General features: G+C 71.2%; 102 protein-coding genes, 5 tRNA genes, 2 pseudogenes and 1 riboswitch (2 of these 110 cut by a window edge). Of the genes and pseudogenes, 72 read left to right on the top strand and 37 right to left on the bottom strand.

Translation table 11 applies throughout. The features are described 5' to 3' along the window. From OHT74_RS12210 to OHT74_RS12185, 6 genes are all read left to right on the top strand, one after another. Positions 1-721 carry the 3' portion of a L,D-transpeptidase gene (locus OHT74_RS12210; RefSeq protein WP_266672676.1) on the top strand. Its footprint begins 500 nt before the window's first position, so 721 of the gene's 1,221 nt are visible here — the last part of the coding sequence; the start codon falls outside the window, past its left edge; the stop codon is at positions 719-721. A 141-nt stretch (positions 722-862) separates the two neighbouring features. Then, positions 863-2,107 (top strand): L,D-transpeptidase, encoded by a 1,245-nt coding sequence (locus OHT74_RS12205; protein WP_443047362.1) that lies wholly within the window; start codon positions 863-865, stop codon positions 2,105-2,107. Positions 2,108-2,193: 86 nt separating this feature from the next. Further along, complete coding sequence (locus OHT74_RS12200) at positions 2,194-2,961, top strand: enoyl-CoA hydratase/isomerase family protein (RefSeq protein WP_266663542.1); 768 nt, start codon at positions 2,194-2,196, stop codon at positions 2,959-2,961. A 228-nt stretch (positions 2,962-3,189) separates the two neighbouring features. Next, the gene (locus tag OHT74_RS12195) at positions 3,190-3,693 is read left to right on the top strand and encodes an ATP-binding protein (RefSeq protein ID WP_266663540.1); all 504 of its coding nucleotides are present in this window, start codon (positions 3,190-3,192) and stop codon (positions 3,691-3,693) included. Between the two features lie 433 nt (positions 3,694-4,126). Next, positions 4,127-4,918, top strand: coding sequence for a polysaccharide deacetylase family protein (locus OHT74_RS12190; protein WP_266663538.1), 792 nt, complete (start codon positions 4,127-4,129; stop codon positions 4,916-4,918). Then, on the top strand, positions 4,915-6,105 hold the full coding sequence (locus OHT74_RS12185; RefSeq protein ID WP_328620248.1) for a YncE family protein: 1,191 nt from the start codon (positions 4,915-4,917) through the stop codon (positions 6,103-6,105). Before OHT74_RS12190 ends, OHT74_RS12185 begins: the two co-directional genes overlap by 4 nt. Before the next feature lie 85 nt (positions 6,106-6,190). Here OHT74_RS12185 and OHT74_RS12180 read toward each other — a convergent pair whose 3' ends face one another. Then, on the bottom strand, positions 6,191-6,322 hold the full coding sequence (locus tag OHT74_RS12180) for a hypothetical protein (protein WP_328620247.1): 132 nt from the start codon (positions 6,320-6,322) through the stop codon (positions 6,191-6,193). 55 nt (positions 6,323-6,377) lie between these two features. Further along, positions 6,378-6,509 (bottom strand): annotated as a pseudogene (locus tag OHT74_RS42130) (hypothetical protein); the annotation flags it as partial. A gap of 223 nt (positions 6,510-6,732) precedes the next feature. Here OHT74_RS42130 and OHT74_RS12175 point away from each other — a divergent pair. Further along, complete coding sequence (locus tag OHT74_RS12175) at positions 6,733-6,945, top strand: EF-hand domain-containing protein (RefSeq protein WP_053784759.1); 213 nt, start codon at positions 6,733-6,735, stop codon at positions 6,943-6,945. 75 nt (positions 6,946-7,020) lie between these two features. Here the strand turns inward: OHT74_RS12175 and OHT74_RS12170 are convergent, their stop codons facing one another. Both OHT74_RS12170 and OHT74_RS12165 read right to left on the bottom strand, forming a co-directional pair. Further along, positions 7,021-7,581 (bottom strand): PadR family transcriptional regulator, encoded by a 561-nt coding sequence (locus tag OHT74_RS12170; protein WP_266997144.1) that lies wholly within the window; start codon positions 7,579-7,581, stop codon positions 7,021-7,023. Positions 7,582-7,974: 393 nt separating this feature from the next. Then, positions 7,975-8,118: pseudogene (locus OHT74_RS12165) on the bottom strand (ABC transporter ATP-binding protein); the annotation flags it as partial. Positions 8,119-8,257: 139 nt separating this feature from the next. Between OHT74_RS12165 and OHT74_RS12160 the strand changes: the two are divergent. Next, a complete protein-coding gene (locus tag OHT74_RS12160) occupies positions 8,258-8,971 on the top strand; it encodes a flavodoxin family protein (protein ID WP_266663525.1) in 714 nt (237 codons plus the stop codon). A 10-nt stretch (positions 8,972-8,981) separates the two neighbouring features. Here the strand turns inward: OHT74_RS12160 and OHT74_RS12155 are convergent, their stop codons facing one another. The 7 genes from OHT74_RS12155 to gcvT all read right to left on the bottom strand — a co-directional run bounded on the left by OHT74_RS12155 (position 8,982) and on the right by gcvT (position 15,242). Beyond that, a complete protein-coding gene (locus tag OHT74_RS12155; RefSeq protein WP_328620246.1) occupies positions 8,982-9,482 on the bottom strand; it encodes an AMIN-like domain-containing (lipo)protein in 501 nt (166 codons plus the stop codon). 115 nt (positions 9,483-9,597) lie between these two features. Continuing rightward, positions 9,598-10,014 carry an SsgA family sporulation/cell division regulator gene (locus tag OHT74_RS12150; RefSeq protein WP_266663521.1) on the bottom strand — a complete coding sequence of 139 codons (417 nt, stop codon included), beginning with the start codon at positions 10,012-10,014 and terminating at the stop codon, positions 9,598-9,600. Positions 10,015-10,196: 182 nt separating this feature from the next. After that, positions 10,197-10,502, bottom strand: a complete 306-nt coding sequence (locus OHT74_RS12145) for a hypothetical protein (RefSeq protein ID WP_328620245.1) — start codon at positions 10,500-10,502, stop codon at positions 10,197-10,199. A gap of 257 nt (positions 10,503-10,759) precedes the next feature. Further along, on the bottom strand, positions 10,760-12,142 hold the full coding sequence (locus tag OHT74_RS12140) for an L-serine ammonia-lyase (protein WP_328620244.1): 1,383 nt from the start codon (positions 12,140-12,142) through the stop codon (positions 10,760-10,762). A 218-nt stretch (positions 12,143-12,360) separates the two neighbouring features. Continuing rightward, positions 12,361-13,617, bottom strand: a complete 1,257-nt coding sequence (glyA, locus tag OHT74_RS12135; RefSeq protein WP_266663515.1) for a serine hydroxymethyltransferase — start codon at positions 13,615-13,617, stop codon at positions 12,361-12,363. A 15-nt stretch (positions 13,618-13,632) separates the two neighbouring features. Next, positions 13,633-14,013 carry a glycine cleavage system protein GcvH gene (gene gcvH, locus OHT74_RS12130; RefSeq protein ID WP_266663513.1) on the bottom strand — a complete coding sequence of 127 codons (381 nt, stop codon included), beginning with the start codon at positions 14,011-14,013 and terminating at the stop codon, positions 13,633-13,635. Between the two features lie 113 nt (positions 14,014-14,126). After that, entirely contained in the window at positions 14,127-15,242 is a 1,116-nt protein-coding gene (gene gcvT / locus OHT74_RS12125) for a glycine cleavage system aminomethyltransferase GcvT (RefSeq protein ID WP_266663511.1), read from the bottom strand. A gap of 184 nt (positions 15,243-15,426) precedes the next feature. Continuing rightward, a riboswitch (glycine riboswitch) is annotated at positions 15,427-15,530 on the bottom strand. A gap of 194 nt (positions 15,531-15,724) precedes the next feature. Between gcvT and OHT74_RS12120 the strand changes: the two genes are divergently transcribed. The 11 genes from OHT74_RS12120 to OHT74_RS12070 all read left to right on the top strand — a co-directional run bounded on the left by OHT74_RS12120 (position 15,725) and on the right by OHT74_RS12070 (position 27,823). Continuing rightward, positions 15,725-16,396 (top strand): AAA family ATPase, encoded by a 672-nt coding sequence (locus tag OHT74_RS12120; protein ID WP_328623304.1) that lies wholly within the window; start codon positions 15,725-15,727, stop codon positions 16,394-16,396. Positions 16,397-16,518: 122 nt separating this feature from the next. Then, positions 16,519-17,253: an enhanced serine sensitivity protein SseB gene (locus OHT74_RS12115; RefSeq protein WP_266663509.1), complete on the top strand. Its 735-nt coding sequence runs from the start codon at positions 16,519-16,521 to the stop codon at positions 17,251-17,253. A 61-nt stretch (positions 17,254-17,314) separates the two neighbouring features. Next, positions 17,315-18,055, top strand: a complete 741-nt coding sequence (locus OHT74_RS12110) for an enhanced serine sensitivity protein SseB C-terminal domain-containing protein (protein ID WP_266663507.1) — start codon at positions 17,315-17,317, stop codon at positions 18,053-18,055. Positions 18,056-18,567: 512 nt separating this feature from the next. Continuing rightward, positions 18,568-19,560, top strand: coding sequence for an ABC transporter permease (locus OHT74_RS12105; protein ID WP_266663506.1), 993 nt, complete (start codon positions 18,568-18,570; stop codon positions 19,558-19,560). 41 nt (positions 19,561-19,601) lie between these two features. Continuing rightward, on the top strand, positions 19,602-21,365 hold the full coding sequence (locus OHT74_RS12100; RefSeq protein WP_266663504.1) for an ABC transporter substrate-binding protein: 1,764 nt from the start codon (positions 19,602-19,604) through the stop codon (positions 21,363-21,365). Between the two features lie 141 nt (positions 21,366-21,506). Then, the gene (locus OHT74_RS12095; protein WP_266663503.1) at positions 21,507-22,508 is read left to right on the top strand and encodes an ABC transporter permease; all 1,002 of its coding nucleotides are present in this window, start codon (positions 21,507-21,509) and stop codon (positions 22,506-22,508) included. A gap of 113 nt (positions 22,509-22,621) precedes the next feature. Next, positions 22,622-23,623, top strand: coding sequence for an ABC transporter ATP-binding protein (locus tag OHT74_RS12090; RefSeq protein ID WP_266672670.1), 1,002 nt, complete (start codon positions 22,622-22,624; stop codon positions 23,621-23,623). A gap of 5 nt (positions 23,624-23,628) precedes the next feature. Further along, positions 23,629-24,705 carry an ABC transporter ATP-binding protein gene (locus OHT74_RS12085; RefSeq protein ID WP_266672668.1) on the top strand — a complete coding sequence of 359 codons (1,077 nt, stop codon included), beginning with the start codon at positions 23,629-23,631 and terminating at the stop codon, positions 24,703-24,705. Between the two features lie 167 nt (positions 24,706-24,872). Then, positions 24,873-25,529 (top strand): trimeric intracellular cation channel family protein, encoded by a 657-nt coding sequence (locus OHT74_RS12080; protein WP_266663502.1) that lies wholly within the window; start codon positions 24,873-24,875, stop codon positions 25,527-25,529. A gap of 58 nt (positions 25,530-25,587) precedes the next feature. After that, positions 25,588-26,439 carry a thioesterase family protein gene (locus OHT74_RS12075; RefSeq protein ID WP_266663500.1) on the top strand — a complete coding sequence of 284 codons (852 nt, stop codon included), beginning with the start codon at positions 25,588-25,590 and terminating at the stop codon, positions 26,437-26,439. A 220-nt stretch (positions 26,440-26,659) separates the two neighbouring features. Then, the gene (locus tag OHT74_RS12070) at positions 26,660-27,823 is read left to right on the top strand and encodes a cysteine desulfurase family protein (RefSeq protein ID WP_328620243.1); all 1,164 of its coding nucleotides are present in this window, start codon (positions 26,660-26,662) and stop codon (positions 27,821-27,823) included. Between the two features lie 6 nt (positions 27,824-27,829). On the opposite strand, the gene OHT74_RS12065 is transcribed toward OHT74_RS12070, so the two are convergent. Further along, on the bottom strand, positions 27,830-28,513 hold the full coding sequence (locus tag OHT74_RS12065; RefSeq protein ID WP_328620242.1) for an N-acetylmuramoyl-L-alanine amidase: 684 nt from the start codon (positions 28,511-28,513) through the stop codon (positions 27,830-27,832). A gap of 69 nt (positions 28,514-28,582) precedes the next feature. Between OHT74_RS12065 and mnmA the strand changes: the two genes are divergently transcribed. Next, complete coding sequence (gene mnmA, locus OHT74_RS12060; RefSeq protein WP_266663495.1) at positions 28,583-29,719, top strand: tRNA 2-thiouridine(34) synthase MnmA; 1,137 nt, start codon at positions 28,583-28,585, stop codon at positions 29,717-29,719. Between the two features lie 56 nt (positions 29,720-29,775). Here the strand turns inward: mnmA and OHT74_RS12055 are convergent, their stop codons facing one another. After that, positions 29,776-30,699: an NADP-dependent oxidoreductase gene (locus tag OHT74_RS12055; RefSeq protein ID WP_328620241.1), complete on the bottom strand. Its 924-nt coding sequence runs from the start codon at positions 30,697-30,699 to the stop codon at positions 29,776-29,778. A gap of 133 nt (positions 30,700-30,832) precedes the next feature. Here OHT74_RS12055 and OHT74_RS12050 point away from each other — a divergent pair, with 133 nt between their 5' ends. The 10 genes from OHT74_RS12050 to gatB all read left to right on the top strand — a co-directional run bounded on the left by OHT74_RS12050 (position 30,833) and on the right by gatB (position 42,545). Continuing rightward, the gene (locus OHT74_RS12050; RefSeq protein ID WP_266663491.1) at positions 30,833-31,822 is read left to right on the top strand and encodes a GlxA family transcriptional regulator; all 990 of its coding nucleotides are present in this window, start codon (positions 30,833-30,835) and stop codon (positions 31,820-31,822) included. A 93-nt stretch (positions 31,823-31,915) separates the two neighbouring features. Next, a complete protein-coding gene (locus OHT74_RS12045) occupies positions 31,916-32,260 on the top strand; it encodes a DUF1330 domain-containing protein (protein WP_328620240.1) in 345 nt (114 codons plus the stop codon). A gap of 75 nt (positions 32,261-32,335) precedes the next feature. Then, positions 32,336-33,025, top strand: a complete 690-nt coding sequence (locus OHT74_RS12040; protein ID WP_266663487.1) for an SDR family oxidoreductase — start codon at positions 32,336-32,338, stop codon at positions 33,023-33,025. Then, complete coding sequence (locus tag OHT74_RS12035) at positions 33,022-34,005, top strand: methionine synthase (protein ID WP_328620239.1); 984 nt, start codon at positions 33,022-33,024, stop codon at positions 34,003-34,005. Before OHT74_RS12040 ends, OHT74_RS12035 begins: the two co-directional genes overlap by 4 nt. A gap of 31 nt (positions 34,006-34,036) precedes the next feature. Continuing rightward, positions 34,037-36,250, top strand: a complete 2,214-nt coding sequence (gene ligA, locus OHT74_RS12030; RefSeq protein ID WP_328620238.1) for an NAD-dependent DNA ligase LigA — start codon at positions 34,037-34,039, stop codon at positions 36,248-36,250. A gap of 398 nt (positions 36,251-36,648) precedes the next feature. Next, positions 36,649-38,847 carry a putative bifunctional diguanylate cyclase/phosphodiesterase gene (locus OHT74_RS12025; protein ID WP_443047358.1) on the top strand — a complete coding sequence of 733 codons (2,199 nt, stop codon included), beginning with the start codon at positions 36,649-36,651 and terminating at the stop codon, positions 38,845-38,847. A 126-nt stretch (positions 38,848-38,973) separates the two neighbouring features. Next, the gene (gene gatC, locus OHT74_RS12020; RefSeq protein ID WP_007266718.1) at positions 38,974-39,270 is read left to right on the top strand and encodes an Asp-tRNA(Asn)/Glu-tRNA(Gln) amidotransferase subunit GatC; all 297 of its coding nucleotides are present in this window, start codon (positions 38,974-38,976) and stop codon (positions 39,268-39,270) included. A 5-nt stretch (positions 39,271-39,275) separates the two neighbouring features. Continuing rightward, on the top strand, positions 39,276-40,772 hold the full coding sequence (gene gatA / locus OHT74_RS12015) for an Asp-tRNA(Asn)/Glu-tRNA(Gln) amidotransferase subunit GatA (RefSeq protein ID WP_266663482.1): 1,497 nt from the start codon (positions 39,276-39,278) through the stop codon (positions 40,770-40,772). Then, positions 40,769-41,014 (top strand): hypothetical protein, encoded by a 246-nt coding sequence (locus OHT74_RS12010; protein ID WP_030010588.1) that lies wholly within the window; start codon positions 40,769-40,771, stop codon positions 41,012-41,014. The genes gatA and OHT74_RS12010 overlap by 4 nt, the downstream gene beginning before the upstream one ends. A gap of 37 nt (positions 41,015-41,051) precedes the next feature. Next, on the top strand, positions 41,052-42,545 hold the full coding sequence (gene gatB, locus OHT74_RS12005; protein WP_266672664.1) for an Asp-tRNA(Asn)/Glu-tRNA(Gln) amidotransferase subunit GatB: 1,494 nt from the start codon (positions 41,052-41,054) through the stop codon (positions 42,543-42,545). Between the two features lie 79 nt (positions 42,546-42,624). Here the strand turns inward: gatB and OHT74_RS12000 are convergent, their stop codons facing one another. Further along, entirely contained in the window at positions 42,625-43,218 is a 594-nt protein-coding gene (locus OHT74_RS12000) for a GNAT family N-acetyltransferase (RefSeq protein WP_328620237.1), read from the bottom strand. Continuing rightward, entirely contained in the window at positions 43,215-45,365 is a 2,151-nt protein-coding gene (locus tag OHT74_RS11995; protein ID WP_328620236.1) for a penicillin acylase family protein, read from the bottom strand. Before OHT74_RS11995 ends, OHT74_RS12000 begins: the two co-directional genes overlap by 4 nt. Before the next feature lie 61 nt (positions 45,366-45,426). Here OHT74_RS11995 and OHT74_RS11990 point away from each other — a divergent pair, with 61 nt between their 5' ends. Further along, positions 45,427-46,161, top strand: coding sequence for a siderophore-interacting protein (locus OHT74_RS11990; protein WP_266663476.1), 735 nt, complete (start codon positions 45,427-45,429; stop codon positions 46,159-46,161). A 93-nt stretch (positions 46,162-46,254) separates the two neighbouring features. On the opposite strand, the gene OHT74_RS11985 is transcribed toward OHT74_RS11990, so the two are convergent. Further along, the gene (locus OHT74_RS11985; protein WP_328620235.1) at positions 46,255-46,755 is read right to left on the bottom strand and encodes a DinB family protein; all 501 of its coding nucleotides are present in this window, start codon (positions 46,753-46,755) and stop codon (positions 46,255-46,257) included. Between the two features lie 73 nt (positions 46,756-46,828). Then, positions 46,829-47,626, bottom strand: a complete 798-nt coding sequence (locus OHT74_RS11980) for a GNAT family N-acetyltransferase (protein ID WP_266672662.1) — start codon at positions 47,624-47,626, stop codon at positions 46,829-46,831. Between the two features lie 60 nt (positions 47,627-47,686). Between OHT74_RS11980 and OHT74_RS11975 the strand changes: the two genes are divergently transcribed. From OHT74_RS11975 to OHT74_RS11950, 6 genes are all read left to right on the top strand, one after another. Continuing rightward, complete coding sequence (locus tag OHT74_RS11975) at positions 47,687-48,076, top strand: signal peptidase I (RefSeq protein ID WP_030295063.1); 390 nt, start codon at positions 47,687-47,689, stop codon at positions 48,074-48,076. 201 nt (positions 48,077-48,277) lie between these two features. After that, positions 48,278-50,527, top strand: coding sequence for an MMPL family transporter (locus OHT74_RS11970; RefSeq protein WP_328620234.1), 2,250 nt, complete (start codon positions 48,278-48,280; stop codon positions 50,525-50,527). A gap of 39 nt (positions 50,528-50,566) precedes the next feature. After that, positions 50,567-51,121 carry a GNAT family N-acetyltransferase gene (locus OHT74_RS11965; RefSeq protein WP_266663467.1) on the top strand — a complete coding sequence of 185 codons (555 nt, stop codon included), beginning with the start codon at positions 50,567-50,569 and terminating at the stop codon, positions 51,119-51,121. Positions 51,122-51,224: 103 nt separating this feature from the next. Next, on the top strand, positions 51,225-51,818 hold the full coding sequence (locus OHT74_RS11960) for a hypothetical protein (RefSeq protein ID WP_266663465.1): 594 nt from the start codon (positions 51,225-51,227) through the stop codon (positions 51,816-51,818). Positions 51,819-51,997: 179 nt separating this feature from the next. After that, positions 51,998-52,165: a hypothetical protein gene (locus OHT74_RS11955; protein WP_168724336.1), complete on the top strand. Its 168-nt coding sequence runs from the start codon at positions 51,998-52,000 to the stop codon at positions 52,163-52,165. 80 nt (positions 52,166-52,245) lie between these two features. Beyond that, the gene (locus tag OHT74_RS11950; RefSeq protein ID WP_443047356.1) at positions 52,246-55,299 is read left to right on the top strand and encodes a helix-turn-helix transcriptional regulator; all 3,054 of its coding nucleotides are present in this window, start codon (positions 52,246-52,248) and stop codon (positions 55,297-55,299) included. Here the strand turns inward: OHT74_RS11950 and OHT74_RS11945 are convergent. From OHT74_RS11945 to OHT74_RS11935, 3 genes are all read right to left on the bottom strand, one after another. After that, positions 55,265-55,432, bottom strand: a complete 168-nt coding sequence (locus tag OHT74_RS11945) for a DUF6191 domain-containing protein (protein WP_323139658.1) — start codon at positions 55,430-55,432, stop codon at positions 55,265-55,267. The genes OHT74_RS11950 and OHT74_RS11945 overlap by 35 nt on opposite strands. Before the next feature lie 51 nt (positions 55,433-55,483). Continuing rightward, complete coding sequence (locus OHT74_RS11940) at positions 55,484-56,710, bottom strand: PQQ-dependent sugar dehydrogenase (protein ID WP_266663461.1); 1,227 nt, start codon at positions 56,708-56,710, stop codon at positions 55,484-55,486. Positions 56,711-56,853: 143 nt separating this feature from the next. Further along, positions 56,854-57,861 (bottom strand): aldo/keto reductase, encoded by a 1,008-nt coding sequence (locus OHT74_RS11935; RefSeq protein WP_328620232.1) that lies wholly within the window; start codon positions 57,859-57,861, stop codon positions 56,854-56,856. A gap of 79 nt (positions 57,862-57,940) precedes the next feature. Here OHT74_RS11935 and OHT74_RS11930 point away from each other — a divergent pair, with 79 nt between their 5' ends. The 6 genes from OHT74_RS11930 to serA all read left to right on the top strand — a co-directional run bounded on the left by OHT74_RS11930 (position 57,941) and on the right by serA (position 67,720). After that, positions 57,941-58,888, top strand: a complete 948-nt coding sequence (locus OHT74_RS11930) for a 2-hydroxyacid dehydrogenase (protein WP_328620231.1) — start codon at positions 57,941-57,943, stop codon at positions 58,886-58,888. Between the two features lie 282 nt (positions 58,889-59,170). Then, complete coding sequence (locus tag OHT74_RS11925; protein WP_443047355.1) at positions 59,171-62,095, top strand: putative bifunctional diguanylate cyclase/phosphodiesterase; 2,925 nt, start codon at positions 59,171-59,173, stop codon at positions 62,093-62,095. 204 nt (positions 62,096-62,299) lie between these two features. Beyond that, positions 62,300-64,186: an acetolactate synthase large subunit gene (locus OHT74_RS11920; protein ID WP_266663455.1), complete on the top strand. Its 1,887-nt coding sequence runs from the start codon at positions 62,300-62,302 to the stop codon at positions 64,184-64,186. 32 nt (positions 64,187-64,218) lie between these two features. Continuing rightward, positions 64,219-64,743 (top strand): acetolactate synthase small subunit, encoded by a 525-nt coding sequence (ilvN, locus tag OHT74_RS11915; RefSeq protein WP_054223586.1) that lies wholly within the window; start codon positions 64,219-64,221, stop codon positions 64,741-64,743. A gap of 108 nt (positions 64,744-64,851) precedes the next feature. Next, a complete protein-coding gene (ilvC, locus tag OHT74_RS11910; RefSeq protein ID WP_266625143.1) occupies positions 64,852-65,853 on the top strand; it encodes a ketol-acid reductoisomerase in 1,002 nt (333 codons plus the stop codon). A 277-nt stretch (positions 65,854-66,130) separates the two neighbouring features. Then, positions 66,131-67,720, top strand: coding sequence for a phosphoglycerate dehydrogenase (serA, locus tag OHT74_RS11905; RefSeq protein ID WP_266663453.1), 1,590 nt, complete (start codon positions 66,131-66,133; stop codon positions 67,718-67,720). 112 nt (positions 67,721-67,832) lie between these two features. Here serA and OHT74_RS11900 read toward each other — a convergent pair whose 3' ends face one another. Next, the gene (locus OHT74_RS11900) at positions 67,833-69,401 is read right to left on the bottom strand and encodes an MFS transporter (protein ID WP_328620230.1); all 1,569 of its coding nucleotides are present in this window, start codon (positions 69,399-69,401) and stop codon (positions 67,833-67,835) included. Between the two features lie 89 nt (positions 69,402-69,490). Here OHT74_RS11900 and OHT74_RS11895 point away from each other — a divergent pair, with 89 nt between their 5' ends. Then, entirely contained in the window at positions 69,491-70,081 is a 591-nt protein-coding gene (locus tag OHT74_RS11895; RefSeq protein WP_266663449.1) for a TetR/AcrR family transcriptional regulator, read from the top strand. A gap of 119 nt (positions 70,082-70,200) precedes the next feature. On the opposite strand, the gene OHT74_RS11890 is transcribed toward OHT74_RS11895, so the two are convergent. Beyond that, a complete protein-coding gene (locus OHT74_RS11890; protein ID WP_266663447.1) occupies positions 70,201-71,358 on the bottom strand; it encodes a PucR family transcriptional regulator in 1,158 nt (385 codons plus the stop codon). A 199-nt stretch (positions 71,359-71,557) separates the two neighbouring features. Between OHT74_RS11890 and OHT74_RS11885 the strand changes: the two genes are divergently transcribed. After that, a complete protein-coding gene (locus tag OHT74_RS11885) occupies positions 71,558-72,484 on the top strand; it encodes a proline dehydrogenase family protein (RefSeq protein ID WP_266663445.1) in 927 nt (308 codons plus the stop codon). 31 nt (positions 72,485-72,515) lie between these two features. Beyond that, positions 72,516-74,147, top strand: a complete 1,632-nt coding sequence (gene pruA, locus OHT74_RS11880; protein ID WP_328620229.1) for an L-glutamate gamma-semialdehyde dehydrogenase — start codon at positions 72,516-72,518, stop codon at positions 74,145-74,147. 94 nt (positions 74,148-74,241) lie between these two features. On the opposite strand, the gene OHT74_RS11875 is transcribed toward pruA, so the two are convergent. Beyond that, positions 74,242-75,168 (bottom strand): quinone oxidoreductase family protein, encoded by a 927-nt coding sequence (locus tag OHT74_RS11875; RefSeq protein ID WP_328620228.1) that lies wholly within the window; start codon positions 75,166-75,168, stop codon positions 74,242-74,244. Positions 75,169-75,256: 88 nt separating this feature from the next. Between OHT74_RS11875 and OHT74_RS11870 the strand changes: the two genes are divergently transcribed. Then, positions 75,257-75,688 (top strand): MarR family winged helix-turn-helix transcriptional regulator, encoded by a 432-nt coding sequence (locus tag OHT74_RS11870; protein ID WP_266997197.1) that lies wholly within the window; start codon positions 75,257-75,259, stop codon positions 75,686-75,688. Positions 75,689-75,781: 93 nt separating this feature from the next. Here OHT74_RS11870 and OHT74_RS11865 read toward each other — a convergent pair whose 3' ends face one another. Further along, positions 75,782-76,483 (bottom strand): nitroreductase family protein, encoded by a 702-nt coding sequence (locus OHT74_RS11865; RefSeq protein WP_328620227.1) that lies wholly within the window; start codon positions 76,481-76,483, stop codon positions 75,782-75,784. Between the two features lie 82 nt (positions 76,484-76,565). On the opposite strand from OHT74_RS11865, the gene OHT74_RS11860 reads away from it, so the two are divergent. Further along, positions 76,566-77,282, top strand: a complete 717-nt coding sequence (locus OHT74_RS11860; RefSeq protein ID WP_328620226.1) for a tyrosine-protein phosphatase — start codon at positions 76,566-76,568, stop codon at positions 77,280-77,282. A 12-nt stretch (positions 77,283-77,294) separates the two neighbouring features. Then, on the top strand, positions 77,295-77,831 hold the full coding sequence (locus OHT74_RS11855; protein ID WP_328620225.1) for a GNAT family N-acetyltransferase: 537 nt from the start codon (positions 77,295-77,297) through the stop codon (positions 77,829-77,831). 16 nt (positions 77,832-77,847) lie between these two features. Here OHT74_RS11855 and OHT74_RS11850 read toward each other — a convergent pair whose 3' ends face one another. Further along, on the bottom strand, positions 77,848-79,875 hold the full coding sequence (locus OHT74_RS11850) for a phosphocholine-specific phospholipase C (protein WP_328620224.1): 2,028 nt from the start codon (positions 79,873-79,875) through the stop codon (positions 77,848-77,850). Positions 79,876-79,994: 119 nt separating this feature from the next. Beyond that, a complete protein-coding gene (locus OHT74_RS11845) occupies positions 79,995-81,011 on the bottom strand; it encodes an NADP-dependent oxidoreductase (protein WP_328620223.1) in 1,017 nt (338 codons plus the stop codon). A gap of 101 nt (positions 81,012-81,112) precedes the next feature. Between OHT74_RS11845 and OHT74_RS11840 the strand changes: the two genes are divergently transcribed. The 5 genes from OHT74_RS11840 (at position 81,113) to OHT74_RS11820 (ending at position 85,668) form a co-directional block, all read left to right on the top strand. Further along, positions 81,113-82,009 carry a LysR family transcriptional regulator gene (locus OHT74_RS11840; protein ID WP_328620222.1) on the top strand — a complete coding sequence of 299 codons (897 nt, stop codon included), beginning with the start codon at positions 81,113-81,115 and terminating at the stop codon, positions 82,007-82,009. Positions 82,010-82,269: 260 nt separating this feature from the next. Continuing rightward, entirely contained in the window at positions 82,270-82,398 is a 129-nt protein-coding gene (locus OHT74_RS11835; RefSeq protein WP_266625109.1) for a hypothetical protein, read from the top strand. Positions 82,399-82,482: 84 nt separating this feature from the next. After that, positions 82,483-83,523, top strand: coding sequence for a 3-isopropylmalate dehydrogenase (locus tag OHT74_RS11830; RefSeq protein WP_266663424.1), 1,041 nt, complete (start codon positions 82,483-82,485; stop codon positions 83,521-83,523). Between the two features lie 232 nt (positions 83,524-83,755). After that, complete coding sequence (locus OHT74_RS11825; RefSeq protein ID WP_266663422.1) at positions 83,756-84,841, top strand: branched-chain amino acid aminotransferase; 1,086 nt, start codon at positions 83,756-83,758, stop codon at positions 84,839-84,841. A 392-nt stretch (positions 84,842-85,233) separates the two neighbouring features. Then, positions 85,234-85,668: a hypothetical protein gene (locus OHT74_RS11820; protein WP_266663420.1), complete on the top strand. Its 435-nt coding sequence runs from the start codon at positions 85,234-85,236 to the stop codon at positions 85,666-85,668. 83 nt (positions 85,669-85,751) lie between these two features. On the opposite strand, the gene OHT74_RS11815 is transcribed toward OHT74_RS11820, so the two are convergent. Further along, positions 85,752-87,206 (bottom strand): cytosine permease, encoded by a 1,455-nt coding sequence (locus tag OHT74_RS11815; protein ID WP_266663418.1) that lies wholly within the window; start codon positions 87,204-87,206, stop codon positions 85,752-85,754. Between the two features lie 156 nt (positions 87,207-87,362). Here OHT74_RS11815 and ureA point away from each other — a divergent pair, with 156 nt between their 5' ends. From ureA to OHT74_RS11785, 6 genes are all read left to right on the top strand, one after another. Further along, positions 87,363-88,175, top strand: coding sequence for an urease subunit gamma (gene ureA / locus OHT74_RS11810; RefSeq protein WP_328620221.1), 813 nt, complete (start codon positions 87,363-87,365; stop codon positions 88,173-88,175). Further along, positions 88,172-89,905 (top strand): urease subunit alpha, encoded by a 1,734-nt coding sequence (locus tag OHT74_RS11805; protein WP_328620220.1) that lies wholly within the window; start codon positions 88,172-88,174, stop codon positions 89,903-89,905. Before ureA ends, OHT74_RS11805 begins: the two co-directional genes overlap by 4 nt. Before the next feature lie 46 nt (positions 89,906-89,951). Continuing rightward, entirely contained in the window at positions 89,952-90,989 is a 1,038-nt protein-coding gene (locus OHT74_RS11800; protein WP_328620219.1) for an agmatine deiminase family protein, read from the top strand. Positions 90,990-91,018: 29 nt separating this feature from the next. After that, on the top strand, positions 91,019-91,627 hold the full coding sequence (locus OHT74_RS11795) for a TetR/AcrR family transcriptional regulator (RefSeq protein WP_266997206.1): 609 nt from the start codon (positions 91,019-91,021) through the stop codon (positions 91,625-91,627). A 295-nt stretch (positions 91,628-91,922) separates the two neighbouring features. Further along, positions 91,923-93,554 (top strand): citramalate synthase, encoded by a 1,632-nt coding sequence (cimA, locus tag OHT74_RS11790; protein ID WP_266663408.1) that lies wholly within the window; start codon positions 91,923-91,925, stop codon positions 93,552-93,554. A gap of 100 nt (positions 93,555-93,654) precedes the next feature. Further along, positions 93,655-95,001 (top strand): hypothetical protein, encoded by a 1,347-nt coding sequence (locus OHT74_RS11785; protein WP_266663406.1) that lies wholly within the window; start codon positions 93,655-93,657, stop codon positions 94,999-95,001. A 32-nt stretch (positions 95,002-95,033) separates the two neighbouring features. Here OHT74_RS11785 and OHT74_RS11780 read toward each other — a convergent pair whose 3' ends face one another. Next, the gene (locus tag OHT74_RS11780; RefSeq protein ID WP_266663404.1) at positions 95,034-95,636 is read right to left on the bottom strand and encodes a YceI family protein; all 603 of its coding nucleotides are present in this window, start codon (positions 95,634-95,636) and stop codon (positions 95,034-95,036) included. 257 nt (positions 95,637-95,893) lie between these two features. Between OHT74_RS11780 and OHT74_RS11775 the strand changes: the two genes are divergently transcribed. Both OHT74_RS11775 and OHT74_RS11770 read left to right on the top strand, forming a co-directional pair. Then, positions 95,894-97,477, top strand: a complete 1,584-nt coding sequence (locus tag OHT74_RS11775) for an acyl-CoA carboxylase subunit beta (RefSeq protein ID WP_266663402.1) — start codon at positions 95,894-95,896, stop codon at positions 97,475-97,477. 22 nt (positions 97,478-97,499) lie between these two features. Next, on the top strand, positions 97,500-97,703 hold the full coding sequence (locus tag OHT74_RS11770; RefSeq protein WP_266663400.1) for an acyl-CoA carboxylase subunit epsilon: 204 nt from the start codon (positions 97,500-97,502) through the stop codon (positions 97,701-97,703). Positions 97,704-97,853: 150 nt separating this feature from the next. Here OHT74_RS11770 and OHT74_RS11765 read toward each other — a convergent pair whose 3' ends face one another. From OHT74_RS11765 to OHT74_RS11730, 8 genes are all read right to left on the bottom strand, one after another. Beyond that, positions 97,854-98,435: a GTP-binding protein gene (locus OHT74_RS11765; protein ID WP_037792108.1), complete on the bottom strand. Its 582-nt coding sequence runs from the start codon at positions 98,433-98,435 to the stop codon at positions 97,854-97,856. Then, entirely contained in the window at positions 98,416-98,973 is a 558-nt protein-coding gene (locus tag OHT74_RS11760) for a DUF742 domain-containing protein (protein ID WP_266663398.1), read from the bottom strand. Before OHT74_RS11760 ends, OHT74_RS11765 begins: the two co-directional genes overlap by 20 nt. A 93-nt stretch (positions 98,974-99,066) precedes the next feature. Continuing rightward, on the bottom strand, positions 99,067-99,480 hold the full coding sequence (locus OHT74_RS11755) for a roadblock/LC7 domain-containing protein (RefSeq protein ID WP_008739857.1): 414 nt from the start codon (positions 99,478-99,480) through the stop codon (positions 99,067-99,069). 10 nt (positions 99,481-99,490) lie between these two features. Then, positions 99,491-102,676: a sensor histidine kinase gene (locus OHT74_RS11750; RefSeq protein ID WP_328620218.1), complete on the bottom strand. Its 3,186-nt coding sequence runs from the start codon at positions 102,674-102,676 to the stop codon at positions 99,491-99,493. Between the two features lie 333 nt (positions 102,677-103,009). Then, positions 103,010-103,591 (bottom strand): GTP-binding protein, encoded by a 582-nt coding sequence (locus OHT74_RS11745; RefSeq protein ID WP_266663389.1) that lies wholly within the window; start codon positions 103,589-103,591, stop codon positions 103,010-103,012. Then, complete coding sequence (locus tag OHT74_RS11740) at positions 103,572-103,967, bottom strand: DUF742 domain-containing protein (protein ID WP_266663387.1); 396 nt, start codon at positions 103,965-103,967, stop codon at positions 103,572-103,574. The genes OHT74_RS11745 and OHT74_RS11740 overlap by 20 nt, the downstream gene beginning before the upstream one ends. Before the next feature lie 151 nt (positions 103,968-104,118). Then, entirely contained in the window at positions 104,119-104,532 is a 414-nt protein-coding gene (locus OHT74_RS11735) for a roadblock/LC7 domain-containing protein (protein WP_266672658.1), read from the bottom strand. A gap of 9 nt (positions 104,533-104,541) precedes the next feature. Then, on the bottom strand, positions 104,542-108,216 hold the full coding sequence (locus tag OHT74_RS11730; protein WP_328620217.1) for a nitrate- and nitrite sensing domain-containing protein: 3,675 nt from the start codon (positions 108,214-108,216) through the stop codon (positions 104,542-104,544). A 564-nt stretch (positions 108,217-108,780) separates the two neighbouring features. On the opposite strand from OHT74_RS11730, the gene OHT74_RS11725 reads away from it, so the two are divergent. The 9 genes from OHT74_RS11725 to OHT74_RS11685 all read left to right on the top strand — a co-directional run bounded on the left by OHT74_RS11725 (position 108,781) and on the right by OHT74_RS11685 (position 112,769). Continuing rightward, a complete protein-coding gene (locus OHT74_RS11725) occupies positions 108,781-108,963 on the top strand; it encodes a hypothetical protein (protein WP_328620216.1) in 183 nt (60 codons plus the stop codon). 98 nt (positions 108,964-109,061) lie between these two features. Further along, positions 109,062-109,850, top strand: a complete 789-nt coding sequence (locus tag OHT74_RS11720; protein ID WP_266663381.1) for a fumarylacetoacetate hydrolase family protein — start codon at positions 109,062-109,064, stop codon at positions 109,848-109,850. After that, positions 109,843-111,318: a glutamate--tRNA ligase gene (gene gltX / locus OHT74_RS11715; RefSeq protein ID WP_328620215.1), complete on the top strand. Its 1,476-nt coding sequence runs from the start codon at positions 109,843-109,845 to the stop codon at positions 111,316-111,318. Before OHT74_RS11720 ends, gltX begins: the two co-directional genes overlap by 8 nt. A gap of 146 nt (positions 111,319-111,464) precedes the next feature. Beyond that, positions 111,465-112,193, top strand: coding sequence for an HAD family hydrolase (locus OHT74_RS11710; RefSeq protein ID WP_328620214.1), 729 nt, complete (start codon positions 111,465-111,467; stop codon positions 112,191-112,193). A gap of 86 nt (positions 112,194-112,279) precedes the next feature. Further along, positions 112,280-112,351, top strand: a tRNA-Gln gene (locus OHT74_RS11705). A 27-nt stretch (positions 112,352-112,378) separates the two neighbouring features. After that, a tRNA-Glu gene (locus OHT74_RS11700) sits at positions 112,379-112,451 on the top strand. Positions 112,452-112,515: 64 nt separating this feature from the next. Further along, positions 112,516-112,588 (top strand) — tRNA-Glu (locus tag OHT74_RS11695). A 21-nt stretch (positions 112,589-112,609) separates the two neighbouring features. Beyond that, positions 112,610-112,681: transfer RNA gene (locus OHT74_RS11690), tRNA-Gln, on the top strand. A gap of 15 nt (positions 112,682-112,696) precedes the next feature. Continuing rightward, positions 112,697-112,769 (top strand) — tRNA-Glu (locus OHT74_RS11685). Between the two features lie 178 nt (positions 112,770-112,947). Here OHT74_RS11685 and ndgR read toward each other — a convergent pair. After that, on the bottom strand, positions 112,948-113,664 hold the full coding sequence (gene ndgR, locus OHT74_RS11680) for an IclR family transcriptional regulator NdgR (protein WP_037837458.1): 717 nt from the start codon (positions 113,662-113,664) through the stop codon (positions 112,948-112,950). Between the two features lie 119 nt (positions 113,665-113,783). Here ndgR and leuC point away from each other — a divergent pair, with 119 nt between their 5' ends. After that, a protein-coding gene (gene leuC, locus OHT74_RS11675) for a 3-isopropylmalate dehydratase large subunit (RefSeq protein ID WP_328620213.1) crosses the window boundary here: on the top strand, positions 113,784-114,192 show its start. Its footprint extends 1,016 nt past the window's final position; 409 of the gene's 1,425 nt are visible here — the first part of the coding sequence; it begins with the start codon at positions 113,784-113,786; the stop codon falls past the right edge of the window.

Here is a 114,192-nt window from a genome sequence, read left to right as displayed (position 1 = left end):
CAACCGGTCGATCGAGAACCGCGCCGACGTCGAGCGGGCCATCACCGTCACCTCCAAGCCGCCGGTGGAGGTCGCGGGCCACTGGTTCGGCAACGAGCGCCTCGACTTCCGGCCCAAGCAGTACTGGAAGCCCGGCACCGAGGTCACCGTCACGATGAACCTGCGGGACGTGCAGGGCGCGCCCGGCTCGTACGGCATCCAGGACAAGGCCGTCACCTTCACCGTCGGCCGCTCCCAGGTCTCCACCGTGGACGCGGAGGCGCACACGATGGAGGTCCGCCGCGACGGGAAGCTGGTCTCCACCCTCCCGATCAGCGCCGGAGCGCCCAAGAACACCACCTACAACGGGAAGATGGTGGTGCTGGAGATGTTCGACGTGACCCGGATGAACGGCCAGACCGTCGGCTTCGGCGGCGAGTACGACATCCCCGACGTCCCGCACGCCCTGCGGCTCACCACCTCCGGGACCTTCCTGCACGGGAACTACTGGGCCAGCCCCGACACCTTCGGCTCCACCAACACCAGCCACGGCTGCGTGGGGCTGCGCGACGACAAGGGCGGCGGTTCGGACACCCCGGCCGGCTGGTTCTTCGACCGGACCCTGGTCGGGGACGTGGTGGAGGTCGTCAACTCGCAGGACAAGACGGTGGCCCCGAACAACGGGCTGGGCGGCTGGAACATGGACTGGACGCACTGGGTCGCGGGCTCCGCCCTCGGCTGACGCACCGGGGACCGGCGGCTCCGCGCGACGCGCCGGTCCTTCCCCGTTCTTGGGACGGAACGGTGACAAGACCGTTTCTCTTCGTGATCCCCCCATGTGATTTCCTGTCGACAAGCGCGCGACTGTCCGCGCGCGGGGGACATGGGGAGAAGAAGAGTGAACGTGCAGCCGATACGCGGCCGCGCCCGCCGCACCGGCCTGCCGGCCCTCCTGCTCGGAGCGGCACTGCTGCTCACGAGCGCGTGCAGCGGAGGCGGCAACACCGGCGGCGGAGGCGGCGACAACGCTGGGGGCGGCGGGGGCGGCAAGACCGGTACCGAGGCATCCAAGGCCGTTGTCAGCGTCAAGCCGGACGACGGCGCCAAGGAGGTCGCCACCAGCGGCATCCTGAAGATAACCAGCACCGGCGGCAAGCTGACCACTGTGACCGTCGCCGACACCAAGGGCAACGCCGTCGACGGCAAGCTCGCCCAGGACGGCGCGAGCTGGGAGCCCGCCCGCAACCTGGCCGCCGCCACCGAGTACAAGGTGCACGCCGTCGCCAAGGACGAGGCCGGCCGGGAGTCCGCCAAGGACACCACGTTCACCACTCTGACCCCGACCAACACGTTCGTCGGCCACTACACGCCCGAGGACGGCGAGACCGTCGGCGTGGGCATGCCGGTGTCGTTCAACTTCACCCGCGGCATCACCAACACCGAGGCCGTCGAGAAGGCCATCACGGTGACGGCCGAGCCGTCCGTGCCGGTCGAGGGCCACTGGTTCGGCAACGACCGCCTCGACTTCCGCCCCGAGAAGTACTGGGCCGCGGGCACCAAGGTCACCGTGAAGATCGCCCTGGACGGGGTCGAGGGCCGTCCCGGCGTCTACGGCAAGCAGACCCGTACGGTCACGTTCACCATCGGCCGCTCGCAGGTCTCCACGGTCGACGCGAGCGAGCACACGATGCAGGTCGTCCGCGACGGCCAGGTGTTCAAGAACATCCCGATCACCGCGGGCGCCCCGTCGACGACCACGTACAACGGGCAGATGGTCATCAGCGAGAAGTACAAGGTGACCCGGATGAACGGCGCGACCGTCGGCTTCGGCGGCGAGTACGACATCTCGGACGTCCCGCACGCGATGCGCCTGTCGAACTCGGGCACCTTCGTCCACGGCAACTACTGGGCCTCCTCCGGCACGTTCGGCTCCGAGAACGTCAGCCACGGCTGCGTGGGCCTCAAGGACGTCCGCGGTGCGGGCGACGGCAACCAGCCCGCGGCGTGGTTCTTCAACGAGTCGCTGATCGGTGACGTCGTCGTCGTGAAGAACTCCAAGGACAAGCAGATCGCCCCGGACAACGGCCTCAACGGCTGGAACATGGACTGGGCGGAGTGGATCAAGTAGTCCTCCCCCGTACGTAGTCGAGTGGCCCGGTGCTGTGACCCACAGCACCGGGCCATTCCCTGTTAACCGCGGCTAACCTTCCGCCTATGACCCTCTCTCTCGAAGTCTCCGAAGGCGTCGGCACCCTCCGCCTGGACCGGCCGCCCATGAACGCCCTGGACATCGCCACCCAGGACCGGCTGCGCGAGCTCGCGGTGGAGGCCACCGACCGGGCCGACGTCCGCGCGGTGATCATCTACGGCGGCGAGAAGGTGTTCGCGGCAGGCGCGGACATCAAGGAGATGCAGACGATGGACCACGCGGCGATGGTCGCCCGGTCCCGCGCGCTCCAGGACGCCTTCACGGCCGTGGCGCGGATCCCCAAGCCCGTCGTCGCCGCCGTCACCGGCTACGCCCTGGGCGGTGGCTGCGAGCTCGCCCTGTGCGCCGACTACCGGATCGCCGCCGACAACGCGAAGCTCGGCCAGCCCGAGATCCTGCTCGGCCTGATCCCCGGGGCCGGCGGCACCCAGCGGCTGTCCCGGCTGATCGGGCCGTCCAAGGCCAAGGACCTGATCTTCACCGGCCGCATGGTCAAGGCCGACGAGGCGCTCACGCTCGGGCTCGTGGACCGGGTCGTGCCCGCCGCCGAGGTGTACGAGCAGGCGCACGCCTGGGCCGCCAAGCTCGCCCAGGGCCCGGCGATCGCGCTGCGCGCCGCCAAGGAGTGCGTGGACGCGGGCCTCGAGGCGGACATCGACACCGGCCTGACCATCGAACGCAACTGGTTCGCGGGCCTGTTCGCCACCGAGGACCGCGAGCGCGGCATGCGCAGCTTCGTCGAGGAGGGCCCCGGCAAGGCGAAGTTCCTCTAGTCCTCCCTGGGGGTGGATTAGCCAGGCCTTAAAGAAACCTTAAGGAGCTGTGGAGATCCACTCGGGGTGATCGTCCGGGGGCGGTGTGTCACCGCAGATCAGGATGGTTTCGCAGGCTTCCGGTTGCCCAACGCATATGACGGGACGCCCCCTTGGAGTCGACCATTCCGGGGGGTGTTTTCCTGCGGAACGGCCCGGACGGGCGTATCGGCCGTCCATGATGGGTTCATGGCGGGCCTGGAGGGTGTGGAACAGCCGCGGCAGCGCAGCAGCGCTTCCGCCGTACGGCTGACGGCGGCTCTTGAGGACGAACAGGGTCTCAAGGCGCTGGAGTTGTACGGGAACCCGGCCGAGGCGGAAGTGACGCTCCCGTCCATGCCCGAGTCGGCGAGCACGGCCCGCCGGCTCACCCAGTACGTGGTGATCCGCTTCTGGGGCTTCTCCCCGCAGGTGTCCGAGCACACCGTCCTGCTGGTCTCGGAACTCGTCGGCAACGCGGTGCGCCACACCGGCGCCCGCTCCTTCGGCTTACGGATGCTGCGGCGGCGCGGCTGGATCCGGGTCGAGGTGCGCGACCCCTCGCGCGGACTGCCCTGCCTGATGCCGGTCCACGAGCTGGACATCACCGGCCGGGGGCTCTTCCTCGTCGACAAGCTCTCCGACCGCTGGGGCGCCGACCTGCTGCCGCGCGGCAAGTTCACCTGGTTCGAGATGCGGGTGGCCGACCGCTGACTCCGGCGCCCCCGTGCCCCTTGGTCGCCAACGGCCCCTCGACCGGCATCGGCCCCTGAAATACCTGAAGCCCCCGGTCGCCGTAGTGGGGCGTCGTGGGGGCTTCATGGATCCGCCGAGGATCGAAGGGGGTGTGATCCTCGGCGTGGCGACTTCGCTCGGGTCAATGGGGAAGCCGTGATTCCGACTATGGCAGACGGGCGACCAAACGCCAAAAGTCCCAACTTGGACATAAGTGTGCAAATACTAAGAGTTTCCATCTAAATCCTAGGTGAGGTCGGCCACTCACCTCGCAATCAATGAATAACTATCCACCGTTGTGTGTGATTCGTTGATCGCATACCGGACACTCCCTCGTGTGGGTGCACTCCGGTGAAGGTCCCGAAATGGGTCAATCGTTACCTTCGGGGTCATCCACCACTTAAATGGGCGGGTGCTCTGCTACCCGGACCGCCGATCCGCCCTCCGCGCCGGCGCGGCGGCCGCCGCCGGCGCCCTCACCGCCGCCTGCGGCGCCGGAGGCCCGGCCCCCTCCGCGCCCCCGGCCGAGGCGGCCCCGGCCACCGGGCCGGCCGCACGGGTCGGCCGGGCGGCCGCGCCCGCCCCGCGCCGGATCCCCGGACAGCCCGACGAGATCGGGCACGGTCCGCGCGACCGCCCCCGGGTCGCCCTCACCTTCCACGGCAACGGGGACCCCGCCATCGCCCGGGCCGTACTGGCCGAGGCCGAAAGAGCGGGCGCGCGGGTCACCGTACTGGCGATCGGCAGCTGGCTCGACGCCCACCCGGACATGGCCCGCCGGGTCCTGGACGGCGGCCACGAGCTCGGCAACCACACCCAGCGCCACCTCGCGATCAACGAGATGCCCGAGGCGGAGGCCTACGCCGAGATCACCGGCTGCGCCCAGCGGCTCAAGCGGCTCACCGGCTCGATCGGCACCTGGTTCCGGCCCTCCCAGACCCAGTACGCCACCCCCCTCGTCACGAAGCTGGCCCGGCGGGCCGGCTACCCGCACGTCCTCTCGTACGACGTGGACTCCCTCGACTTCACCTCGCCCGGCGCCGCGGCCGTCATCCGCACCGTCACCGGGACGATCCGCAGCGGATCGGTGGTGAGCCTGCACTTCGGCTACGCGGACACGGTCGACGCGATGCCACCCCTCCTCGAAGAACTCGCGCGCCGCAATCTGCGCGCGGTGACCACCACGGAGCTGCTGACCTCATGACGACCACCCGCCTTCCCCGGAGGGCCACCGTGCTGCTGGCCGGTCTGGTCCTCGCCGCCCTGGCCGGCTGCGGATCGGCCGACAAGGAGCCCGCCGAGGCGCTCGGCTCCGCGGCCCCGGCCCGGCAGCCCGTCAAGGCCGTCCCGGCCGCGCCGCAGGGCCTGGCCGGGATGCCGCCGCTCCTCGACCCGAACGACGTGTACGCGGCCGACCGGCCGAACAACCTCGCCCCGGTGGTCAAGGACTTCCCGTCCCGCGTCTACGTACCGAACACCACCTCCAACACGGTGTCCGTCATCGACCCGAAGACGTACAAGGTCATCGCCACCATCCCGGTCGGCGTCCAGCCCCAGCACGTGGTCCCGTCCTGGGACATGAAGACCCTGTGGGTCAACAACAACCGCGGCCACACGCTCACGCCGATCAACCCGGCCACGGGCGAGGCCGGCGAGCCCGTCGAGGTGCACGACCCGTACAACCTGTACTTCACGCCGAACGGCAAGTACGCGGTCGTGATGGCCTCCATGGACCGCGAGCTGGTCTTCCGTGATCCGCACACGATGAACCGCGTGAAGACCGTCCCGGTGAGCTGTTTCGGCGTCAATCACGCGGACTTCTCCGCCGACGGCCGCTACTTCATCGTGAGCTGCGAGTTCTCCGGCGAGCTCCTCAAGGTCGACACCGAGAAGATGGAGGTCGTCGCCCAGCAGAAGCTGCCCTTCGAGGGCGCGATGCCGCAGGACGTGAAGGTCTCACCGGACGGAAAGACCTTCTACGTCGCGGACATGATGGCGCACGGCATGTGGGTGTTCAGCGGCGACAAGTTCGACATCCCCAAACTGCTGCCCACCGGCAAGGGCACCCACGGCCTGTACGTCAGCCGCGACTCCAAGGAGATGTACATCTCCAACCGCGGCGAGGGCAGCATCTCCGTCTTCGACTTCAAGCAGAACAAGCTCACCAAGAAGTGGGAGCTGCCCGACGGGGGCAGCCCCGACATGGGCGGCGTCTCCGCCGACGGCAAGGTGCTGTGGCTGTCGGGCCGCTACAACTCCGAGGTCTACGCGATCGACACGGCGACCGGTGAGCAGCTCGCCAAGATCCCGGTGGGCGGCGGCCCGCACGGCCTGGCCGTCTACCCGCAGCCGGGGCGCTACTCGCTCGGCCACACCGGCATCTTCCGCTAGGCGGCGGGGAGTACGGGGAGTACGGGACACGGCGACACGGCGGCGCCCCGGGAGCTCGCACAGCTCCCGGGACACCCCCGTACCCTCACCAGGCGACGGGAAGCCACCGGTGAGGGTGCGGGGCCTGCGCGGCCTCGGGCCGTACGACGGCGTACGCCTGGTAGCGGGTCGCTCGCAGGCCACCGCCGCGGGCGAAGAGGACATCCGTGAGCGGCATCCAACTTGGAGCCGACAAAATGCAAGGCCATCTCTTCGCAGCCCTTGCGGAATTCTTCGTCGGTCTCCATGAAATGCCGGACGCGGCGGTGCAGGAGTTGATAGACGGGGTTCGACTGGAACTCGGAAAGTGCTCTCACGCGGATTTCTGTAATAGTTGTTTCCGGGGCTGACTCCGATGAGCGCATGGTCGCCGTCTTCCCAGACGTGGCGGCAATTCCGGTACGTTATGCCGCGGCCCCGGAACGTGACAAGCCCGGGTCGGATTTCTTGGCTGGAATTTTCGGTTCCACATCGCGGAGGGGTAATTGAATTCATAGCTGCCGCCCGAACGGGACCCGCGGGAGGGGGCGGTGCCCGGCTGCCGCTACCCTTGGCCGGTCAACAAGCACCTAGAAGGGGTGGATCCCAGTGGCTGACATCGAGAGCGCGCGGGCGACGTTCGGCAAGTTCGACGCGGACGGTGACGGCTTCGTCACGGCCGACGAGTACAGCGCGGCCATGAAGGCGATGGGCGACGCGTACGTGACCGGCGCCGTCGCGGACGCCGTGGTCGCGGCCAAGGACAGCAACGGCGACGGCCTGCTGAGCTTCGACGAGTTCTGGGCCTCCCTGAACAAGTAAGCCCTGCACAGCCCCCGCCCTGCCCTTCTGCCGGGCGGGCGGGGGCATTGCGCTGCCCCGGCGCGTCTCCCGGGGTCAGGAGACGGCTCCGCCGGGCGGCGGCGTCATGTCCTCGACCTCGCCCAGGGCCTCCTCCAGCCAGCGCAGCCAGAACGTCTCCAGGCCGATGCCGCCGTGCAGCACCAGCCGGCGCAGCCGGTCCTCGTCGGAGTCCCGCTCCGGCGGGAAGTCCTTCTCCTCGATCGCCTCGTAGACGGCCAGCTGCCGCCGGTGCAGATCGAGATGGCGCCGCAGCTCCCCGGCCAGCCCGTGCGGGCCCACCACGGCGGCCGCGCGGATCCGCAGCAGCAGCGGATCCCGGATGGCCTTCGGGTCCTGGCTCTCGCCGACCCACCGCGCGAGCTCCGCGCTCCCGCCGGCCAGCACCTCGTACTGCTTCTTCTGCCCCCGTACGGGCACCTCGCTCGGCAGCGCCCGGATCAGCCCGGCCTCCTCCAGCCGGCCGAGCTCGCGGTAGATCTGCTGGTGCGTCGCGGACCAGAAGTACCCGATCGACCTGTCGAACCGCCGGGTCAGCTCCAGCCCCGACGAGGGCTTCTCCAGCAGGGCGGTCAGGATGGCGTGCGGCAGCGACATGCGGCCATCCTAGGGATGCGGGAGGTCGAGGACCGCGACCCCGTTCCCGACGGCGACCGCGAGACGACTCCCGTCGGGGTGCAGGGCCGTGACCGGCGAGGGGATGTGCTCCACACCGAAGGCCCGTCCCGGTGCGGCACCGACACCTCGGGCCACGCGGCCGGTGGGGGAGTGGGCGGCGCGGTCGAAGCGGTACGCGGTGTTCCAGGTGCCGGCCAGCTCCTTGCCGTCGGCCGTCCAGCGGCGGAACCCGCCTGCGGCGTCCACCAGTTCGTCGCCGTCCCACCGCAAGGACCTGGGGTCGATCGTCGCCTCGAATATCCGCATGGCCACGAACCCTGGGCCCAAGTGGCCAGGGCCTCCGGGGATTCGGGGCCCGGGGTGTGCGGGGGGAGCCACCGCGCCCGCGATCGCCGCGCGCTTGCGCTGCCCGTACGAGAGCAGGTGCGTCGGGCGGTCCCGCAGCGCCGTGACGTCCAGCGCGGCGAGTGCGGACTCCGCCCGGGACCGGACCTCGTCCACCGTCAGCCCTGGGTTTCCCCTACACCAAGGCCCTCCGGCCCTGGTCGGACTGACGGACCGGCACCCACCCGGCCGAAGGGGCGTGGCCCGAGCAGGCGCCCCGAACGGCTGCGGCCCGGTGGCGGCGGCGCCCGCAGGCCCCCAGGCTGGCGGTGTGGCCGCCGACTACGACTACTCCGACCTGACCGCCGTCTACGTCAACTGCACCCTCAAGCGCTCGCCCGAGACCAGCAACACCGAGGGCCTGATCGCCAAGAGCCGCGCCGTCATGGAGGCGGCCGGCGCCCGAACCTCGCTGATCCGCGCCGTCGACCACGACATCGCCACCGGTGTCTGGCCCGACATGACCGAGCACGGCTGGGAAACCGACCAGTGGCCCGTCCTGTACAGCCAGATCATGGACGCCGACATCCTCGTGCTGTGCGGCCCGATCTGGCTCGGCGACAACAGCTCCGTCATGAAGCAGGTCATCGAGCGGCTCTACGCCTGCTCCTCGATCCTGAACGCGCAGGGCCAGTACGCCTATTACGGGCGCGTCGGCGGCGCGCTCGTCACCGGCAACGAGGACGGCGTGAAGCACTGCGCCATGAACATCCTCTACAGCCTCCAGCACCTCGGCTACGCCGTCCCGCCGCAGGCCGACGCGGGCTGGATCGGCGAGGCCGGGCCCGGGCCCTCGTACCTCGACCCCGGCTCGGGCGGCCCCGAGAACGACTTCACCAACCGGAACACGACCTTCATGTCGTGGAACCTCATGCACCTGGCCGCCCTGCTGAAGCGCTCGGGCGGGATCCCGGCGCACGGGAACCAGCGCTCGGAGTGGGACGCCGGCTGCCGCTTCGACTTCCCGAACCCCGAGCACCGGTAGTCCCTCACCTTCACCGGCACACGTTGCGGTGCGCGACGTCCAGCACGAACCGCTCGGGCCCGTGCAGCTTGAAGGAGGTGAACGAGGGCTTGCTGTGGAAGGCGGCGCCGAAGGTGACGTACCCCTCGAAGTCGCCCGTCATGGCAAGGCCCTTGAGCTGGGGCAGGTAGATCTTGACGAGCTTCGGCCCGCGGTACGTGCTGTCGCCCGTGCGGTTGTGCGCGGCGGCGGGATGCAGGCTGATCTGCAGGAAGTGCTTCCCGGCCAGCGGGACGGGCTTGCCGGATCCGTCCTGGACCAGCCTCGGCACCCGGGTGACGGTGACCCCGGGGACGTGTCCCCGCAGGTCGATGACGATGCGGTCGTACGTGCAGTGCCCGCCCCAGCGGGCATTGACGACGAGCGGCGTGGGCCGGACGACGGCCGAGGCCGGCGCGGCGAGGGTGATCCCGGCGGTGAGCAGCGCACCTGTGGCAAGGGCCACGAGCTGCCGGCGGCGGAGGTGGTTCATGACGTCCCCCTGATTCTTCGGAGGCGGGGACCGGTGTCACTGCTGAGGACACTCCCGGCAGGCTCATGGTTGCACCCAAACCACCCGAAACAAAAAGAAACGGAACAAATGCTCCCTACCGGGGCAGGAGGGTGCTCAGCTCGGCGTCGAGGTCGTAGTGCCGCTGCTCCTCGCCGCGCGGCACCAGCCCGACCAGCCGCCGGCACAGCGCGCGCACGTCCTTCGCCCGGGCGGACACCACGCAGCTCCGCTCGCCGTTGGTGAAGGCGAGGAACACCCGTGGTTCCCTGCCCTGCCACCGCGGCCACACCTGCACGTCCCCCTCGCCCGTCGCGCAGGTCTCCCCGTCGAGCAGCAGGTCCCGGGAGAACACCCAGCGCGCCACGTGCATCCCGGCGCCCCGGAAGTCGAGGGCCAGCTCGTAGGGCCGGTCGCAGCGGTACGTGAAGGCCCCGAGCAGCGGCAGGGGCGCGGGCGAGACCTCCAGCCGGAGCGGGAGGACGTGGTGCTCGATACCGTCCGTGCCGTCCATGCGCTCCACCTCTCTGCCGGCTCACGGGGGGAATCCGCCCACTCGGGCAAGCTAACCCACCTCCCGGCCGCCCCCGTGGGGCCGAAGGTCCCGAGCCGGAGGGCCGCTGGACCCGTCCTGTCACAGGAACGCGGAGAGGCCCGCCCTCCGGGGGAAGGGCGGGCCGCTGCGTCACCCGTCCGTTACGGGACGGGGTTGAGGACGAACGAGTCGTTGGACTGCCCGATGGCGGTGAAGCCGGCGCCGTTGGCCTGGGCGCCGTTGCTCTGGTTGGACCCCCCGGAGCCGGTGGCGACCTGCTGGGTGGTGGAGGCGTTGCCGAGGTTGCTGCCGGCGACCCCGCTCCCGATGATCTCGGCGACGGCGGCGTCGGACGAGACGCCCGCACCGGCCCCGTTGTCGGCCTGGGCGACGCCGGCGAAGAGCGCGACGGCGAAGGGGAGCGAGACGACGGCGGAGATCACGCGGATGCTGCGGTTGCTTGCCATGATGAAGTCCTCCAGTACACAAAAAGGCTGCGGTCCAAGGCGGTTGGCCGACCGCCGGGGGTGTGGCCGCGACGTCACGTGATCACCATGGCGCACGTGATCATCGAGAAACCAGCCCGCAGTCGAGGGTTCGCCCTCACGCGTGATCAACTCCCCGCAAACCTCAAATCACCTGCGAATTCCGCCTGTTGTGGCGGGCAACGCGGAGGGGCCCGACGCGTTCTGCGCCGGGCCCCTCACTCGTCATGCGTGCCGGATCAGCACTCGATGACGTTGACCGCCAGGCCGCCGCGGGCGGTTTCCTTGTACTTGACCTTCATGTCGGCGCCCGTCTCCTTCATGGTCTTGATGACCTTGTCGAGGGAGACCTTGTGGGTGCCGTCGCCGCGCATCGCCATCTTGGCCGCCGTGACCGCCTTGACCGCCGCCATGCCGTTGCGCTCGATGCACGGGATCTGGACGAGGCCGCCGACCGGGTCGCAGGTCAGGCCCAGGTTGTGCTCCATGCCGATCTCGGCCGCGTTCTCGACCTGCTCCGGGGTGCAGCCCAGGACCTCGGCGAGGGCGCCGGCCGCCATCGAGCAGGCCGAGCCGACCTCGCCCTGGCAGCCGACCTCGGCGCCGGAGATCGAGGCGTTCTCCTTGAAGAGCAGGCCTATCGCACCGGCCGCGAGCAGGAAGCGGACCACGCCCTCCTCGTCGGCGCCGGGCACGAAGTTCATGTAGTAGTGCAGGACCGCCGGGATGATGCCCGCGGCGCCGTTCGTCGGAGCGGTGACCACCCGGCCGCCCGCGGCGTTCTCCTCGTTCACGGCCATGGCGTAGAGGGTGATCCACTCCATCGACAGCGCCAGCGGGTCGCCCTCGGAGCGGAGCTTGCGGGCGGTGTTCGCCGCCCGGCGGCGGACCTTCAGGCCGCCCGGCAGGATGCCCTCGCGCGACATGCCGCGCGAGACACACGCCTGCATGACGCGCCAGATCTCGAGCAGGCCCTCGCGGATCTCCTCCTCCGTGCGCCAGGCCTTTTCGTTCTCCAGCATCATCGCGGAGATCGACAGGCCGCTCTCCCGGGCCATGCGCAGCATCTCGTCGCCGCTGCGGAAGGGGTACTTCAGCACGGTGTCGTCGAGCTTGATCCGGTCCTCGCCGACCGCGTCCTCGTCCACCACGAAGCCGCCGCCGACCGAGTAGTACGTCTTCTCCAGCAGCGGCGCGCCCGAGGCGTCGTACGCGAAGAGCGTCATGCCGTTCGCGTGGTACGGCAGGGACCGGCGGCGGTGCAGGATCAGCTGGCTCGGCTCGTCGAAGGCGATCTCGTGCGCGCTCCCGATCTCGGTGCCGAGCAGGCGCAGGCGGCCGCTCCGGCGGATGCGCTCCACCTCGTCGTCGGCCGTCTCCACGTTCACCGAGCGGGGGGAGTGGCCCTCCAGGCCCAGCAGCACCGCCTTGGGCGTGCCGTGGCCGTGGCCGGTCGCGCCGAGGGAGCCGTACAGCTCGGCCCGGACCGATGCGGTCTGGGCGAGCACGCCGTCCTTCTTCAGCCGGGTCACGAACATGCGGGCGGCCCGCATCGGACCGACCGTGTGGGAGGAGGAGGGGCCGATGCCGATGGAGAAGAGATCGAAGACGGAGATGGCCACGGTGGCGGACTCCCTTGTCTGCTCGTGGGTGGAGGGGCAGGCGGGGTGGATCGTACGAGGGGGGATTGTTCGGATTTTGTCCGACAGTCGAGCTTAACGTGGCGAGGTGAACGTTTCGTCTGCCCGAGATGGTGGCCGGACGGCGCTCGGGTATGGCTCGTGTCACACAGGAAGGGCCCGGCCCTGTGTGACACAAGGCCGGGCCCCCAAGCCGATGCCTAGAGCGTCGGGTACAGCGGGAACTTCGCCGCGAGCGCGGATACGCGCGCCTTGAGGGCCTCGCTGTCGTAGGCCGGCTTCAGCGCCTGCGCGATGATCTCGGCGACCTCGGTGAAGGCCTCGGCGTCGAAGCCGCGGGTGGCGAGGGCCGGCGTACCGATCCGCAGACCCGAGGTGACCATCGGGGGCCGCGGGTCGTTCGGGATGGCGTTGCGGTTGACCGTGATGCCGACCTCGTGGAGGCGGTCCTCGGCCTGCTGCCCGTCCAGCTCGGAGTTGCGCAGGTCGACCAGGACCAGGTGCACGTCGGTGCCGCCGGTGAGGACGTCCACGCCCACGGCCTTGACGTCGTCCTGGACCAGGCGGGCGGCGAGGATCTTCGCGCCCTCCAGGGTGCGCTCCTGGCGCTCCTTGAACTCGGGCGAGGCCGCGACCAGGAAGGAGACGGCCTTGGCAGCGATCACGTGCTCCAGCGGGCCGCCCTGCTGACCCGGGAAGACCGCGGAGTTGATCTTCTTGGCCAGCTCCTGCGTCGACAGGATGACCCCGCCGCGCGGACCGCCGAGGGTCTTGTGCGTGGTGGTGGTGACGACGTGGGCGTGCGGCACCGGGTTCGGGTGCAGGCCCGCGGCGACCAAACCGGCGAAGTGCGCCATGTCGACCATCAGGTACGCGCCGACCTCGTCCGCGATGCGGCGGAAGGCGGCGAAGTCCAGCTGGCGCGGGTAGGCGGACCAGCCGGCGACGATCAGCTGCGGCTTGGACTCCTTGGCGAGGCGCTCGACCTCGGCCATGTCGACCTCGCCGGTCTCGTCGACGTGGTACGGGACCACGTTGTAGAGCTTGCCGGAGAAGTTGATCTTCATGCCGTGGGTCAGGTGACCGCCGTGGGCCAGGTTCAGGCCCATGATCGTGTCGCCCGGCTTCAGCAGCGCGAACATCGCGGCGGCGTTCGCCTGCGCACCCGAGTGCGGCTGGACGTTCGCGTGCTCGGCGCCGAAGAGCGCCTTGATGCGGTCGATCGCGATCTGCTCGACCACGTCGACGTGCTCGCAGCCGCCGTAGTAACGACGGCCGGGGTAGCCCTCGGCGTACTTGTTGGTCAGGACCGAGCCCTGGGCCTCCATGACGGCGACCGGAGCGAAGTTCTCCGACGCGATCATTTCCAGGGTGGACTGCTGGCGTGCGAGCTCGGCGTCGACGGCGGCGGCGACGTCCGGGTCGAGCTCGTGGAGAGGGGTGTTCAGAACAGACATCAGGATCCCCTGTGGTCAGTTACCGGCGGTGAGCTTGGCGTACTCGTCGGCGGAGAGCAGGTCGGCCGGCTCCTCCGCGATGCGCACCTTGAACAGCCAGCCGCCCTCGAACGGGGCGGTGTTCACGAGCGCCGGGTCGTCCACGACGTCCTGGTTGGACTCGACGACCTCACCGGTGACGGGGGAGTACAGGTCGCTGACCGACTTGGTCGACTCCAGCTCGCCGCAGGTCTCGCCCGCGGTCACCGTGTCGCCGACCTCGGGGAGCTGGGCGTAGACGACGTCACCGAGCGCGTTGGCCGCGAACTCCGTGATGCCGACCGTCGCGACGCCGTCCTCGGCGGTCGACAGCCACTCGTGCTCCTTGCTGTAACGCAGCTGCTGGGGGTTGCTCATGACCTGATTCTCCTGGATGCGGGGGAGTGGATACGAACAGTGGTCTTGCGTACTGAGACGGCCGGCACGGCGCCCGTACGGCGTCGGTAGGGAGCCGGTACGGGGTACGGGTGTTACTTCTGCCGCTTGTAGAACGGCAGGGCCACGACCTCGTACGGCTCATGCGTACCGCGAATGTCCACGCCGACGCCGGAGGTGCCGGGCGCGGCGTGCGCCGCGTCCACGTACGCCATCGCGATCGGCTTGCCCAGCGTCGGGGACGGGGCACCCGAGGTGACCTCGCCGATGACCTGCCCGTCGGCCACGACGGGGAAGCCGGCGCGCGGGACGCGGCGGCCCTCGGCGATCAGGCCGACCAGCTTGCGCGGCGGGTTCGAGGCGGCGCGCTCGGCGGCGGCCTCCAGGGCGGCGCGGCCCACGAACTCGCCCTCCTTCTCGAACTTCACGACCCGGCCCAGCCCCGCGTCGAACGGGGTGAGGGAGGTGGTCAGCTCGTGCCCGTACAGCGGCATGCCCGCCTCCAGGCGCAGGGTGTCGCGGCAGGACAGGCCCGCCGGGACCAGGCCGACGCCCTCGCCGGCCTTGGTCAGCGCCTGCCACAGCTCGACGGCGTGCTCGGGGGCGACGAACAGCTCGAAGCCGTCCTCGCCCGTGTAGCCCGTACGCGCGATCAGCGCGGGCACGCCCGCGACGGTGCCCGGCAGGCCGGCGTAGTACTTCAGGCCGTCCAGGTCGGCGTCCGTGAGGGAGGCGAGGATGCCGGGGGACTCCGGGCCCTGCACGGCGATCAGTGCGTACGCGTCGCGGTCGTCGCGGACCACGGTGTCGAAGCCGGCGGCGCGCTCGGTCAGGGCGTCCAGGACGACCTGGGCGTTGGAGGCGTTCGCGACGACCATGTACTCGGTCTCGCCCAGGCGGTAGACGATCAGGTCGTCGACGATCCCGCCGTCCTCCCGGCAGATGTGCGTGTAGCGGGCGCGGCCGACGCCGACGGTAGAGATGTTGCCGACCAGCGCGTAGTCCAGGGCCTTGACGGCCTCCGGGCCGGTCAGCGTGATCTCGCCCATGTGGGACAGGTCGAAGAGACCGGCCTTGGTGCGGACGGCGTTGTGCTCGTCGCGCTCACTGGCGTACCGCAGGGGCATGTCCCAGCCCGCGAAATCGGTCATGGTCGCACCGAGCGATCGGTGCAGCGCATCGAGGGCGGTCAGGCGGGGGGCAGTGCTCATGGGTGTGGCTCCCGGGTCCCAGGGCATGACATGACGAGGACGATCCTCCCCATCTGTCATCGGAACCTGAGAGGTTCGCCGAGAGTTCCCGGTCGGACCCGGGGAACCTCGACTTGCACCTTGGGTGGAGCGCACGCGGATGCCGTCGTGAGGGACGGCGGCGCGGCTCGCTTTTCAGATCTGCCTCATCCACGCGGTACGGGGCCTGAGAGATTCAAGGGAGGAACTTGCTCCTTCGGCGCCCGGGCACGGCCTCACGGCCTGCCGGGACTCTCCCGCGCGGATTCAAGCGGCCGGTATGCAGTTGGTCCAGATGGCGCACATCATTGCATGCCGTCCGGGTGATCGGGCGGTCGGGCCCGAAAGAACGTACGGACCGGTGAGACGGCCGGGAAGCGCAGGCCGGAACCGGGCGCAGCCGGATTACCGTCTCTTTACACTCAGTGGGCATGAGGGGCCCTGCGGCCCGATGGGGGAAGGCGATCACTGTGCGGAGATTCGGAGTGCTGGCGGCGACCGGGACGGGAGCCGTGGACGGAGTGCCGGCGGCGCGGCGGGCGCGCTCCATCGGCGGTCCCGTGCGCGACCTGCGCGGCCGGGGGCCGCACGGACCGCAGTGGCTCGGCTTCGCCGAAGGGGACATCGTCGTGGTGTCCGGCCTGCCGGGCGGCGGCAAGAGCACGCTGATCAAGCGGGCCGCGCAGGACGGCGGCATCGACTCCCAGGACGTGCGCGAGCGCTGGGAGCGGCGGATGCCGCGGGCGCTGCCGTACGCGGTGTACCGGCCGCTGGTCCGCTGCGCGCACTACTGGGGGCTGTGGCGGACGCTGCGTTCCGGGGCCTCGGCGGTGGTCCACGACTGCGGGACGCAGAGCTGGGTGCGCAGCCTGCTGGCCACGGCCGCGCGGCGGCGGGGCCGGGGGCTGCACCTGCTGCTGCTGGACACCACCCCCGAGGAGGCCCTGTCCGGGCAGGCGGCGCGGGGGCGCGGGGTGTCGGCGTACGCCTTCGCCCGTCATCGCGGCGCGGTGGCCCGCCTGCTGCGCGAAGCGGAATCGGGCCGCCTCCCCGCGGGCTGCACGTCGGCGGTCCTCCTGGACCGCGGCGCGGCCGCCTGCGTGACCCGCATAGCGTTCCGGCAGGACCCTTCCTAGCTCCGCCGGCGTTCGAGGCGCCGGGGTCCGGGGTCCGGGGGCGGAGCCCGCGGCAGCGAGGTCGGCCCGAGCCGTTAACCTCGGGCCGACAGCGTGGGGCGGAAAACACAGCGGAGGCGTACATGCAGGGCGGCGGCTGGCCGGACAACGAGCTGGAGCAGGTGCTCGGGGCGGCGCTCGGGCAGGCGGACGCCGGGGCCCGGATCGTCGAGGTGCTCGGCCGGAGCCGGCTCTGGGTGCCCCTGCCCGGCGGTGGCGGCCCGGACGGGGCCGGCCTCATGCTGCCCACCATGGAGATCGACGGGGCGGCGTACGTCCCCGTCTACAGCTCCGAGGCCCAGTTCCGCGCCTGCGCCGGCCCCGCCATGGACTTCGCCGTCGCCCCTGCCGTCGAGTTCGCCCGCGGCCTGCCCCCGCAGCTCGGCATCGCCGTCAACCCGGAGGGCGCCGTCGGCGTCCCGCTGCCCCCGCCCGCCGTCGCGGAGCTCTGCCGCATCGGCCGGACCCCGCTCGACGGCCCCGCCACCGGTGGCCGCGTCCGGCTCTACGAGCCCGACTGGCAGGAAGACCCGGTGGACTTCCTGACCGCCGCCGCCGAGGAGTTCCGCGCCACCGGCGTGGTCGCCGCCGCCCACCGCTGTCTCGCCAGCGTCGAGGGCGGGGCCCCGGAGCTCTACATCGGTGTCCGGCTGCTGGGATGGGAGCCCGGCATGCGGAATGCCCCGATGGACGCCCTCGGCCGGGCCCTGACCCGGGTACCGCCGCGCTGGCCCGTGCAGTTGATCCTCTTGGACTCCGTGCAGGACCCGGTGGTCGACTTCATGGTTACGCGCGTACGCCCCTTCTACCTCCCGTAGGGCCGCTTAAGCTGGGTGCGGATACGGGTGGGACGACGGGCAGACGAAGAAGGAGTACCGGGTGAGTGCGTCAGGCACGGCCGCGGCCGGGCAGCTCGAGCACATGATGCGCCAGGTGACTCCCGGGCGCTACGAGAGCTATGAGTCGCTTCTGCACGCCCTCGCCGAGGGCCGCCTGTGGATGCTGCTCTGGCAGGGCCAGCCGGGCTCCCCGGACGCCCAGTACGGCGGCATGGAGGTCGAGGGCCTCGGGTACGCGCCGTGCGTGACCTCCCCCCAGGAGCTGGCCGCCAGCGGCTGGAACCGGGGCTACGAGGTGGTCACCGGCCGGGACATCGCCCGCGCCCTCTACCCGGACCGCTGGGGCCTGTGGCTCAACCCGCACGCCCAGGGCGGCGGCCTCGGCATCCCCTGGGCCGACCTGCGCCGGATCGCCACCGGTCTCGACCGGATGCCGGCCGGCCCGCTGCGGCTGTCCGAGCCTGCCCTGGAGCTCCCGCAGTTCTACGGGCTGCTGACCCAGCACGCGCACCGCACCCCCGCCGTCCGCTCGCTGCGCCGCGCCTGGGTGCAGCCTTCGCTGGGCTCGCCGTACCTCGCGGTCGGGCTCGACCTGTACGACGCCTCCGCGCCCGCGCTGGAATCCGTACGGGAGATGATGCGCCAGTCGGTCGGCGCGGTCCCCGAGGGCGTGCCGGTGTGCACGGTGGCGCTCGCGGACGAGCACGACCCCGTCGCGATGTGGCTGCGCGCCCAGAGCCGCCCCTTCTACGACCGCGAGGGCCAGGCCCCCGCGTACTGACCCCGGAAGCACCGACCTCGTCCGGGTCTGCCCGGCCTCTGAGACAGCCGTATCGAACCGACCGAAGGCCGCAGGGAACCACCGTTCCCTGCGGCCTTCGGCTTGTCCGGATTTCAGCCGTGTTGTGGGGCCAAAAGGCATGGTCCTACCGCGAGTTGGGCGCCATGTCCGATTGCGTACCGAACGGACGGTCTTGATCCGCTCAGGTGAGAGCGAAGTCCGGATAACGGGAACTCGACCCTCACATCACGGTTGCGCATCCATTCATCTGCGGGTCTGGCGGCTGCTCGCAGCGCCGATGAAGACTCCCCACCCAAGAGCCGGTCAGTCCTGCGAAGTCAGGTTCGGCATATGCATTTCGCTTGTGGCTCTGTCCCGCACTTCCCGCAGTTCTTGCACCTCAGCACGCGTCCTGCGTGTCACCACGCACTCCGAGCGCCACTCCGCACCAACGCCGCCACAGCGGCGGGCATGGGCCGGCAACCCGTCGGCCGAGAGGGGTCCCCACCACGATGACGGCACCACTGCATGACACGAGCGCGGAAACACCCGCAACCGTGTCCGTAGCCGACGTCCCTGCCAAGGCCATCGAAGGCCGCTCGCCCGGCCGCATCGCCTGGATGCGGCTCAAGCGCGACAAGGTCGCGCTGACCGGCGGCGTGGTCGTGATCCTCCTGATCCTGGTGGCGGTCTTCGCACCGCAGATCGTGAGCCTGCTGGGCCACCCGCCCAACGAGTTCCACGAGGACCTGATCGACCCGGACCTGGGCACACCGCTCGGCTCCTTCGGCGGGATGAGCTCCGACTTCCTGCTGGGCGTCGAACCCACCAACGGCCGGGACGTGTTCAGCCGGATCGTCTACGGCGCCCGCATCTCCCTGATCGTCGCCTTCCTGTCAGCCTTCGTGTCGGTCACGATAGGCAGCCTGCTCGGTGCGCTCGCCGGGTTCCTCGGCGGCTGGGTCGACGGCCTCATCAGCCGCCTGATGGACCTGCTGCTGGCCTTCCCGCAGCTGCTGTTCACCATCGCCCTGGTCTCCGTCGTCCCCAACTCCCTCTGGGGATTCGAGGGTTCCGGCGTCCGGATGGGCGTACTGATCGTCGTCATCGGCTTCTTCGGCTGGCCGTACATCGGCCGTATCGTCCGGGGCCAGACGATCTCCCTGCGGGAGCGCGAGTACGTCGAGGCCGCGCGCAGCCTCGGCGCGGGCCGCGGCTACATCCTGATCAAGGAGCTGCTGCCCAACCTGGTCGCGCCGATCCTCGTCTACTCGACGCTGCTCATCCCGACCAACATCCTGACGGAGGCGGCCCTCAGCTTCCTCGGTGCCGGCGTCAAGCCGCCCACCGCGTCCTGGGGAAAGATGCTCTCCGACGCCATCCCCATCTACCAGGACGACCCCGCGTACATGGTCGTCCCGGGTATCACGATCTTCATCACCGTCCTGGCGTTCAACCTCTTCGGGGACGGGCTGCGTGACGCACTCGACCCCAAGGGCAGCTGAACCGCTTCATCGATTCACCCACCTATGGAGGTTGGACCAACGTGATCCGCAGAAAGCAGGCATTCGCGATCACCGCCGTGATCGCCGCCCTGTCCCTGACCGCCGCGTGCGGTGGCAGCGACGGCAAGAAGTCCGAGGGCAAGGGTGGCGGTGGCGCCGCGTTCAACGCTGCCACCACCGCCATGGTGAACCCCTCGGACGCCAAGGGCGGTGAGCTCAAGCTCTGGTCGCCGCAGGACGTCGACTACCTCGACCCGGCGCGTGCCTACTACGGCTTCGTGTGGGACATCCAGCGCCTCTACGTGCGCCAGCTGCTCGCGTACGACAGCAAGCCGGGCAAGGACGGCAGCAAGCTCGTCCCGGACCTCGCCGAGGGCCTGCCGGTCCTGAGCAACGAGGGCAAGACGTACACCCTCAAGATCAAGGACGGCGTGAAGTTCGAGGACGGTACGCCGATCACCTCGAAGGACTTCAAGTACGGCATCGAGCGCGTCTTCGCGCAGGACGTGCTGTCCGGCGGTCCCACGTACCTGATCGACATCCTCGACCAGGGTCAGAAGTACCCCGGCCCCTACAAGGACACCGACCCCAACAAGATGGGTCTGAAGTCCGTCGAGACGCCGGACGACAAGACGATCGTCTTCAACCTGGCGAGCGCCAACTCCGACTTCAGCTACCTGCTGGCCATGCCGTCCTCCTCGCCGGTTCCGGCGGCCAAGGACACGGGCGCCACGTACACCAACAAGCCGGTCTCCACCGGCCCGTACAAGGTCGAGAGCTTCACCGCGAGCAAGGGCGCGACCTTCGTCCGCAACGAGAACTGGGACCCGAAGACCGATACGATCCGCAAGGGTCTGCCGGACAAGGTCTCGTTCACGGTGACCACCAACCCGGACGACATGGACGCGCGTCTGCTGTCGGGCGACATCGACCTCGCCATCGACGGCACGGGCATGCAGCAGGCCGGCAAGAACAAGGTCCTCAAGGACGAGAACCTGAAGAAGAACGCGGACAACCCGTTCACGGGCTACATCCGCTACTTCGCCTTCCCGACCACGGTCGCGCCGTTCGACAACGTCGAGTGCCGCAAGGCCGTCATCTACGCGGCCGACCCGAAGTCCCTGCAGACCGCCCGCGGCGGCCCGACCAGCGGTGACCTCGGCGCGAACATGCTGCCGCCCGGCATCCCCGGTGCCGACAAGAGCTACGACCCGTGGAACCTGACCAAGGGCGAGCCGCAGGAGGCCAAGGCCAAGGAGGCCCTCAAGGCCTGTGGCAAGCCGGACGGGTTCGAGACCACCATCGCGGTGCGCAACAACCGCGCCCCCGAGGTGAAGACCGCCGAGTCGCTGCAGGCGTCGCTCGCCAAGGTCGGCATCAAGGTCACCATCGACCAGTACGACGGCAAGCTCTCCTCCTCCGTGATCGGTTCGCCCGAGAACGTGAAGAAGAAGAACTACGGCATCATCGTGATGGGCTGGGGCGCCGACTACAACTCCGGCTCGGGCTTCCTGCAGCCGCTCGTCGACGGATCGTTCATCCAGCCCAACGGCAACAACAACTTCACGATGATCAACGACCCGGAGATCAACCAGCTGTTCAAGACGGCCGCGGCCGCCGCGACTCCGGAAGCTGCTGCTCCGTTCTACACGGACATCAACAAGAAGATCATGGAGAAGGCTCTCTACCTCCCGATCAACTTCGACAAGGCCTTCGTCTACCACAACCCGCGTCTGACGAACGTCTACTTCAACGACTCCATGGGCAAGATCGACCTGGCCACGGTCGGCATCGCCGCCAAGTAGCCGAGTGGTCGAGTCGTCACGTAACAACAGGCAAGTGCCTTCACCGCACATGCGCTAGTCCGAAGGGCAGGTGAAGGCCGCAGGCGGCGGCTGCCGTCCCCAAAAGGGACGGCAGCCGCCCGCCCCGGGCGGCCGACTGCAGTGCTCGTCTACCTCATACGGCGAATGTTCAACGTCGTCGCCACGCTGCTGGTGGTCTCCGTGGTCACCTTCGGCATCTTCTTCGCGGTCCCCAAGATCACAGGCAGCGATCCGGCCCTGATGTACGCCGGACGCGAGACCAACGAGACCGCCCTGGCGGGCATCCGCGTGAAGATGGGCTTCGACAAGCCCATCTCCGAGCAGTACCTGACCTTCGTCAAGGGCATCTTCGCCGGCCGTGACTACGACGGCGGCACGGATGTCACCCACTGCGCCGCCCCCTGCTTCGGCTACTCCTTCAAGACCGAGGCACCCGTCTGGGAGACCATGGTCGACCGCATGCCGGTCACCCTCTCGCTCGCCCTCGGCGCAGCGGTCATCTGGGTGATCGCCGGTGTGGCGACCGGTGTCATCTCGGCGCTCAAACGCCGGACGGCCATCGACCGCACCGTGATGGTCGGCGCCCTCGCCGGCGTCTCCCTGCCGATCTTCTTCACCGGCATGGTGGCCCCCGCGATCTTCGTCTACAGCCTCGGCTGGCTGGACGTGTCCAACTACAAACCGTTCACCGAGGATCCGGTGGCCTGGCTCAACTCCCTGATCCTGCCCTGGATCACCCTGGCCTTCCTCTTCGCCGCCACCTACGCCCGCATCACCCGCGCCACGATGCTCGAGGTCCTCGGCGAGGACTACATCCGCACCGCCCGCGCCAAGGGGCTCAAGGAGGGCGTGGTCATCCGCAAGCACGCCCTGCGCTCCACGCTCACCCCGATCGTCACGATGTTCGGCCTGGACCTCGGCGGACTCCTCGGCGGCGCGGTGCTCACCGAGACGACCTTCAACTTCCAGGGTCTGGGGACGGCGGCCGTGGCCGCCATCGGCCAGGGCGACCTGCCCGTGATCATGGGCGTCACCCTGCTCGCCGCGCTCTTCGTGGTGATGGCCAACCTGATCGTGGACCTGCTGTACGCCGTCATCGACCCGCGCGTGAGGCTGACGTGACCGAGAACCCCACCACCGCCTCCGGCGAGAGCACCTCCGGCGGGCCCGCGTTCGTCCCCGAGCAGGCCGGCCCGCCGAAGGACGCCGCGTTCCTCTCCGTACGCGACCTCAAAGTGCACTTCCCGACCGACGACGGCCTGGTCAAGTCCGTCGACGGGCTCTCCTTCGACCTCGAGCGCGGCAAGACGCTCGGCATCGTCGGCGAGTCCGGCTCCGGCAAGTCGGTGACCTCGCTGGCCATCATGGGCCTGCACCGCACCGGCAACGCCCGCAGCCGCCCGGACATCTCGGGCCAGGTCGTGCTCGACGGCGAGGACCTCGTACGCGCCGACGCGGACCACGTGCGCAAGCTGCGCGGCCGCAAGATGGCGATGGTCTTCCAGGACCCGCTGTCCGCGATGCACCCGTACTACTCGGTCGGCAAGCAGATCATCGAGGCGTACCGGACCCACCAGAACGTCGACAAGAAGACCGCCCGCACCCGTGCGGTCGAGATGCTCGACCGGGTCGGCATCCCCGAGCCCCACCGGCGCGTGGACGCGTACCCGCACGAGTTCTCCGGCGGTATGCGCCAGCGCGCGATGATCGCGATGGCGCTCGTCAACAACCCCGAACTGCTCATCGCGGACGAGCCGACCACCGCCCTCGACGTCACCGTCCAGGCGCAGATCCTCGACCTGATCCGCGACCTGCAGAAGGAGTTCGGCTCCGCGGTCATCATGATCACGCACGACCTCGGCGTGGTCGCCGAGATGGCCGACGAGATCCTCGTGATGTACGGCGGCCGGTGCGTCGAGCGCGGCACCGCCGAGAAGGTCTTCTACGAACCCCGCCACCCCTACACCTGGGGCCTGCTCGGCTCCATGCCGCGCATCGACCGCGAGCAGACCGAGCGCCTGATCCCGGTCAAGGGCTCGCCGCCCAGCCTGATCAACATCCCGAGCGGCTGCGCCTTCAACCCGCGCTGCCCGTACGCCGACATCCCCAAGGGCGGCATCACCCGCACCCAGCGGCCCGAGCTCACCGAGGACGACAGCCGGCACTGGTCCGCCTGCCACATGTCGCAGGAGGAGCGGACCCGGATCTGGACCGAAGAGATTGCGCCGAAGCTGTGACCGACATGAAGAAGGACTCCGCGGCTGCGGCCGAGGAGCAGCCGCTGCTGAAGGTGACCGGCCTGGTCAAGCACTTCCCCATCAACAAGGGGCTGCTGCGCCGGCAGGTCGGGGCCGTCAAGGCCGTGGACGGCATCGACTTCGACGTCCGGCGCGGTGAGACGCTCGGCGTCGTCGGCGAGTCCGGCTGCGGCAAGTCGACGATGGGCCGCCTGATCACGCGCCTGCTGGAGCCCACGGGCGGCACGGTCGAGTTCCAGGGGCGCGACATCACGCACCTCGGGGTCTCCGGAATGCGTCCGCTGCGCCGCGACGTGCAGATGATCTTCCAGGACCCGTACGGCTCGCTGAACCCGCGGCACACGGTCGGCACGATCGTCAGCGCCCCGTTCAAGCTGCAGGGCGTGCAGCCGGAGGGCGGCCTGAAGGCGGAGGTGCAGCGACTGCTGTCCCTGGTGGGCCTCAACCCGGAGCACTACAACCGCTACCCGCACGAGTTCTCGGGCGGCCAGCGCCAGCGCATCGGCATCGCCCGCGCGCTGGCCCTGAAGCCGAAGCTGGTCGTCGCCGACGAGCCGGTCTCGGCGCTGGACGTGTCGATCCAGGCCCAGGTGGTCAACCTGCTGGACGACCTCCAGGAGGAGCTCGGCCTCACGTACGTGATCATCGCGCACGACCTGTCGGTCATCCGGCACGTGTCGGACCGCATCGCGGTGATGTACCTCGGCAAGATCGTGGAGCTGACCGACCGCAAGTCGCTGTACGAGAACCCGATGCACCCGTACACCAAGGCGCTGCTGTCGGCCGTGCCGGTGCCGGACCCGCGCCGGCGCGGCGCGAAGAGCGGGCGCATCCTGCTCAAGGGCGACGTGCCCTCGCCGATCTCGCCCCCTACCGGCTGCCGCTTCCACACGCGGTGCTGGAAGGCCACGCAGATCTGCACGACGCAGGAACCGCCGATGCTGGCCCTGGCCACGGGCCACCAGGTGGCCTGCCACCACCCGGAGAACGCCGCCGACCAGGCTCCGGGCGACCCGGCCCTGCCGGGCGCGGCGGAGGCGGTGGTGACGGTCTCGGAGTAACCGGGCCCACTTCGTCCGGTGTCCCGGTCTCCGCGTAGCGGTCGGAGCCCGGGACACCGGCTTGTCCGCGCCCGGCCGAGGGGCTCCCGGCCGGTTGGCCGGCCTCCGGCCGGGGTGGCGGGCCCGGCCCGTCGAACAGACGGCCTGGCGAACGGCACAATGGGGCGGTGCTCCACGATCTCTTCCCGCCCGGGATCCAGCATGCCCTGGACCTCGCCGGCATCTTCGTCTTCGCCACCTCAGGCGCCCTGCTCGCCGTACGCAAGAACTTCGACGTGTTCGGCATCTGCGTCCTCGCGCTGGTCACCGCCCTCGGCGGCGGCCTCTTCCGCGATCTCGTCATCGGCGCCGTCCCGCCGGCCGCCTTCGGCGAGCTCAGCTTCTTCGTCACGCCGCTGATCGCGGCCGGCCTCGTCTTCTTCCTGCACCCCGAGGTGCAGCGGATCAACCGCGCCATCAACGTCTTCGATGCCGCCGGCCTCGCCCTGTTCTGCGTGACGGGCACGACCAAGGCGTACGAGTTCGGCCTCGGACTCACCGCGTCCGCCGCGCTGGGCCTGGCCACCGCCGTCGGCGGGGGCGTGCTGCGCGACGTGCTCGTCAACGAGGTGCCGTCGCTGCTGCGCGACCGCGAGATGTACGCCGTCCCCGCCATGGTCGGCGCCTCGATGGTGGCCGTGTTCATCGGTTTCGGCGTGCTCAACGCGATGACCACCGCCCTCGCGATCGTCACCACGTTCGTGCTCCGGCTCCTCGCCATGACCTACCACTGGCGGGCCCCGCTGGCCTGGAACCGCCGCTCCTCGGTGGCCGAAGAGCCGTAACCAGCATGTAGCAAAGGAAAGCTACCGCTTAGTAGCTTCGCGTTGTAGTGTCGAATTCATGGCATACGCAGCGGCCCAGGCAACCATCGGCGACAGCGAGTTCGACCGCGACACCACCGTCACCGCCCGCGCGGGCGAGCCCGGTGTGTACGACGCGGAACTCTCCGCCGGATGGACGATCATCACCGCCGTCAACGGCGGCTATCTGCTGGCCCTGGTCGGCCGGGCGCTGTCGGCGGCCCTGCCGCACCCGGACCCCTTCACCGTCTCCGCGCACTACCTGACCTCGTCGGTACCCGGCCCCGCGGTGATCCGCACCGAGGTCGTCCGGGTGGGACGCACCCTCTCCACCGGCCAGGCCTCCCTCTTCCAGTACGACGAGAACGGCGCCGAGATCGAGCGGATCCGGGTCGTCGCCTCGTACGGCGACCTCGCCTCCCTCCCGGACGACGTCCGCACCACGGCCGTCCCGCCGGTGATCCCGCCCTACGCCGACTGCCTCGGCCCGGAGGCCGGCCCGGCCCCGATCCCCGGCAGCAACGCGATCGTGGACCGGCTCCGGCTGCGGCTGGACCCGGCGACGGCGGGCTGGGCGCTCGGCGCGCCGTCGGGGAAGGGCGAGATGCGGGCCTGGTTCGAGCTGGCCGACGGCCGTGACGCGGACCCGCTCTCGATGCTGCTCGCGGTGGACGCGCTGCCGCCGACCTGCTTCGACCTGGGCCTGATGGGCTGGAGCCCGACCATCGAGCTCACCACCCACATCCGCCATCGCCCGGCCCCGGGCCCGCTGCGGATCTCCATCACGACCCGGAACCTGGCCGGGGGCTTCCTGGAGGAGGACGCCGAGGTCTGGGACTCCGCGGACCGCCTGGTGGCCCAGTCCCGCCAACTGGCCCGCGCCCCCCGCTGACCCGTCGGGGAGCGGGGAGTTCCGGCCGGGCCGGGTCGGATACGGCTCCGGCGGGGTTTGGGCAGTGGCCGTTCGGGGGCAGAGGCCCGAGCGGGGTCCCGGCAAGGCCCGCCGGGCGAGCCCGCCAGGGCGGGGTCGGCGGCTGCCGGGTGCGGCCCGGCGGGAGGCTGGACCCCGCGGGGTCCGGCCCCGTGGAGCGGACTCGTAGAATCGGGGGATCATGGCCTACCTCGACCACGCCGCCACCACTCCGATGCTCCCGGAGGCCGCTGCGGCGATGACCGCGCAGTTCGCCGCCACGGGTAACGCGTCCTCCCTCCATGCCGCCGGCCGCCGTGCCCGCCGTACCGTCGAGGAGGCCCGCGAGGCCCTCGCCGAGGCACTCGGCGCCCGCCCGAGCGAGGTGGTCTTCACCGCGGGCGGCACGGAGGCCGACAACCTCGCCGTCAAGGGCCTCTACTGGGCCCGGCGCGACCAGGACCCCGCCCGGACCCGGGTGCTCGCCAGCCCCGTCGAGCACCACGCCGTCCTCGACGCCGTCCACTGGCTCGGCGAGCACGAGGGCGCCCGGGTCGAGTACCTCCCCGTCGACCGGTACGGCCGCGTGCACCCCGAGGCCCTGCGGGAAGCCATCGCGCGCAACCCCGACGACGTGGCCCTGGCCACCGTCATGTGGGCCAACAACGAGATCGGCACCGTCATGCCGGTCCATGAACTGGCCGCCGTGGCCCGCGAGTTCGCCATCCCCCTGCACTCCGACGCCGTCCAGGCCTTCGGTCAGCTCGACGTCCGCTTCGGCCACAGCGGCCTCGCCGCGATGACCGTCAGCGGCCACAAGGTCGGCGGCCCGTACGGCATCGGCGCGCTGCTGCTCGGCCGCGACCAGAGCCCCGTACCCGTCCTGCACGGCGGCGGCCAGGAGCGGCACGTGCGCTCCGGGACCCTCGACGTGCCCGCCGTCGCCGCCTTCGCGGTGGCCGCCGTGATCGCCGCCGAGCGGCGCGAGCGGTTCGCCGCCGAGATCGGCGCGCTGCGCGACGAGCTGGTCGCCGCCGTGCTCCGGGAGGTGCCCGACGCCGTCCTCGGCGGGGACCCGGACGGCCGGCTCCCGGCCAACGCGCACTTCAGCTTCCCCGGCTGCGAGGGCGACTCCCTGCTGCTCCTGCTCGACGCCCAGGGCATCGAGTGCTCCACCGGCTCCGCCTGCACCGCCGGCGTGGCCCAGCCCAGCCACGTCCTGCTTGCCACCGGTACGGATCCGCAGCTGGCCCGCGGCACCCTGCGCTTCTCCCTCGGCCACACCTCCACCAAGGAGGACGTCGCGGCCGTCGCCGCCGCCATCGGCCCGGCCGTCGAGCGCGCCCGTACGGCAGGCCTCAGCTAAGGGCTGTCAGCCCGAGGCCTTGGCGGGGGAGGCCGCGAGCTCCGAGCGGACCAGGCCCAGGTACCGGTCCCAGTCCCAGTGGCGGCCCGGGTCCGTGTGGTCGGTGCCCGGGACCTCGGAGTGGGCCACTATGTGCGTACGGTCCACCGGTATGCCGTATCTGCGGCATATGTCGGCGGCCAGCCGGGCCGAGGCCGCGTACATCGCCTCCGTGAAGTCCTGCGGCCGGTCCACGAACCCCTCGTGCTCGATGCCCAGGCTGCGCTCGTTCATGGAGCGGTTGCCCGAGTGGAAGGCGACATCCATCTCGCGCACCATCTGCTCGATGCGGCCGTCCTGGCCGACTATGTAGTGCGCCGACGCCTGGTGGAACGGGTTCTTGAAGGCGTCCACCGAGGACGCGAAGCTGCCCTGCGTGACATGCACGACGATCCGGTCCACCCGGTAGTCCTCGGGCCGGTCCGCCATCCGCCAGTTCGCCGGCGAGGCCGACGTCCAGCCCGCGCCCATGTGGTCGACCTCACCCTCCTTGCGGGGCTTGCCCACGCCGGGCAGCAGCCACCAGGCACGCCGCAGCTCGTCCTGCCCGGCGATCGCCGCCACCGTGAAGACCCCGAGCCCCCCGAACAGCACCGCCCGGCGGGTCCTGCGCGGCGCAGCCTTCGGCGCAGCTTCGACCTTGCTCCCCATGTGATCCACCCCCTGTACCCGATAACGCGCTGTGACCCCGGGCGGTTCCCCCGTACTCTGGACGGTGCTATGACTCAGAACCTGCCGCGCACCGTCCGCCCCCTCCGCGTCCTGGCCGCCATGTCCGGCGGCGTGGACTCCGCCGTCGCAGCCGCCCGCGCGGTCGAAGCCGGGCACGACGTGACCGGCGTCCACCTCGCGCTCTCCGCGAACCCGCAGTCCTTCCGGACGGGCGCCCGCGGCTGCTGCACCATCGAGGACTCCCGCGACGCCCGCCGCGCCGCCGACGTCATCGGTATCCCGTTCTACGTCTGGGACCTCGCCGAGCGCTTCCGCGAGGACGTCGTCGAGGACTTCATCTCCGAGTACGAGGCCGGGCGCACCCCGAACCCCTGCCTGCGCTGCAACGAGAAGATCAAGTTCGCGGCCCTGCTCGACAAGGCCCTCGCGCTCGGCTTCGACGCCGTCTGCACCGGCCACTACGCCACCGTCGTGGTGCACGAGGACGGCTCCCGCGAGCTGCACCGCGCCTCCGACATGGCCAAGGACCAGTCGTACGTCCTCGGCGTCCTCGACGAAAAGCAGCTCGCCCACGCGCTCTTCCCGCTCGGCGACACCCTCACGACGAAGGACGAGATCCGGGCGGAGGCGGAGGAGCGCGGTCTGGCCGTCGCGAAGAAGCCCGACAGCCACGACATCTGCTTCATCGCCGACGGCGACACCCAGGGCTTCCTCGCGAACCGCCTCGGCAAGGCCGAGGGCGACATCGTCGACGAGGCGACCGGCCAGAAGGTCGGCACCCACGACGGCGCCTTCGGTTTCACCATCGGCCAGCGCAAGGGCTTGCGCATCGGCCACCCCGCTCCCGACGGCAAGCCGCGCTACGTCCTCGACATCTCGCCGGTGAACAACACCGTCACCGTCGGCCCCGCCGAGGCCCTCGACGTCAGCGCCCTGACCGCGATCCGCCCCCGCTGGTGCGGCTCCACGGCCGCGGCCCCGGGCACGTACACCGCGCAGCTGCGCGCCCACGGCGGCGAGACCGAGGTCTTCGCCGAGCTCGTGGACGGCGAGCTGAGGGTGCGCTTCGAGGAGCCGGTCCGCGGTGTCGCCCCCGGCCAGGCGATCGTGCTCTACGACGGCACCCGCGTGGTCGGCTCCGCCACCATCGCGACGACCACCCGGGCCACGGCCGCGTCCGTGTGACCGGGTCGTGGAAGTGTTCGCGAAGCCCCTGTGGCCGCCCTTGAGTCCCAGGCCGTCTAGGCGACCGTCAGGACGATCTTCCCGGTGGTCCGGCCCTGCTCGCCGATCTCGTGGGCCTTCGCGGCCTGCTCCAGCGGCAGCACCGTGTCGACCAGCGGCTTGAGCAGGCCGCGGTCGGCGAGGGACGCGATCTCCTCCAGGCCCTTGAGGTCCGGCTCGACGAGGACCCACGCGGCGTGCACGCCCTGCGTGTCGGCCGGGATGCCGTCCGGGCCCGGCAGGGTCACGAGGTGCCCGCCCGGCTTCAGCACCTTCAGCGAGCGCTGCCCGTAGTCCCCGCCGACCGCGTCGATCACGACGTCCACGTCCGAGACGGCGTCCTCGAAGTCCGTGGTGCGGTAGTCGAGCACCTCGTCGGCGCCCAGCTCGCGCAGCAGCTCGTGCTTGGCCGCGCTGGCCGTGCCGATCACGTACGCGCCGCGGGCCTTGGCGATCTGCACCGCAAGGTGGCCGACTCCGCCCGCCGCCGCGTGGACCAGCACCCGCTGCCCGGCCGTGACCCCGGCCGTGTCCACCAGGGCCTGCCAGGCGGTCAGCGCCGCCAGCGGCAGGGCCGCCGCCTGCACGTGGTCCAGGGAGGCCGGCTTGCGGGCGAAGTGCCGGGCCGGGGCGACCACGTACTCGGCGTAGCCGCCCGCCTGGCGCGGGAAGTTCGGCATGCCGTACACCTCGTCGCCCTCGCGGTACAGCGTCACGCCCGGACCGACCGCCTCGACGGTGCCCGAGACGTCCCAGCCGACCATCGGGACCTCGCCCCAGCTGATGAGGGCGCCGCTGGCCCGGGTCTTCCAGTCCGCCGGGTTCACGCCGGCCGCGTGGACCCGTACGAGGATCTCGTTCAGGCCCGGCTCGGGCCGCTCCATCTCGACCTCGGTGAGAACCTCGGGTCCGCCCCACTGGCTGACGACGATCGCACGCATGACTGTCTCCCTGGTGATCTTCGGTGTTGCTCGGGGTGCTCCGTGCCGGTTCTCCCGGCCGGTGACATCAGCTTGGCCATACCCGGCCCCGCGTGGTGTTGGCCGTACGGCCACCATGTGACAGGATCTGGCCATGCCCGGTTTGCATCGAATCGCCGTACTCGCCCTCGAGGGCGTCGCCCCGTTCGAGCTCGGAATGCCGTCGCGCGTGTTCGGCAACGCCCACGCGGAGGACGGCAGCGCGCTGTACGAGGTCACCGTCTGCACCGCCGACGGCCTGCCCGTGGCCAGTGACGCAGGCTTCACCATCGGCGTCACGGCCGGCCCCGAGGCCCTCGCCGCGGCCGACACCGTGATCGTCCCGCCCACCCACGCCATGCCCGGGCTCCTGCGCGGCGAGCCCCTGCCGCCGGCCCTCGTCGGCGCACTCGCCGCCATCCGGCCCGGCACCCGGACCGTGTCCATCTGCTCCGGCTCCGAGGTGCTCGCCGCCGCCGGGCTGCTCGACGGGCGGCGCGCCACCACGCACTGGGCGCACGCGCCGGAGTTCCAGCGGGCCTTCCCGCGCGTCCTCCTCGACGAGGACGTGCTCTTCGTCGACGACGGCGACATCCTCACCTCGGCGGGCGTCGCGGCCGGCATCGACCTGTGCCTCTACCTGATCCGCGCCGACCACGGCACCGCCGCCGCCAACCGCGCCGCGCGGCTGTGCGTCGTACCGCCGTGGCGGGACGGCGGGCAGGCCCAGTACATCGACCGGCCCGTCCCCGAACCCACCGTCGCCACCACCACCGCCACCCGCGCCTGGGCCCTGGAGCGGCTCGCCGAGCCGGTCACGCTGGCCGAGCTGGCCGCCCACGCCCGGATGAGCCTGCGGACCTTCACCCGGCGGTTCCGTGACGAGGTCGGCATGACCCCTGTGCAGTGGCTCACCGTCCAACGCCTCGAAGTCGCCCGCCAGTTGCTGGAATCCAGCGATCTCCCGGTCGACCTGGTCGCGTACCGGGCCGGCTTCGGCTCCGCCAACTCGCTGCGCCAGCACATGCGGACCGCCCTCGGCATCTCGCCGATCGCCTACCGCCGGACCTTCCGGCCCGGCACCCCGGCGGCCGCGGCGGCATGACCCCGGAGGTCATGGCCTTCGGCTCCCCGGCTTGGCAGGATCGGATCAACAGCCCGATCCGGAAAGCCACTTGAGAGCACGGAGGCCACGACCATGACCGCTTATGCCATCGCCCACATCCGGCCCGGGACCCTGAACGAGGAGATCCTCCACTACATCGAGGAGATCCAGCCGACGATGGACCCCTTCGAGGGCCGCTTCCTCGTCCACGGCGCGCAGGTCGAGGTCATGGAAGGCCCCTTCCCCGGGACCGTGGTGCTCCTCGCCTTCCCGGACATCGAGCGGGCCCGCGCCTGGTACGCCTCCCCCGCCTACCAGGCCCTGATCCCACTCCGCACCCGCCACATCCCGGGCGAGGTCATCCTGGTGGACGGTGTCCCACCCGGCTACGACGCCACGAAGACGGCGGCCCGCCTGCGCGCCGAAGCCGGTCTCTGACGCCCCTGCCGGGCGGGTCGGCCGGTGGCCGACCGGGGCCCGGATCAGCGTGCCGGGGGTGCGAGCATGGGGCGTATGGCTACTCACCTGATCACCGGTGCCGGGGCAGGCATCGGCGCCGCCGTCGCCGCACGGCTGCACGCCCGCGGCGACGACCTCGTCCTGCTCGCCCGCGACGCCGCCCGCGGCAAGCAGCTCGTCGAGCGCTACCCCGGCTCCCGCGCCCTCGTCGGGGACCTCGCCGACCCCGAACGGCTGTCGTGGGCCTTCTCCAAGCAGGCGATCCCGGAGCGGATCGACTCCCTCCTGCACATCGCCGGGATCGTCGACCTCGGCCCCGTCGGCGAGCTGCGCCCCAAGACCTGGCAGCAGCAGCTCAACGTGAACCTGATCGCCCCCGCCGAAGTCACCCGGCTGCTGCTGCCCACCCTGCGCGCCTCCCGCGCCACCGTGGTCTTCGTGAACTCCGGCGCCGGTCTCGCCGCCCACGCCGACTGGAGCGCGTACGCCGCCTCCAAGCACGGGCTCAAGGCGCTCGCCGACTCGCTGCGCGCCGAGGAGAAGCAGAACGGCATCCGCGTCACCTCCGTCTACCCCGGCCGGACCGCCACCGCGATGCAGGCCAAGGTCCACTCCCAGGAGGGCAAGGAGTACGACCCCTCCGCCTGGATCGACCCCGAGTCCGTGGCCACCACGATCCTGATGGCCGTCGACCTGCCGCGCGACGCCGAGGTCAACGACCTGAGCGTCAGGCCCGGCCGATGACCGCGAGCGCCACCGGCGTCGGCTCCCTCCCCGGCGGCGACGCCCGCGAGGCCGCCAAGACCGTCACCGGGTCCTTCGAGGAGTTCCCGTACCTGGCCGAGCTGCCCGCCCGCGGGCCCGGCGCGGACATGATCGGCCGCTCCCTCGGGCTGCTCGTCGACATGTACGCCCACGTCGAGCCCAGCGGCTGGCGGATCAGCGACCGCCCGGGACGGGACTCGAAGCGGGCCCGCTCCTGGCTGGGCGAGGACCTGGACGCGCTCGAGGAGTTCACCCAGAGGTACACGGGCAGGCTCAAGGTCCAGGCCGTCGGGCCGTGGACCCTCGCCACCGCCCTCGAACTGCACGGCGGCGAGGCCGTGCTCCAGGACGCCGGCGCCTGCCGCGACCTGGCCGGATCCCTCGCGGAGGGCCTGCGCGACCACCTGGCCGACGTACGGAGGCGCATCCCCGGCGCCGACATCGTGCTCCAGCTCGACGAGCCGTCCCTGACCGGGGTGCTGCTGGGGCGCGTACGGTCCGCGAGCAAGTACCGCACGTACCGGGCCGTGGACCGGCAGGTCGTCGAGGGCACCCTGCGCGAGCTGTTCGCCGTCCACGACGGGGAGGTCGTCGTCCACTCCTGCGCCCCCGAGGTGCCCTTCGGGCTGCTCCGGCGGGCCGGCGCCACGGGCGTGTCGTTCGATTTCTCCTTGCTCACCGAGCGCGAGGACGACGCCATCGGGGAGGCCGTCGAAGGCGGTACGAAACTCTTCGCCGGAGTGGTGCCGGGCACCGACGCCCCGTTGTCGGACCCTGCCGGTAGCGTCATGGGTGTCAGGAAGCTTTGGCGCAGGCTGGGGCTGGCCCCGGGGACTCTGGCGGAGTCCGTCGTGGTCACCCCGTCATGCGGTCTGGCGGGCGCCTCGCCCGCCTACGCCCGCGCGGTGCAGGCGCACTGCGTCAGGGCGGCGAGGTCGCTCGCCGACAACCCTGAGTGACGTAAGCAGACGGGCCACGGGAGGACACGGCATGGCAGCCGAACAGAAGCAGGCCGGCGACGGCACGGCCGCACCGGCGGCGGTGCGTGAGCAGCACGCGCTGCTGGCCGAGCAGGTCGAGGAGCACCGCTTCCGGTACTACGTGAACGACCAGCCGGTCGTCAGCGACGCCGAGTTCGACAAGCTGCTGCGCTCGCTGGAGGCGCTGGAGGAGCAGTACCCGGAGCTGCGCACGCCCGATTCGCCCACCCAGAAGGTGGCCGGGGCGTACGAGACGGACTTCGCGTCCGTCGAGCACCGGGAGCGCATGCTCTCCCTCGACAATGCCTTCGACGACGAGGAGTTGGCGGCCTGGGCCGAGCGGGTGGCCCGGGACGTCAACACCCCCGATTTCCACTACCTGTGCGAGCTCAAGGTGGACGGCCTCGCCGTCAACCTCACCTACGAGAAGGGCCGCCTGACCCGGGCCGCCACCCGCGGCGACGGCCGCTCCGGCGAGGACATCACGCCCAACGTCCGCACGATCGCGGACATCCCGGACCGCCTCAAGGGCGACCGGGTCCCGGAGCTGGTCGAGATCCGCGGCGAGGTCTTCTTCCCGATGGAGAAGTTCGAGGAGCTCAACGCCCGGCTCGTCGAGGCCGGCGACAAGCCCTTCGCCAACCCGCGCAACGCTGCGGCCGGTTCGCTGCGCCAGAAGGACCCGAAGGTCACCGCCACCCGCCCGCTGCACATGGTGGTGCACGGCATCGGCGCGCGCGCCGGCTTCGACATCGACAAGCTCAGCCACGCGTACGAGCTGCTCAGCGAGTGGGGCCTGCCCACGGCCCGGCACAACAAGGCGGTGTCCTCGCTCGCGGAGGTCCGCGAGTTCATCGCGTACTTCGGCGAGAACCGGCACTCGGTGGAGCACGAGATCGACGGCGTCGTCGTCAAGCTCGACGAGATCCCGCTCCAGGGCCGCCTCGGCTCCACGGCCCGCGCCCCGCGCTGGGCGATCGCCTGGAAGTACGCCCCCGAAGAGGTCAACACCAAGCTGGTGGACATCAAGGTCGGCGTGGGCCGCACCGGCCGGGTGACCCCGTACGCGCAGGTGGAGCCGGTGACGGTGGCCGGCTCGGAGGTCGAGTTCGCGACCCTGCACAACCAGGAGGTCGTCAAGGCCAAGGGCGTGCTCATCGGGGACACCGTGGTGCTGCGCAAGGCCGGCGACGTCATCCCCGAGATCCTCGGCCCCGTGGTGGACCTGCGCGACGGCACCGAGCGCAAGTTCGTCATGCCGGCCGAGTGCCCCGAGTGCGGGACGGCGCTGCGGCCGATGAAGGAGGGCGACATCGACCTCCGCTGCCCCAACGCCCGTACCTGTCCGGCGCAGTTGCGCGAGCGGCTCTTCTATCTGGTCGGCCGCGCCTGCCTGGACGTCAAGAACTTCGGGTATGTCGCCTCGGCCGCGCTCACCCAGCCCCTGGAGCCGTCGGTCCCTCCGATGGCGAACGAGGGCGACCTCTTCAGCCTCACCCTGGAGCAGCTGCTCCCCATCACGTCCTACGTGCGGGATCAGGACTCGGGTCAGCCCAAGATCGATCCGAAGACCGGCGAGCCGAAGGTCGTCACCTTCTTCGCCAACAAGGAGGGCGAGCCCAAGGCCAACACGCTGGCCATGCTGGCGAACATCGAGGCAGCCAAGAGCCAGCCGCTGGCCCGCGTGATCAACGGTCTGTCGATCCGTCACGTCGGCCCGGTCGCGGCGGCGGCGCTCGCCCGCGAGTTCCGCTCGATCGAGCGGATCGAGCAGGCGACCGAGGAGGAGCTGGCCGCGACCGACGGCGTTGGCGCGATCATCGCGGCCTCGGTGAAGGAGTGGTTCGCCGAGGACTGGCACCAGGAGATCCTGCGCAAGTGGCGGGAGGCCGGTGTCCGGATGGAGGAGGAAGGTTCCGGCGAGGAGGAGGGCCCGCGCCCGCTGGAGGGCCTGACCGTCGTCGTCACCGGCACTCTGCAGAGCCACACGCGGGACGGCGCGAAGGAGGCCCTGCAGAGCCGCGGCGCCAAGGTGACCGGCTCCGTCTCGAAGAAGACCTCCTTCGTCGTGGTCGGTGAGAACCCGGGCTCCAAGTACGACAAGGCGATGCAGCTGAAGCTGGCCGTCCTCGACGACGCGGGCTTCGCGGTGCTCCTCGAACAGGGCCCCGACGCGGCACGCGAGGCGGCGCTCCCGGTGGACGGCGCCGCCGAAGCGGAGTAACAACCCCTGAACGACACGGCGGGACGCGTACGGGAAAAGCGGCACAGGCGAACGGATGCGTGGTGTGCGGCCGTACGGGCGGGCGCACGCCCGGCGCAACGCCCGGTGGTAAAAGGCTGGTACAGGGCTGTTCGCAGGGCGGTGACCTGTCGGATCATCGGATGGGTGACCCGAGGATCCTGGTCCAAACTCACCCGTTCGGCGGATACCGTACTGATGAGGATGGCTGGGTCGCATTCGGGCAACCGCCGCCGACCGCTGCCCCTGGGAGCCTCTCGCGTCCTACTGTTGAGGGGTGCGCCTGTCGTGCACGGCTGCGTGATGCGATTCCAGCCGTGATGGCATGACATCGGGGCCATCGCGTGGCATCGGCATTGCCGGCTGTGAGAGGGACGGGCATGAAACCCACCGAAAGCGCCGACCCGTCACCTGATGTCGGCGGGGAGATCCCGTCCATGCGGGCGGGCCGACTCGGTGTCCTGCGTTCCAGGACGCCGGACACCCACCCGCTCGACACCGGCGCGGGATCGGGCGGAGCGGCGCAGCGCACCGTGCTGCCCTTCATCGTCGTGGGCCTGTCCGCCGTGGTCCTCGCGGCCGGCATCGTCTCCGGGCTGAGTGACCGTCATGCCCTGTTCCCCGGCGGCCCGGTCGGCTGGGCGCTCGCCCTGCTGACCGGCATCATCGTCGGCCACCTGGTCGCGCTGGGCCGGGACCGCTGGTGGGGTGGCACCGGGTCGGGCGCGGCCCTCACCCTCGGCGTGCTCATCCTGTACGGGTGGGTGCCCGCGGGACTCGTCTCGCTCGCGGTGGTCTCCCTGGTCGGGGCCGCGCGCCGGCACCGCTGGCGCCAAGGGCTGCTGCACGGCGCCACCGACATCCTCGGCATCGGCGCGGGGGCCCTCGTACTCGCCGCGTTCGGCGACGCGCCGAGCGTCGAGACGCCGTGGCGGCCCACCACCTGGGGGCCGGAGGCGGTCCCCGAGATCGTCCTGGTGGCCCTGGCCTACCTGCTGGTCACCAAGGTGCTGCTGTGGCTCGCGCTGACCCCGCGCGGCGGCGCCCTGCCCACCGTCGCCCGCACGGCCCTGCTCCGGCAGGCCTTAGTAGCCGTCGCCCTGCTCGGCATCGCCCCGCTGATCTGCGTGGTCGCCGTGACGCAGCCGGTGCTGCTGCCGCTGTTCGCCGTACCGCTGATCGCCCTCGACTCCACCCTGTGGATCGCCCGGGCGCGCGCCGAGGAACAGCTGCGCGATCCGCTGACCGGGCTGCCGAACCGGCAGTGGCTCCTGGAGCGGGCGTGGTCCGCTCTGGACGAGGCTGAACGTTTGGGCACCCGGTCAGCTCTTGTGCTGATCGACCTGGACCGGTTCCGCGCGGTCAACGACACGCTGGGCCACCTCGCCGGCGACCGGCTGCTCCTCCAGATCGCCGACCGGCTCCGCCAGGCCCTTCCCGAGGACGCCGAGGCCGCCCGCCTCGGCGGTGACGAGTTCGCCGTGCTCCTGCCCGTCGCCGACTCCACCACCAGCGCCCAGCGGGTCGCCCGCCACCTGGTCGCCGAGCTCAGCTCGCCCCTCGACCTGGACGGCCTGACCCTCGTCCTGGAGGCCAGCGCCGGCCTCGCCGTCTTCCCCGACCACGCGCTGGACGCGGAGGGGCTGCTGCGCCGCGCCGACGTCGCGATGTACCAGGCGAAGCGGGACCGTACGGGCGTGGAGGTGTACGAGTCCAAGCGGGACAGCAACACCCCCGACCGCCTCGGCCTCCTCGGCGATCTGCGGCGGGCCCTCGACGCCGGTGAAGTGGAACTCCACTACCAGCCCAAGGTCCGCTTCGACGGCCAGGTGGCCGGGCTCGAAGCCCTGGTGCGCTGGGTGCATCCGGAGCGGGGCCGGGTCTCGCCGGACGAGTTCATCGCGATCGCCGAGACCTCGGGGCTCATGCCGCACCTCACCGAGTACGTCCTCGAGACGGCCCTCGCCCAGGTGGCGCGGTGGCGGGCGCAGGGCCTGAAGGTCCCCGTCGCCGTCAACGTCTCGCCGCGCGACGTCCACACGCCCGGCTTCGCGGGCGCGGTCGCGGCCCGGCTGGCCCGGCACGGGGTCCCGGCGAGCGGGCTCCAGCTGGAGATAACGGAACACGTCCTGCTGGAGGACCCGCAGCGCGCGGCCGACACCATGGCGGGCCTGACGGGCCACGGCGTCAAGATGTCGCTCGACGACTTCGGCACGGGCTACTCCTCCCTGGTGCACCTGCGGCGGCTGCCGGTCAGCGAGCTGAAGATCGACCGCTCGTTCGTGGCGCGGCTCGCGGTGGACGCGCAGGACGCGGAGATCGTGCGCTGCACGGTGGACCTGGCGCACTCGCTGGGACTGCTCGTCGTCGCCGAGGGCGTGGAGGACGACGAGACCTGGGAGCGCCTGCGCGACCTGGGCTGCGACGCCGTCCAGGGCTGGCTGGTCGCGGCCGCGATGCCCCCGCAGGAGGCCACGGCCTGGCTCCTGGCCCGCGGCGAACGCGGCTGGCGCCGCCCGGCGGACATCACGGCGGAACTCTCGGCCTCCCCGACCCGCACGGAAACCCCGGCCCAGTAGCCGACGCGGCGGCCGGCGCCAGGGCCCGCAGGGACTCCCGGTGGGAAACGGTTTCGTGGGTCCGGGGCCCGGCCCCATAGGATTGGGCACGAAACTACACACTCACCACCCCCAGAGGATCGCTGCATGCCTGGCATCACGCGCGAGGAGGTTGCCCACCTCGCTCGGCTGGCACGTCTGGAGCTGAAGAGCGAAGAGCTCGACCACTTCGCTGGACAGCTCGACGACATCATCGGCGCGGTCGCCCGCGTTTCCGAGGTCGCCGACCAAGACGTCCCGCCGACCTCCCACCCGCTGCCGCTGACGAACGTCATGCGCGCGGACGAGGTCCGACCGTCGCTCACCCCCGAGCAGGCGCTTTCCGGCGCTCCCGCCCAGGAGCAGCAGCGTTTCAAGGTGCCGCAGATCCTGGGGGAGGACTAACAACCATGACTGACCAGATCATCAAGCTCACGGCAGCCCGGACCGCCGAGAAGATCGCCTCCGGCGAGCTCACGGCCGTCGAGGTCACCGAGGCCCACCTGGCCCGCATCGACGCGACCGACGAGAAGGTCCACGCCTTCCTGCACGTCGACCGCGAGGGCGCCCTCGCCCAGGCGCGCGCCGTCGACGCCAAGCGCGAGCGCGGCGAGAAGCTCGGCCCGCTGGCCGGCGTCCCGCTCGCCCTCAAGGACATCTTCACCACCGTCGGGGTCCCGACCACCGTCGGTTCGAAGATCCTCGAAGGCTGGATCCCGCCGTACGACGCCACCCTGACGCGCAAGCTCAAGGAAGCCGACGTCGTCATCCTCGGCAAGACCAACATGGACGAGTTCGCCATGGGGTCCTCCACCGAGAACAGCGCGTACGGGCCCACCGGCAACCCCTGGGACCTCACCCGGATCCCCGGCGGCTCCGGCGGCGGCTCCGCGGCCGCGCTGGCCGCCTTCCAGGCCCCCCTCGCGATCGGCACGGACACCGGTGGCTCCATCCGCCAGCCCGCCTCCGTCACGGGCACGGTCGGTGTGAAGCCCACGTACGGCGGTGTCTCCCGCTACGGCATGGTCGCCTTCTCCTCCTCCCTCGACCAGGGCGGCCCCTGCGCCCGTACGGTCCTGGACGCGGCGCTCCTCCACGAGGTCATCGCCGGCCACGACCCGCTGGACTCCACCTCCATCGACGCCCCGGTCCCGCCGGTCGTCGAGGCGGCCCGCAACGGCTCCGTCGCCGGCATGCGTGTCGGTGTCGTCAAGCAGTTCGCCGGCGAGGGCTACCAGGCCGGCGTCGTCCAGCGCTTCAACGAGTCCGTCGAGCTCCTCAAGGAGCTGGGCGCCGAGATCGTCGAGCTGGACTGCCCCTCCTTCGACCTCGCGATGGCCGCGTACTACCTCATCGCGCCGTCCGAGTGCTCCTCGAACCTCGCCCGCTTCGACGCCATGCGCTACGGCCTGCGCGTCGGCGACGACGGCACCAGGTCCGCCGAGGACGTCACCGCGCTCACCCGCGAAGCCGGCTTCGGCGACGAGGTCAAGCGCCGCATCATCCTCGGTACGTACGCGCTGAGCTCCGGCTACTACGACGCGTACTACGGCTCCGCCCAGAAGGTCCGCACGCTCATCACCAAGGACTTCGAGAAGTCCTTCGAGCAGGTCGACGTGATCGTCTCCCCGACGACCCCGACCACCGCCTTCGCCATCGGCGAGCGCACCGACGACCCCCTCGCCATGTACCTCGCGGACCTGTGCACCATCCCGACCAACCTGGCCGGCAACTCCGCCATGTCGCTCCCCTGCGGCCTGGCACCGGAGGACGGCCTGCCGGTCGGGCTCCAGATCATCGCCCCGGCGATGAAGGACGACCGGCTGTACAAGGTCGGCGCCGCCGTGGAGGCAGCCTTCGTCGAGCGCTGGGGTCACCCGCTGCTTGAGGAGGCACCGTCCCTGTGAGCACCAGTGCACTGACCAAGGCCAAGGGCTTCAAGAAGTCCAAGACCGGCACCTACCTGTCGATCGGCACCACCGCCTTCGGCGCGATCAGCGTGATCAAGCAGGTCAAGAAGGCCCGCAGCGAGCACGACGTGCTGAAGCTGGTCGACGCCGCCGTGTCCGCCGCCGCCATCGTCACCGGCCTCGCGATCCTGTACCGCGAGCTGAAGCGCCTGGGCGACGACGACGTCCTGCTGGGCTGAGAGGGAAAGTTTCACCGTGAGCACCTACACCGAACTGATGTCGTACGAGGACGCTCTCGCCTCGTTCGACCCCGTCATGGGCCTCGAGGTCCATGTCGAGCTCGGCACCAAGACCAAGATGTTCTGCGGCTGCTCGACCGAGCTGGGCGCCGAGCCCAACTCGCAGACCTGCCCCACCTGCCTCGGTCTGCCCGGCTCGCTGCCCGTCGTCAACGCGATCGGCGTCGAGTCGGCCATCAAGATCGGCCTCGCGCTGAACTGCGAGATCGCCGAATGGTGCCGCTTCGCCCGGAAGAACTACTTCTATCCGGACATGCCGAAGAACTTCCAGACCTCCCAGTACGACGAGCCGATCGCCTTCAACGGCTACCTCGACGTACAGCTGGAGGACGGCGAGATCTTCCGCGTGGAGATCGAGCGCGCCCACATGGAGGAGGACACCGGCAAGTCGCTGCACGTCGGCGGCGCCACCGGCCGTATCCACGGCGCGTCCCACTCCCTGCTGGACTACAACCGCGCCGGCATCCCGCTCATCGAGATCGTCACCAAGCCGATCGAGGGCGCGGGCGAGCGGGCCCCCGAGGTCGCCAAGGCGTACGTCGCCGAGCTGCGCGAGGTCATCAAGGCGCTCGGCGTGTCCGAGGCCCGGATGGACAAGGGCCAGATGCGCTGCGACGTGAACCTGTCGCTGCGCCCGACCCCCGAGTCCGAGTTCGGCACCCGCAGCGAGACGAAGAACGTCAACTCGCTGCGCTCCGTCGAGCGCGCGGCCCGCTTCGAGATCCAGCGCCACGCGGCGGTGCTCTCGTCCGGCGGCACGATCGTGCAGGAGACCCGGCACTTCCACGAGGAGGACGGCTCCACCACCGCCGGCCGCATCAAGGACAACGCCGAGGACTACCGGTACTTCCCGGAGCCCGACCTGGTCCCCGTCGCCCCGGCCCGCGACTGGGTCGAGGAGCTGCGCGGCGGCCTGCCCGAGATGCCGCGCGTGCGCCGCAACCGGCTCCGCGAGGACTGGGGCGTGAACGAGCACGACATGCAGTCGATCCTCAACGCGGGCGCGGTGGACTCCATCGTCGCCACCATCGAGGCCGGCGCCGACTCGACGGCCGCCCGCAAGTGGTGGATGGGCGAGCTGGCCCGCAACGCCAACGAGCAGGGCGTCGTCGTCGACGAGCTGCCGATCACCCCGGCCCAGGTCGCGCGCGTCGCGGCCCTGGTCGCGGCCGGTGAGCTCAACGACAAGCTGGCCCGCCAGGTCCTCGAGGGCGTCCTCGCCGGCGAGGGCACCCCGGACGAGGTCGTCGAGAAGCGCGGCCTGAAGGTCGTCTCGGACGAGGGCGCGCTCGGCGCGGCCGTGGACGAGGCCATCGCGGGCAACGCGGCCATCGCCGACAAGATCCGTGGCGGCAAGGTCGCCGCCGTCGGCGCCCTGGTCGGCGCGGTCATGAAGACCACCCGCGGCCAGGCCGACGCTGCCCGCGTCAAGGAGCTCATCCTGGAGCGCCTGGGCGTGACCGAGGGCTGACCCCCTCCTGCCTGAACGCCCGGAGGCCCCGCACCTGTCGGTGCGGGGCCTCCGTCGTCTCCGTGGGCGTGACGCCCGGTCAGCGGGCCCGCGGGGCGCTGAGGAAGGCGAGGCGGGCCTGCTTGGCCGGCAGGTAGACCTCGGGCAGGTCGATCTCGGGGAGCTCGATCTCCGGGCCGAGCACGAAGCCGGTGCGCTCGAGGCGGGCGATGGCCTTCTCGTTGCGGGCGTCCGGCTCGGCGACCACGCGGCGGGTGCGGCCGTCGGACCAGACGAACCCCATGAAGGCGCTCATCAGGGCGGCGCTGAAGCCGTGCTGGGGCGACCCATGGGCGGGGCTGATCAGCAGGTGCACGCCGGTGTCGCCCGGCTGGACCTCGTAGCACTCGCCGACGCGGTCCTCGGCGCAGTCGTACGTCTGGAAGAGCCCGACCGGCTCGCCGTCGCGGCTGACGATGAACGCGTGGTGCGTGGTGCGTCTGTCGACGTCCTCGTAGATCTCCTGGACCAGCTCGCGGCCGGCCTCCCTCATGCCCCAGAAGGCGGCGCGCTCCTGGGTGACCCAGCTGTGGATCAGGGCCGCGTCCCCGGCGGGGTCGACGGGGGTGATGGTGACCGTGCCGAAGCCCTCGACGAGCTGGGTGTGCACGGGGCGGCGGGTGGACGTGGTCATCTGGAGGTTTCCTTCGTGAGGCGGGTCCAGTCGGTGACGACGGGGACGAGTTCGCACTGCGCCCAGAACGGCAGCTGGTCGCGGTGGTGGGGCGAGCCGGTGACGCCGTCCGCGCCGAGCGGGACCGCCCAGAGGCTGTCCTCGCGGCGGGCCAGGTCCCAGACGTAACGGGCCGACGATGCACGGGCGGTGAGATCGGTGAACCCGGGGACGGTGGACGTGGCGTTGACGCAGTCGTGGTCGCCGCCGAGGCCGGGCCACTCGGCCTCCGGGTCGGGGAGCGCCGACCAGGGGGCCAGCCGGTGGACCTCCGACCAGGGGGCGTCGGGGCGGGCGGCGGCGGCCGTCTCCTCCAGGGCGGCGCGGACGTGGGCCGCGCGGTCGAGGCCGGGGAGGAGGGTGGTGGTCAGCAGGCCTTCGAGGGCGTAGCCGATCTTCGGGACCAGGTACAGCCAGGGGTGGAACACCTCCGGGCCGCAGGGGGCGTCGGCGAGTCCGGCGAAGACGGGGTCGGCGGCGAAGCGGCGTACGGTCGCGGTCCGGAAAGCCGAGAAGACGGTCGCGTCGGTGCTCTCGGCCGCCATGTGGCGGTCCCAGGCGAGCAGCCGGGTGCGCAGCGCGGCGGCCTCGGGGGAGAGGTCGTCGAGTCCGGGCAGCAGGGCCAGCAGCGGCTCGGCGGAGGCCAGGTAGGTGTCCCGGTGTACGTCGGCCATCGCCTTCGGGGTCCAGTCCGCGGAGCCGGAGAGCAGCTCGCGGATGCGGTTGGCGCGGTGCGGGGGCGCGAACTCCACGCCGAGTGGCGAGGCGATGCCGCGCGCGTTGGCCATGACGGCGAACGCCTGCACGGGCTCGGCGGGGGTCTCGGCCCAGCCCTGCCAGGCGTACTGCGGATCCCAGGCGGGCACCGGGCGCAGCCGGTTGGCCCGGTGGCGCAGCGGGACCGCGCCGGCGACGCGGTGCAGCAGGCCGCCCTCGGCGTCGGCGGCGTGGACGACGTTGACGGGCTCGGCCCAGCCGTCGAAGGCGCGGTCGATGTCGGCGACGGTACGGGCGCGCAGCAGGGCGGGCAGGACGGCGAAGCCGAGGTCGCGGCGGACGCGGGGCGGGTAGCGGAGGGCGAGGGTCTGGCCGCCGCCGTCCGTCTCGTCCCGGATGATGACGGGGCCGCGCGCGGTCTCCAGGACCTCGACCTCGACCGGGTCGGCGCCGGCGACGGCGACGGTCTCGGTGTGCCGGGCGACGGGCTCCCATGCGCCGTCGGGGCCGAGGGCCTCGATCACGCCGGGGGCGGCGGGGGCGGTGCGGAGCTGTTCGGCGTACAGGTCCTGGTAGTCGGACATGGCGTTGGTGATCGCCCAGGCGGCGCTGCCGGTGTGCCCGAAGTGGCCGAGGCCGGGGATGCCGGGGACGGCCAGGCCGAGGACGTCGTACTCGGGGCAGGAGAGCCGTATCTGCTGGTACACGCCCGGGTCCTCGATGAACCGGTGCGGGTCGCCCGCGATGATCGCCGAGCCGGTGGCGGTCCGGTCGCCGGGGACCAGCCAGCCGTTGCTGCCGGCGGTGCCGGGGCCGTCGGTGGCGAAGAGGGTGACGGCCTCGTCGCCGAGGGCGCGGGCCACGCGCTCGCGCCACAGCTTGGTGGCGAAGCCGGCGAAGAGGATGTGGGTGGCGATCCAGATGGCGAGGGGGACCCAAGGCTCCCACGGGGTGGGGGTGTGGCCGGTGCGGGCGAACCGCTCGTCGCGGGCGGCGCCCTCGGCCAGCCCGTCGTTGACGCCGTCCACGTAGGCCCGCACCCAGGCGGCGGTGTCGGGGTCGAGTGCCTCGTGGCAGCGGCGGGCGGTGTCGGCGAGCCGGGACAGGCGGGCGAACCGGTCCCAGGCGACGGACTCCGGGCCGAGGAAGGCGGCGCTGGAGCCCTGGGCGCGGTGGCGCTCGACCTCCAGCTGCCAGGCGCGGTCGAGGGCGGTGGTATGGCCCTGGGCGTAGGCGAGGCGGTCGGCGTCGGCGGCGCGGAGGTGGGGGATGCCCCAGTCGTCGCGGTAGAGCTCGAAGGCTTCGGCTCCGGTGGCTTCGGCTCCGGTGGCGCCCGCTCCGGTGGTGTTCGCGTCGGCGTCGTCCGCGTTGATCACAAGGCTCACACTCATCCCCCAGTGTATTAGGTTAGGCTGCCCTAACTATAGGGGCTCAAGGGAGGGGTGGTCACACATGGGAGGCGTCGGCAAGGGCTGGGAGGGCGTGGTCCTTCGGCTTCTGCGGGGCAAGGACTTCACGTTCACGGTCACGGGCGCGGAGGACGTCACGGAGCACTACCGTCGCGTGCACGTGACGGACGGCGGACTGCTCGCGGCGGCCGGCGAGTCGCTCCACCCGACGATGTGGGTGCGGCTGTGGTTCGAGAGCGCCGGCAAGCCGCACACGCGGGCGTACACCCTGGTCGACCCGGATCCGGCGGCGGGCACGTTCAGCCTGGAGTTCGCGCTCCACGACGGTGCCGCGAGTGCATGGGCGCGGGCCGCGAAGCCGGGCGACACCATCGAGGCCACCGTCCAGGGGACCGGTTTCACCGCCCCGGCGCCCGAGCCCGAGCGGCTGCTGGTGATCGGCGACCCGGCCTCGGTCCCGGCGATCAACTCCCTGCTGGACGCCTACCCGCAGACCCCGGCGACGATCTGGCTGGAGACGCAGCACGCGTCGGACGCCGACCTGCCGGTACGGCTGGACCCGGCCCGGCACGAGATCAGGCGGGTCGAGCGCACGGGCTCGGCACTGGTGGAGCAGGTGAAGACGGAGCTCCCGGAGCTCGTTGCGGACCCGGCGTCGGCGTACGTCTGGCTCGCCTGCGACACGGCGACGACACGGACGCTGACGGCGTACCTGCGCAAGGAACTGGCCCTGCCGAAGCAGCGCGTGAACGGTCTGGGCTACTGGCGGGCCGCCTGACGGGCCTTCGGGCCCTGCGGGCCTGCGGGCTTGCGAGCCTGAGGGCTTGCGGGGCTGAGGGCCCGACGGGGCCAGGCGGCCCCGCCGGGTGCGTCAGGCTCCGGTGGCGCCGTCGACGGCCTCGCGCAGGAAGTCGGCGTGGCCGTTGTGGCGGGCGTACTCGTGGATCAGGTGCAGCATGACGAGGCGCAGTGAGGCCTCCTCCTTCCAACTGGCCACGTACGCCGTCACGTCGAGGGACTCGGCGGCCGCCTCGATGCGGCGGGCGTGCGCGACCTCCGCCTCCCAGGCGGTGAACGCCTCCTCGCGGGTGGCGCCGGCGGCGTCGTAGGCGGCCTGGAAGTCGTGGGTGTCGGACCAGAGGTGGGGAAGCTCCTCGCCGTTCAGGGTGCGGCGGAACCAGTGCCGCTCGACCTCACCCATGTGCCGGACCAGGCCCAGCAGGGAGAGGGCGGAGGGCGGCGACGAGGGGCGCCGCAGTTCCTCGTCGGTGAGGCCCTCGCACTTCCAGGCGAGGGTGGCCCGGTGGTAGTCGAGGTACGCGCGCAGGGTCTCGCGCTCTTCGCCGGTCAGCGGCGGTCCAATGCGTTCCATGGCTCGATCTTGCCCGGGAGACGCCGGGGCCGGAAGGCCCGCGGGCCAAGTGGGCCGTGCCCTGCGGGGGCGGCTACGCGGTCCCGGTCCAGACGTACGGCACCGTCGTGCCCAGGCGTGTGAAGCCCAGGCGTTCCAGGATCGGTCGGCTGTCGTCCGACGCGTCCACCTGGAGGTAGCGGATGCCGCGCTCCGCTGCGATGCGGGCCCGGTGGGCGACCAGGAGGCGGTAGATGCCGCGGCCCCGCCACTCCGGGAGGGTGCCGCCGCCCCAGAGGCCCGCGAAGGAGGAGCCCGGGCGCATCTCCATGCGGGCCGCGCTGACCGGGGTGTCCCCGGCCATCGCCACCACCGCCGCGACGGTCTCCGGCTCTTCCTTGAGCAGGGTGAGCAGCAGGTGCCGGATCCGGGGGCGCTCCGTTCCGAAGGCCTTCGCGTGCACGTCCATCATCAGGTCGACGCCCGCCTCGTCCGTCACCACCCGCAGGGTGACCCCCTCCGGCGGCTCCACCGGCAGTGCGGCGAGTTCGTCCACCCGCCCCACCAGCAGGGTCTCGGCCGGCTCCGGGACGAAGCCCGCCGCGCGCAGCCGGTCCCCGAGATCCGCCGGCCGGTCGTGGTCGTACAGCTTCCACTCGAAGTCGCCGGCCCCGCGCCCCGCGAAGTACGCCACCTGCGCCGCGATCTCCGCGTCCGCCGTCTCCTCGTCGAGGTCGGACCAGAGCACGCCGTTCCACCCCGGTCCGGGCACGGTCTGCCGTACCACCGCCCCCGCCCGTTCCACCCTGGCCTCCGCGGCGTCCGGCAGTGCGTCGCGGCGCATCTCCCGGTCGTACCGGTCCCGTACCTTCAGTAGTTCGTCAGGACTCATCGTCATCGGCCCAGCTCACCAGCCGCCAGCCCGCCCGCACAACTGCATTAGCCTCACCCCGTGAACGACGACTCCATCTACACCGGCAAGGCCACCCCGGACGCCGCCACCGACCGCGGCTGGCTCCTCGGCCACTTCAAGGACCCCGCCGATCCGCGCCACAGCAAGGACGTGGAGATCAAGTGGGGAGTCCACCCGAAGGGCGACGAGCGGGCCCAGTGGGTGCGGGGCGAGGAGCGCACCGCGCTGCAGGTGCTGATCAGCGGGCGCTTCCGGCTGGAGTTCCCCGGCCGGACCGTCGTCCTCGCCGAGCAGGGGGACTACGTCGTCTGGGGCCGCGGAGTCGACCACTCCTGGTACGCGGAGGAGGACGCGGTGGTCCTCACCGTCAGGTGGCCCTCCGTCCCGGGCTACCGGGCCGACGAGCCGGACGGCCCGTCGAGCGGATGACCTTGGTCCCGTGCGGCTCCGCGCCCCTGTGACGATGCACACGAAAGGGGCCAACGATCACGAAACGCTGGGATCGTGGCGGTGTATACCATCTTGGCCGATACCCGGGGCGATCCCCCGGGCTTCCGGCCTTCACGAGTTCCAGTGTCTTTGCGTCGGGCAGCTCCCGGTGAAGATCCGAACCACCAGGGAGCACGTCCGTTGGCAGCGATCGCACGGTGGTGCCTGCGGCACCGGTTGATAGCCGTTCTCCTGTGGCTGCTGGCGCTCGGGACCGCCGCCGCGGCAGCAGGGACCGCCGGATCGGCGTTCTCCAACGACTACGAGGTTCCGGGCACCGAGTCCAGCCGTGCCCATGCCCTCCTGCGGGCGGGCTTCCACGGCCACGGCGGTGACACCGACACCATCGTGTGGCGGGCCCCGGAGCATCAGAGCGTCCGGACTCCCGACGTCGAGCAGCGCATGACCGAGGCCCTCGACGCCATCGCCGCGCTCCCCGGCGTCGGTTCGGTCGCCGGCCCCTACGGCGCGGGGCCCGAGAGCGTCGCGCAGATCAGCCCCGACGGGCGCACCGCCTATGCCGTGGTGACGTTCGACCAGCAGGCCGACTCCGTACCCAAGGCGCAGGCCGAGGCCGTCGTCGACGCCGCGAAGAACCCCGCCACCGAGGCGGACGGCCTCCAGGTCGAGCTCGGCGGCCGGGCGATCGCCCTGACCGAGGCGCCCACCGCGCACGTCGCCGAGGTCATCGGCGTGGCCGTCGCGGCCCTCGTCCTCTTCCTCGCCTTCGGCTCGCTCGCCGCGAGCCTGCTGCCCATCGCGACCGCCCTGGTCAGCGTCGGCACCGCCTACTTCGGCATCACGCTCCTCGGGCACGCCATGCCCGTCGCCGACTTCGCCCCGATGCTCGGCACCCTCGTCGGGCTCGGCGTAGGCATCGACTATGCGCTGTTCATCGTGACCCGGCACCGCAAGGGCCTCATGCGCGGCCTGCCCGTCGAGGAGGCGGCCGAGCGGGCCGTCGCCACCACCGGCCGGGCCGTCGTCTTCGCCGGGGCCACCGTCTGCATCGCGCTGCTCGGCATGCTGGTGCTGCGGCTGAACTTCCTGAACGGCGTCGCGATAGCCGCCTCCCTCACGGTGGTGCTGACCGTCGCCGCCTCGGTCACGCTGCTGCCCGCCCTCCTCTCGTACATCGGCATGCGCGCCCTCTCGCGCCGTGAGCGCCGCAGGCTCGCGGCCGAGGGTCCGCGGCCCGAGACGCCCACCGGGTTCGCCGCCCGCTGGTCGGCCTTCGTGGAGCGGCACCCCAAACTGCTCGGCGCCGTCGCCGCGCTGGTCATGGTGGTGCTGGCGCTGCCCACCTTCTCGCTTCACCTGGGCACCTCCGACCAGGGCAACAACCCGGCCGGCTCCACCACACGGAAGGCCTACGACCTGCTCGCCGACGGTTTCGGACCCGGCATGAACGGTCCGCTCACCGTCGTCTCCCGCCTCGACGGCGCCGGGGACCGGATAGCCGTCGATCACCTGGCCGAGGCGCTCCGTGCGACCGAAGGCGTCGCCGCCGCCGGCCCGGCCGTCTTCAACCGGAGCGGGGACACCGCCGTCCTGACCGTCATACCGGACTCCGCCCCGCAGTCGCGGGCCACGAGCGAGCTGGTCACGACGCTGCGCGAGGACGTCATTCCGGGCGCCGGGCACGGCAACACCATGGACGTCCACGTCGGCGGTGTGACCGCGGGCTACGACGACTTCGCCGACGTCATCGTCGGGAAACTGCCGCTGTTCGTCGGGGTGGTGATCACCCTCGGCTGCGTCCTGCTGCTGCTGGCCTTCCGGTCCCTCGGCATTCCGCTCAAGGCCGCCGCCATGAACGTCGCGGCCGTCGCCTCCTCCTTCGGCGTCGTCGTCGCCATCTTCCAGTGGGGCTGGGGCAGTGAGCTGCTGGGCCTGGGCAGCGCCGGTCCGATCGAGCCCTTCCTGCCGGTGATCATGGTGTCGGTCCTCTTCGGACTGTCCATGGACTACCAGGTGTTCCTGGTCAGCCGGATGTACGAGGAGTGGCTGGAGACGGGCGACAACCGGCGGGCCGTCCGCGTCGGTCTCGCCGAGACCAGCCGGGTGATCAACTCCGCGGCGGTCATCATGATCTCCGTCTTCCTGGCCTTCGTGCTCAGCGGCGACCGGATCATCGCGATGTTCGGCATCGCTCTCGCCGCAGCCGTCGCCCTCGACGCCTTCGTGCTGCGCACCCTCCTCGTCCCGGCGCTGATGCACATGCTCGGCGGCGCCAACTGGTGGCTGCCCGCCTGGCTGGACCGCAGGCTGCCCAAGATCAGCATCGAGCCCCCCGAGTGCCGTTCGCGTGCGACACTTCCGGCGCAGCGACCCGGTGCCGGCTCCGCCACGAGCGAGGACGGCGCCGAGCCCGCCACCGCATCCCGGTGATCCGGCAACCCGCCGTATGAGACCCAAGGAAGAAGCCGCATGTTCTCGATAGACCTCGCCGACGACGCCCAGCTGTTTCCGCTGGAGGTCTGGCACGCCGAGGAGTTCCTGGCACACATGGACCGCGGCCGGGAGTTCATCGGCGAGCACATCGTCCTGGCCGACTACGTCACCGACCTCGACTCGGCGCGCGGCTTCCTCGCCACATACGCACAGAAGACGGCCGCCGACGGCGGGCGGATCTACGGCATCCGGGTCGGCGGCACCCTCGTCGGCGGGGTCCTCTTCCGGACTTTCGACGCCGAGTCGGGCAACTGCGAGGTCGGCTGCTGGCTGGAGCCGACGGCGGCTGGCCGGGGCCTGGTGTCCAAGGCCTGCCGCGTCCTGATCGACTGGGCCTTCCACGAGCGCGGCATGCACCGCGCCGAGTGGCACGCCTCCTCCGCCAACAAGAAGAGCCTCGCCGTCGCGGAGCGCCTCGGGATGACCCGCGAGGGCGTCCTGCGCGAGGCCTACCCGTACCGCGGCGTCCGCCAGAACACCGAGATCTGGGCCGTCCTCGCCCACGAGTGGCCGCCTGCTCCCACCGCCTGACACCACCCGCCGCGGCCCCGGTCCGGGGCCCGCGGCCGGCCCGGCCCGACCGCGTCGGCGCATTCTCAGAAACCTCTCAGACAAGCCGCCTACGGTGCCCCGCATGGACACCACGAAGACCGCCGACCCGACCGCTCCCGAGGCGGACACCGCCGAGCCCCAGGCCGCAGAGGCCGCCGAGGCCAAGGCCGACCTCAAGGACGCCCCCGCCGCGGAGACCGCCGAGGCCACCGAGCCCGCCCTCTCCGACGAGGAGCTCGAGGACGCGCTCCACGACGACCTCGACGACACCGAGAAGGTGTCCGACGGCGTCGGCGCCGCGGCCTCCGCCGTCGTCGCGGCCGGGCTCGGGCTCGTCGCCCTCAGCGGCAGCTGGGTCTCGCGCGTCATAGCCGAGCGCCAGACCCTCGTGGGCCAGATCGAGTCGGTCAACGCCGCCACCACCGAGGCGAAGATCGAGGCCCTGTACGGCGACGCCTGGCACATGACCGCCCTCGTCAACGGCGTCCTGTCCACCCTCGCCCTCCTCCTCGCCGTCTTCGTGCTGGCCCGCCCCGCCTTCGGCGCCCCCGGCCGCACCCTCCCGACCTGGGTCCGCGCCGTCTCCTGGGCCGCCGTCGCGCTCGGCGCCCTGGGCGTCCTGCTCTTCGGCCTCATGTACTTCGACATCCTGGCTCCCCTCCCGAAGGCCGCCTAGGACACCCCTAAGCCCCCCTCCTAGGCACTCCCGGTCCGACCCGGGGTCCTTCGGCCGCGGCCTAAGGACCCCTGCCCCGTACAGATGCGGCATGCGCCCGATGTGCCGGCACCCCCTGGGACGCGAATCTTGGATCACACCGAACGAGGTGCCGAGAAACGCAGACCAGGGAGTACGAGATGTTCGAGTACGAGATCGCCACCGCCCGCCGCGCCGACCTCATCCGCGAGGCAGACGCATACCGCCGGGTCCAGGAGGCCAAGAAGGCGCGCCGCGCCTCCTCTCGCAGCCAGGAACCCGAAGGGCCGGTGAGCGGGCAGCGCAGCCGCTTCACCCGCGCCGCGTAGCCCGCGCCGCGAAACGCGTGGACCGGCACGTGATGAGAAGCGCACCGATAACGAGTGCCGTCGGCCCGGGATCCTGTGCGATGCTCGGCGACGTGGAGACCAGATCTGTCAGCCCGGTGTTCGTCGGCCGAGCCGACGAACTGGCGGTACTCACCGACGCATTGGCCCGCGCCGCGGGCCAGGAGCCGCAGGCGATGCTCATCGGGGGCGAGGCCGGGGTCGGAAAGACCCGCCTCACCGAGGAGTTCCTCGGCGAAGCGGCCCGCCGCGGTGCGGTCGTGGCCGTCGGAGGCTGTGTGGAGATCGGGGCGGAGGGACTTCCCTTCGCCCCGTTCTCGACGGCTCTGCGCACCCTGCACCGGCAGCTCCCGGGGGAGTTGGCGGCCGCGGCCGCCGGCCAGGAGGACGAACTCGCCCGGATCCTTCCCGAACTCGGCGACACCCCCCGCGGCCCGCACGACGAGGAGAGCACCGCCCGGCTCTTCGAACTGACGGCCCGGATGCTGGAGCGGCTCGCTGCCGACCGCACCGTCGTCCTCGTCCTGGAGGACCTGCACTGGGCGGACACCTCCACCCGGCACCTGCTCTCCTACCTCTTCCGCACCCTCGCCGGCGGCCGGCTCGTCGTCGTCGCCACCTACCGGGCCGACGACGTCCACCGCCGCCACCCGCTGCGCCCGCTGCTCGCCGAACTGGACCGGCTCCGCACCGTCCAGCGCATCGAACTGCCCCGCTTCAACCGGGCCGAGGTGCGCCGCCAGCTCGCCGGCATCCTCGCCGCGCAGCCCGACGAGGCCTTCGTGGACTCCGTCTTCGACCGCTCCGACGGCAACGCCTTCTTCGTCGAGGAACTCGTCGCCTGCCGGGAGAGCGGCTGCCGCGCCGGACTCACCGAGTCCCTGCGCGACCTGCTGCTCGTGCGCGTCGAGGTGCTGCCGGACGCCGCCCAGCGCGTGGTGCGCATCGTCGCCGAGGGCGGCTCCACCGTCGAGTATCCGCTCCTGCGCGCCGTCGCCGGGCTGACGGAGGACGAGCTGATCGAGGCCCTGCGGGCCGCCGTCGGCGCCAACATCCTCCTCGCCACCACCGACGGCGACGGCTACCGCTTCCGCCACTCGCTGGTCCGCGAGGCCGTCAGCGACGACCTGCTGCCCGGCGAACGGGCCCGCGTCAACCGCCGCTACGCCGAGGCCATGGAGGCCGACGGCTCGCTGATCCGAGCCGAGGAGGGGGTCATCCGGCTGGCCAGCTACTGGTACCACGCCAACGACGCCGCCAAGGCGCTGCCCGCCGTCCTCGCCGCCTCGGTCGCCGCCCGCCGCCGGCACGCCTACTCCGAACAGCTGCGGCTGCTGGAGCGGGCGCTGGACCTGTGGGAGAGCGCGCCGGAGGAGGTCCGCGAGGCGCTGCGCCCGGTGGACTACACCGATGTGTACCCTCCGTGCGGCTGCGACCCGGCCACCACCCCGCTGCAGCGGCTCGACCTGCTGGCCGAGGCGACCGTCGCCGCCCGCTTCGGCGGCGAACGCGAACGCGCCCTGAAGATCACCAAGACGGCGCTGCGCCTGCTGGAGGAGGACCAGGACCCGCTGCGGGCCGCCTGGTTCTGGACCGAGCGCTCCCGGCTCGTCTCCAGCCTGGCCCGTGGCGACGGCTGGGAGGAGCTCGCCAAGGCACAGGAGCTCGTCAAGGGGCTGCCCCCGTCCCAGGTGCACGCCGAGGTCCTGGTCCGGGCCGCGGGCTGGGGCATGCTCCACAACCCCGGCCCCGGCAACCTCGACGCCGCGGAACGCGCCGTCGACTACGCCCGCATGGTCGGGGCCGAGGAGATCGAGCTCAACGCCCGCATCACGGTGGGCTGCCTGCTCACCGACTCCGGCGACGCCGAGCGCGGCCTCGCCGAGATGCACGCGGTCCGGGAGCGGGCCACGGAGCTGGGGTTCGTCATGCTGGCGGGACGTGCACATATCAACCTCACCTCTCAGCTGGAAAGTACGGGCCGGTCCCGCGAAGCCGTGGAACTGGCCGAACAAGGGGTCGAACTCGTCAAGAAGGCCCGGTTGCTGGACACCGAGGCCTGGCTCAGCGGGAACATGGCGGAGAGCCTGTACAACCTCGGCCGCTGGGACGAGGCAGCCGAAGCCGCCCGGCGCGCCCTGAGCGTCGGCCAGAGCGCGGCCCCGCGCGGCTCCGCCTCCGCACGGCTGTCCTACCTGGCCCTGGCGCGCGGCGAAACGACCGAGGCGACCGGCCGGCTCGCCGCCGCCCACACCCACTTCGGCACCCACGACAGCCAGCCCCAGCACCGCATTCCGCTCTACCGCCTCGCGGTCGGCGTGGCCGCGGGGGAGGGCCGGATAGCCGACGTCCGCGCGGAGATCGCAGATGCGGTTGCCCACGGCTTCCCGCTCGGCCACCACCGCTACGCCTGGCCGCTGCTGCTCGCCGCCGCCTCCGCCGAGGCGGACGCCCGGGGACTCCCCGTTGCCGACGCCGGCCGCGAAGCCGCCCTGGACGTGCTCCGCGGCGCCGCCCGCGCCCTGGCCACCCCGGTGCCCGTGTGGACCGCCCACGCCGAGTTCTTCCGCGCGGAGCTGCTGCGCGCCGAGGACCGGGACACCGCCGCCGACTGGGCCGCCGTCGAGCAGGCCGTCCGCCCGCTGGAGCGCCCGTACCTGCTGGCCCGCGCCCGCCACCGGCTCGCCGAGGCCCTGCTGGCCTCCGGCGGCTGCCGCGAGACCGCCGCCGTCCTGCTCCGCGAGGCCTACGCCACCGCGGACCGGCTCGGCTCCCGCAGGCTCCGCGAGGACCTGGCCCTGCTCGCCCAGCGCGCCCGGCTCCCGCTCACCGAGGCCGACACACCCCCGGCCCTGCCCGCACGGGACACCGACCCCGTCGAGGCCCTGGGCCTGACCAGCCGCGAGCGCGACGTACTGCGCCTGGTCGCGGCGGGCAACAGCAACCGCCAGATCGCCGAGGAGCTCTTCATCTCCCCGAAGACAGCCAGCGTGCACGTCTCGAACATCCTGGCCAAGCTGGGCGTCGCCGGCCGCGGCGAAGCAGCGGCCCTCGCCCACCGGCTGCGGCTGTTCGCGCCCCTCACTCCTGCGGGGGCTGCTCGGCCGGGCGTATGAGCACCTTGCCGGAGTCGAGGTCTATCGGACCGCGCCCCGGATCGCCGTCGTTCACGTCGGTCCGGGACAGCTCCAGCCGCTTCTTCTCCTCGTCCGTGTGCTTGCGCCCCGGGTTGAACAGCTCCTCGATCATGTTGAACACCGTGCCCACCGTGCCTTTCGCCCCCCACCGGGGACCCGTCGGTTACCGCACCGTCAGTGTCAGGATCCTGTCGTCGCCCGCCTCCGGCGATCCGCGCCCGTCCGTCTCGCTCGTGACCAGCAGCAATCTGTCCCCGCCGAGGGCTATCACCGTGCGCAGCCGGCCGTACTTCCCCGTCAGGAAGGCCTCCGGCTCGGCCACCGGAGCGGCCCCGGCCAGCGGGATCCGCCACAGCCGCTCGCCCTTCAGCCCGGCCATCCACACCGAGCCCTGCGCCCAGGCGATCCCGCTCGGCGAGGCCTCGTCGGTCTTCCACACGGCCACCGGATCACGCAGGCCGGGCCTGCCCGCCTTCCCCTCGGCCTCCGGCCAGCCGTAGTTCGCTCCGGGCTCGATCAGATTCAGCTCGTCCCAGGTGTTCTGGCCGAACTCGGCCGCCCACAGCCGTTTGTCCTTGTCCCAGGCCAGGCCCTGCACATTGCGGTGCCCGTAGGAATAGACGACGGAGTCGGCCTCCGGATTCCCGTGCACCGGCTGCCCGTCCGGGGTCATCCGCAGGATCTTGCCGCCCAGCGACTTCTTGTCCTGCGCGAGCCCGGTGTCGCCGGTCTCGCCCGTCCCCGCGTAGAGCATCTTGTCCGGGCCGAAGGCGATCCGGCCGCCGTTGTGGACCAGGCCCTTGGGGATGCCCCGGAACACCGTGTCCGGCGCGCCCAGTTGCTGACCGGGGTCCCTCTGCTCGTCGTAGCGCATCCGGGCGACGCGGTTGTCGGACTCCGTCGTGAAGTACGCGTACACCATGCGGTCCGAGGCGTACGAGGGCGACAGCGCGAGCCCCAGCAGCCCGCCCTCCCCGCCCGGGGCCACCCCGGGCACTTTGCCGATCGGCGTCACCTTGCCCGTGGCTGCCGCGACCCTGCTGATCGTCCCCTTGTCCCGCGAGGCGACCAGCAGGTCCCCGCCGGGCAGCGGGGCCACGCCCCACGGAGACTCCAGGTCCTTGGCGATCTCGCCCGCCACCGTCACGGAGCCCTTGGCCGGCGGCGGGGCGGCCTCCGACGAGCCGGACGGGGAGCCTGCGGGGCCGGCCGCCGATGGTGTGGGTGCCGCGCGGGGTGGTGAGCTGCCCGCCTTGCTGCCGGGGGCACCCGCCGGTGCGCAGCCCGCCGCCAGCAGAGCCCCGCATCCGGCCAGGGCGAATGCCGCCAGCACTCCACGGGTCCGGGTGCGCGGGCCCTCGTACAGCTTGTGCGCCTGTCCGTATCGCATCGTCCTGCTCCCCTTCGGTCCTGCGATCGTGCCTTTCATCTGCCTCAACAGCTGCGGCAGTTCCCGAAGTTCCACCACTCGTACACCCGATCGAGTGGTTGTGTCGGCGCCGGACCCGGCCACGACCCGGACCCGGGCCCCGCTCAGTCCCAGGCTCCCACCGCCGCCGGCAGGGCCGCGATCTCGGCCAGGTCCCCCGCCGTCAGCCTGACCTCCGCCGCCCCCGCGTTCTCCGCCGCCCAGTGCGCCCGGTCGGCCCCCGGCACCGGCACCACATGCGGCCCCTGCGCCAGCACCCACGCCAGCGCCACCTGCGCCGCCGTCACCTGCGGCCCGTGCCGCCGGGCCACCCGCCGCAGCCCCGCCACCAGCACCTGGTTCGCCGCCATCGACTCCGCCGTGAACCGCGGATGCCGCGCCCGTACGTCCTCCCACTCGAAGCCCTCGCCCGGCCTGAGCGTCCCCGTCAGGAACCCGCTGCCCAGCGGCATAGCCGCCAGGAACCCCACCCCGCGCGCCGCACACCACGGCAGCAGCTGCCGCGCAGCCTCCGGGGACCACACCGACAGTTCGGCCTGCACCGCGCTCACCGGGAACACCTGCTGGACCCGTTCCAGGTGCCCCAAGGTCACCCGGTACGCCCGGTCCCCGCGCCGCCCCGCACCCGGCCCGGCACCCGCGCCCAGCGCGCAGAACCCGAGCGACCGCACCTTCCCGGCACCCACCAGCTCCGCCATTGCCCCCCAGGTCTCCTCCACCGGGACGTCCGGATCGACCCGGTGCAGCTGGTAGAGGTCTATGACGTCCGTCCGCAGCCGCCGCAGCGAGGCGTCGCAGGCCCGCCGCATGTAACCGGGCCGACCGTCAGCCACCACGTGCTGCTCGCCCGCCCGCAGCCCCACCTTGGCGGACACGAACGCCTCCGCCCGCCGCTCGCGCAGCACCCGCCCCAGCAGCAGCTCATTGGTGAACGGCCCGTACAGGTCGGCGGTGTCCAGCAGGTTCGCCCCCAGGTCCAGCGCCGTGTGCACCGTGGCCAGCGATTCCTCGCCGCGGCGCCGCGAGGGCGCGTACGCCCAGCTCATCGGCATGCACCCGAGCCCGACGGCGCCCACCGTCAGCGCCCCCGCCCCGATCGACCTGCGCTCCACCCGTGCGTCCTCCTCCCGGTCCGGCAAACAAACTAACGGCTTGATCAGGATCCTTTGGCCTTGGCATAGCCTCGTGATCATGACTGCAAAGACAGCGGACGTCTGGCTCCCGTTCCCCGCCGAAGAGATCGAGGGCCTCCCCGACGCCTTCCGCTACCGCCACTGGGACGGCGAGGACACCTTCCCGGCCGATCCGGCCGCCTGCGTCTTCTACGTCACCCCGTACATGAAGTCCGCCGAGGTCACCCTGCGCCCGCTGGCCGGCATGCCGGATCTGAAGGTCGTACAGACGCTGACCGCGGGCATCGACCACGTCCTGGACGGCCTCGACCTCCTGCACCCCGGCGTACGGCTGTGCAACGCGCGCGGCGTCCACGAGGCGAGCACCGCCGAGCTGGCGCTCACCCTCACCCTCGCCTCGCTGCGCGGCATCCCCGGCATGGTGCGCGGCCAGGACCGCGAGGAGTGGCGCGGCGGCTTCTACGACGCCCTCGCCGACAAGTCCGTACTGATCGTCGGGTACGGATCGATCGGCGCGGCCATCGAGGACCGGCTCGCGCCCTTCGAGTGCGCGCGGGTCGCACGGGTCGCACGCTCGGCGCGCACCACCACGCGCGGGCCGGTGCACGCGCACGCCGACCTGCCCCGGCTCCTCCCGCAGGCCGACGTGGTGATCCTCTCCACTCCGCTGACCGATGCGACGCGGGGCCTGGCCGACGCCGCGTTCCTCGCCGGCATGAAGGACGGCGCCCTGCTGGTGAACGTGGCGCGTGGCCCCGTCGTCGACACCGCCGCGCTGCTGGCGGAACTGGAGTCGGGCCGGCTGCGCGCGGCACTCGACGTCACCGACCCGGAACCGCTGCCCGCCGGCCATCCGCTCTGGCATGCTCCGAATGTCCTGATCACGCCTCACGTCGGCGGCAGCAGCACCGCGTTCGAGCCACGGGCGAAGCGCCTGGTGGCCCGCCAGCTGCACCGGTTCGCCGACGGGGAGCCCGTCGAGAACACGGTCCTGATCACCGGGTGACGCGCTGTGCGCACGCTCCGCATCCGTCCGGACGCGCACAGTGGCCACAACTCCCCGCGTGGTAACGGAGCGTAGACCACCTATGTCCCTGAGTGACGAAAGTGGTGTATCGTCCGGACCAAGGGGCTGCAGCGCGTTCGTCTGGCGCTGGTGAGTGATCGGACACTTTGGGGGGCGACGGGCGATGTACGGCCAATGGACGAAGGATCCGATGCGGCACAGCCGCCGGAGGCGACGCTGCCGAGACTGGACCGCACCGGAACCAGCCGGCGAGGGGGACCGGTGAGTACCCCGGGGGCGGCGCTGCTGACCAGGCAGCCCGTCCCGGGCGGCGGTGGCAGGAGCCTGGCGATGCAGCTCCTCCTCGCCCTGATCAGCGGCGGTTACGCCGTCGGCGCCGCCCTCGGCTGGGGCTCCGAGGAACTCGCCGAGATCATGGGCGACTTCGGGCTCAGCGCCGCCGCCTTGCTCGCCGCCGTCTCCTGCTACACCTACGCACGGGCCATCGACAGCCGCGAGCGTCCGGCCTGGCTGCTCTTCGCGTTCTCCTCCCTCATGGGAGCCTGCGGCAACGCCATCTGGGGCTGGTACGAGGTGATCCTCGGCGAGGCCGTGCCGAAGCCCTCGGTCGCCGACTTCGCGTTCCTCTGCTTCGCGCCGCCCGCCATCGTGGGCCTGCTCGTCCTCGCCAAACGCCCGGTCACCCGCGCCGGCTGGGTCTGCCTCGGGCTCGACTCCTGGCTCATCGGCGGCTCCCTGCTCACCCTGTCCTGGAGCCTGGCCCTCGCGCACGCGGCGCGCACCGCCCAGTCCGGGGCCCCCGGCAGCGTCCCGCGCGCCGCACTCTCCCTCGCCTACCCGCTGCTGGACATCGCGCTCGTCTCCATGGTGCTGGTCCTGCACTTCCGGCGCTCCGAGGCCAACCGCTCGGCCGTCAACACCGCCATCGCGGCCCTGGCCCTGACCGTGCTCAGCGACGCCCTGTTCACCTCGCCGCTGCTGAGCGCCGAATACCAGTCCGGGCAGCTGCTCGACGCCGGCTGGTTCGCCGGCTCGCTGCTGCTCGCGTACGCCCCCTGGGGCGCCCGGCGCATCCACCCGGACCCGGGGACGCCGGGGCTTCCACGCGCCGACCGCCCCGTCAGCCGCCCCATCACCGGCTCGCTGCCCGCCCTCACGCCGTACCTCGCGGCGGCCGTCTGCACCCTGGGCATCCTGTACAACGTCGTCGACGGCAGGAAGGTCGACCGGGTGGTCGTCTTCACCGGCTGCACGGTCGTGCTCGCCCTCGTCGTCCGGCAGGGCATCATGCTCATCGACAACATCGCGCTGACGCAGGAACTGGCCCAGAAGGAGAACCACTTCCGCTCCCTCGTCCAGGGCTCCAGCGACGTCATCATGATCGCCGCACCCACCGGGACCCTGCGGTACGTCAGCCCCGCCGCGGCCGGGGTCTACGGGCGCGAGGCCGAGGAGCTCGTCGGCACCGAGCTCGCCACCCTGATCCACCCGCACGACCTGGGCCGGGTGGTCCACGAGGTACGCCGCTTCCTCGCCGCACAGCCCGCCGAGGAGCCGACCACCCGCATTGAATGCCGCTTCAAGTCGGGCAGCGGCGAATGGCTCAACGTGGAGTCCACCGTCAACCGCCACCAGGGCGGCCTCATCCTCAACAGCCGGGACGTCACCGAGCGGGTCCGCCTCCAGGCGCAGCTCCAGCACAGCGCCGAGCACGATCCGCTGACCGACCTGCCCAACCGGGCGCTGTTCACCCGCCGGGTCCGCCAGGCCCTGACCGGTCGGCGCGCGGGGGACCACAGCACCGCCGTGCTCTTCATCGACCTCGACGGATTCAAGGCGGTCAACGACACCATCGGCCACCAGGCCGGCGACGAGCTGCTCGTCCAGGCCGCGCACCGGCTCCAGGACTCGGTGCGTGCCGGGGACACCGCGGCCCGCCTCGGCGGCGACGAGTTCGCGGCGCTGATCCTGGGCGACGGCAGCCGCGACCGCAGTGCCCGCGAGTACCAGGTGCACGAGATCGCGGACCGGCTGCGCACCACCCTGTCCCAGCCGTACCGGATCGCCGGCAGCGAGGTCCGGGTCGCCGCCAGCATCGGCGTGGCCTTCGCCGACCCCGGCATCACCCCTTCGGACCTGATGCGCAACGCGGATCTGGCGATGTACCGCGCCAAGGCGGGCGGCAAGGACCGGGTCGAGCTGTACGCGCCCCAGATGCAGGCCGAGGTCGTACGGAAGGCGGAACTCGCCGGGCGGCTGCGCACCGCGCTGCACGACGGGGAGTTCGCCCTGCTGCACCAGCCCGTGGTCTCGCTGGCGACCGGCGAGGTCACGGCCGTGGCGGCGCAGGCCCGCTGGCGCTCCGCCCAGGGGATCCTGTTCACCCCCGCGGAATTCCTCCGGGTGGCCGAGTACAGCGAGGGCGCGGCGGCAGGGCCGGACGGTCGCGGCGGGCTCCCCGGGGGCACGCCCACCCGGGCCGCCGAGCTGGGGCGCTGGCTGCTGGAGGAGGCCGTGGGGCAGGCCGCCGAGCGGCACCGGATCGGGCACGACGTACCGGTGGCCGTCCGGATGAGCGCGCAGCGGCTGCTGGACCTGGGGCCGGCGGCAGCCGGGGGAGCCGTGCCGCTCGGCTCCGTGGAGGCCCTGCTGAACCGCCACGGGCTGCCGTCCGGCGCCCTGGTGATCGAACTGGCCGACAGCGACCCCAGAGTCCCCTTCGACGAGCTGGAGCGGCGCCTGGCGGCCCTGCGCCGCCTGGGGGTCCTGATCGCCCTGGACGGCTTCGGCAGCGGCTACGCGGCCATCAGCGCCCTGCGCCGGCTCCCCGTGGACTTCCTGAAGCTGGACAGAGGCCTGGTCGAGGGTGTGGTCGAGTCCGCCCGACTCCACAAGATCACCGCTGGCTTGTTGCGCATTGCAAATGATTTGGGCATGCAGTCGGTGGCCGACGGGGTCGACCTCCCCGAGCAGGTCATGGCGCTGCGCGCAATGGGCTGCACACACGGCCAGGGAGCGGCCTTTTCCGGCCCGCTCGACGAGTACAGGCTGCGCCGCGCGCTCGTGCGCGGTACGTTCCCAGTACCGGGCGGGGCGGCCCAGCCCGCCTTGGCCGGTGGTTCGCCCGGGGGCTCGATGGCCATCCACAGAGGCTCACATAATGAGACGCCCGTCCCACCCGCTTGACATCCCCCTCCCGCCGGAGGGAGGGTCAATGCCATGCGCACCCGAATTCTCGTACTTGGAAAGCGCGTCGGCTGAAACTGGGACCAGCATGTCCCCGCTTCGCACACCCGACGCGCTCCCCTCGCTTGCCTCCTGGCACGAGGGGTTTTTTGTTGCACTGGCACACCTTCGAATCCTCGTAAAACCCTCAGCCTCGAGAAGAGAATGCCGATGACCGAGCAGGCCACCGGGGCCCACCATCCGCAGCCGCGGCCCCGTTCCGGCGGACACCAGCCCGCCGCAGTTGAGCACGTCACGGGTGCGCAGTCCCTCATCCGCTCTCTCGAAGAGGTGGGGTGCGACACCGTCTTCGGTATCCCGGGCGGGGCCATCCTCCCGGCGTACGACCCGATGATGGACAGCACCAAGGTGCGCCACATCCTGGTCCGCCACGAGCAGGGCGCCGGCCACGCTGCGACCGGCTATGCGCAGGCCACCGGCAAGGTGGGTGTCTGCATGGCCACCTCCGGCCCGGGCGCCACCAACCTGGTCACCCCGATCGCCGACGCGCACATGGACTCCGTGCCGCTCGTCGCGATCACCGGCCAGGTGTCCTCCAAGGCGATCGGCACCGACGCCTTCCAGGAGGCGGACATCGTCGGCATCACGATGCCGATCACCAAGCACAACTTCCTGGTCACCAAGGCCGAGGACATCCCGAGGACGATCGCCGAGGCCTTCCACATCGCCTCCACCGGCCGTCCCGGCCCGGTCCTGGTCGACATCGCCAAGGACGCCCTGCAGGCGAAGACCACCTTCTCGTGGCCGCCCTCGCAGGACCTCCCGGGCTACCGGCCGGTCACCAAGCCGCACGCCAAGCAGATCCGCGAAGCCGCCAAGCTCATCTGCCAGGCCAAGCGCCCGGTCCTGTACGTCGGCGGCGGCGTCATGAAGTCCGGCGCGACCGCCGAACTGAAGGTCCTCGCCGAGCTGACCGGCGTCCCGGTCACCACCACGCTGATGGCGCTGGGCTCCTTCCCCGACAGCCACCCGCTGCACGTGGGCATGCCGGGCATGCACGGTGCGGTCACCGCCGTCACCGCCCTGCAGAAGTCGGACCTGCTGATCGCGCTCGGCACCCGCTTCGACGACCGCGTCACCGGCAAGCTGGACAGCTTCGCCCCGTTCGCCAAGGTCATCCACGCGGACATCGACCCGGCCGAGATCGGCAAGAACCGCGAGGTCGACGTCCCGATCGTCGGTGACGCCCGCGAGGTCATCGCCGACCTGATCCAGGCGGTCCAGGCCGAGCACACCGAGGGCAACGCCGGGGACTACTCCGCCTGGTGGAAGGACCTCAGCCGCTGGCGCGAGACCTACCCGCTGGGCTACGAGACCCCCGCGGACGGCATGCTCTCGCCGCAGCAGGTCATCCAGCGCATCGGCGAACTCGCGCCCGAGCACACCATCTACGCGGCCGGCGTCGGCCAGCACCAGATGTGGGCCTCGCACTTCGTCAACTACGAGGAGCCCCGCACCTGGCTGAACTCCGGCGGCGCCGGAACCATGGGCTACGCGGTCCCGGCCGCGATGGGCGCCAAGGTCGGCATGCCGGACCGCACGGTCTGGGCGATCGACGGCGACGGCTGCTTCCAGATGACCAATCAGGAACTGGTCACCTGCGCGCTGAACAACATCCCGATCAAGGTCGCGATCATCAACAACGGTGCGCTGGGCATGGTCCGCCAGTGGCAGACCCTGTTCTACAACCAGCGGTACTCCAACACCGTTCTGCACGCGGACGAGACGGGCCACGGCACCGTCGGCTCCCAGCTCGGCGAGTCCACCGCCCCCCGCAAGGGCACCCGCGTCCCGGACTTCGTCAAGCTGTCCGAGGCCATGGGCTGCGTGGCGCTGCGCTGCGAGGACCCGGCCGACCTGGACAAGGTCATCGCCGAGGCCAACGCGATCAACGACCGTACCGTCGTGGTCGACTTCATCGTCCACGAGGACGCCATGGTGTGGCCGATGGTCGCCGCCGGCACCTCCAACGACGAGGTCATGGCAGCCCGGGGCGTCCGTCCCGACTTCGGCGACAACGAAGACGACTGAGCCGAGAGAGCCTGAGAGAGAGAACGACTCACATGTCCAAGCACACGCTCTCCGTCCTGGTCGAGAACACGCCCGGCATCCTCGCCCGGATCGCCGCGCTGTTCTCCCGCCGCGGGTTCAACATCGACTCCCTCGCGGTCGGCGTCACCGAGCACCCCGACATCTCGCGCATCACCATCGTCGTGAACGTCGAGGACCTCCCGCTGGAGCAGGTGACCAAGCAGCTGAACAAGCTGGTCAACGTGCTCAAGATCGTCGAGCTGGAGCCGCACAACGCCATCGAACGCGAACTCGTTCTGGTGAAGGTCCGGGCCGACAACGAGACCCGGTCCCAGATCATCGAGATCGTCCAGCTGTTCCGCGCCAAAACGGTCGACGTCTCCCCCGAGGCCGTCACCATCGAGGCCACCGGCGGTGCCGACAAGCTCGGCGCGATGCTCAAGATGCTGGAGCCGTTCGGCATCAAGGAGCTCGTGCAGTCCGGCACGATCGCCATAGGGCGCGGCGGCCGGTCCATCACGGACCGCAGCCTGCGCGCGCTCGACCGCAGCGCCTGATCACCACCCTGACGTCGCGTTGCCTCTCGCATCGCGAGACCAGGAAACTTCCTCCCCGTTCCCCGCCGTACGGTGGGAGCAACACCAGCGCACCAAGGAGATATCCCAGTGGCCGAGCTGTTCTACGAGAACGACGCCGACCTGTCCATCATCCAGGGCCGCAAGGTCGCTGTCATCGGCTACGGCAGCCAGGGCCACGCCCACGCGCTGTCGCTGCGTGACTCCGGCGTCGACGTCGTCGTCGGCCTGAAGGAGGGCTCGAAGTCCAAGGCCAAGGCCGAGGAGCAGGGTCTGAAGGTCGTCTCCGTGTCGGAGGCCGCCGCGTGGGCGAACGTCATCATGATCCTCACCCCGGACCCGCTCCAGGCCGAGATCTACGAGGAGTCCATCAAGGAGCACCTCGAGGAGGGCGACGCGCTCTTCTTCGGCCACGGCTTCAACGTCCGCTACGGCTTCATCAAGCCCCCGGCCAACGTGGACGTCGCCCTGGTCGCCCCGAAGGGCCCGGGCCACCTGGTCCGCCGCCAGTACGAGGAAGGCCGCGGCGTGCCCTGCATCGCCGCTGTCGAGCAGGACTTCTCGGGCAGCGCCTTCGCCCTCGCGCTCTCGTACGCGGCCGGCATCGGCGGCACCCGCGCCGGCGTCATCAAGACCACCTTCACCGAGGAGACCGAGACCGACCTGTTCGGTGAGCAGGCCGTCCTCTGCGGTGGCGCCTCCGCCCTGGTCAAGGCCGGTTTCGAGACCCTGACCGAGGCCGGCTACCAGCCGGAGATCGCGTACTTCGAGTGCCTGCACGAGCTCAAGCTCATCGTGGACCTCATGTACGAGGGCGGCCTGGAGAAGATGCGCTGGTCGGTCTCCGAGACCGCCGAGTGGGGCGACTACATCACCGGCCCCCGCATCATCACGGACGCCACCAAGGCCGAGATGAAGCAGATCCTCGCCGAGATCCAGAGCGGCGAGTTCGCCAACACCTGGATGGCCGAGTACAAGGCCGGTCTGCCGAAGTACAACGAGTACAAGAAGGCCGACGAGGCACACCTGCTCGAGACGACCGGCAAGAAGCTGCGCAAGCTGATGAGCTGGGTCGACAGCGACGAGAGCTGATCTCGCAGCCGTGGGGGCCGGGGCGGCGTAGCGTCCCGGCCCCACGGCGCACCACCGGTTCGGCGGAATGCAGGCCCTCTTCGGCGCGGCTTGTCCACCCCGGCCAACCCCGGACGGGTGATCCTTCCGTACAGGCGGAATTCCGGCCGGGATCCGCCACTACACTGCTCAACACAACGCGTCAGGCCCACAGTGTCGTGCGTCTTCCACGCGGCTACCCCCTCCACCGCCTGCGGCCGTCGGGACGGCCGTCCGCACTGGACTTGTGAGGACCCACGTGAGCTCGAAACCTGTCGTACTCATCGCCGAAGAGCTGTCGCCCGCCACGGTGGACGCGCTCGGCCCGGACTTCGAGATCCGGCACGTCAACGGAGCCGACCGCGCGGAGCTGCTCCCCGCGATCGTGGACGTCGACGCCATCCTCGTGCGCTCCGCGACCAAGGTCGACGCGGAGGCCATCGCCGCCGCCAAGAAGCTGAAGGTCGTCGCCCGCGCCGGTGTCGGCCTCGACAACGTCGACGTCTCCTCGGCCACCAAGGCCGGCGTGATGGTCGTGAACGCCCCGACCTCCAACATCGTGACCGCCGCCGAGCTCGCCTGCGGCCTGCTCGTCGCCTCGGCCCGCAACATCCCGCAGGCCAACACCGCCCTGAAGAACGGCGAGTGGAAGCGGAACAAGTACACGGGCGTCGAGCTCAGCGAGAAGACCCTCGGTGTCGTCGGCCTCGGCCGCATCGGCGTCCTGGTCGCCCAGCGCATGTCGGCCTTCGGCATGAAGATCGTCGCGTACGACCCCTACGTACAGCCCGCGCGCGCCGCCCAGATGGGCGTCAAGATGCTGACGCTGGACGAGCTCCTCGAGGTCGCCGACTTCATCACCGTGCACCTGCCCAAGACCCCCGAGACCCTCGGTCTCATCGGGGACGAGGCCCTGCACAAGGTGAAGCCGTCCGTGCGCATCGTCAACGCCGCGCGCGGCGGGATCGTGGACGAGGCCGCGCTGTACTCCGCCATCAAGGAGGGCCGCGTCGCCGGCGCCGGCCTCGACGTGTACGCGAAGGAGCCCTGCACGGACTCCCCGCTCTTCGAGCTCGACCAGGTCGTCTGCACCCCGCACCTCGGCGCGTCCACGGACGAGGCCCAGGAGAAGGCCGGCATCTCGGTCGCCAAGTCGGTGCGCCTCGCGCTCGCCGGCGAGCTCGTACCGGACGCGGTCAACGTCCAGGGCGGTGTCATCGCCGAGGACGTCCGTCCGGGCCTGCCGCTTGCCGAGAAGCTCGGCCGCATCTTCACCGCCCTCGCGGGCGAGGTCGCGGTCCGCCTCGACGTCGAGGTCTGCGGCGAGATCACCCAGCACGACGTCAAGGTGCTGGAACTCTCCGCCCTCAAGGGTGTTTTCGAGGACGTCGTCGACGAGACGGTCTCCTACGTCAACGCCCCGCTGTTCGCGCAGGAGCGCGGCGTCGAAGTGCGCCTGACCACCAGCTCGGAGTCCCCGGACCACCGCAACGTGGTGACCGTGCGCGGCACCCTGTCGGACGGTCAGGAGGTCTCGGTCTCCGGCACCCTCGCCGGCCCGAAGCACCTGCAGAAGATCGTCGGCATCGGCGAGTACGACGTGGACCTGGCGCTCGCCGAGCAGATGCTCGTGCTGCGCTACACCGACCGCCCGGGCGTGGTCGGCACCGTCGGCCGCATCCTCGGCGAGGCCGGCCTGAACATCGCGGGCATGCAGGTCGCCCGCGCCGAAGAGGGCGGCGAGGCGCTCGGCGTCCTCACGGTCGACGCCGAGGTCCCGGTGAACGTCCTCGCGGAGATCGCCGCCGAGATCGGCGCCGTCTCGGCGCGTACGGTCAGCCTCGACTGACCCCGTAGCGGGCGGCAGCCGCCGGCAGCCGCGCAGCAACAGACGAAGGGCCCGGGGAGTTCCCCGGGCCCTTCGCCGTGTTCCGCCGCTGCTCCATCCGGCCGTACGGGGCTCAGCCCGCGAGCGGCGCGCCCTGCTCGGCGGTCTGCGCGGAGGGCTGCGCGGGCGCGGCCTCGGCCTCGGCCCCGGCCGCGGCCGGGGCACCGAGCCCCCGTGTCAGGGCCACCGCGAGGACGCCGCCCGCGAGCAGCAGGGCCGCACCGCCCCAGGCCGCGTACTGCATGCCGTGGACGAAGGCCTCGCGGGCCAGGGCCAGCACCTGCTCGCCGGCCGCACCGCCGAGCTGGTGGGCGGTGGCGACGGCGCCGCCCAGGGTCTCCCGCACGGCAGGCTCCGCACCCGGCAGATCGGAGCGGTACACGGCGGTGCCGAGGCTGCCCAGGACCGCCATGCCCAGCGCCCCGCCGAACTCCGACCCGGTCTCCAGCAGGGAGGCGGCGGAACCGGCCTTCTCGGCGGGGGCCGAGGCGAGAGCCATGTCGGAGACCAGGGACATCACGGTGACGAGGCCGGAGGCCAGCACGCCGGCGCCGGTCAGCAGCAGCCACAGCGAGTCACTGCCGACCAGGCTGATCAGGGTGAACCCGAAGGCAGCGAGGATGAAGCCGCCGGCGATGACGTACGCCCGGTCGGTCTTCTGGGCCAGGGCGGCGCTGACCGGGGCGGCGGCGCCGATGAGGAGCGAGGGCGCGAGGCTCCACAGGGCGGCTTCCAGCGTGCCCATGCCGAGCACCGACTGCAGGTACTGGGTGGTGAAGTAGGCCGAGCCCATCATGGCGAAGGCGGCGATGGTGTTGAGCGCGATCCCCGCGCCGAATCCGCGGCCCCGGAAGAGGGCCCGGGCGACCATGGCGTCGTCACGGCTGCGCTGGCGGCGGACGAAGACGAACCCGAAGGCCAGGCCCACGGCCACGGAGAGCGCATAGAGCGGTTCGAGGCCCTCGGCGGCGATCTCCTTGAGGCCGTACACGACCGGGAGCACGGCCGTCGTCGACAGCGGGACGCTCAGCAGGTCGAAGCGGCCGGGGGCCGGGTCCTTGAACTCGGGGACCAGCACCGGGACGAGGACCAGCAGGAGCAGCATCGCGGGCACGTTGATCAGGAAGACCGAACCCCACCAGAAGTGGTTCAGCATCACGCCGCTCAGCACGGAGCCGAGGGCGATCCCGCCGGTCATGGCCCCGGACCAGATCGCGATGGCCTGGCCGCGCTGCCTGGCGTCCTCGAAGAGGTTGCGTACGAGCGCCAGGGTGGAGGGCATCAGGGTCGCGCCGCCGATGCCGAGCAGGACGCGGGCTGCGATCAGCATCTCGGCGCTGGTGGCGTAGGCGGCGCCGACGGAGGCGAGCCCGAAGGCGGTCGCCCCCATCAGCAGCAGCTTGCGGCGGCCGATCCGGTCACCGAGCGAACCCATGGTGATGAGCAGCCCCGCGAGGGCGAAGGCGTAGCTGTCGAAGATCCAGAGCTGCTGGGTGGCGCTCGGGTCGAGCTCCTGGGTGATGGCCGGGATGGCGAAGTAGAGGACGGAGACGTCCATGGAGACCAGGAGCAGGGGCAGCAGGAGAACGGTGAAGGCGGTCCATTCCCGGCGGCCGGCGAGACGTGCTGCGGAGTTCGTCATGAGCAGCAATGTACAAGCGTCATAAACGCTTGTCTAGTACGAGCGTATAGAACTGTTGTCTATGACGGTTGTCTTGATACGGTGAAGGCATGGGACACCGTGAAGATCTGCTCGAAGGCGCCAAGAAGTGCCTGGTCGAGAAGGGTTTCGTGCGGACGACCGCGCGCGACATCGTCAACGCCTCCGGGGCGAACCTGGCGTCGATCGGCTACCACTACGGCTCGAAGGACGCCCTGCTGACGCAGGCTTACGTCGAACTCGCGCAGGAGTGGGGCGACTCCTTCTCGCCGGAGGTGACCGGCGAGGGAGGCTCGCTGGAGCGCTTCCGCTCCGTATGGGACGGCGTGATCGGCCGTCAGGAGGAGTCGGCTCCGATGTGGGCGGCCAGTATGGAGGTCGCACTCAGCCGTGACCGGCTGCCTGAGCTGCGGGCGATGCTGGCGGCCTCGCAGGGCGAGGGCCGCCGGGGGCTCATCGCGCTGATCACCGGCATCCCCGAGGAGGACCTGGACGAGCGGGACGAGCGGACGCTCGGCGGGCTGTACGAGGCCCTGCTGACCGGAGTGATGGCGCAGTGGCTGTTCAACCCGGAAGGCGCGGTCACCGCGGAGGAGTTGACGGAGGGCATGCGGCGCACCGCAGAGATGATCACGAAGGGCAAGGGCGGCGACCCGGCCTGAGCCACGGTCGGGCCACCGGGCTGTCGGGCCACCGGGCCATCGGGCTGTCGGCCGGTCGGGAATCCCTCAGGAGAGCGTGCCGGCCGGGCCCGGCGGCGCGGCGAGGGCGTCATCTGCGATCAGCCGTGCAGGCGGGCCGCCTTGAGGGCCATGTGGAGCAGCAGGCGGTCCTCGCCCTCGTCCAGGTCCAGGCCGGTCAGCTGTTCCACCCGGCCGAGCCGGTAGTAGAGGGTCTGGCGGTGGATGCCCAGGGCCGCCGCCGCGCGGCCCGCCTGGCCCGCGCAGTCCAGGAACAGCTCGGCGGTCCGGGCGAGTTCGCGGTGCGCGGGGCCGAGCAGGACCCGGGTCGCCGGGTCGCCCTCCCGGTCGGCGGCCGCGAGCGCCGCCAGCATCCGGTACGGGCCGATCGCCGACCACTGGGCCACCGGGCCGAACCGGGGCTGGGCCGCGGCCGCGTGCGCCGCCGCCGAGGCCTCCGCCCAGGCGTCGGCCAGCGCGGTCAGCTCCCGGCGGGGCTCCGCGATTCCGGCAGTGGGGCCTTTGGGCAGCCGGGCGGCTGACGTGTCGGCGTGGGGCAGCAGCCGCGTCGCGATCCCCACGGCGGGTACGAGCACCTCGGCCGAGCGGAGCCTGACCAGTACGGCGAGGGCCTGGCGCCCCGGCCAGGGCACGGTGCAGACCGCCGCCGTGCCCGGTACCGACGCCGGGGCCTCGCCGGCCCAAGGCGTCACGCACACCACCGCGTGCAGCCCGTCCGCCCCCGGACCCAGCGCCACCCGGAGTGCGGCCACCGCCGTGTCCTGCTGCGCGCCCCGGCCGGCCGTGAGCACCGCCCGGAACTCCCGGGACAGGTCGGCCCCCGCCTTCGCCTCCTCGGCGAGCAGGATCCCGATCCGCTCGGCCACCTCCATGGCCGCCGCCAGGACGTCCGGCCCGGGACCCGGCTCCTGGTCGAGGAGCCATACGTAGCCCTGCACGATCCCGCGGTACCGCACCGGCAGGCAGATCCGCCCCCGGAAGACCCCCGCTTCCGGCGCCGCCGGGATGCGTACCGGCCCGGTGGCCCGCGCGATGCCGAAGCCCTCGAACCAGGCCCGTACGGCCGCCGTCGACTGGCGGGTCAGGATCGAGCGGGTGCGTACGGGGTCCATCGCGAGATCGTCGTCGCTGTCGTGCGCGCCGAAGGCGATGAGGCGGAAGTCCCGGTTCTCCAGCGTCGCCGGGGCGCCGAGAAGCGCCGAGATCTCATCCACCAGGTCCTGGTAATCGCCCTTCACCCGGACATTCTCCCACCCGGAAACCCCGTCTTCAGACAGATGTATGAGATCGGGGACACGGATGCGTGACAGCTGTCGATGGCAGAGGATCAAAGCGATCCTTAGGTTTCACGGTGGTTTTACTTGAGTTTTCCTTATGGCCCCCGCTCACCCCCGCGCGGACCGTATGCCTGCTTCTGCCACCTGTTGGAGGTGCCCCGTGCTGGGTCCCGCGATCCTCGCCGCTTCGCGCAGCGACAAGATGCGCCGAATCGTCTCTGCCGCCCCGGTGACCAAGCCCGTGGTGAACCGGTTCATCCCCGGCGAGACGGTCGACCAGGTCATCCCGATCGTCGTGGACCTCACGGAGAAGGGCCTGGAACTCACGCTCGACGTGGTGGGCGAGGACATCACCACCGTGGAGCAGTCCTACGCCGCGCGTGACGCCTACCTCGAACTCATCGAGCACCTGGCGGGCCTGGGACTCGGCGAGAAGGCCGAGATGTCGGTCAAGCTGTCGATGTTCGGCCAGGCGTTGGAGGGCGGCCACGAGCTCGCGCTCGCCAACGTCCGCCCGGTCGTCGAGGCCGCCGCGGCGATCGGCACCACCGTCACGCTGGACGCCGAGGACCACACCACCCTCGACTCGATGTTCGCCATCCACGAGGAGCTGCGCCGGGACTTCCCGCAGACCGGCTGCGTGATCCAGGCGTACCTCTTCCGCACCGAGGCCGACGCCCGCCGCCTGGCCGCCGCCGGCAGCCGCGTCCGGATCGTGAAGGGCGCGTACAAGGAGCCCGCCGAGGTCGCGTACCAGGACAAGGCCGAGATCGACAAGGCGTACGTCCGCATCCTGAAGACGCTGATGGAGGGCGAGGGCTACCCGATGATCGGGTCGCACGACCCGCGCCTCATCGCCATCGCCCAGGAGCTCGCCCGCACGGCGGGGCGCAAGCTGGACGAGTACGAGTTCCAGATGCTGTACGGCATCCGCAGCGAGGAGCACCTGCGGCTCGCCGCCGAGGGCCACCGCATGCGCGTCTACACCGCGTACGGGACGGACTGGTACGGCTACTTCATGCGGCGCCTCGCCGAGAAGCCGGCCAACCTCCTGTTCTTCCTCCGCTCGATGATCACCAAGAACTAGCCAAGAACCAGGTCAAGGAGTTACCAGTCCCATGGATGCTGTGACCCAGGTCCCCGCGCCGGTCAACGAGCCGGTCCACTCGTACGCCCCCGGCACCCCGGAGCGCGTGCGTCTCGAAACGCAGCTCAAGCAGCTGTCCGAGAACCCGATCGACCTGCCGATGACGATCAACGGCGTCCGGCGCATGGGCGGGGGCGAGCGCTTCGACGTGGTCCAGCCGCACGACCACAAGTCCGTGCTCGGCACCTACGCCAACGCCACCCCGGCCGACGCCCAGGAGGCCGTCGACGCCGCCCTGGCCGCCGCCCCGGCCTGGCGCTCGATGTCCTTCGACGACCGCGCCGCGATCATCCTGCGCGCCGCCGAGCTGCTGTCCGGCCCGTGGCGCGAGAAGCTGGCCGCCTCCACCATGCTGGGCCAGTCGAAGACCGCGCAGCAGGCCGAGATCGACACCCCGTGCGAGCTCGTCGACTTCTGGCGCTTCAACGTCCACTTCGCCCGCCAGATCCTGGCCGAGCAGCCGGTCGCGAACTCCGCCGGCGTGTGGAACCGCAGCGACCACCGCCCGCTCGAGGGCTTCGTCTACGCGATCACCCCGTTCAACTTCACGGCCATCGCCGGCAACCTGCCGACCGCCCCCGCCCTGATGGGCAACGTGGTCGTCTGGAAGCCGTCCCCGACGCAGACCCACTCCGCGGTCCTCCTGATGGAGCTCCTGGAGGAGGCCGGCCTGCCGAAGGGCGTCATCAACCTGGTGACGGGCGACGGCATCGCCGTGTCCGAGGTGGCCCTGAACCACCCCGAGCTGGCCGGCATCCACTTCACCGGTTCGACCAAGACCTTCCAGTACCTGTGGAAGACGGTCGGCAACAACATCGAGAAGTACAAGTCCTACCCGCGCCTGGTCGGTGAGACCGGCGGCAAGGACTTCGTCGTCGCGCACCCGTCCGCGGACCGCGCCGTCCTGAAGACCGCCCTGACCCGCGGCTCCTTCGAGTTCCAGGGCCAGAAGTGTTCGGCGTCCTCGCGCGCCTACGTTCCGGCCTCGATCTGGAACGACGGCTTCAAGGAGGCCTTCGCGGCCGAGGTCGACGGCATCACCATGGGTGACGTCCGCGACCTGACCAATTTCATCGGCGCCGTCATCGACGAGCGCTCGTTCGCGAAGAACAAGGCCGCGATCGACCGCGCGATCGCCGACCCGACCTGCGAGATCATCGCCGGTGGCACGTACGACGACTCGGAGGGCTACTTCGTCCGCCCGACCGTCATCGCGTGCACCGACCCGGAGAACGAGGTCTTCACGACCGAGTACTTCGGCCCGATCCTGGCGATCCACGTGTACGAGGACGCCGAGTTCGACGCGATGCTGGCCCAGATGGAGTCCGTCTCGGCGTATGCGCTGACCGGCTCGATCATCGCCGCCGACCGCTACGCGGCCGCGGACGCGATGGAGAAGCTCCGCTTCGCGGCGGGCAACTTCTACATCAACGACAAGTCGACCGGCGCCGTCGTCGGCCAGCAGCCCTTCGGCGGCGGCCGTGCCTCGGGTACGAACGACAAGGCCGGTGCCGCGTCGAACCTGATGCGCTGGACCTCGACGCGCTCCATCAAGGAGACCCTGGTCGCGCCGACGGACTACGCGTACCCGCACATGGGCTGATCCTGCCCCGCTGAACCCCGCCCCCGTTCCGGTACCCCCAAGTCCGGTTCGGGGGCGGTTCCAGATGTGCCCTGGTCCGGTCGGGGGATCAGGATCAGGGGATCAGGACCACCTTGCCGAGGTTGCGCCGCTCCTCGATCAGCCGGTGCGCGCGGGCCGCCTCGGCGAGCGGGATCTCCCCGTCCACGGCGGGGCGCAGCGAGCCGTCCGCGTACGCCTCCCACAGCTCGCGCCGCCAGCCCTCGTAGACCTCGGGCCTGCCCTGGGCGACGGCCCGGATCTGGAAGCCGATCACCGAGGCGCCGCGCACGAGCAGTTCGTACGCCTCCACCGTGCCGCCGCCGGAGCTGTACGCCACCAGCCGCCCGCCGGTGGCCAGGGCCCGCACGGCGGGGCCGAGCAGCTCGCCGCCGACCCCGTCGAGGACCACGTCGTACGGCTCGCCCCAGGCGGCGGGGTCCTCGTACAGCACGACCTCGTCGGCGCCGAGGCCGCGCACGAACTCGGCCTTGTCCGGGCTGGAGACGGCGGCGACCAGCCGGCCCGCCCCGCCGGCCCGGGCCAGTTGGATCGCGAGGCTGCCGACCCCGCTGGCGGCGGCCGTGACCAGTACGGACTCCCCGGGCCGGATCTGCCCGGCCGCCACGGCGCCGCGGGCGACGAGCCCGCTGCGCACGAGGGCGACGGCGTCCACGGAGCCGGCCCCGTCGGGGACGGCGGAGGCGAAGGGCGCCGCGAGGAGCGCGTACTCGGCGTATCCGTGGCCGAAGCACAGCCCGGTGACCCGGTCCCCGACGGCGAAGCCCGTCACCCCCTCGCCGAGCGCGGCGACGGTCCCCGCGACCTCCCCGCCGAGCGGTATGGCCTCCCCGCCCTCCCGCACCTTGCGCACGACGGGCAGCGTGACCCCGACGGCCTCGACGGCGACGAGCAACTCCCCGGGGGCGGGGACGGGCACGTCCGCCTCCTCGGCGAACAACACTTCGGGGCCGCCGTTGACCTCGTGGCGGATGCGCAGCACAGGACCTCCCGGACCGTGTCGAATTCATTGGGGATCCCAACGATATGCGAGATCGTGGGGAATCCCAATGAATTGCTACGCTGGGCTCATGACCTCGGCCCTCGCACACATCCAGGCCCTCCCGAGCTGGCTCGTCGGGCGGGTCGCGGCGCGCGGCCGCAGCCTGGTCGCCGAGGCGCTGGCCGCGGAGGGGCTGAAGCTTGCGCACCACGCGGTGCTGGCGGCGACCGCCGAGTACGGCCCGGTGGCCCAGGCCGACCTCGGCCGCCGGCTCGGCATCGACCCCAAGGACCTGGTCGGCCTCCTCAACCACCTGGAAGGCGCCGGCCTCGTCCTGCGCGCCCCGAACCCGGCGGACCGCCGCAAGAACGCGATCACCCTCACCCCGGCGGGCACGGCCACCCTCACCCGCTGCGCATCCCTGGCCGAGACGGCGAACGCGGAATTCCTGTCCCCGCTGACCCCGGCGGAGCGCAGCACGCTGATGGCCTTGCTGACCCGGGTCCACGAGGCCTCGTAGATCCGTCGGGCAAGTCCTGTCGGCCTGGCGTCAGTTGTCGTGCGGGCGTTCGGCAGTGCTCGGCGCCGGGGCTGCCCGCCGACGGGACAGCCCTTAGACCTCGACCAGGACCTGGTCCAGGGATTTGCGGATCAGGTCCGGGACCTCGCAGTCGTGCGCGGGGTAGCCGACCGGGATGACCGCGAAGGCCTTCTCGTTCTCCGGGCGGTGCAGGACGTGGGAGAGGAAGCGCATCGGGCTCGGGGTGTGGATCAGGGCCGCGAGGCCGCCGACGTGGAGGGCGGTCAGGAGCATGCCGACCGCGATGCCGACCGACTCGTCGACGTAGTAGTGCTTGCGCTTCGTGCCGTCCGGGCCGAGCCAGTAGCGCTGCTGGAAGACGACGATCAGGGCGGGGGCATCGGTGAGGTGGGTCTTGACCGCGTCCGTGCCGAGGGGGCGCAGGGCGGCGAGCCATTCGTCGCCGAGGCGGCCGTCGTAGGAGATCAGCTCCTCCTGCTCGGCGGCGTCGCGGATCTGCCGCCGTACGGCCGGGTCCTTGACCAGGACGAAGGTCCACGGCTGCTGGTGGGCCCCCGACGGCGCGGTCGCGGCGCACGCGATGGCATCGCGGACGACCTGCTCCGGGACGGGGTCGGGGGAGAACCGGCGGACCGTCCGCCGCTCGTCCATGCGCGCCCGCAATTGCGCGGCACGCGCGAGCGATTCCCCGCCCGGCATCCGCTCGGGCCGGTAGGCGACGGGGCGATACGGCTCGCCGTGGGTCGGGGTCCAATGCTGGGTCTCGGGCGACATGGACAGATCTTCACGCGGGGAACCGCGCGCGGCCAGGGTCGCGTCATGAGCCTCTGTCCGTTGTGTACTGACAGGGGGGGCTATGGGAATGGCGACCACCGGTCGATTCCTGGCGTGGGACGGCTGTTTCAACGTGCGGGACCTGGGGGGCCTCGGGCGGGTCGTGCCGAGGTCCGCGGTCCGCGCCGACCGGCTCGACGCGCTCAGCGCGCGCGGCTGGACCACCCTGTCCGCGCACGGCATACGGACCGTCGTCGACCTGCGCAACGACGACGAGCTCGCAGTGGACCGGTCCGCCCGCCCGGCCGGACTGACCACGCTGCGGATCCCCCTCGACGGCATCGAGCACCGGGACTTCTGGGACACCTGGTGGGGCACTCCGGGTTTCGGAACCCCCGCGTATTTCCGGCCTTTCCTGGAACGCTTCCCGGACCGCGTGGCCGCCGTCGCCCGTGCGATCGCCGAGGCCCCGCCCGGGGGAGTGGCCTTCCACTGCGGACTGGGCCGCGACCGTACGGGGATCATCGCGCTGGTTCTGCTGAAGCTGGCCGGTGCCGACCCCGAGGAGATCGCCGCGGACCACGGGCTGAGCGAGCCCCGGGTGCGGGCGATGCACGCCGCGCAGGGGCGCCCGTACGACTCCGGCGAGATCGAGGCGTACGTGGCCGGCCTGGGCACCACCGTCCACGAACTGGCCCGCGAGGCCGCCGGCTGGCTGGACGCCGAGGCCTACCTGCGCGCGGCCGGCCTCGGCCCGGGCCCGCTGGATGCGCTTCGGCGGCGGCTCGGCGGGCGTTGATACGGTCCGGGCATGAGCATCGTGCTGCGGCATACCTCCCAGGTCGGGGACGGCGGGCTCCGCGAGGTGCGGGAGTTGCTCGACCGGGCCTTCGGCCGGGACTTCGGCGACGAGGACTTCGAGCACGCCCTCGGCGGCATGCACGTGCTCGTGCGCGAGGGCGGGGAGCTCGTAGCGCACGGGAGCGTGGTGCAGCGGCGCGTACTGCACCGGGGACGGGCCCTGCGGACCGGGTACGTCGAGGCCGTGGCCGTACGGGCGGACCGGCGCCGGCGCGGTCTCGGCGGGCAGGTCATGGCCGGGCTCGAGGGCGTCATCGAGCGGGCCTACGTACTCGGGGCCCTGTCGGCCTCCGACGCCGGGGCCCGGCTGTACGCGGGACGGGGGTGGGCCGTGTGGGGCGGGCAGATCGGGGCCCTGTCACCCGCCGGGCCGGTACGGCTCGCCGACGAGGAGGGCTCGACGTACGTGTGGTTCCCGCCCGGCGGGGCACTCGGGGATCCCGCCGGGCGGCTCGACTTCGACTGGCGTGACGGGGACGTGCTGTGAACCGTCGGTCCGGCCGTCAGCCCGAGATGCTCGGCGTGCCCGTCTCGATGTGGCCCGTGTAGCGGCGCGACCAGGTGCCGTCGTTGTCCGCGAGGATCGTGAAGTCGTACCAGCCGTCGTTGTAGGCGACCGCGTTGAAGTAGTCCTCGCGCGAGGAGTTCGCCGGGACGGTGTACGTCCACGGGCCGTCCGAGCGGTAGGCGTTCGAGCGGATCGTGAAGGTGACGGGCGCGGCGGACGTGTTCGTCATCTTGAAGTAGACCGCCGTCTTGCCCGTGCCCGGCTCCACCGCGAAGCGGGCCGCCACCTCGATCGCCTTGCCCGCCTTCGACGCGTCGCCGATGAACCGGCGCAGGAAGCGGTTGGGCCCGTACATCGAGATGTCGTACTTGCCGGAGCCGCTGCCGAGCCCGATGTTGAAGTAGTCCGTGGACGTCGCGCCCGGGTCGACCGTGTACTGCCAGGCCGCCGTGTCCCGGTACTGGTGCGGGTGGATCGAGAAGTGCGCCGGCCGCTTCGCCTGCGCGCCCTGGTTGGTCATCGAGAACCAGGCCAGGATCTTGCCGGCCGCGCCGAACTCGAAGCGGTCCAGATTGCCGTTCACCTGGTACGGAAGGGCCCGCGCCGGGCGGGTGCCGGCCTCCTGCGCCGGGAGCGCGTTGTCCTGCGGCGCCGGGTTGGGCAGCGGGCCGCAGGTCGACTGGCCGATGACCTTCGCGGTCGAGGGCAGCCCGGACGGCACCCCGTACACCGGGTGCGCGAAGTCGAAGACGCCCGTCAGGTCGCCCGTCACCTTGCGGCGCCAGGTGCTGATGTTCGGGCAGGTCGCCGGGGTGCCGAGGGCCGCCGTCCAGGTCTCCATGAAGCGGAGCACCGAGGTGTGGTCGAAGACCTCCGAGCTCACCCAGCCGCCGCGCGTCCACGGGGACATGACCAGCATGGGCACGCGGAAGCCGAGGCCGATCGGGGTGCCGTCGATGTACTCGCCCGCGGTGCCGGGCGGGGCGACCGGCGGCGGGACGTGGTCGAAGAAGCCGTCGTTCTCGTCGTAGTTCAGGAACAGGACGGTGGAGTCGAAGACCTCGGGGTTCGCGGCCAGCGCCCGGTAGACCAGGTCCACGAAGTGCGCGCCGTCGCCGGGCGGGGCGTACGGGTGCTCCGAGAAGGCCTCGTTCGCGACGACCCAGGAGACCTGGGGCAGGGTGCCGGCGACGACGTCCGCGCGGATGGCGGCCGCGATGTCGTCGGGGGTGGAGCCGGTGACCTTCGGGACGGAGCCCATGCCGCGGTCCCACAGCGGGTTGCCGGGCGCCGCGTCCGTGAACTTCTTGAAGTAGGCCAGACCGTTGTCGCCGTAGTTGTCCTGGGCGTTCTGGTAGACCTTCCAGCTCATGCCGGCCCGCTGGAGGGCCTCCGCGTACGTCTCCCAGGTCAGCCCGGACTCGTCGCCGCCGTCCTTGCTGCCCGCATCGACCTTGCCGCTCCACAGGAAGGTGCGGTTGGGGCCGGTCGCGCTCAGCGTGGAGCAGAAGTACGCGTCGCAGATCGTGTAGTTGTCGGCGAGTCCGTAGTGGAACGGTATGTCGCCGCGGTCCAGGTAGCCGAGGGTGCGGGTGTTGCCGACGCCCATGACCCAGTTGTCCATGCGGCCCTTGTTCCAGGCGGCGTGCTGCGAGGTCCAGCTGTGCGGGAGGTCGCCGTTGCACTGGGCCAGGGTCTCGCCGTCCACGCCGCCCGCCGGCGGGGTGGCGCTGAGCTTCCACGGGTACTGGCGGCCGCCCCAGTTGGGCTGGTTGAACATGCCCCAGCCGCCCGGGATGTTGCCGGCGGCGCGGTCGCCGAAGCCGCGGACACCCTTCAGCCTGCCGAAGTAGTGGTCGAAGCTGCGGTTCTCCTGCATCAGGATCACCACGTGCTTCACGTCGGTGATCGTGCCGCTCGCCGCGGCCGCGGCCGCCGACGTCGGCGCGATCGCCGGCAGGGCGGCACCGGCCATCAGCCCGGCGCCGATTCCCACGAAACCTCTGCGGCTGATCGGTGTCACTGGCTACTCGCCTCCAACTCAAGTGCCCCGCTGGCACATTGACGGACAGAGTGACGGGCGCCGGGTCAAAGGTCTACATCCGTGCGGTAAGAAGTCGGTGAACATCCGGTTGGCTGGATTCAGCCCTCGAGACGGACGAGCATCTTGCCCAGATTGTCCCCGCGGAGCACGCCCAGGAAGGCGTCCACCGTGTGATCGATTCCCTGTACAACGGTGGTGTCCGTACCGATGTGGCCGCTCTGCAGGTGCGGGACCAGGAAGTCCTCCAGCTCGTCCTGCAGATTGGTGTGGTTTCGAACCAATACGCCTTCCAGGCGCAGCGACTTGTGGACGACCTCGAAGAGGTTGCGGGGCGCGGCCGGCGAGCGGTCCCCGTTGTACATCGAGATACCGCCGACCCAGGCGATCCGCCCGTACTCGCGCAGCACGTCGATCGCGCCCGCCAGGTGGTCCCCGCCCACGTTGTCCACGTACACGTCGATGCCCTCGGGAGCGGCCTTCGAGAGCTGCTCGCCGACGGGTCCGTCGTGGTAGTCGAAGGCCGCGTCGAAGCCGAGCACGCCGGTGAGGTGGCGGACCTTCGCCGCCGAGCCCGCGCTGCCGATGATCCGGCGGGCGCCCAGCAGCCGCGCGATGTGGCCGGTCGCGGTGCCGACCCCGCCCGCGGCCGCCGAGACGAAGAGGTCCTCTCCCTCGCGCAGGGCCGCGGTCCGGGTGAGGGCGGCGTACGCGGTCAGGCCGGTGCCGCCGAGGATGCTCAGGTACGCCTCCAGCGGGACGCCCTCGTGGCCGCGCAGCTTCCGGGTGCCGTCCACGCCGAGCGTGACGAGGGCGTGCGTACGCCAGCCCTCGCGGTGGAAGACCAGGTCGCCCTCGCGCAGCCCCGGATCGCGGGAGGCGAGCACCCGGCCCACCGAGCGGCCCTCCAGCGGGGTGTTGAGCTCGAAGCCGCCCTCGCCGCCGTCCATCATCCCGCGGTGGTACGGGTCCACCGAGAGCAGGAGGTTCTGCACCAGGGCGGTGCCCGGGGCGGGGGAGGGGACCGGGGTCTCGACGTACGCGAAGTCGGTCGGGGAGGGGAAGCCGGTCGGGCGGGCGATCAGGTGGACGGCGTGAGCGGTGTGGTTCGTGGTCATGGCGAGGACGTTAGGAAGGAATCACCGGCCCGGGCAGAGGGTTGCGTTCATGGAAGCCGCACATCCATGAACACCGCTCATAGAACGAGGTGAGAGCCGCCGTGGCCGAGCTCGCTCCGCACGAACTCCGGGTCCTGGTCGCCGTCGCCGAGACCGGCGGCTTCTCCGCCGCGGCCGCCCGCCTCGGCCTGACCCAGTCGGCCGTGTCGCACTCCGTACGCGGCAGCGAGGCCAAGGTCGGTGCGGTGCTCTTCGAGCGCGGGCGCACCGGAGCCTCGGCCACCCCGGCGGGGGAGCGGGCCGTCGGCCTCGCCCGCCGGATCCTGCGGCTGTACGAGGTCCTCGGCGCGGAGGCGCGCAGCGCCGGCCGGGCCGCCCCGGATCACGACGCGGTGGAGGGGGTGCTGCGCATCGCGGCGTTCCGCAGCGCGGCCCTGCACCTGCTGCCCCCGGCCCTGGAACGGCTCGCGGCCCGCCACCCCGGCATCCGCCCCGAGGTCCGGGTGGTGCGCGAGCTCGGCGCCGGCACGGCAGGGGAGGTGGCCGCCGGCCGCGCCGACCTCGGCATCGCCACGCTGAACGGGGCCGGGCCCGTACCGGGGGGCGGCGTCGCGGGCCTGCTGACGGGGGTGCTCCGGGAGGAGGCGTACGCCCTGGTCCACCCGGCCGGACACCCCGACCCGAAGGCGCTGCCCCTGCTGGACTGGGACGAGAACTGCGGCTCGTACACCCGCGACTGGTGGCAGGCCCAGGACTGGATCCCGCGGGCCACCGTCAAGGCGGAGGACGACGGGATGGTGCTGACCATGGTCGGGCGCGGGCTCGGCATGGCGATCCTGCCCGAGCTCTCGCTCCGCGAGGCCACCGACGCCGTGGACATCACCGGACTGGGCCCTTCGGGGCCGGTGAGACGCGTGGGATACGTCACCACGCCGGAATCCGCCGCCACCCTCGGCGTAAGGGCTCTGATCAGGGAACTTCGCTCCGAGACGCGCTGAATCGGATGCCCGGGAGGGAGCCTTCCGGGCGGTTGCCCGTCTCAGATAGTAGGAAGTCCGAGTAATTGCGGAGACATACAGCGGGACCTGCCCTAGCTTTGTAGAAGCCGAACGTCTCGCCGATCCGGCGAATGGCGGTCGAGAGCGCGCGCCCCTGGCAGGCAACCCCTGCGGCGCACAGCTCCCCGCCTCTTCCGGCGCCTTGAAGGAACCCCTCATCCGTGGCCCCGCCACGCCGTGATCTCAAGGAGTCGATCACCATGACCGCATCCACCGCAGCCCGCCGCGTCCGCCACTCCTCCACGGCCGACGCCGACCGCAAGAACGCCGCCGCAGCCCTCCAGCGCGCCCTCGACCGCCGTGACAACGGCGGCTCGACCGGCCACTGAGCAAGGCCCGGCGCCTCAGACATCTTGCGTCCACATGGTGGACGCAAGATGTCTGAGGGCTGGGACAGGGAGTACGGTTCCGACATGTCGACCAGCATCAATCTCGCAGTGATCCCCGGTGATGGCATCGGCCAGGAAGTCGTGGCTCAGGGCCTCAAGGTCCTTACCGCGGTCCTGCCCCAGGATGTGAAGCTGGAGACCAAGCAGTACGACCTTGGCGCCACGCGCTGGCACCGCACCGGTGAGACCCTCCCGGACGAAGAGCTCGAGGCGCTCAAGCACCACGACGCGATCCTGCTGGGCGCCATCGGCGACCCGTCGGTCCCGTCGGGCGTCCTGGAGCGCGGCCTGCTGCTCAAGCTCCGCTTCGCGTTCGACCACTTCATCAACCTGCGCCCGTCGAAGCTCTTCCCGAACACGGCCACCCCGCTCGCCGGCCGTCCGGAGATCGACTTCGTCGTGGTCCGCGAGGGCACCGAAGGCCCGTACACCGGCAACGGCGGCAGCCTGCGCACCGGCACCCCTGCCGAGGTGGCCACCGAGGTCAGCATCAACACCGCGTACGGCGTCGAGCGCGTCGTGCGTGACGCGTACGAGCGGGCCAACTCCCGCCCGCGCAAGAAGCTGACGCTGGTCCACAAGAACAACGTCCTCGTGTACGCGGGCCACATGTGGAAGAACATCTTCGACAAGGTCGGCCAGGAGTACCCCGAGGTCACCACCGACTACCTGCACGTCGACGCCGCGACGATCTTCTTCGTCACGCAGCCCGAGCGCTTCGACGTCATCGTCACGGACAACCTCTTCGGTGACATCCTCACCGACCTGGCCGCCGCCGTGACCGGCGGAATCGGCCTCGCCGCCTCCGGGAACATCAACCCGACCGGCGCCTTCCCGTCCATGTTCGAGCCCGTCCACGGCTCGGCCCCGGACATCGCGGGCACCGGCAAGGCCGACCCGACCGCGACGATCCTGTCCGTCGCCCTCCTGCTGCGCCACCTCGGCCACGAGGCCCAGGCCGTCCGCATCGAGGACGCGGTCACCGCCGACCTCGCGGAGCGCGACGGGACCTTCCGCACCACCGACCAGATCGGCGACGCGCTCGCCGCCCGAGTAGCCGGCTGACCCGGCAGCTCCACCTCAGGAAGCCGCCGGGTCGCGCGCACGACGCACCCGGCGGCTTTTCCTGTGCGGCCCCGGGTGCCACCATCTCCCCTGGGCCGCATTCACCCCGCTTCTCCGAAGGCACCTCGCGCGCGATAATCGAACGCGAGACCGCGGAATGCGGGGAAGCTCGGACGTCCTAGTACGCCGTGAGCGCGGTCCGCCATACACAACCGGTGAAGGACAAGCACTCATGACGACGCCCACGATCGAGCTCAAGCCCTCCTCGAACCCGCTGTCCGATGCGGAGCGCGAGGCGATCCTGGCCAGCCCCGGCTTCGGCCGCCACTTCACCGACCACATGGTGACGATCAAGTGGACCGAGGGCCGCGGCTGGCACGACGCCGAACTGGTCCCGTACGCGCCGCTGTCGATGGACCCGGCGAACATGACCCTGCACTACGCGCAGACGATCTTCGAGGGCCTCAAGGCCTACCGCCAGCCCGACGGCACCGTCGCCAGCTTCCGCCCGCAGGCCAATGCCGAGCGCTTCCAGGCCTCGGCCCGCCGCATGGCGATGCCGGAGCTGCCGGCCGAGCTCTTCATCGAGGCCTGCGACGCGCTCATCAAGCAGGACGCCGCCTGGGTGCCCTCCTCCGGCGAGGCCTCGCTGTACCTGCGGCCGTTCATGTTCGCGTCCGAGGTCGGCCTGGGCGTCCGCCCGGCCAACGAGTTCCTGTTCATGGTCATCGCCTCGCCCGCCGGCGCGTACTTCCCCGGCGGCGTCCAGCCCGTCTCCGTCTGGCTCTCCGAGGAGTACGTCCGCGCAGTCAAGGGCGGTACGGGCGCGGCCAAGACCGGCGGCAACTACGCGGCTTCCCTCGTGGCCCAGGCCCAGGCCGCCGAGCACGGCTGCGACCAGGTGGTCTGGCTCGACGCCGTCGAGCACCGCTGGATCGAGGAGATGGGCGGCATGAACCTGTACTTCGTGTACGGCGACCGTATCGTCACCCCGGAGCTGACCGGCTCGCTCCTGCCGGGCATCACCCGCGACTCCCTCCTCACCATCGCCCGCGACCTCGGCTACACCGCCGAGGAGGGACGTATCTCCACCGAGGACTGGAAGCGCGACAACGAGAACGGCACCCTGACCGAGGTGTTCGCCTGCGGCACCGCCGCCGTCATCACCCCGGTCGGCTCGGTCAAGTCCGAGCGCGCCAACTGGACCCAGGGCGACGGGCAGCCCGGCGAGGTCACCATGAAGCTCCGCAAGGCGCTGCTGGACCTCCAGACCGGCCACACCGCCGACACCCACGGCTGGATGCACCCGCTCGGCTAGCACCGCAGCGCACTCGCCACGACGAGGTCCCGGCCGGGAGGCCGGGGCCTCGTCGTGTGTCCGGGACCTGGTCCGCCGGGCGGTGCGGGCAGGTCGCCGCACCCGTCCGTGCCACCCGTACGGGGGTACGCCGGGAGTGCTCCGCGCCGTCGCCCGCCGTGGCCGCGGCGGTCCTCCCGCGGCATGGCCCGCGGGCACTTTCGCCGCGCCCGCCGGCCGGTGCGGGCGCGTGGGTCCGGTCCGTACGGAGATGCGGTGCACGTACCGGCGTGCGACGTTGATCGCGCCTGCCGATGCGGCGCCGGACACCGGCTCCGGGCGGCACGGTGCGCCCCCAGCGGCGTGAATCTCTCGTGCGCCGGCCGTCACGGCCGGCGGGAAGGCGGATCCCCATGAAGCGGTTCGTTGCCTCCGGCCTGCTCTGCGCGGCCGCGGTACTCGGCGCCTCGGCATGCTCCAGCGACGACAATGCGACGCCGCAGGAGGCAGCCTCGTCGGCCAGCGCCGCGCTGTGTACCAACCTGGTCCAGTTGAAGTCGGACAACGCCGCGCTCAAGGCGTTGAATCCGGCCACGGCCACCAAGGACCAGCTGCAGTCGGCGTATGACGCCGTCCAGGCCGACTGGAAGAAGGTCAAGGAGAGCACCTCGGCACTGAAGTCGGCCGAGAAGGACGCCGTCACGACGGCCGCGGAGAACCTCAAGAAGGCCTACGAGGACCTGCCCGGCGACACCACGGGCAAGGACGCGATCACCCAGCTCCAGCCGCAGGTCCAGGCGCTGGACACCGCGGCCAACGAGGCGACCACCTCGCTGAAGTGCCGTTAGCGCTCGGCGGCGGCGCCGACCACGCGGGCCCCGGGGGGACGTCCCCCGGGGCCCGCGTCGTGCACCGGTCCCGGTGTCGGCCGTCAGTCGACCGCGAGCGCCACCTTGCCGGCGGTGTCGCCCGTGTCGCCCGCGGCGGCAGGCACGGCGGTGGTCGTGCTCGCGGTCCGGAACGTCAGGGCCGTGTAGACCAGGCCGCCGGCCAGGGCCGACAGGACGAAGGAACAGTCCACGCCGCCGGTCAGGGCGAGCAGCGGGCCCTCGTAGAAGGGGGTGGTCACGGCGAGCAGGCCGACTCCGGCGCCGACGGCCCAGGAGACCGTGGCGGCGACGTTCCAGCCGGCCCGGTACCAGTAGATCCCGCCCACCGAGCGGCGGTTGAAGACCTGGAGGGCGTCGGCGTCGTACTGCCCGCGGCAGCGGACGTAGCCGATCAGGGTGATCACGGCCCACGGGGTGCCGATCGCGGTCAGCAGCAGGACGAACGAGGTCATCGCGGACTGCACGTCCCACTCGAAGGAGCCGATGAAGACGAACCCGGTGGCGACGCCTGCCGCGACCAGCGTGGCCTTGGCCCGGGTCGCCTTCGGCACGATGGCGTCGAGGTCGAGGCCCATGGAGTAGAGCATCAGCCCGGCGTTGCCCACCGAGCCGGCCGCCGCGGCGGCGAGCAGCGGGAGCAGGTACCAGAACGGCGCGGCCTCGACGAGGGGCCCGGCGTAGTCGGCGCCGGCCTTGGCGGCGAGCGCGGTGTAGGTGCCGAACAGCTGCGGGATCAGCAGGCCGACCAGCAGGCCGAGACAGGTGGCCCAGAACACCTTGCGGGAGCTGTGCTTGCGGGGGGAGATGTAGCGCGTGTAGTCGCCGAGCAGGGTGATGAAGGCGACGGGGCCGCTGAGTCCGGCGGCGACGGCGGCGAGGAGCCAGGTCGGCCAGAAGGAGCCGAGCAGGTACGCGGTCTCCGGCGGCGCGGCGGTGGTGAAGTCGGGGGCGTAGGCGTAGATGCCGACGGCGAGCAGGACCACCATGCCGATGGACAGGACCTTGCTCATGCGCAGCAGCAGCCGGTAGCCGAAGACGGCCCCGACGACGGTACAGGCGGCCAGTACGCCGTACATCACGGCCCGCGTGGCACCCGTGTCGGGCAGGCCGATGAGCCGGGACAGCGTGCCGGCCATCACGTCGCCGCCGATCCACAGGGTGAGCGCCGTGTAGCCGAGGGCGAGCAGCAGGCCGACGACCGAGCCGACGAGCCGGCCGCGTACGCCGAACTGGGCGCCGCTCGAGGTGGAGAGGTTGGTCGCCGTGCGCAGGGACACCAGCGCCAGCGGCGCGGTGAAGGCGATGCCGACCAGCGTGCCGGTCACGATGGCGGTGACCGAGGGCCACAGGCCCAGTCCGAAGGACGGGGGCAGCCAGCCGAACACGATCACGCCGAGGCAGAGGTTGGAGCCGAGCAGGATCGAGATCAGGTCACGGGGACCGCTCGTCCGCTCCTCCTCGGGGATGGTGTCGACTCCGCGCTGTTCGATGGGCATGGGGGGACTCCCTTGGCAGGGCGGGGGGTGGTTCGCATTTGTTTGAGCGACACTCAATGTGACCTAAGCCCAGGTCCCAGGTCAATGCTTCATTGCCGAGAAATGAAGAGTTAGAGTGATGCTCTAACCCATCGACTCAAAGGGTGGTGGATCGGCGTGCGGCTGACCCCTACGGAGCGCGACCGGCTGCTGCTGCGCAGCGCGGCGGAACTGGCCAGGGCCCGGCGGGCCCGCGGACTCAGGCTCAACGTCCCCGAGGCCACCGCGCTCATCGCGGACACGGTCTGCGAGGCCGCGCGCGACGGCAAGCGGCTGGCGGAGGCCATCGAGGAGGCCCGCAGCGTGCTGGGCCCGGACGACGTCCTGCCCGGCGTGGCCGACGTGGTCACCGAGGTGCACGTGGAGGCCATCTTCGACGACGGATCCCGCCTCGCGGTGGTCTCGGCCCCGATCCAGGGCGCGGTGCCGCTCGGCGACGACGCCCCCGGAGCCGTCGTCCCCGGCCCCGGCGCCCCCCAGCCGGAGCCGGCGCTGCACCTGCACGTGCGCAACACGGCCTCCGTGCCGGTGAGCGTCACGTCCCACTTCCACTTCTTCGAGGCCAACCCCCGCCTCGACTTCGACCGCGCCGCGGCCTACGGCATGCGGCTGTGCGTGCCTGCGGGCTCGTCCGTACGGTTCGACCCGCACGGCGAGGGCGAGGTCGGCCTCGTCCCCATCGGCGGCGACCGCATCGCGATCGGCTTCGCCGGCCTGGTCGACGGTCCCCTGGATGCCCCGGGAGCCAAGTCGCTCGCGCTGACGAGGGCGGCGGCATGCGGCTATCTGGGCGCCGAGGCGCACCAGGACACCGAGGACGGGCACGCGGCCGGGACCGGCGCGGCCCGAGGCGACGCGGCTCCGGCCTCCGGCGGAGCCACCGCCGCCCCCGGCACCGACGGCCCGCGCGCGGGAGGAACCTCCGCATGAGCAAGAAGACTCCGCACAGCGACCACTGCGCGCCGGGCAGCCGGCACATCGACCCCCACGAGTACGCCTCCGTCTTCGGCCCCCGCGCCGGGGACCGGGTCCGGCTCGGCGACTCCGGGCTCACCGTGCGGGTCGAGTACGACGCCCAGAAGCCCGGCGACGAGTTCCTGGCCGGCTTCGGCAAGACCGCCCGCGACGGCCTGCACCTGAAGGCCGCCGCCGTCCGCGAGACCTGCGACGTCGTGATCAGCAACGTGCTCGTCATCGACGCCGTCCTCGGCATCCGCAAGGTCTCCATCGGCATCCGCGAGGGCCGGATCCACGCGATCGGCCGGGCCGGCAACCCCGACACCCTCGACGGGGTGGACGTCGTCGTCGGCACCGGCACGAGCATCGTCTCCGGCGAGGGCCTGATCGCCACCGCCGGCGCCGTCGACACCCACGTCCACCTGCTGTCCCCGCGCGTCATGGAGGCCTCGCTCGCCGCGGGCGTCACCACGATCATCGGCCAGGAGTTCGGCCCGGTCTGGGGCGTGGGCGTCAACTCCCCGTGGGCGCTGAAGCACGCCTTCAACGCCTTCGACGCCTGGCCCGTCAACATCGGCTTCCTCGCCCGCGGCTCCTCCTCGGACGCCGCCCCGCTGGTCGAGGCGCTGGCCGAGGGCGGTGCGTCCGGCTTCAAGGTCCACGAGGACATGGGCGCGCACACCCGCGCCCTGGACACGGCGCTGCGGGTGGCCGAGGAGCACGACGTCCAGGTCGCCCTGCACAGCGACGGCCTCAACGAGTGCCTCTCCGTCGAGGACACCCTGCGCGTCCTGGACGGCCGCACCATCCACGCCTTCCACATCGAGGGCTGCGGCGGCGGACACGTCCCCAACGTGCTCAAGATGGCCGGCGTGCCGAACGTCATCGGCTCCTCCACCAACCCCACCCTGCCCTTCGGCCGGGACGCCGTCGCCGAGCACTACGGCATGATCGTCTCCGTCCACGACCTCAAGCCCGACCTCCCCGGCGATGCCGCCATGGCCCGCGACCGGATCCGCGCGGGCACGATGGGCGCCGAGGACGTGCTGCACGACCTGGGCGCGATCGGCATCACCTCCTCCGACGCCCAGGGCATGGGCCGCGCCGGCGAGACCATCCGCCGCACCTTCGCCATGGCCGCCAAGATGAAGGGCGAGCTCGGCCCGCTCGAAGGCGACGGCGAGGGCGACGACAACGCCCGCGTCCTGCGCTACATGGCCAAGCTGACCATCAACCCGGCCATCGCCCACGGCCTGGCCCACGAGATCGGCTCCATCGAGGTCGGCAAGCTCGCCGACATCGTCCTGTGGCGCCCCCAGTTCTTCGGTGCCAAGCCGCAGCTGGTCCTCAAGTCCGGCTTCCCCGCGTACGGGGTCACCGGCGACCCCAACGCGGCCACCGACACCTGCGAACCACTGGTCCTCGGCCCGCAGTTCGGCTCGTACGGAGCCACCCCCGCCGACATCTCCGTCGCCTTCGTCTCGGCCGCCGCGGCGGCCCTGGGCAGCGACGAGATGCCGACCCGGCGCCGCCGGGTCGCCGTCCGCGGCACCCGCGGCATCGGCCCCGGGAACCTCCTCCTCAACTCCCGGGTGGGCGCGGTCGATGTCGACGCGCGCAGCGGGCTCGTCACCCTCGACGGCGACCCGCTGCGCTCCGAAGCGGCCGACTCGGTCTCCCTCAACCGCCTGTACTTCTTGTAAACCAGCACAGCTTGTAAACCGGCACAGCTTTTTAAGGACCCCTGCCATGACTGAAAAGCCCGCCGCCCGCGGATTCCGGATGCCCGCCGAGTGGATGCCCCACGAGCGGACCTGGATGGCCTGGCCCAGCCCCAACCCGACCTTCACCAACGAACAGGAGCTCGCCGAGGCCCGCGAGGCCTGGGGCGCCGTCGCCCGCGCGGTGCGCGCGTACGAGCCGGTGACCCTGGTCGTCTCGCCCGGCGACGCCGAGAGCGCCCGCGCGGTCGTCGGCGACGACGTACAGCTGGTGGAGCGCGAGCTCGACGACGCCTGGATGCGCGACATCGGCCCGACCTTCGTCACCAACGAGGCCGGCGAGCTGGCCGCCGTGGACTGGACCTTCAACGGCTGGGGCGCCCAGGAATGGGCCCGCTGGGAGCACGACTCCAAGGTCGCCCGGTACGTCTCCGACCTCGCCGGCACCCGTACGTACAGCACCCGGCTGGTCAACGAGGGCGGCGCCGTCCACGTCGACGGCGAGGGCACCGTGCTCCTGACCGACACCGTGCAGCTGGGCGCCGGGCGCAACCCCGACTGGACCCGCCGGGAGGTCGAGGAGGAGATCCACGCCCACCTCGGCACCACCAAGGCGATCTGGCTGCCGTACGGCCTGGCCGGCGACTACGGCACCTACGGCACGCAGGGCCACGTCGACATCGTGGCCGCCTTCGCCCGCCCCGGCGTGGTGATGGTCCACACCCAGCCCGACCCGGCCCACCCGGACCACGAGCGCTGCAAGACCATCGCCGCCCTCCTGCGCGCGTCCACCGACGCACAGGGCCGGCAGCTGGAGGTCGTGGAGATCCCGGCGCCGACCGTGCTGGAGGAGGACGGGGAGTGGGTGGACTACTCCTACATCAACCACTACCTGTGCAACGGCGGCGTCGTGCTGTGCTCCTTCGACGACCCGCGCGACGAGGAGGCCGCCGAGATCTTCCGCGGCCTGTTCCCCGAGCGGACCGTGACCCTGGTTGACGCACGTACGATTTTCGCCGGGGGTGGCGGTATCCACTGCATCACCCAGCAGCAGCCGAAGGTCTGACCCGAGGCGGATCGACGAAGGAGTGGCCCATGGCGGCCGGTGGAGTACGCGCGGTCCGGAAGAACGCGCCGCCGCGCGAGGACGTACTCGTCGCCGCCATGGCCACGATCGCCGAGCGCGGCCTGGAGGGCCTGACCATGGCCGGGCTGGGCCGCCAGGTCGGTATGAGCAGCGGCCACCTCCTCTACTACTTCGGCAGCAAGGACGAGCTCCTGCTGCAGACGCTGGAGTGGAGCGAGGCGGCCCTGGGTGCGAAGCGGCGGGCCCTGCTGTCCCGCCGCGGCTCGGCGCGCGAGCGCCTGCAGGCGTACGTGGACCTGTACGTGCCCGAGGGGGCCCGGGACCCGCACTGGACCCTGTGGCTGGAGGTCTGGAACCGCTCGCAGAACGCGGGCGCGCAGGAACGCGAACGCCAGGCCGCCATCGAGGGCGCCTGGCACCGCGACCTGGTGGCCCTGCTCGCCGAGGGAGTCTCGCGCGGGGAGTTCCGGCCCGTGGACCCCGACCGCTTCGGCGCCCGGCTGCGGGCCCTGCTCGACGGGTTCAGCATCCAGGTCGCCGTCGGCCTGCCCGGGATAGGGCGGGCGGACATCCTGGCCCACGTCTCGGAATTCCTTGACGAGGCTCTCGTATCGTGAGACGCGCCGCTCTTGCGGTGAGACGGTATGACACACTGCGGATGTGCCTGCTCAGCTCATGATTATGGACAGCAGCGCGCCGGTCCGCAGTGGCCGCTGAACCGTGGAAAACCTTCGCGGAAGCGGCCATCGTGCCCCAGACCCGCGCGCAGACCTCTCGCACCCGCGAGAGGTCTTTTCGTTTCCCGGCTCCATTCCTGCCGGGAACGTACTGCGCGGGATGATGGGGGCAGTGGCGGCGGCCTGCCCTGGGGCGGGTATCCGGAACCACTCATCCGACAGGAGTCAGATCAGCATGACGACGACAGAGGCGACAGCGTCGGCGCAAGACCCCGCCGACGACACGGACAGCTTCCACGTCTTCGACACCACTCTGCGCGACGGCGCCCAGCGTGAGGGCATCAACCTCACCGTCGCCGACAAGCTGACGATCGCACGGCACCTGGACGACTTCGGAGTGGGCTTCATCGAGGGCGGCTGGCCTGGCGCCAACCCCCGCGACACCGAGTTCTTCGCCCGCGCCCGGGCCGAGATCGACTTCAAGCACGCCCAGCTGGTCGCCTTCGGCGCGACCCGGCGGGCGGGTGGCTCGGCCGCCGAGGACCCGCAGGTGCGGGCCCTGCTCGAGTCGGGCGCCCCGGTGATCACCCTGGTGGCCAAGTCCCACGACCGGCACGTCGAGCTCGCCCTGCGCACCACGCTGGACGAGAACCTGGAGATGGTCCGGGACACGGTCTCCCACCTGGTCGCCCAGGGCCGTCGCGTCTTCGTCGACTGCGAGCACTTCTTCGACGGCTACCGGGCCAACGCCGAGTACGCGAAGTCGGTCGTGCGCACCGCGCACGAGGCCGGCGCCGACGTCGTCATCCTCTGCGACACCAACGGCGGCATGCTGCCCGCGCAGGTCACGGCGACCGTCGCGACCGTACTCGCCGACACCGGGGCGCGCCTGGGCATCCACGCCCAGGACGACACCGGCTGCGCCGTGGCCAACACCCTGGCCGCCGTCGACGCCGGCGCCACGCACGTGCAGTGCACCGCGAACGGCTACGGCGAGCGGGTCGGCAACGCCAACCTCTTCCCCGTCGTCGCCGCGCTGGAGATCAAGTACGGGCGCCAGGTGCTGCCCGTCGGCGCGCTCGCCGAGATGACCCGCATCTCGCACGCCATCGCCGAGGTCGTGAACCTGACCCCGTCCACGCACCAGCCGTACGTCGGCGTCTCGGCCTTCGCGCACAAGGCGGGCCTGCACGCCTCGGCCATCAAGGTCGACCCGGACCTGTACCAGCACATCGACCCCGAGCGGGTCGGCAACACCATGCGGATGCTGGTCTCCGACATGGCCGGGCGCGCCTCCATCGAGCTCAAGGGCAAGGAGCTCGGCGTCGACCTCGGCGGGGACCGCGCGCTGGTCTCCCGGGTCGTCGAGCGGGTCAAGGAGCGGGAGCTCTCGGGCTACACGTACGAGGCCGCCGACGCCTCCTTCGAGCTGCTGCTGCGCGCGGAGGTCGAGGGCCGGGCCCGCAAGTACTTCCGTACGGAGTCCTGGCGAGCCATCGTCGAGGACCGCCCGGACGGTACCCACGCCAACGAGGCCACGGTGAAGCTGTGGGCCAAGGGCGAGCGGATCGTCGCCACGGCGGAGGGCAACGGACCGGTCAACGCCCTGGACCGGGCGCTGCGGGTCGCCCTCGAGCGCTTCTACCCCCAGCTGGCCAAGTTCGAGCTGATCGACTACAAGGTCCGCATCCTGGAGGGCAAGCACGGCACGGAGTCCACGACCCGCGTCCTGATCGCCACGACGGACGGCAGCCGCGAGTGGTCCACGGTGGGCGTCGCCCCGAACGTGATCGCCGCGTCCTGGCAGGCCCTCGAGGACGCCATCACCTACGGCCTGCTCCACGCCGGGGTGGAACCCGCCGAGTAGCCGAGCCCCACTCACCCCGACCCCTGCCCCCGTGGCAGGGGTCGGTGGGGTTTATGTCCTGCTCACACAGGAAAGTGGCGGTTCCGGTAGCGTCGGGGATATGAGGACCAGGCTGATAACCGTACGTTCCGGTCGGCTGCTGGCCGGTCTGCTGCTGGCCCTGTCCGCGACCGCCCTCGTGGCCGCCCCGCAGGCATCGGCGGCCACCGGACCCGCTGCCGTGGCGGAGGCCCTCAAGCAGGGCCCGGTCTACGTGGACCCCCGCGCCGAGGCGCAGCTGCCGAAGGCCCAGGCGGACGCGCTGGCCAAGAAGATCAAGGACGCCGGGAAACCGGTGTTCGTCGCCGTGCTGCCGGCCAACGCGGAGTTCCCCGCCGACAGCGTGCTGCGTACGGTCCGGGCCGAAACCGGCATCACCGGGCTGTACGCGATCCGGCTCGGCGACGGCTTCAACGCGGGCGCCGACCGGGCCGTCATGCCCGCCAACGCCGTCCGCAACCTGACCGATGCCGTGAAGGCGGGCGGGCCCGTGGACGCGGGCACGCAGCTGAACAACTTCGTGGACCAGGCCCTGGCCCAGGCCAAGGGCGGCGCCCCGGCCTCCTGGGGCGACTCCGGCAGCGGCGGCGGGGTCCCGGTCGGCGGGCTGATCACGCTCGGCGCGGTGGCCGCCATCGGCGGCGGCGGTGCGTACGCGCTGGTGCGCCGCAACCGCAAGAAGAAGGAAGAGGCGGAGCGCGAGGCCATCGAAAAGCTGCGCGTGGTCGTCGACGAGGACATCACCGCGTTCGGCGAGGAGCTCGACCGGCTGGACTTCCACCCCGGTGAGCCCGGCGCGGACGACGCCATGCGGGCGGACTACGAGAAGGGCCTCGACTCGTACGAGAAGGCCAAGGACATCATGGCCTCCGTCCAGCACCCCGACGAGGTCAGGGGAGTCACCCAGGCCCTGGAGGACGGCCGGTTCGCGCTGGCGAGCCTCGATGCCCGCCGTGAGGGCAGGCCGCTGCCCGAGCGCCGTTCGCCCTGCTTCTTCGACCCGCGGCACGGGCCGAGTACGCAGGACGCCGGCTGGGCGCCGGCAGGCGGGGCGGCGCGTACCGTCCCCGTGTGCGCGGCTGACGCCGTCCGCCTGCGCGACGGCAAGGACCCGATGGTCCGCACGGTCGACACCGAGTACGGGCCGCGCCCGTACTACGACGCCGGCCCGGCGTACGGCCCCTGGGCGGGCGGATACTTCGGCGGCGGCATCCTGCCCGGCCTGCTCGTGGGCACGCTGCTCGGCTCGATGATGTCGAGCCCCGCCTATGCCTCCGACATGGGCGGCTACGACGGCGGGGACTACTCCGGCGCCGACTTCAACTCCTCCGACTTCGGGGGAGGGGACTTCGGCGGCGGCGGTGGATTCGACGGTGGCGGCGGGTTCGACGGTGGGGGCGGCTTCTAGGACCGCCCCCGGTCCCGGCGGCGTCAGGCGGGTCAGGCCTGCTTGATGGCCGAGATGTCGAAGGTCAGCTTCACCTTGTCGCTGACCATGACGCCGCCGGCCTCCAGCGCGGCGTTCCAGGTCAGGCCCCAGTCGGAGCGCAGGATCTCGGCGGCGCCCTCGAAGCCGACGCGCTCGTTGCCGTAGACGTCGGTGGCCGAACCGTTGAACTCCAGGTCGATGGAGAGCGGGCGGGTCACGTCCTTGATCGTCAGCTCGCCGGTGATGCGGTACTTGTCGCCGCCGAGCTGGGCCGCCTGGGTGGAGCGGAAGGTCATCAGCGGGAAGGTCTCCGTGTCGAAGAAGTCCCCGCTGCGCAGGTGGCCGTCGCGGTCGGCGATGCCGGTGTCCACGGAGGCGACCTTCACCTCGAGGGAGGCGGCGGAGCGCGCCGGGTCGCTGCCGTCGAGCTGCAGGGTGCCGGCGTAGTCGGTGAAGCTGCCGCGGACGTTGGTCACCATCGCGTGGCGGACGGTGAAGCCGATGCTGCTGTGGGCGGCGTCGATGGCGTAGTCGCCGGTGAGGGCGGCCAGCGCCGGGTCCACCTCGAGGGTGGCGACGGCGGTGTCCTGGCTGCGGCGGGTGAAGAGACCCATGATCTGCTCCTTGGGGGGTGCCCTGCTCGGTGTTGGTTGAACGTTCAACGAGACTGACGCTAGACCTATTCCGTTCAAATTTCAACATCTAGGGTCCGTGTCGCACGGTTTTGTGGACACTCCACAAAGGAGGGGGGCCCCGCCTGGTGGTGTCCGCGCATCACGTGGCGGTTCTGTCCGGGCCGGACAGCGGAACACACCCGAGACTGTGTGGAACCAACGGAGGTTTTTCTTCGACCGCTTCGTAAGGTCGATACATGACCGTTGTGGACCAGACTCCGAGCGAGCCGACGGACGCCCGCGGGCGCGTGGCCGAGCTGCACTCCCTGCGCGAGCAGGCGCGGCGTGGACCCAGTGACCGGGCGACCGAGGCGCAGCACGCCAAGGGCAAGCTGACCGCGCGCGAGCGCATCGCGCTGCTGCTCGACGAGGGTTCCTTCAAGGAGGTCGAACAGCTGCGCCGCCACCGGGCGACCGGCTTCGGCCTCGAAAGCAAGAAGCCGTACACCGACGGTGTCATCACCGGCTGGGGCACGGTCGAGGGCCGCACGGTCTTCGTCTACGCGCACGACTTCCGCATCTTCGGCGGCGCCCTGGGCGAGGCCCACGCCACGAAGATCCACAAGATCATGGACATGGCCATCGCGGCCGGTGCCCCGCTGGTCTCCCTGAACGACGGCGCGGGCGCCCGTATCCAGGAGGGCGTCTCCGCGCTCGCCGGCTACGGCGGCATCTTCCAGCGCAACACCAAGGCCTCGGGCGTCATCCCGCAGATCTCGGTCATGCTGGGCCCGTGCGCCGGCGGCGCCGCGTACTCCCCGGCCCTGACGGACTTCGTCTTCATGGTCCGCGAGACCTCGCAGATGTTCATCACCGGCCCCGACGTCGTCCGCGCCGTCACCGGCGAGGAGATCTCCCAGAACGGCCTCGGCGGCGCCGATGTGCACGCCGAGACCTCCGGTGTCGCGCACTTCGCGTACGACGACGAGGAGACCTGCATCTCCGAGGTGCGCTACCTCATCTCGATGCTGCCCTCCAACAACCGGGAGAACCCGCCGGTCCACGAGACCTCCGACCCCGCCGACCGGCGCTCGGACGTCCTGCTGGACCTGGTCCCCGCGGACGGCAACCGCCCGTACGACATGCACAAGGTGATCGAGGAGCTCGTCGACGAAGGCGACTTCCTGGAGATCCACGAGCGCTGGGCCCGCAACATCATCTGCGCCCTGGCCCGGCTCGACGGCCAGGTCGTCGGCATCGTCGCCAACCAGCCCGCCCACCTCGCCGGCGTCCTCGACATCGAGGCCTCCGAGAAGTCCGCGCGCTTCGTCCAGATGTGCGACGCCTTCAACATCCCGATCATCACCCTGCTGGACGTCCCCGGCTTCCTGCCGGGCGTCGACCAGGAGCACGGCGGCATCATCCGCCACGGCGCCAAGCTGCTGTACGCGTACTGCAACGCCACGGTCCCGCGGATCTCGCTGATCCTGCGCAAGGCCTACGGCGGCGCGTACATCGTCATGGACTCCCAGTCCATCGGCGCGGACATCACGTACGCCTGGCCGACGAACGAGATCGCGGTCATGGGCGCCGAGGGCGCCGCCAACGTCATCTTCCGCAAGCAGATCGCGGAGGCCGAGGACCCCGAGGCGATGCGCGCGCGCATGGTCAAGGAGTACAAGGCCGAGCTGATGCACCCGTACTACGCCGCCGAACGCGGTCTCGTGGACGACGTCATCGACCCGGCGGAGACCCGCGAAACCCTGATCAGTGCCCTGGCGATGCTCCGCAGCAAGCACGCCGATCTGCCGTCCCGCAAGCACGGCAACCCGCCGCAGTAACAGCGAAGGAGACCTGCCACTGATGAGCAAGACGACCGACACCCTGCTGCGCGTCGAGAAGGGCAACGCCGCCCCCGAGGAGCTGGCCGCGATCACCGCGATCCTGCTGGCCCGCGCCGCGGCCACCCCGGAGGCCCGCCCGGTGCACCGCATGGGCTCCCAGGCCCGCTGGCGCCGCCTGGAGCGCACTCCCGGCTTCCGCGCCCCGCACAGCTGGCAGGGCTAGTTCTTCCGGAAGACCTGGCCTCGCAAAGCCCCCGTACGTACGAGCCCTCGTACGTACGGGGGCTTCGTCGTGGCCGGACCGCCCCACCGAACACCGAAAGGCCCCCGCACTCCGAGGAGTGCGGGGGCCTTTCGGTGTTCGGTGGGGCACCTAGCGCAGGCGGGCCATGAGGGCGTGCTCTACGAGCGTGATGAGCGCGCTCTTGGCGTCCGCGCGGTGGCGGGCGTCGGTGGTGATGATCGGAGCGTCCGGGCCGATCTGCAGGGCCTCGCGGACTTCCTCCGGCGTGTACGGCTGGTGTCCGTCGAAGCCGTTGAGGGCGATGACGAACGGCAGGCCGCTGTTCTCGAAGTAGTCGACCGCGGGGAAGCAGTCGGCGAGGCGGCGGGTGTCGACGAGGACGACGGCGCCGATGGCGCCGCGGACGAGGTCGTCCCACATGAACCAGAACCGGTCCTGACCGGGGGTACCGAAGAGGTACAGGATCAGGTCCTGGTCCAGGGTGATGCGGCCGAAGTCCATGGCGACCGTGGTGGTCGTCTTGTCCCCGGTGTGGGTCAGATCGTCGATGCCGGCCGACGCGGACGTCATGACGGCTTCGGTGCGCAGCGGGTTGATCTCGGAGACCGCGCCGACGAACGTGGTCTTGCCCACGCCGAAGCCGCCCGCCACCACGATCTTCGCGGAGGTGGTGGAGCGAGCCGCTCCGCCGTTAGAGCTTGCGAAGTCCACTGAGCACCCTTTCGAGCAGTGTCACATCTGGCTGGCCGCCGGCAGACTCGTCGCCGCCGGGCTGGTGAATGGCGACAAGGCCCGCCTCCGCCAGGTCGGCGACGAGGATTCGGGCGACACCAAGAGGAATGGAGAGAAGTGCCGAGATCTCCGCGACGGATTTGATCTCCTGGCACAGGCGGCAGATGCGCTGGTGCTCGGGCAACTGCCCTTGCAGCCGCGCAGGATCTGCCGTGGTACTGACCAGCGCCTCGATGGCGAGCTGGTAGCGCGGCCGGGTACGGCCGCCGGTCATTGCGTACGGGCGCACCAGCGGGTTGTGGGCCTTGGGGGCCTGCGGCTGCGTACCCCGGTGGGGCTGCTGCGAAGGCCGCTGAGGCGGCTGGGCCTGCTGGGGCTGGCCGTACGGCTGCTGGTACGGGTTGTGCTCCGGCACGGGCCGGCTGGGAGCGGAGGGAAAGTTGAAGCGGTTCTGGTCGTGCTGCCCACCCTGCGGCTGCTGCGCGCCGCCATAAGGATGACCTCCGGGTGTTGTCACGTTTCCTCCTCCGACTCCAAGAACGCAGTACTCCCTGTGGAACCGCGCCACCGCACCCTATGGTGCGATGACGCGAAACGCACTGCCTGTTTGCTAGTTGAGAAGACTTCCCTGCAGCTCCGAGCGCAGTTCCGGAGTGAGAACACTGCCTGCTCGGTCCACAAGGAGGGCCATCTCGTAGCCCACGAGGCCGATGTCGCACTCGGGGTGCGCGAGCACCGCGAGCGAAGATCCGTCCGAGACGGACATGAGGAAGAGGAATCCCCGGTCCATCTCGACCACGGTCTGGTTGACGGCGCCACCCTCGAAGATGCGGGAGGCTCCTGCGGTCAGCGACGTCAGACCGGAGGCCACGGCCGCCAGCTGATCGGCGCGGTCGCGCGGGAATCCGTCGGACATCGCCAGAAGAAGGCCGTCGGCGGAGACCACCACCGTGTGGGACACCCCAGGGGTGTTGTCCACGAAGTTGGTGATCAACCAGTTCAGGTTCTGTGCCGCCTGGCTCATCGGGCTCACACTAACGCTCCTGGTCATAGCTGTTACTTGACTGCTCAGAACCCGCGCTGCGTCCCTGCTGGACACCGCGCCGCAGGTTGCTCAACCTGCCGCGGACGTCCTCCGGTGCGCGGGAGACCTGGGGGCCGCCCTGCGGGGTCGTCTCCGCCGCGCCCTCGACCAGGTTGGCCTTGGGCACGCGCCGAGGGAGACCGGACGGGGTGATCCCGCCCGCCTTCGGCTCACGGAGTTTTGAGGCCTGCTGCCAGCGCTCGTCGTTGTTCGAGCGCCAGTCGGTGCCGGCTTCCTCGTCCCGCTCCGCGGCGGCGGGCTGCTGCTGTCGCGGCGGCCGCTGCGCGAAGAGGGATCCGGTGGACTCCGCTTCCTTCCGTGCCGGCTGCCCCTGCTGCTGGCTGCCGCGGCGCGGCAGGCCCGCTCCGGTCACTTGGTGGCCGGTGTCGGCAGCGGCGCCCGGACGGTCGAAGCCTACGCGTTCCGGGGCGGGTTCGGGAGCGGCCGGGGGTTCCGATTCGGTCCCGTATCCCTGCTGGTAGCCGCCGGAGTAGGTGTTCTGCTCGGGCCACTCGGCCTGCTGGGACTGGGATCCGTAGCCGCCGTCGTACGCCTGGGCGCCCTGCTGCCGATCCTGGTAGCCGGCTTCCGGATAGGCGTAGTCCTGCTGCGGGTACGCCTCGTAGCCCTGCTGGGACCCATGGGCCTGCTGGGAGTCGTACGAGGTGTCGTAACCCTGCTCGGGCTGCTGCGCGTAGTCCTGGTACTGCTGGTACCCGTGCTCCGGCTGCGGTTCCGCATACTCCTGCTCGGAGTACTCGGCCTGCTGCTCCTGCCCGTAGACCTGGGCCTCGAGCGCGGCTCTGCGCTCCTGCTGGGCCAGGGAGCGGCCGACCGGGTTCAGCCCGGGGGTGTCGCCGCCCTGGTTGTCGTAGCGGGAGTCGTCGAAGCCGAGCTCGGCGGCCGTACGCATCGGGATGGCCTGCTGCGCCGGCTGCTGCGGGATCATCGAGGACACCGTGAAGTCGTCGCTCGGTATCCCCTCGCCACCACCACCATGAGTGATCGCGTCGGGCAGCATGACCAGCGACGTGGTGCCGGCGGCCTCGCCCGAGGGGCGCAGCTGGACCCGGATGCTGTGGCGGTCCGCCAGCCGGCCGACCACGAACAGACCCATGCGCTGGGAGATCGCGGCGTCCACGGTCGGCGGGTTGGCCAGCTTGTGGTTGATGTCCGCGAAGTCCTCGGCGGTGAGGCCGATGCCCTTGTCGTGGATCTCGACCATCACGCGGCCGTCGGGCAGACGCGTGGCGTTGACGCGGACCTTGGTCTGCGGGGAGGAGAACGTGGTGGCGTTCTCCAGGAGCTCGGCGAGCAGGTGCACGAGGTCGGTCACGGCCTGGCCGTGGATCTCGGCCTCGGAGACGCCCGAGAGCTCGATGCGCTCGTACTGCTCCACCTCGGAGGAGGCGGCGCGCAGGACGTCGACGAGGGGGACCGGCTGGTCCCAGCGGCGGCCCGGCTCCTCACCCGCGAGGATGAGGAGGTTCTCGCCGTTGCGGCGCATACGGGTGGCCAGGTGGTCCAGGCGGAAGAGGTTCTCCAGCTGGTCCGGGTCGGCCTCGTTGTTCTCCAGGTCGGTGATGAGGGTCAGCTGGCCCTCGATCAGCGACTGGTTGCGCATGGAGAGGTTCGTGAAGATCGCGTTGACGTTGCCTCGCAGGAGCGCCTGCTCGGCGGCGAGCCGGACCGCTTCCCGGTGGACCTGGTCGAAGGCGCGGGCGACCTCGCCGATCTCGTCCTGGGAGTTGATCGGGATCGGCGCGACACGGGTGTCGACCTTGCCCGGGTCGGTGCGCGAGAGCTGGTCGACGAGCATCGGCAGGCGCTGCTCGGCGACGTCGAAGGCGGCGGAGCGCAGGCGGCGCATCGAGTTGCTCATCGAGCGGGCCATCATGGCGGCCAGGATGAAGGCGGCGAGCAGGGCCACGACCACGACGGCGCCGGTCCAGATGGCGTCGTTGCGGGCCTCGTCGGAGACCGCGACGGAGTCGTTGACGGCCTTGGCGAGGAGGTCCTTCTCGATCTCGGCGTAGCCCTCGAACTTGGCGGTGGCCGCGGCCTGCCAGGCCTGGGGCGTGGTGCCGTTCGCGGCGAGCTTGGTCTTGTTGTCGCCGCTGGCTATCGCCTCGGTCATGCCGGTGAGAACGGAGCCGTTCACCATCGGCGGGACCTTGAAGACGGTGCCGGCCTGCTCGGCCTGCGTCTTGGCGGCCGCGAGCTTGGCAGCACCCTCCTGCGACTTCTTGCCCATGACCTCCTTGAGGCGGTTCACGTCGTCCTCGGTGCCGGCCGCGACGTACTCGCCGATGGCGATGTCCTCGAGGTAGGCGTACGAGGCGAAGGCGACGAGCTGGGCCTTGCGGACCTGTTCGTTCTCGTTGGGCCGGACCAGCAGGTGGGTGCCGACCGAGCGCTGGAGCGAGTTGGCGGCCTTGGCCAGCTCGACCGCGTAGACCATGCGGCCGTAGCTGGTGACGTTGCCGGTGCCCAGGCCGAGTTCGTTGGAGAACGTCATGAGGTAGTGCTGGACCAGCACGTACCCCTCTTCGGTCGGGATCGGACCGTTCGCGCTGGGCGGGTTCTTCTTGTCCGTCTCCTGCGCGACGTACGCCGTCTGCCGGACGGCCGCGAGCTTGGGCTCTTCCTGACGGAAGAGCTCCAGGCGGCGCTCCAGCCCCTGGTTCGCGTTCGAGGGGAGGTCCTTGGCGGCCTGGGCGAACCTCTCCTTGGCCGCGTCGGTGGCGTCCCGGGCCTTCGCGACGCCCGCGTTGGTGGCGTCGCCCCGCAGGAGCGGTTCGGCCGTGAGGTCGCGCTCGTTGAGGAGGGCCTGGCCGTATTCGGCCGCCGCCTGGACGATGCGGGCCGTCTTCTCGGCGTCCTTGGCCTCGTTCCAGCTGTCGACGGAGCCCTTCACCTGGAAGCCGCCCATGACCAGTCCGACGAGGACGGGTACGAGCAGGATGGCGTTCAGCTTGGTCGGCACACGCCAGTTACGGGGTGCGAACCTGCTGGTGCTGCCGCTCTTGGCCGGTGGGTCCACGGGTACGTCGACGTGCGACGCGGCCGCGCGCTGCGGCGGGGTGAAGTTGCCACGCGCGGGTTCATCCGCGGGGCTCGAGTTGCTTCGCCTCACTCGACCAACAACCTTCCGGCGGTGCTACTAGCTAGTTAGTTGAATTCCAGCACGGTTAACGGCCGTGTTCCAAACAGTTGGAATCAGCCATTCCAAGAGACTTATGTCCCGCATAAATCGGACATAAAGAGCGAGTGGCAGCAAAAATGGAGCCATTCGTGCGCGCAGCGGCACCGACCGACCGCACCCTGTGTCCAACTGGCGGCAATTCTCTGTCGAAACGTTATGAACCGAGAGGGCGGGCCGTGTCCTATGACACAGCCCGCCCTCTCACGTTGTGAAGAACCCGTGGTACTTGAGTGGTGCCCCTTGAGCCGCGTGACTCGAATCGTGTTACTTGAGTCGGGCCATGAGGGCGTGCTCGACCAGCGTGATGAGCGCGCTCTTGGCGTCCGCCCGGTGGCGGGCGTCGGTGGTGATGATCGGAGCGTCCGGGCCGATCTGCAGGGCCTCGCGGACTTCCTCGGGGGTGTAAGGCTGGTGTCCCTCGAAGCCGTTGAGGGCCACGACGAACGGCAGCCCGCTGTTCTCGAAGTAGTCGACCGCGGGGAAGCAGTCGGCGAGGCGGCGGGTGTCGACGAGCACGATCGCGCCGATGGCGCCGCGGACGAGGTCGTCCCACATGAACCAGAACCGGTCCTGACCGGGGGTACCGAAGAGGTACAGGATCAGGTCCTGGTCCAGGGTGATGCGGCCGAAGTCCATGGCGACCGTGGTGGTCGTCTTGCCCCCGGTGTGGGTCAGATCGTCGATGCCGGCGGACGCGGAGGTCATGACGGCTTCCGTGCGCAGCGGATTGATCTCCGAGACGGCCCCGACGAACGTGGTCTTGCCCACGCCGAACCCGCCCGCCACCACGATCTTCGCGGAGGTGGTGGAACGGGCGGTTCCGCCATTAGAGCTTGCGAAGTCCACTGAGCACCCTTTCGAGCAGCGTTACATCCGGCGTGCCGCCGGCCTCTCCATTGCCCGGCTGGTGGATGGCCACCATTCCGGCCTCCGCCAGGTCGGCGACGAGGATCCGGGCGACACCGAGCGGCATCGACAGCAGTGCGGAGACCTCCGCGACCGACTTGACCTCGCGGCACAGCGTGCAGATGCGCTGGTGCTCGGGAAGCAGGCCGGACAGGTGCATCGGATCGGCCGTGGTGCTGACCAGCGCCTCGATGGCGAGCTGGTAGCGCGGCCGGGTCCGTCCGCCGGTCATCGCGTACGGGCGAACGAGCGGCTGGTCGCCTTCCGAGTACGACGAATCGCCGTACGAATCGGGGTAGGCGGGGGGCGGGGTCATTGATCCTCCGGGCTGGACAGCAGTGGTCAGCGTGCCGTCTGACGGGGCGGCCGGTGGGGGGACGGTATGACGGCCTGACGGTGGTACTGGGTTCCGGGGCTGGCGCCCCGGTCCCCCGGCCGGAAGTACCGTCCGGCCGGGAGATGTGGCGTCAGATGAGCAGGCTTCCCTGCAGCTCCGCGCGCAGGTCCGGGGTGAGGACGCTGCCGGCGCGGTCCACGAGGAGGGCCATCTCGTAGCCGACGAGGCCGATGTCGCAGTCGGGGTGTGCGAGTACGGCCAGCGAGGATCCGTCCGAGACGGACATGAGGAAGAGGAAACCACGGTCCATCTCGACCACGGTCTGGTTGACGGCGCCGCCCTCGAAGATGCGGGAGGCTCCTGCGGTCAGCGACGTCAGACCGGAGGCCACGGCCGCCAGCTGATCGGCGCGGTCCCGGGGAAAGCCTTCGGACATCGCCAGAAGGAGGCCGTCGGCGGAGACCACCACCGTGTGGGACACCCCGGGGGTGTTGTCCACGAAGTTGGTGATCAACCAGTTCAGGTTCTGTGCCGCCTGGCTCATCGAACTCAACTAACGCTCCTGCTGGTAAGTGGGGTCGATGTGGTAACTGCCGGTCGCCGGGCCGTTGTTGCCGGCCTGACGGCCCTGCTGGATACCCCGTCGGAGGTTGGTCAGACGGCCGCGGACGTCGTCCGGCGCTCGCGAGACCTGCGGGCCGGATTGTGCGTCGGCCTGCTGCTGCGCGGTGCCGGCCACGAGGTTCGCCCGTGGTACTCGGCGGGGCAGCCCCGAGGTGGTGATGCCGCCGGCGGCGGGCTGGCGCACGCGCTCGGCCTGCCGCATCAGCTCGTCGTTCGGCGAGGACCGCCAGCTGACGGTCGGCGAGCTGCCGTTCGCCGCCTGGGCGGGCTCGGCCGCCTGCTCCTGGCCGCGCTGGGGCAGCGGCTGCTGCGGGCGCTGCTGGGGAGCCGGAGCCGGGGCGGACTGCTGGGGTACGGCCGGCGCCTGACCGGAGGACTGCTGGCCCTCCTGGTGGAACCAGTTCGACTCCAGCGTGTCGAAGATCGGGCTGCGCTCGTTGCCGGTGCTCGGGGCCGGCGGCAGCGCCTCCGGCTGGGGAGCCTGCGGCAACTGCGGGGCCTGGGGCTGCTGGGCGTATCCGCCGACACCGGGGCCGCCGGGCCGCGGGGCCGGGTAGTCCGGGCGGGCGAACTGGCCCGTGGTGGACGGGTCCGCCGGACCGCGCAGCTCCGGGCGCTCGAACTGCCCGGTGGAGGACATGTTCTGGCCGGCCGGGGGCAGCGGGGCCCGCAGGTCGGGACGCTCGAACTGGCCGGTCGTGCTGTTGCCGGCCGGCGGGTGCGGAGCATTGAAGTCCGGACGCGGGAACTCGGCCGTCGCACCGGGGCCCGAGAGCTCGTCGTGGCCGCGCGGGACCTCCTGGCCGCCGCCGCGCGCCGGGTCGGCGCCCCAGCTGGTGGTCTGCGGGATCCCGGCAGGACCCGTACCCGGAAGCTCCGGACGGGGGGCGCCACCGCGCGGCGGCAGCTGCGGACGGTTGCCGCGCGGAGCCGGGGCTGCGGGCGCCTGGGCCGAGGGGACCGGGCCCGTGGGGGCGGGCTGCTGCGGAGTCTGCGGCCGCTCGAAGCCGTTGCCCTGCGGGAATCCGGCCTGACCGGAGGCCGTGGGCGCGGACATCGGACGCGACGGGGGACCGCCGGCCGGACCGCGGCCCGGCAGCGGGGCACCGCCGCCGAAGGCACCCTGGCCCTGGCCGGTCGGAGCGCCCGGCATGCCCGGACCGCCCTGCGGACGCCCGCCGGTGCCGCCCTGCTGCGGACGTGCACCGGGACCGCCCTGCGGACCGGCGGCGCCGTCGCGTCCCGGCAGCGCGGCACGCTGGCCGCCGCCGGAGACCTGGCCGCGCTGCGGGCCGGCGCCCACGGGCTGGCGTGCGCCGCCGCCCGGGACGGAACCCTGCGGGGAAGCACCCGGCATGCCCTGCGGACCGCCGGAGCCCGGACCACCGGGACCGCCCTGGCCCGGCATCGGACCCGGCTTCTTGCCGCCCTGGGCGACGTCCACCGGCAGCATGACGAGGGCCGTCGTACCACCCGAGTCGGACGGGCGCAGCTGGATGCGGATGCCGTGTCGCAGGGACAGGCGGCCGACCACGAACAGGCCCATGCGGCGGGAGACGGAGACGTCCACGGTCGGCGGCGACGCGAGCCGCTCGTTGATCGCGGCGAGGTCCTCGGGCGAGAGGCCGATACCGGTGTCGTGGATCTCGACGAGCACGCGGCCGTCGGGCAGCGCATGACCGGTGACCTTGACCTTGGTCTGCGGGGAGGAGAACGAGGTGGCGTTCTCCAGCAGCTCGGCGAGCAGGTGCACGAGGTCGTTGACGACGCGGCCGGCGACATCGGTGCCGGGCACCGACGACAGCTCGATGCGCTCGTACTGCTCCACCTCGGACGCGGCGGCGCGGAGCACGTCGACGAGCGGGACGGGGCGGGTCCACCGGCGGCCCGGCTCCTCGCCCGCGAGGACGAGGAGGTTTTCGCCGTTACGGCGCATGCGGGTCGCGAGGTGGTCGAGCCGGAAGAGCGAGGACAGCTGGTCCGGGTCGGCCTCGCGCGACTCCAGCTCGGAGATGAGCGAGAGCTGGCGCTGGATGAGGCCCTGCGAACGGCGCGAGAGGTTGGTGAACATCGCGTTGACGTTGCCCCGGAGGAGGGCCTGCTCGGCGGCGAGGCGGACGGCCTCGCGGTGCACGTCGTCGAAGGCCGCGGCCACCTGGCCGATCTCGTCGCGGGTGTGCAGGCCGACCGACTCCACGGACGTGTCCACGTCCTGCGGGTCGGACTCGGACAGCTGCTTGACGAGCTCGGGCAGTCGGTCCTGGGCGACCCGGGTCGCGGTGTCCTGCAGGCGGCGCAGCGAGCGGATCATCGACCGCGCCATGACGAAGGCACCGACGAGCGAGACACCGAGGACGAGGAGGATCAGGGCACCGTTGATGATGGCGTCCTGCTGCGAGGAGTTCTTGAGCTCGCGGGCCTTCTGCTCCATGTCCTCGAGCAGGGTGAGCTCGATCTGCTTCATCGCCTGGATCTTGGTGTCGTCCGCGTCGTACCAGTCCATCCAGGACCGGTACTGCGTCTCCTTGGCGAACTGACCCTGGGTCGACAGGACGCGGCGGGTGTAGTGGTCCGCCTTGCCGATCTCCGCGTTGCCGTCACCGAGCACCGCGAGGAGTTCCTCGGGCTTGCCCTGGTAGACGAGTTCGAAGGTCTTCTTCGCCTGGCTCTCGCCGCGGAGCGCGGCGAGAGCATACAGGCGGTCGTTCTCGGTGAGGGTGCCGGCGGGCTGGCCGCTGTCGGGCAGCGAGGCGGCGATGACGGCGCGCTGGATCGAGGCGTACTCCTTGGCGGAGGAGAAGGCCGCCAGGGCGCGCGTACGCTTGATCATCTCCGGGCTGGAGGTGGCCTGCGCCATGTCCTGGGAGAGCGAGAGCAGCGAGACGATCAGTGCGTTGTACTCGGTGACCGTCTGCTGGGCGCTGTTGCGGTACGCGTTCTTGCGGATTTCCTCGATGCCGGTGAGCTGGCGGCCGATCTGCAGGATGTTGTTGCGGATCGACTTGAGGGTCTCGTCCTTGTCCTCCGCGCCGTCGACCTTGTCGGTCGCGGCGGCGAAGGACTTGGCGGCGGCGTCGGTCTGGTCGCGGACGCCCGTGACGAGGGTGCTGGGCTTGCCCGACTTGTCGACCGACAGCGGACCCGCCGACCTGTCCCGCTCCTCCTGGAGCATGGCGGCCAGGTTGGTGGCCTGCCGGGTCATCGTCGTCAGCAGCTGCATGTGCTCCAGCTGGTCGATGTCGTTGAGCGAGTCGTTGATGCGGAAGCCACCGAGCGTGGTGGCGGCGACGACCGGCAGGGTCAGCAGCGACACGAGTCGCGTGCTGATGCGCCAGTTCTGCATGGCGAATCGCGAACCGGGCCCGCTGGGAGCCTTCGGTATCGCCACGTCCTTGTCGGCCGGCTCTTCGCTCTTCGCCTTGCCCCGGGGCTTGAGGCGTGCCTTCCCCTTCACCGCGTTCACGGTGGCGGAGGAGTCGGTGCCCGCGCCTTCGACAGCCGGCCCGCGGTTCTGGGCGTGCTGGGGCGAGGAGCCACGGTCGGTCCCGCCGCGCGGCTCCTGCTCCGCCGCAGCGCTGCCATCCCTCTTGAATCGTCCCTGCACTAGCGTCGCAACCTCTGGACCAGGCGTCCCGCCGGGCGACCGGTGGGACGGTGTCGAGTCGTGGGGCGTTTCAGCCCCATGGTGGTCGTCGGTGACCGGCGCGTCTCCCTCTCCTTACCGCCGCGCGCGGCGCTGTGTCGCGCCACCTGCGCGCCGGCTGTTCCCGCGGCGGTCCCGCGAATTCCAGCACAGTGGCGGATCTCCAACAAGGTGCGCGTGTCGGCCCGGGGAGTCGGTGACTTCCTGTGATGGGTGGACTACGCAATGTGGTCCGCCTTTCGGGAGGAAACGGACTTACGCCATCCAAACGCGGGGGCTGGCAAGGTGTCCCAGTCGAGATGATCAGGAGCGGAATGGCTGATTCAGTGGCGCAATGTCCGGTTCGTCACCCAAAAATGACCATCCGTTATGCCCGTATTGCCTGGTCACAGGTGAGCAAACTCACACAGCCGTGGCCATTACTTCCCGGTTGAGCCGGGGAATCGGATGTTTAGCCTTGCCCTTTACAGGGTTGACGGATCCGACAACCCCCACCCCACAACCGAGCCGAGGGCCCGAGACACCGTGAAGACGACGATGATGTTCCGCAACATAGCCAACCCCCGCCGCACCACCCTCGCGCACCTCACGGACGCCGAGGAGCTGCAGGCGACCGAGGCTCCGGAGCACGCCGTCGAGCTCCCCGCCCAGACCGCGAACCCGCGCCGCACGATCCTCATGGACGCGCCGGTCGCCGCCGCGCAGTAAGCCACTCGGCAAAAGGAGCGCGAAGCGCCGCTGCCCGCCGCGTTAGCCTGGGGACGCAGACTCCAGCCAGCGGAAATACAGAGGGGCAGACGCAACACGTGCGCATCGCCAGGTTCTCCATCGACGGCAATGTCGCGTTCGGCGCGGTCGAGGGCAGCACTGCCCCCGGCGCCGAGGGTGAGCTCGTCCTCGACATCATCAAGGGCATTCCGTTCGCGGACTTCGAGCTCTCGGGCACGAAGGTCCCGCTGAGCAAGGTCCGGCTGCTGCCGCCCGTGCTCCCGAACAAGGTCGTGGCCATCGGCCGCAACTACGCGGAGCACGCGGCGGAGCTGGGCAACGAGGTCCCCGAGGTGCCGATCACCTTCTTCAAGCCCTCCACCTCGGTGGTCGGCCCGGGCGACCCGATCACGTACCCCTCCTTCTCCCAGGACCTCCACCACGAGGCGGAGCTCGCCGTGGTCATCGGCCGCATGTGCCGAGAGGTCCCGAAGGAGCGCGTCAAGGACGTGATCCTCGGCTACACCTGCGCCAACGACGTCACCGCGCGCGATGTCCAGCAGCGCGAGAAGCAGTGGGCCCGGGCCAAGGGCTTCGACAGCTCCTGCCCCCTCGGCCCCTGGATCGAGACCGAGCTCGACCCGAGCGACCTGACCATCCAGTGCACCGTGAACGGCGAACAGCGCCAGCTCGGCCGCACCAGCGACATGGTCCGCTCCATCGAGGACCTGATCGTCCACATCACCGAGGCCATGACGCTGCTCCCCGGCGACGTCATCCTCACGGGGACCCCGGCCGGAGTCGGCCCCCTCAACGTCGGCGACGAGGTCGCCGTCACCATCGAAGGCATCGGCACTCTCACCAACAAGGTGATCAAGCGTGACTAACGCGAATGTCCGCGTACGTTTCTGTCCCTCCCCGACCGGCAACCCCCACGTGGGCCTGGTCCGGACCGCCCTCTTCAACTGGGCGTTCGCCCGCCACCACGGCGGTACGTTCGTCTTCCGCATCGAGGACACCGACGCGGCCCGCGACTCCGAGGAGTCGTACAACCAGCTGCTCGACTCGCTGCGCTGGCTCGGCTTCACCTGGGACGAGGGCCCCGAGGTGGGCGGCCCGCACGCCCCGTACCGCCAGTCCGAGCGCATGGACATCTACGCGGACATCGCCCAGCGCCTGCGCGACGGCGGGTATGCGTATGACTGCTACTGCACCACCGAGGAGCTGGACGCACGCCGCGCCGCCGCCCGCGCCGCCGGCAAGCCCTCCGGCTACGACGGCCACTGCCGCGAGCTGACCCGGGTGCAGCTGGAGGCCTACCAGGGCGAGCACCGCTCCTCGATCGTCCGCTTCCGGATGCCCGACGAGCCGATCACCTTCACCGACCTGGTCCGCGGCGAGCTGACCTTCACCCCGGAGAACGTGCCGGACTTCGGCATCCTGCGCGCCAACGGCGCCCCGCTCTACACGCTCGTCAACCCGGTCGACGACGCGCTGATGCAGATCACGCACGTGCTCCGCGGCGAGGACCTGCTGTCCTCCACACCGCGCCAGATCGCGCTCTACAAGGCGCTGATGGAGCTCGGCGTCGCCACGGACGTCCCGCAGTTCGGCCACCTGCCCTACGTCATGGGCGAGGGCAACAAGAAGCTCTCCAAGCGCGACCCGGAGAGCTCGCTCAACCTGTACCGCGAGCGCGGCTTCCTCCCCGAGGGCCTGCTGAACTACCTCTCGCTCCTCGGCTGGTCCTTCTCCAAGGACCAGGACATCTTCTCGATCGAGGAGATGGTGGCGAAGTTCGACATTCCGGACGTCAACGCCAACCCGGCGCGCTTCGACCTCAAGAAGGCCGAGGCCATCAACGCCGACCACATCCGGCTGCTGGACCCGAAGGCCTTCGCGGACGCCTGCGCCCCGTGGCTGCAGGCCCCGCACGCCAACTGGGAGGCGGAGGACTTCGACGCCGAGGCCTGGGCGGCCATCGCGCCGTACGCCCAGACCCGCGTGACCGTCCTGTCGGACATCACCGCAAACGTCGACTTCCTGTTCCGCAAGGAGCCGGTCGAGGACCAGGCGTCCTGGGACAAGGCCATGAAGGGCGAGCCCGCTGCCCTCCTGGCCACCGCCCGCGCCAACCTGGACGCGGCCGACTGGAGCGACCCCGAGTCCCTCAAGCAGGCCGTCCTGACCGCCGGCGAGGCCCACGGGCTCAAGCTCGGCAAGGCCCAGGCCCCGGTCCGCGTGGCCGTCACCGGCCGTACGGTCGGCCTGCCGCTCTTCGAGTCCCTGCAGATCCTCGGCAAGGACCGCTCGCTGTCCCGCATCGACGCGGCTCTGGCCAAGCTCGCCGCGTAAGCAAGCCCGTACCTCCCTCAGGGGGCGGCAGCCGGAGTTCCCGGCCGCCGCCCCCTGAGGCGTTTCCCGGGGGGCGGCCGGGGTTCGGGCGATGGACATCGGCAAACCCCGGGAGCGGAGCCCGGCGATGTCGTAGCGTCGGAGGTATGCCGATCCGCGCCGTGCTGTGGGACATCGACGACACCCTGTTCGACTACACGGGGGCGGACAGTGCCGGACTCGCGCGCCGGCTCGCCGAGGAGGGCATCGCGGAGCGGTACGGATCCCCCGCGCAGGCGCTCGCCCTGTGGCGGGAGATCACCACCCGCCACTGGGACCGCTTCGCCGCCGGGGAGGTGAGCTTCCAGGAGCAGCGCCGGGACCGGGTGCGGGACTTCCTCGGGAAGCCGGGGATGAGCGCCGCCGAGGCCGACGGCTGGTTCGACCGGTACGTCGAGCACTACAAGGCCGCCTGGATGCTGTTCCCCGACGTGGTGCCCGTACTGGACGCCCTCGCGGCCGACTACCGGCACGGGGTGCTCACCAACTCCTCCACCGCCAACCAGGACCCCAAGCTGCGCCACCTCGGGCTGCGCGAGCGCTTCGAGGTGCTCGTGTGTGCCGTGGAACTGGGCGTCAGCAAGCCCGAGGCGGAGGCCTTCCTGGCGGCCTGCGCGGCGCTCGGGCTGCCGCCGGGCGACGTGGCGTACGTGGGCGACCAGCCGGAGATCGATGCGCGCGGCGCCCGCGACGCCGGGCTGACCGCGGTCTGGCTCGACCGCGACGGCGGGCGGGGGCCGGGCCCCGACGGCGTGCACCGGATCGCCGGGCTCGCCCAGCTCCCGGAGCTGCTGGCCTCGGATACCCGTTTTGGAGCACGGTCAGGCATCCGGTAATGTTCTTTCTGCGCCGCCGGAGCGGGCCGAAAGGCCGGACGGAGGCGCCACTCGAAAGAAAATCCCCCCAGGGGGTTGACTTTCGGTGGGGTATAGTGTAATTGGCAACACGAGGGTTTCTGGTTCCCTTATTCTAGGTTCGAGTCCTGGTACCCCAGCGCAGTGCAGTAGTGACGCAGTGCTTTGCCCCCGTTGTGTAGCGGCCTAGCACGCCGCCCTCTCAAGGCGGTAGCGCCGGTTCGAATCCGGTCGGGGGTACAGATCCTTCCCGCAAGATCTCCATTTGGGTAGCTCCCGGACGTCTTGATGCAGGATCGCTAGGGCCCCCGTTGTGTAGCGGCCTAGCACGCCGCCCTCTCAAGGCGGTAGCGCCGGTTCGAATCCGGTCGGGGGTACTGGTCTGGTATAGACCACATTGGGCTATGGTGTAATTGGCAACACGAAGGTTTCTGGTTCCTTTGTTCTAGGTTCGAGTCCTGGTAGCCCAGCGCAGTACAGAGCAAGCCCCCGTTGTGTAGCGGCCTAGCACGCCGCCCTCTCAAGGCGGTAGCGCCGGTTCGAATCCGGTCGGGGGTACGCACAGAAGAGGCCCTCCGCGTTCGTCGCGGAGGGCCTCTTCGCTGTTCCCGAACACACTCCGCCCCGTGCAGGGCCCGTACAAGTGCGGGCCCGGAGGCGCGTGTTCGGACGTGTGCGGCGTCGTACGCGCCCCCAGGCCCGGGGGATGGGGGAGAGGCCTGCGGCCGGGAAGGCGTCAGCCGGAGCGGCGCAGGGCCTCCGACAGGCGGGCGGCCGCGTCGATGACGGCCTGGGCGTGCATCCGGCCCGGGTGGCGGGTCAGGCGCTCGATCGGCCCGGAGACCGACACGGCGGCCACCACGCGGTTCGACGGCCCGCGCACCGGCGCAGAGACCGACGCCACGCCGGGCTCCCGCTCGCCGATCGACTGCGCCCAGCCGCGGCGCCGTACGCCCGACAGGGCCGTCGCCGTGAAGCGCGCACCCTGCAGCCCGCGGTGGAGCCGCTCGGGCTCCTCCCAGGCCATCAGGATCTGCGCGGCCGAACCGGCCTTCATCGGGAGTGTGGAGCCCACCGGGACGGTGTCCCGAAGGCCCGACAGCCGCTCCGCGGCCGCCACGCAGATGCGCATGTCGCCCTGACGCCGGTAGAGCTGCGCGCTCTCGCCCGTCACGTCACGGAGGTGGGTGAGTACCGGTCCCGCCGTGGCCAGCAGGCGGTCCTCGCCGGCCGCGGCGGCGAGCTCCGCCAGCCGCGGTCCGAGGATGAACCGGCCCTGCATGTCCCTCGCCACCATCCGGTGGTGTTCCAGTGCCACGGCCAGGCGATGTGCCGTGGGTCGTGCGAGCCCTGTCGCCGCGACCAGCCCGGCGAGGGTGGCCGGACCGGACTCCAGTGCGCTCAATACCAGAGCTGCCTTGTCGAGAACGCCGACGCCGCTAGAGTTGTCCATGAAACGATATTCGCGTCTCACACTGTGAAACGCAAGTTCAATTTTTCCAAGAACCAGCGAGTCTGTATGTACGGGTCCACGAACCACTGGATCCAGGACGGTGAGCCGGAGGGAAAGCGATGGGTAGGACACTCGCGGAGAAGGTCTGGGACGACCATGTCGTCCGGCGCGCCGAGGGCGAGCCCGACCTCCTCTTCATTGATCTGCACCTGCTGCACGAGGTGACCAGCCCCCAGGCCTTCGAGGGCCTGCGGCAGGCCGGCCGCAAGGTCCGGCGGCTCGACCTCACCATCGCCACCGAGGACCACAACACCCCCACCATCGACATCGACAAGCCGATCGCGGACCCGGTCTCCCGGGCCCAGCTGGAGACGCTGCGCAGGAACTGCGCGGAGTTCGGCGTACGCCTGCACTCCCTGGGCGACGTCGAGCAGGGCGTCGTCCACGTCGTGGGACCGCAGCTGGGCCTGACCCAGCCGGGCACCACCGTGGTCTGCGGTGACTCCCACACCTCCACGCACGGCGCCT

Source organism: Streptomyces sp. NBC_00354, from assembly GCF_036106915.1.
Taxonomy (GTDB): Bacteria; Actinomycetota; Actinomycetes; order Streptomycetales; family Streptomycetaceae; genus Streptomyces.
The sequence above is the reverse complement of the archived record's forward strand: the minus strand, read 5'-3'. Positions and strand labels throughout refer to the sequence as shown.

What these genes read in the sequence shown, in the direction of transcription:
- OHT74_RS12205 (WP_443047362.1), top strand. Translation starts at nt 863, where the DNA reads ATGGGGAGAAGAAGAGTGAACGTGCAGCCGATACGCGGCCGCGCCCGC.
- OHT74_RS12200 (WP_266663542.1), top strand. Translation starts at nt 2,194, where the DNA reads ATGACCCTCTCTCTCGAAGTCTCCGAAGGCGTCGGCACCCTCCGCCTG.
- OHT74_RS12195 (WP_266663540.1), top strand. Translation starts at nt 3,190, where the DNA reads ATGGCGGGCCTGGAGGGTGTGGAACAGCCGCGGCAGCGCAGCAGCGCT.
- OHT74_RS12185 (WP_328620248.1), top strand. Translation starts at nt 4,915, where the DNA reads ATGACGACCACCCGCCTTCCCCGGAGGGCCACCGTGCTGCTGGCCGGT.
- OHT74_RS12180 (WP_328620247.1), bottom strand. Translation starts at nt 6,322, where the DNA reads ATGCCGCTCACGGATGTCCTCTTCGCCCGCGGCGGTGGCCTGCGAGCG.
- OHT74_RS12170 (WP_266997144.1), bottom strand. Translation starts at nt 7,581, where the DNA reads ATGTCGCTGCCGCACGCCATCCTGACCGCCCTGCTGGAGAAGCCCTCG.
- OHT74_RS12155 (WP_328620246.1), bottom strand. Translation starts at nt 9,482, where the DNA reads ATGAACCACCTCCGCCGCCGGCAGCTCGTGGCCCTTGCCACAGGTGCG.
- OHT74_RS12150 (WP_266663521.1), bottom strand. Translation starts at nt 10,014, where the DNA reads ATGGACGGCACGGACGGTATCGAGCACCACGTCCTCCCGCTCCGGCTG.
- OHT74_RS12145 (WP_328620245.1), bottom strand. Translation starts at nt 10,502, where the DNA reads ATGGCAAGCAACCGCAGCATCCGCGTGATCTCCGCCGTCGTCTCGCTC.
- glyA (WP_266663515.1), bottom strand. Translation starts at nt 13,617, where the DNA reads ATGTCTGTTCTGAACACCCCTCTCCACGAGCTCGACCCGGACGTCGCC.
- gcvH (WP_266663513.1), bottom strand. Translation starts at nt 14,013, where the DNA reads ATGAGCAACCCCCAGCAGCTGCGTTACAGCAAGGAGCACGAGTGGCTG.
- gcvT (WP_266663511.1), bottom strand. Translation starts at nt 15,242, where the DNA reads ATGAGCACTGCCCCCCGCCTGACCGCCCTCGATGCGCTGCACCGATCG.
- OHT74_RS12115 (WP_266663509.1), top strand. Translation starts at nt 16,519, where the DNA reads ATGCAGGGCGGCGGCTGGCCGGACAACGAGCTGGAGCAGGTGCTCGGG.
- OHT74_RS12105 (WP_266663506.1), top strand. Translation starts at nt 18,568, where the DNA reads ATGACGGCACCACTGCATGACACGAGCGCGGAAACACCCGCAACCGTG.
- OHT74_RS12085 (WP_266672668.1), top strand. Translation starts at nt 23,629, where the DNA reads ATGAAGAAGGACTCCGCGGCTGCGGCCGAGGAGCAGCCGCTGCTGAAG.
- OHT74_RS12075 (WP_266663500.1), top strand. Translation starts at nt 25,588, where the DNA reads ATGGCATACGCAGCGGCCCAGGCAACCATCGGCGACAGCGAGTTCGAC.
- OHT74_RS12070 (WP_328620243.1), top strand. Translation starts at nt 26,660, where the DNA reads ATGGCCTACCTCGACCACGCCGCCACCACTCCGATGCTCCCGGAGGCC.
- OHT74_RS12065 (WP_328620242.1), bottom strand. Translation starts at nt 28,513, where the DNA reads ATGGGGAGCAAGGTCGAAGCTGCGCCGAAGGCTGCGCCGCGCAGGACC.
- mnmA (WP_266663495.1), top strand. Translation starts at nt 28,583, where the DNA reads ATGACTCAGAACCTGCCGCGCACCGTCCGCCCCCTCCGCGTCCTGGCC.
- OHT74_RS12055 (WP_328620241.1), bottom strand. Translation starts at nt 30,699, where the DNA reads ATGCGTGCGATCGTCGTCAGCCAGTGGGGCGGACCCGAGGTTCTCACC.
- OHT74_RS12050 (WP_266663491.1), top strand. Translation starts at nt 30,833, where the DNA reads ATGCCCGGTTTGCATCGAATCGCCGTACTCGCCCTCGAGGGCGTCGCC.
- OHT74_RS12045 (WP_328620240.1), top strand. Translation starts at nt 31,916, where the DNA reads ATGACCGCTTATGCCATCGCCCACATCCGGCCCGGGACCCTGAACGAG.
- OHT74_RS12040 (WP_266663487.1), top strand. Translation starts at nt 32,336, where the DNA reads ATGGCTACTCACCTGATCACCGGTGCCGGGGCAGGCATCGGCGCCGCC.
- OHT74_RS12035 (WP_328620239.1), top strand. Translation starts at nt 33,022, where the DNA reads ATGACCGCGAGCGCCACCGGCGTCGGCTCCCTCCCCGGCGGCGACGCC.
- ligA (WP_328620238.1), top strand. Translation starts at nt 34,037, where the DNA reads ATGGCAGCCGAACAGAAGCAGGCCGGCGACGGCACGGCCGCACCGGCG.
- OHT74_RS12025 (WP_443047358.1), top strand. Translation starts at nt 36,649, where the DNA reads ATGAAACCCACCGAAAGCGCCGACCCGTCACCTGATGTCGGCGGGGAG.
- gatC (WP_007266718.1), top strand. Translation starts at nt 38,974, where the DNA reads ATGCCTGGCATCACGCGCGAGGAGGTTGCCCACCTCGCTCGGCTGGCA.
- gatA (WP_266663482.1), top strand. Translation starts at nt 39,276, where the DNA reads ATGACTGACCAGATCATCAAGCTCACGGCAGCCCGGACCGCCGAGAAG.
- gatB (WP_266672664.1), top strand. Translation starts at nt 41,052, where the DNA reads ATGTCGTACGAGGACGCTCTCGCCTCGTTCGACCCCGTCATGGGCCTC.
- OHT74_RS12000 (WP_328620237.1), bottom strand. Translation starts at nt 43,218, where the DNA reads ATGACCACGTCCACCCGCCGCCCCGTGCACACCCAGCTCGTCGAGGGC.
- OHT74_RS11995 (WP_328620236.1), bottom strand. Translation starts at nt 45,365, where the DNA reads ATGAGTGTGAGCCTTGTGATCAACGCGGACGACGCCGACGCGAACACC.
- OHT74_RS11990 (WP_266663476.1), top strand. Translation starts at nt 45,427, where the DNA reads ATGGGAGGCGTCGGCAAGGGCTGGGAGGGCGTGGTCCTTCGGCTTCTG.
- OHT74_RS11985 (WP_328620235.1), bottom strand. Translation starts at nt 46,755, where the DNA reads ATGGAACGCATTGGACCGCCGCTGACCGGCGAAGAGCGCGAGACCCTG.
- OHT74_RS11980 (WP_266672662.1), bottom strand. Translation starts at nt 47,626, where the DNA reads ATGAGTCCTGACGAACTACTGAAGGTACGGGACCGGTACGACCGGGAG.
- OHT74_RS11965 (WP_266663467.1), top strand. Translation starts at nt 50,567, where the DNA reads ATGTTCTCGATAGACCTCGCCGACGACGCCCAGCTGTTTCCGCTGGAG.
- OHT74_RS11960 (WP_266663465.1), top strand. Translation starts at nt 51,225, where the DNA reads ATGGACACCACGAAGACCGCCGACCCGACCGCTCCCGAGGCGGACACC.
- OHT74_RS11955 (WP_168724336.1), top strand. Translation starts at nt 51,998, where the DNA reads ATGTTCGAGTACGAGATCGCCACCGCCCGCCGCGCCGACCTCATCCGC.
- OHT74_RS11950 (WP_443047356.1), top strand. Translation starts at nt 52,246, where the DNA reads ATGCTCGGCGACGTGGAGACCAGATCTGTCAGCCCGGTGTTCGTCGGC.
- OHT74_RS11945 (WP_323139658.1), bottom strand. Translation starts at nt 55,432, where the DNA reads ATGATCGAGGAGCTGTTCAACCCGGGGCGCAAGCACACGGACGAGGAG.
- OHT74_RS11940 (WP_266663461.1), bottom strand. Translation starts at nt 56,710, where the DNA reads ATGCGATACGGACAGGCGCACAAGCTGTACGAGGGCCCGCGCACCCGG.
- OHT74_RS11930 (WP_328620231.1), top strand. Translation starts at nt 57,941, where the DNA reads ATGACTGCAAAGACAGCGGACGTCTGGCTCCCGTTCCCCGCCGAAGAG.
- OHT74_RS11920 (WP_266663455.1), top strand. Translation starts at nt 62,300, where the DNA reads ATGCCGATGACCGAGCAGGCCACCGGGGCCCACCATCCGCAGCCGCGG.
- ilvN (WP_054223586.1), top strand. Translation starts at nt 64,219, where the DNA reads ATGTCCAAGCACACGCTCTCCGTCCTGGTCGAGAACACGCCCGGCATC.
- OHT74_RS11900 (WP_328620230.1), bottom strand. Translation starts at nt 69,401, where the DNA reads ATGACGAACTCCGCAGCACGTCTCGCCGGCCGCCGGGAATGGACCGCC.
- OHT74_RS11895 (WP_266663449.1), top strand. Translation starts at nt 69,491, where the DNA reads ATGGGACACCGTGAAGATCTGCTCGAAGGCGCCAAGAAGTGCCTGGTC.
- pruA (WP_328620229.1), top strand. Translation starts at nt 72,516, where the DNA reads ATGGATGCTGTGACCCAGGTCCCCGCGCCGGTCAACGAGCCGGTCCAC.
- OHT74_RS11870 (WP_266997197.1), top strand. Translation starts at nt 75,257, where the DNA reads ATGACCTCGGCCCTCGCACACATCCAGGCCCTCCCGAGCTGGCTCGTC.
- OHT74_RS11865 (WP_328620227.1), bottom strand. Translation starts at nt 76,483, where the DNA reads ATGTCGCCCGAGACCCAGCATTGGACCCCGACCCACGGCGAGCCGTAT.
- OHT74_RS11860 (WP_328620226.1), top strand. Translation starts at nt 76,566, where the DNA reads ATGGGAATGGCGACCACCGGTCGATTCCTGGCGTGGGACGGCTGTTTC.
- OHT74_RS11855 (WP_328620225.1), top strand. Translation starts at nt 77,295, where the DNA reads ATGAGCATCGTGCTGCGGCATACCTCCCAGGTCGGGGACGGCGGGCTC.
- OHT74_RS11845 (WP_328620223.1), bottom strand. Translation starts at nt 81,011, where the DNA reads ATGACCACGAACCACACCGCTCACGCCGTCCACCTGATCGCCCGCCCG.
- OHT74_RS11835 (WP_266625109.1), top strand. Translation starts at nt 82,270, where the DNA reads ATGACCGCATCCACCGCAGCCCGCCGCGTCCGCCACTCCTCCACGGCC.
- OHT74_RS11830 (WP_266663424.1), top strand. Translation starts at nt 82,483, where the DNA reads ATGTCGACCAGCATCAATCTCGCAGTGATCCCCGGTGATGGCATCGGC.
- OHT74_RS11825 (WP_266663422.1), top strand. Translation starts at nt 83,756, where the DNA reads ATGACGACGCCCACGATCGAGCTCAAGCCCTCCTCGAACCCGCTGTCC.
- OHT74_RS11820 (WP_266663420.1), top strand. Translation starts at nt 85,234, where the DNA reads ATGAAGCGGTTCGTTGCCTCCGGCCTGCTCTGCGCGGCCGCGGTACTC.
- OHT74_RS11815 (WP_266663418.1), bottom strand. Translation starts at nt 87,206, where the DNA reads ATGCCCATCGAACAGCGCGGAGTCGACACCATCCCCGAGGAGGAGCGG.
- OHT74_RS11805 (WP_328620220.1), top strand. Translation starts at nt 88,172, where the DNA reads ATGAGCAAGAAGACTCCGCACAGCGACCACTGCGCGCCGGGCAGCCGG.
- OHT74_RS11800 (WP_328620219.1), top strand. Translation starts at nt 89,952, where the DNA reads ATGACTGAAAAGCCCGCCGCCCGCGGATTCCGGATGCCCGCCGAGTGG.
- OHT74_RS11795 (WP_266997206.1), top strand. Translation starts at nt 91,019, where the DNA reads ATGGCGGCCGGTGGAGTACGCGCGGTCCGGAAGAACGCGCCGCCGCGC.
- cimA (WP_266663408.1), top strand. Translation starts at nt 91,923, where the DNA reads ATGACGACGACAGAGGCGACAGCGTCGGCGCAAGACCCCGCCGACGAC.
- OHT74_RS11785 (WP_266663406.1), top strand. Translation starts at nt 93,655, where the DNA reads ATGAGGACCAGGCTGATAACCGTACGTTCCGGTCGGCTGCTGGCCGGT.
- OHT74_RS11780 (WP_266663404.1), bottom strand. Translation starts at nt 95,636, where the DNA reads ATGGGTCTCTTCACCCGCCGCAGCCAGGACACCGCCGTCGCCACCCTC.
- OHT74_RS11775 (WP_266663402.1), top strand. Translation starts at nt 95,894, where the DNA reads ATGACCGTTGTGGACCAGACTCCGAGCGAGCCGACGGACGCCCGCGGG.
- OHT74_RS11770 (WP_266663400.1), top strand. Translation starts at nt 97,500, where the DNA reads ATGAGCAAGACGACCGACACCCTGCTGCGCGTCGAGAAGGGCAACGCC.
- OHT74_RS11755 (WP_008739857.1), bottom strand. Translation starts at nt 99,480, where the DNA reads ATGAGCCAGGCGGCACAGAACCTGAACTGGTTGATCACCAACTTCGTG.
- OHT74_RS11740 (WP_266663387.1), bottom strand. Translation starts at nt 103,967, where the DNA reads ATGACCCCGCCCCCCGCCTACCCCGATTCGTACGGCGATTCGTCGTAC.
- OHT74_RS11735 (WP_266672658.1), bottom strand. Translation starts at nt 104,532, where the DNA reads ATGAGCCAGGCGGCACAGAACCTGAACTGGTTGATCACCAACTTCGTG.
- OHT74_RS11710 (WP_328620214.1), top strand. Translation starts at nt 111,465, where the DNA reads ATGCCGATCCGCGCCGTGCTGTGGGACATCGACGACACCCTGTTCGAC.
- ndgR (WP_037837458.1), bottom strand. Translation starts at nt 113,664, where the DNA reads ATGGACAACTCTAGCGGCGTCGGCGTTCTCGACAAGGCAGCTCTGGTA.